This is a genomic window from Limnothrix sp. CMB-01 (assembly GCF_055193175.1).
Genome location: NZ_CM143720.1, coordinates 1,165,001 through 1,280,343, shown reverse-complemented (window position 1 = coordinate 1,280,343; position 115,343 = coordinate 1,165,001). Strand labels below are relative to the sequence as shown.

The window sequence follows — 115,343 nt, the reverse complement described above, 5'->3', positions numbered from 1 at the left end:
TTCGATCGCACCATCTATCAACCGCTGCGCCAAGGGGGGATTCCCTTTGCGTTCACCTTGGGCAATCACGACGCTTCAAACATCACCTTGCCCGATCGAACTTTTAAATATGCACTCGATCGAAACGAAGCCGCAGCCTATTGGCGAAGACAGCGATCAACCATGAATTGGGACTGGGTGGATGATGCCTGGTTCCCTTTTTTTTATGCATTTCGAATGGGAAATGCCCTAATTGTCTCCTGGGATGCTTCGGGGCCCGTCATTAGTGCGGAACAATTATTACGGGCCGAACAGTTGTTTACCTCAGAAGTCGGCCGAGCAGCCCAGGTGCGATTGCTGTTGGGTCATATGCCACTCCATGCGGTTACTCCCCAACGCAACCAGCCGGGAAATGTATTGCGAGACACGGCTCCAGTGCAATCGCTCTTGGAACGGGCCCAAGTCACTGCCTACATCACGGGCCATCACCATGCTTACTTTCCGGCGCGTATGGGTATGGTCGATCTATTACACCTGGGATGTTTGGGAGGCGGTGCGCGATCGTGGCTGGGCACCTCTAGCACTCCAATCCGCACCTTGACCGTCATTGATGCACGGTTTGGATCTCCCAACTTGCGGTATAGCAGTTATCAACTCAATCCTTTCCGCTCCCTGCGTGATGATCAGCTACCTCGGGAAATTGTTGGGTTTAACGGTCGGTTGGTGCGGCGCGATCAACTACTGTCCAAAGATCATGCTTTGAAGGTCACAATTTAAATAGAGGACACTTAAAGTTGGGCGCGAAAAATTGAACGCTAATCCCAAACGCCAATCGATTTTTCGCCAATTCTGCAAAGCGTTGGTTGGGTTATTCCCGATCGACCATTGGGTAGACGATCGATGAGCGATGGCTGACTAGCACTCAAAAACGACGGCCCGGGATTGCCAAAACTAGGGCTGATGTCGCTGATAAGTAGGGGCAGGCATGACTCAAGGACGAAATGGTTGGGGTGTAGTGCGCAGTCAACGAAATCATCGATCGAGCTGCCGAATCCGGCGGCCGGGGGGTAAAAGTCGTCCGCCACGATCGGTTCTCCCGTTAGGGTTGGCTGTGGCCTTGGTGATCTGCTTGGGTTGCATTGAGGGGGTGGGGCGATCGGCCATGGCGCGATCGCCCCAAGATTTGGGAACCGGCCCAACGCCCACAACCCCTTGGCCCGAAGAATTGCCGCATCGCAGCCCCTACACGGAATTGTGGGGCCCCCTGGGCTTAACGGGTTTGTCCCTGGTGCTGTGGCTGAGCGATCGCCTCTTGCGCCATCGCCTGCTGAAGGTTCTGGATCCAAGCCTGATGGCGGCGGATTCCTTGGGGGCGGTTCCTGGGCCGTTGGGCCGTTGGCGCTGGCTCTGGCCTCGGGTTCGATCGCCCCAATTTCCCCGATCGCTCCGATTGCCCCGTTTTCTGGCCCATGCCAACCCTGAGGCGTTGGGGGATGGGGTGGTGCAAGGGGGCAACCGTTCCATGGGGCCCATGGGGGGTGCAGCCAGTGCAGAATCTTGCCCTTCCACCGTTGCGGCGGCTGCGTCTTCGTCCTTAGCCGAAGCCCAATCCCCGGCCTATGCCGACTTATGGAACCGGGTTGTGGCTGTGACCAGTGCGGCGGCCGATTTTGACTCCGCTTTGGAAGAAGCGTTGCAAGTGTTGGGCCAAGAAACCGGCTGGGTGGCGGGCGAAGCTTGGGTTCCCAGCCTAGATGGTGCGTCGCTGGTTTGCAGCCCCGCTTGGTTCTGTGCGATCGAGGGGGTGAACTTGTTTCGGCAGGCTAGCTTGGACTTGACCCTAAAGCTGGGTTGCCAGCCACCGGGACGAGTCTGGCAAACCAAACGCCCGGAATGGATCAGCAACTACGAGCTGGAGTCGATCGACCATTGCAGCCGCAGCCAAATGGCCCTGGGGGTGGGCTTGCGATCGAGCGTGGTGTTGCCCATTTTGACCGGCGATCACGTGTTGGCGGTGCTGACTTTGTTTGCCACCAGCCCCCGAGAGCGGGACTTAACCTTGCTGAACCGGTTGGCGATCGTCACTGCCCAACTGGGGCCCATTTTGCAGCACAAACAGGCCGAAGCCCGCTACCGCAACCTGTTTGAACGGGCGATCGAGGGGATTTTTCAGGTGGCCCCCGATGGTCGCTATCTCCATGCCAATCCCGCCTTTGCGGCCATTTTGGGTTACGAGTCTCCCGCAGCGGCCCTGCGGGCCCTGAATGCCACCGATCGCCGCCTCTACGTGCGCCCGGCCGATGAAGTGCGTTTCCTGGAACTGTTGGAACAAAGTCAGGACGCTTGCAACTTTGAATGTCAGGTCTATTGCCAAGACGGCCAACGCATTTGGGTGGATCAACGGGCCCAGGCTGTGCGCGATCGCAACGGACGATTGCTGTATTACGAGGGATGCCTGCTAGACATCACCTCCCGCAAATGGGTGGAAGCCCAATTGCAATACAACTCCTCCCATGATGTGCTGACGGGCCTGTGGAACCGGGCTTGGTTTTTGGAGCGGTTGGTGGAGGCCGTGTCTCGGGGGCGGCGCGATCCGCAGTTTCGCTTTGTGCTGCTGTTTCTGGATATTGACGGCTTCAAACGGATTAACAACAGCCTGGGCTATTGGGTGGGCGATCGGCTGCTGATGATGCTGGCGGGCCGTTTGGAAAAGGCCATTTCCCCCGATTATGTGCTGGCTCGCACGGGGGGGGATGAGTTTGTGGTGTTGGTGGAGTCCGCCGCCACCTCCGACGAGGGGCAATTGGCCGCCGCCAAGGCCGCCGCCCACCGCCTTCAGGATGTGTTTCGCGATCCCTTTGTGGTGGATGGGCGCGATGTGTTTTTGCAAGCAAGCATGGGCATTGTTTGCCGCCCCGATTCCCATGGAGATTCGCGCCCCGACCAGCCCTATCGGATTTTGCGCGATGCGGATGCGGCTTTGCATCGGGCCAAACAACAGCGCAATGGCAGTTTTGTGATTTTTGATGCGGCCCTGCAATCGGACACGGAACAGCTCTTGCAACTGGAAACGGATTTGCGCTGGGCGATCGAGCGGCGGGAATTTTGTTTGCATTACCAACCGATCGTTTCCCTCGACTCTCGATCGATTGTGGGGTTTGAAAGCCTGATTCGTTGGCAACACCCGCGCCACGGGTTAATGATGCCCGCTTCTTTCATTGGGTTGGCGGAGGATCGCGGGGCGATCGTCCCGATCGGGAATTGGGTGTTGCAGTCCGCTTGCAAGCAAATTGCAATCTGGAAAACCCAAATGCCCGAAGTGTTTCCCATTTGGGTGAATGTCAACCTTTCGGCCCGGCAACTGGTTCCCGAGTTGGCTGACCTGATTGAAGTGCTGATGGATGCCTACGACCTGGAAGGCTACGAACTGCGCCTAGAGATCACCGAAACCTCCTTGGCGCTGGATCCCAACGCCAGCCGCGCCTGTCTCGATCGACTGCGGGAACGGCGGATTAAAATTTGCCTCGATGACTTCGGCACGGGCTACTGCTCCCTCAACTATTTGCGGGAATTCCCGATCGACTCGATCAAAATCGAGCGATCGTTCATTCAAGCCATGCTCGAAAATCAACGCGACGCGGCGATCGTCCGTGCCGTCATCGGTTTAGCCAACGATTTGGGCCTCAGCGTCATTGCCGAGGGCATTGAAACCCAACCCCAAATTGATCACCTGCAAGACTTGGGCTGCGGCTTTGGCCAGGGCTATTTATTCTCCAGAGCCGTGCCCGCCGAGGAAGCTGGTCAGTTTCTCAATGCCGGATTGCCACCGGCCATTCGTTCCTTGCCCCGTTCCCAGTCGGCTCGCCATCCCCTCTGCTAAGTTGCTGATTAACCCCCATGGTCGCGATCGGGTCTGATCGATGCCCGATCGAATGACAATATCAAAACCTCGATCGGGAATTGGCTCAAGAACGCGCAATCAAGATCGGACAAGGCCGCCACAGCTCAAGGCAGCAAAATTGAGTGCAGAAAAGATTGTTACTGTCATTTGTTTAAATATTGGTTAAACGCATATTATCAACAGATCAAATTTCAATAAACATCCCCTTAGCTCATTTCCTAAAAATATCCCCAAAAAAGATCATGAAGATCTCTTAAACCGATGATTCAATAATGATCTTATTGTCACGGCAAAGCCTTGCCCCGACAATGCCAGGCTGATTGAAATCAGATGCTTTGACAAGATTTCATGGTAGATCTATTCTGTCTTTCCTGCTGTAAGATGCTAGCCTTGAAAAGGATAGAAGTCGGGAACGTTTACCTGCGACCAAGTAATCTTAAGACCCCGATTCCAAGCGATCGATTCATCAAACCGAGTCAATTGACCGAGGCCACTGACCAAGGCGATTGGTTGATCAACACTGGATTCCCTTGGGGTTGTATGGCTATCTAAGGCGATGTCAATCGAGCGTGCCAGCCTGATTCATTCTTTCCCATGACATCTCGGTTCTGATATCGGCCCCAGGCTCCGAGTGCAACACTCTGAACCTGTTGGCGGCTCGCCCGTCCCTCTGCACCCTCATTTCCTATGCTTGCCACTTCCACTTCAACCATGGCTGCTCCGGCTGTGCTGCCCAATCTTGCTGCCTCGCTGAATTTGGAGTCCACGCTCAATGACCTGTGCCTATCCTGCTTTGCCATGGATTTGTCACAGCCGGGGATTGAGCTGGCCCAAGCCTTGGAGGCGGATCCCCTGCTGCCAGGGGCCGTATTGCTCGATCGAGGAGCCTTTGCAGGGCTGCTGTCGCGGCGGCGTTTTTTTAAGCACCTGAGCCGACAATACGGCCCGGAGTTGTTCTTACATCGGCCCCTGCGCGTAATGTATCAATACGCCCATGTGCCGCTGTTGGTGTTGTCGGGCAGCACGCTTGTGGTGCAGGCGGGGCGGGCGGCCCTGGAGCGATCGCCCGATTTGCTCTATGAACCGTTGGCAGTGGAATCCCAGGAAGGCTGCTATTGCCTGCTGGATATTCACCAGTTGCTGGTGGCTCAATCCCAAATTCACGAGCTAGCCATGCAGCGAATTCAAGAGCAAACCCGCGCTCAGGTGATTCAAGCGGAGAAAATGGCCAGCCTGGGGCGGATGGTGGCGGGCATTTCCCATGAAATTAAAAATCCGGTGAATTTCATTTCGGGCAATGTGGTTTATCTGACTCAATACGCCCGAGATTTGATTGAACTGGTGACGGCCTATGAAGCCCTGTTGCCGGAAATTCCCGAGACCTTGCAACAGTTGCGATCGACCATGGAGTTTGACTTCCTGCGGGAGGATTTGCCCAAACTGATCGACAGCATGGCGATCGGGGCAGACAAACTGAAAAAAACCGTTGCCGGTCTCCAAAGTTTCTCCCATGTGGGATCGGAAACCTTTAAACCCGCAAATTTGCACGATTGCATCGAAAGCACCCTGATTGTGCTCAACAACCGCCTGCGGGAAGGGGTGGAAGTGATCCGCACCTATGGCGAATTGCCCCTGGTGGCTTGCCAGTCGGGACACCTGAGCCAAGTGTTCATGAACCTGCTGGCCAATGCGGTGGATGCGCTGCTGGAGGTACAAAGCCAAATTCCACTGCTGGAACGGCGACGCTGGCAACCGACGATCATGATCCGCACCCAATGCGTGGATGAGTTACCGGCGGATTTGGCCGCGATCGAACCGGCCTCGATCGCGGCGGTGGAACCCCGCACCATGGATGTGACGGGCTGGGTGATGGTGGAAATTGCCGACAATGGCCCCGGCATTCCCGAAGCGATTCAGACCAAAATCTTTGAGACCTTTTTCACCACCAAACCGATCGGGAAAGGAACGGGCCTGGGCCTGGCCATCACCCACGAAATCATTGCGCGCCATGGGGGCCACCTCCGCCTGCGATCGCCCCGTTGGCCAGAAACCTATCCCGATCGCCCCTTTGATTTACCCGGCACCAGTTTTGAAGTGTGGTTGCCCCTCACCGCCGATCTCTAAGATCGCCCGATCGCCAACCCGGGCCCAGCGCCAGCCGTCCATGGGCAATCGCGAGCCAAAACTAGGGCGGGCCAAAGCTAGAGCGAGCCAAACTGAAGTTGCCCCAAGCTCACGGGAGTCGGCGGCGGGATGACTCGATCGATACGCCGTTGCCAGTCTGCCGCATCCGGCAGCGTCAACACCACCTGAGCGTATTGATGGCCCGTCAGCCTCAACGTCAGAAACGCTCCACCGTCATGAGTGGCATACCAAAACTCCCGGCCGCGCCTTGTGTAGTAGGTTCCTGCTTTGATCACACCCGGCAGAAATGTACCCGGCGCACGCAGTTCTCGCCAGTCACTGGGCGGTGCTCCTAACTGCACGGCTTGAATTTGCGCGATCGGGACTTCCAAATAAAGGGGCCAATGAAAAGCCCACAGCTTTTCCCAACCCTCCAAGTCAATTCTGAGGGAATCGCCCATCAGGCTTAAATGCATGGGTTTTGCTCCTTGTGCTCGGCGCAGAGTGGCCCATGGAGCACAACTGGAATCATCTCCATTCTGGCGCGGCCAACGCTGATTGGGAGCAACCGCCCAGCCACGCTGCGAACGGGCAGCCGAACCCCTCCCCAGCGATCGAAAGCCAACACCCGATCGCCTGGGATACCAGCCCATTGATTACCAACGCCCATGCACGCCATTAGTTCACACTGTCTCCCCGTTTACAGTGGTTAGGGGGTTGTTTGCCGCCCTTCTGCCTGGGATCTCTCAAGACTTCAACCGATCCCGACAGATCCCCACAGATCCCCATAGATCCCGATCGCCCAACATCTGGTCAAATTCACGACCTACCCCCGGTCGCACTTCGCCTTAAAATCTGCTAAAGCTTAAGCCAAGCTTTACGCCGATCCGGCCAGGGCGATCCCACGAGCGATCGCCTCAGCCTTATTAATTGCGCTCTAGGACAATTGCTATGACCCTTGGCTATGTCGCCCTCGTCCTGCACGCTCACCTGCCCTTCGTCCGGCACCCCGAAAGCGACTACGTTCTAGAGGAAGAGTGGCTCTACGAAGCCATCACCGAAACCTACGTCCCCCTGTTACGCGCCTTTGAAGGACTCGAGCGCGATGGCGTAGATTTCAAAATCACCATGAGCATGACCCCGCCCCTGGTGTCCATGCTCCGCGACCCCCTCTTGCAAGACCGCTACGATCAGCACCTCGCTCAGTTGCAAGAACTCGTCGAAAAAGAATACGTCCACAACGAATTCAACGGACACCTGCGCTACCTGGCCGAGCACTACATCAAAGAATTCCAGGAAGTACGGGAACTGTGGGAACGGTACGATCGCGACCTCGTAACCGCCTTCAAGAAATTCCAAGACTCCGGCAACATCGACATCATCACCTGCGGCGCCACCCACGGCTACCTGCCCCTGATGAAGATGTATCCCCAAGCCGTGTGGGCCCAACTGAAAGTTGCCGTTGACCACTACGAAGAAAACTTTGGCCGCGCTCCCAAGGGCATTTGGCTGCCCGAATGCGCCTACTACGAAGGCCTTGAACGGATGGTGGCCGATGCCGGCCTGCGCTACTTCCTCACCGACGGCCACGGGATCTTGTACGCCCGTCCCCGTCCCCGTTTCGGAACCTACGCACCGATCTTCACCGAAGCTGGCGTGGCTGCCTTTGGGCGCGACCACGAATCCTCCCAACAGGTTTGGTCTTCGGAAGTGGGCTACCCCGGCGCGGCCGAGTACCGCGAATTCTACAAAGACATCGGCTGGGAAGCGGACTACGACTACATCAAGCCCTACATCATGCCCAACGGCCAGCGGAAGAACGTAGGCATCAAGTACCACAAAATCACCAGCCGCACGGCGGGCCTGTCCGATAAGGCGCTCTACGATCCCTACTGGGCTCGGGAAAAAGCGGCGGAACATGCCACCAACTTCATGTTCAACCGGGGCCAACAGGTGGCCTATCTGAATGGCTTGATGCAGCGGCCCCCGATCGTCGTGTCGCCCTACGATGCAGAGTTGTTTGGGCACTGGTGGTACGAAGGCCCCTGGTTCCTAGATTTCCTGTTCCGGAAGGCTTGGTTTGACCAAAACACCTTCCAAATGACCCACCTGTCGGACTACTTGCAAAAGCAGCCGACCCAGCAAGTCTGTCGCCCGTCCCAATCGAGCTGGGGCTATAAGGGCTTCCATGAATATTGGCTGAACGATACGAATGCTTGGATCTATCCGCACCTGCACAAGGGCGCGGAACGGATGATTGAGCTGTCCAAACTGGAGCCGGCCGATGAGCTGGAGTGGCGGGCCCTGAACCAAGCGGCGCGGGAATTGCTGTTGGCGCAGTCGTCTGACTGGGCGTTCATTATGCGGACGGGGACGATGGTTCCCTACGCGGTGCGCCGGACGCGATCGCACATGATGCGGTTCACGAAGCTCTACGACGATATCCGCGCGGGCAAGGTGGATTCGGGCTGGCTGCAAAAGGTGGAGGCGATCGACAACATCTTCCCCAACGTCAATTACCGCGTCTATCGCCCGTTGTAATTTCCCCGCATCAATGGGGCGATCGGGTAGGGTGAGTGGGAGAATGCTTGCGGGGTAACGGTTTGGCTGGTTTGGCTCCCACGCACCGTCGATCGCCCCTCAGAATCACGAGTTTGCCCGCGCCAATGGTAGTAGTGGTGCGTAGGGCACAAACCCCACCTCTGGAACCTGCGAACCGTTGCCCTACGCACCCTACGGGGTTTCGGGTGGGGTGTTGAGTAGTTGCAGGATGAGAGAAGTTCAGCCGAGGGTTATTCTGCCCAGTTTTGAATGGCAAGGTCGGGAACGCGGCTAAATTCTCGGACATTATGGGTCACGATCGTCAGGCCCAAGCTGAGGGCGTGGGCCGCGATGAGTAAGTCCATGTCGCCGATCGATTGTCCCTGGCGTTCGAGGCTGTAGCGAAGTTCGCCATAGTGATGGCTGGCATTGCGATCGAAGGGGACGTTAAGGGCAACAAGAAGCGATCGAGGGCGGCCTGATTGCGATTGCGCTGTTGGCTTTTGGCAATGCCGTAGTCGAGTTCAGCAACGGTAATACTCGAAATGGCAATATCGCCGAGTTCGCAGGCGCGGAAGCGATCAATAACTTGGGGCGGTTTGTGTTTGATTAAGTAAATGCAAATGTTGGTGTCGAGGAGGAATTGCATGGAAACCATTCCTCGCGTTCTTGGGGCAAGTCTTGGGGGCGAGTTTCTGGCCAGTCCTCGAAGCAATCTTCGGAAAAGAGTGTGAGGCTCTCGAATAAAATTTGCCAGGGATTAGCGGCGGGGAGCAAAATCAGGGCGCTGCCCAGGGGCTTGAGATAAACCGCTTCGCCGAGGAAGTCGATCGACTCGGGCAAAATGATTGTCCAGCCCTGATCTTGTTTAGTAATTTCGACTCGTTCCATCGAGAATTCCTTCGGTGATGGTGTTGGCGGTCATTAATCGTGGGTGCAGGACGTTCAGGATTGCGTTGTTTCAATGGTATTGCGGGTCTTGGGGTGGGGCGATCGCCCCTGGGGATACACGATCTGGTTTTCTCCGTATCGATGAAGAGATCGGGTAGGGGCGTACCGCTGTACGCCCTCCGCCAGGATTGATCGCTTGAAACGAATCGGTTGGCGGAGACCTCGCGTATCGGAGGGCGCATGGCGATGTGGCCCCACAAAAATCGGTTTTCCCGCATGGGTAGGGGCGTACCGCTGTACGCCCTCCGCCAGGATTGATCGCTTGAAACGAATTGGTTTGCGGAGATCTCGCGTATCGGAGGGCGCATCGCCATGCGCCCCTACGGGTTTGGTGGGGTGGTGAGTTGTTGCAGGATGGATTGGGTGAGGGGGTGGTTGGAGAGGTCGGCAGCGCGATCGGCTTTAATGACGGCTTGCACCAGGTTTTGCAAACTTTGGATGCTGCTTTGGGTGTGAGGATGCGCTTTACCCAACTTCTGCACCCGAATCTCCAAAGCACGCACCAACATCCGCTCGGCTTCACCCCAACGATGTTGGTAATAGTGCAGCACTGCCAAGTTGTTAAGGCTGGTGGCGGTGTCGGGATGGTCGGCTCCCAGCACTTGCTCACAGATTTCCAGTGCTTGCCGGTAGAGGGGTTCTGCTTTCTTGTAGTGCTTCTGGCCTTGATAGAGGAGTGCCAAGTTGTTGAGGCTGGTGGCAATATCGGGATGGTTAGCCCCTAGCACTTTCTCATAGATTTCTAGTGCTCGCCGGTAGAGAGGTTCTGCTTCCTCGTACCGTCCTTGGGAATAGTAGAGGTATGCCAAGCCATCGAGACTGGCAGCACTATCGGGGTGGTCAGCTCCTAGCACTTGCTCACGAATTTCCAGTGATCGCCGGTAGAGAGGTTCTGCTTCCTTGTACCGTCCCTGGGATTCGTAGAGTCCTGCCAAGTTATGGAGACTGGTAGCGGTGTCGGGATGGTCAGCCCCTAGCACTTGCTCATAGATTTCTAGTGCTCGCCGGTAGAGGGGTTCTGCTTCCTTGTACCGTCCCTGGGATTCGTAGAGTAATGCCAAGTTGTTGAGGCTGGCAGCACTATCGGGGTGGTCAGCTCCTAGCACTTGCTCACGAATTTCCAGTGATCGCCGAACGAGAGGTTCTGCTTCCTTGTACCGTCCCTGGGATTTGTAGAGTGCCGCCAAGTCATTGAGGCTGGTAGCAGTCAAGGGATGGTCAGCTCCTAGCACTTGCTCACAAATTTCCAGCGATCTCTGGTAGAGGGGTTCCGCTGCCTCGTACCGTCCCTGGGATTTGTAGAGTGCCGCCAAGTCATTGAGGCTGAGGACAGTGTCAGGATGGTTGGCTCCTAGCACTTGCTCACGGATTTCCAGTGCTCGCCGGTAGAGGGGTTCTGCTTCCTCGTACCGTCCCTGGGAATAGTAGAGTTCTGCCAAGTTGTTGAGGCTGGTGGCGGTATTGGGATGGTCGGCTCCTAGCGCTCGCTCACAGATTTCCAGTGCTCGCCGAACGAGGGATTCTGTTTCCTCGTACTGTCCCTGGGAATAGTAGAGGTATGCCAAGTTATTAAGGCTGAGGGCAGTGTCGGGATGGTTGGCTCCTAGCGCTTGCTCACAGATTTCCAGTGCTCGCCGAACGAGGGATTCTGCTGCCTCGTACCGTCCCTGGGATTTGTAGAGTAATGCCAAGTTGTTGAGGCTAGTGGCGGTGGCGTGATGGTTGGGACCAAAGCGGCTTTCGGTGATGCTTAAGCAGTCGCTCCAGTGCTGTTCAGCCTCAGCCCAGAGACCTTGCCCCTCAGCCAACTGCGCCAAGGCACTAAAAACCCACATGGAATCTGTTGGATCGGTAATCTCGCCGCTAGCCGCCGCTGCCGCTTCCAAGTGCGACCAGGCGGGGCGGGTGCGCGCCAGGTCTGCCAGCGTCACCGTCCTTGGAACCGTTTTCGCCACGCTCACCATTTGACCTAAAAACGCCTGTTGCAGCGCCCCGCCCTCGGGCCAGTCCGAGCGCTTGGCTGCGAAAAATTCCCGAATCAGCGGATGCAAAGCATATTGACCTTCTTCGGCTTTCACCAAACTCAGTTTCACCAACTGATCTCGCGCATCTTCGAGATCTTCCTCATCGTCATTGGGCAAACAACCCAGCACCCAATCCCACAACACCGGAGCCGGTCCAAAACAACCCAACAACACCGCCAGTCGTTGCGCTGCTGGCTCCAACTCTTCCCAACTCAACTCAAAAGCTTCTGTTACCCCGTACCGCGCTGTTATCCCCTCGGGAAAGTCTCGGTCTTTCGGGTCGATTGCCCGGGCCTGCAACCGCTGCACCTCCAGCCGTTCTTGCATGGTGGCTAGCGATAGATCCGCCTTTCGCTTGAGGTAGTAGCCCACCAACTCAATCCCCAACGGCAAATAGCCCAGCCAGTTACACAGCGCCTCCGCTGTCATCCGTTCTGCCGCGAGCCTCTCCGTTCCCACAATGCTTTCAAGCAACTGGAGCGCCATCACCGGAGTCAAGACCTGCAACTCCAGACGTGCAATACCCTGAAACTTGGCCCGCGTCGTGATCAATACCCGAAACCGGGCATCGGCGGGCAAAATTGCCTCAACTTGGGTGCGATAGTCTGTCACATCATCGAAAATCAACAGCACCAACTCTGGCGGTATTTCCTTCGCCGGCCACTGGGCAAAGCAATAGGCCAACTGCTCTGGCAAGTCGCCCAAGTCTGACAAATCTTGATTTGGGAAGAAATGTGATCGGGCAAAATTCAACAGTTCAATCCCCGCCCGTTCTCCCGCCAGCCACACCACCCCGCCGCGATAGCTATTGAGGTGAGATCGCGCATATTGCACTGCCAGCTCCGTTTTGCCCACGCCTCCCATGCCATCTAGGCTAACGATCGCTACACGATGATCATGTCCCTGTAATTGCTCGTGTAACGCCATCAGCTCTTGGTCGCGTCCAAAGAAGCGATCACTGGCAACACCCCGCACGCCCAGATTAGTCGGTGGCTCAGTAGTCACACGACCAGGAACCAGGAGTGGCTGAGAAGACTGTTCCGGCTTGAGAAATGGGCTACTGGTCAGTTGGTGACTCTGTAAGTCAGTCTCTTGATTTTGGTAAGCCTCCTGGAGATACCTTTTGAGCTGAGACAGCTTGCCACGAGACGCACCAGTAATTCCTAATTTTTCATAGACTCCTCCCATCCGCATCTTGAGTGCAGATGCGGAAATGCCTAAAGTTGCCGCAACTTTTGCAATTGTCTGAGACTCAGACTGAATCACTGCAATCAGGGCATCAGCCTGCTCGGACGATAACTGGTGCTGAGTACTAATCTGGCGCAACCAGTCTTCAGGCAATGGAGACACGGGATATGAGTAACAACGTCAATACAATTTTACATCACCATGTTGTCATGGTCAGTTTGGTAAGCTAAAGTAAGGTTACTAAATCTTATGGTCAGCTTAGGCGACCACTTACCATGACCCCTCCTCAAAGTTCGCCCGCTTCTCAGCCCAGTCTGCCGGCCAACCAAACTTCCCAGGAGGTGCAGATCCCCCAAGCCGATTCGATTTTGGGGTTACCGGTTCCTGCTGGGATGCCGAATTGGCTGGTGGCCTTGGTTGCGATCGCGATCGTGGCTGACCGTGCTGCCAAAATCTCCACACTGCTGGTCAAGCTGTGGCTGCGGGTTAAGAAGTGAGATTGCCCTTCGTCAAACTCGCGCAAGCGATCAATACGAGATCGCTCGCTGCTTCAGTAACCGAGCTGTAAATGTCATGAGACGCGCGCGCCTGTGACCTTCCCCAAACACCGCCATGGCATCGGGAGCGATCGCCCTGGCCCAAGCCTATGGAGTTGGGGCAGGTGCTTCTAGCTGATTGAGCGCCCCGCAGATATATTTCTTGACGGTTTCGCGGCTGGCAGTCACACCACTGGGCAGCGTGAAAACCATCTCAACGGTGGTTTGGTTGTTTTCCGCCAAGGCAAACACGTCAATCGGCAAGGCCCGCTGAAAGGCAGTGGCGGGGTTTTCTGCTCGCATCATGCCGCCGGCCACATCAGTGCTGAGGGTGCGAATGCCTTCGCGGGCCAAAATCACCCGCAATTGAAAAAAGGCCCTTTCGACGGATAGGCCTTCAACCTGCACACGGGCAAAATAGGCGGAACCGTTGAAGAAATCGCCTTTTTTGTCGAAGCTTTCTTCACAGGTGGTGGCCAAGGCGGGCGTGCCAAGGCAGAGCAAGGCCAGGCTCAGGAACAGCGATCGCATGGTTTGCATGATCGGATCAAAGAACAAAACCTCAGGATTGCCGATCAGGAATGGGCATGGCCAGATCGGTGTGACACCAAGGAGCCACAGCAAGCGATCGTGGAGAGAATGATGGCGGCCCAAGCGATCGGAAAGGGTCGGTTTGCCCGATCCACCGATCCACAACCTCCGCGAAACAAGGCGGGTTTCAGTCGATCGCCCCAGGTTGTGGATCGGCTAACGCGCGTTCTAGCCGACCGTGATATTCGGCTCCTCGCAGAAATTCACCAACACCGTTTCGCTTTCCGACTCATCCTCAAACACAAAGCTGATGTACCACTCACAGGGCGAATCATTCGTATGCTCCGCCCAGGTGACCGTTGCCCCCTCTCCAGAAGCAATTCCCTCTTCTGGCAAATCGAACTGCGACCATTCCTCATCATCGGGCGAAACCCAAATTTCCAGGATGGCTTGGTCTGTGTTGTTGGTGACCACAAAGCTAAACAAATCGTCCGACATGGGGGGTACATCCCAAAATTGCAGAATACGGCTCCGTTCTAGACTTCAAAGCGGGTCGCTGTGGGCTTTCCTTAGCTTTTCTTCACCACGCCTCTTCACCACGCCGTTTCCTCGCCCGCAATTCAGATTCCAACTCCTATGCTGAAGGTAACCCCTGGTCGATCGGGCATTTCTGACCCGATCGGTCTTGGTTTTGATGAATTTTGATCAATTCAGGAGCAAGTTAGGAGCAAGATTCAATGAAATGGACTGGTAAACAAGGCCCATGGCTCGTGGGATTGTCCCTCGCGATCGCCAGCACCGCCGCGATCGGGAGTTGGGGATTTAGCCAATGGCGGGCCCAACAACCCGCCGCAACAGCCCCAGGCTCCACCACCACCGCCCAGGCTAGCCCCGCCCTTTGTCCGCCCGGTGGGGACGCGGCCGGCGGCATGGCGCATCATATGCACTCGATGCAGGTGAGCAGCGAGTTTGAGTTCATTAGTCAGATGATTCCGCACCACCAGGAGGCGATCGACACGGCCAAGCTCGTGCGCGATCGGACCCAACGGCCGGAAATGCGGCAATTTACCCAGGCGATTATTGATGCCCAAAGCCGGGAAGTGAGCCAAATGAAAACATGGCTGCAAACCTGGTATCCCAACCAAACCAGCACCCAGGCCTATCAGCCCATGATGCGTCCCCTGGAACCCTTGCAAGGCGATGCGCTGGATCAGCAGTTTTTGCAAGATATGGTGATGCACCACCAAGGGGCGGTGATGATGGCCCAAAGCCTGATTCAAGGTCAATTGGTGAAACACCCGCCAGTGCAGTCAATGGCTCAGGATGTGATTCGCACCCAAAGCCAGGAGATTGGTCAGATGCAAACCTGGTTGGGGGCTTGGTTCCCGAATGGTGGCCAATGCGGGCGATCGACGGCGACGGATTCCACGGGCAACGGGTTAATGAACCACGGGAATATGAACCACGGGAATATGAACCACGGGAATATGAACCACGGCATGAACCATGGAAAACAGCTTTAGGCTCCGTGGGATTCGCCATCGGGTTTGCACCGTGGTGATTCGCCACTATGACTAATCTGGGTCAATAGTTCAGCAGGGGCCGTGTAGGGCCGGCCGCCAGCATCCATCGGGAATGGCATGGGATCACCATCCCGATCGCCCATCGATTTTGGTTGACTACGGTTGATTCTTAAAGAAATGGCTAAGGAAAAAGCAGCCATTAGGCAAAACTTCAACGAATTTTCTGAGGAAATGGCCCTGGCACTTTCTGGGACAATTTGGACAACCCAACGCCCAGGGGGCATTTTCTGAGCCAAAAAAACCGTCAGGAAATTTTTACAAATTCCACAGGAGGGCGATCGCCGGCCGGCGGGAACCTTGGTATCGTGGAGATATAAATCGTATACCGCAATACGAAATAAATCAGGAAGCTTATTTCCTAACGTTATATTTGCGCCGTTTTAGCGCTAGTTTGGCGCTGTTCTGGTGCTTTGCGGGGTTTCGCTCACGCCACCGAACTGCTCGATCGATTCATCACCGCCGAATCTGTTCCTCAAGAATTTCACCGTATGCTGGCCAGCGATCGCGCCCTGAAATTTAATCCCCTGGATGCGGGGCAACCCAGCCGCATCCTGATTGTTGAAGACGAAGAACTAATCCGCGATATGGTGGCTGCGGCCCTGCGCGACGAGGGCTATGAAGTGTTAGTGGCGGCCGATGGGGCTGCGGCCTTGAACCTGTTGAATCTCAACAATCCTGGCGACATGAACCGCCCGCCCGATTTGATTGTTCTGGATTTGATGTTGCCTCGGGTGAATGGGCTGGATCTGTGTCGGCTGTTGCGCCAGCGCCAAGATCCCGTGCCGATTTTGATGCTGAGTGCCAAGGGCAGCGAGACCGATCGGGTGTTGGGGTTGGAAGTGGGGGCCGATGACTACCTCACGAAGCCCTTCAGTATGCGGGAGTTGGTGGCTCGTTGCCGGGCTCTGCTGCGGCGCAATCGGATCGTGAGCGCGGCCCAGCCGGAAGTGCTGCGCTATCGGGATATTGAACTTTATCCCCAGGAATGCCGGGTGGTGGTGCGGACTCAGGAAGTGAACCTGTCGCCGAAGGAATTTCGATTGCTGGAATTGTTTGTGCAACATCCCCGGCGGGTTTGGTCTCGGGAACAGTTGCTGGAGCGCATTTGGGGCATTGACTTCATTGGCGACAGCAAAACCGTTGATGTGCATATCCGCTGGCTGCGGGAAAAGATTGAGCTAGATCCCAGCACGCCTGAATACATCGTCACCATTCGCGGCTTTGGCTATCGATTTGGTTAGTGTCCTAGTCGGTTTAGGACTGGGGCTAGGGGTTGGGGTGTGGCAACAGGCGCGGCTGCGTTCTCGCCTGATGCAGCTTTTTGCGCCCATTTTGGCCGATGAGGTGGCGATTCCGTTGGGGCTGGAGTCCTTGGTGCGGCGCGGGGTGGTGGCGGCGCTCGATCGGGAAGTGGCCCTGGAGTCTCAGCTCGAAATTTGGGAGAAGGCCCTGGCGGCGGCTCCGATCGCCTTTCTGTGGGTCGATCGTGATGATGGCCTGCGGTGGTGCAATGACCGGGCGCGGGAGCTGTTCGCCATCCGTCAGTGGCAACCCAACCAAGACCGCCTCTTGATTGAGGTGGTGCGCTCCTACGATTTGGATCAGTTGGTGCAACAAACCCGGCGGGGCCGGCTCACTTGCCAACGGGACTGGACGTTTTATGGAGAGCCGCGGCCGGAGCCAACGGAATCGACGGAGGGCCCGGAGTTGAGCGACCACGGGACGATCGATCCCCCTTTGCCGGGGCCGGGAACCGCCACCAAGGGGGTGGGGTTGGCCCTGCGAGGGTGGGGAATTCCGCTGCCCCATGGTCACGTGGCGATTTTTGTGGAAAATTGCCAGCAAATGGTGGATTTGGCCCGCAGTCGCAACCGGTGGATTAATGACTTGGCCCATGAGCTGCGCACGCCCCTCACGTCCATTCAGTTGGTGTTTGAAACCCTGCAAAAGCAACTGGAGCCGCCCCTGAGCCATTGGGTCGATCGAGCCATGCCGGAAGTGAAACGGCTGGTGCGCTTTGTGCAAGATTGGCTGGATTTGAGCCAAATGGAACAGAATCCGGGGCAAATTTTGCGCCTGGAGGTGTTGGACTTGGTGGAGGTAGCCCAGGCGGCTTGGCAGTCGGTGGAACCCTTGGCGGAACGAAAATCGGTGGCGCTGGTGCTCGATCGGGATGGGTTAGATCATCTCTGGCTCCAGGGCGATCGGGCCAAGCTCCATCGGCTGCTGTTGAATTTGCTGGACAATGCGATTAAGTACAGCCCGGAAGGGGGGCAAATTTGGCTGCACATTTCCCAAGATGCGCCGGCCTTGACCTTGCCCCAACCGCCTGGGGAGTTGGCGGAGGAGTTAGCGGAGGAGTTGGGTTCGGCGAACCAGTCGGGCGATCGTGCCTCGGAGTCGGACTCGCACTGGGCCGCCGGAGCGTCCCGGCCCAACCCCCAAGCCGCCACCCCCCTCTCCGATCCAGACAACGACCCGATCGCCACCTGGGCCTATGCCGATGTGATTGATATGGGGCCTGGATTTTCGCCCACGGATTTACCTCACATTTTCGAGCGGCTCTATCGCGGCGACGCTTCCCGCACCCGCGAAACCGATGCCATGATTGCGCCCCAACTCCCCAGCACCGGCAGCGGCCTGGGGCTGGCGATCGCCCGGCAAATTGCGATCGCCCATGGGGGACAAATTACCGGCAGCAACGACCCCAAAACCGGCGGTGCAAGGCTGCGGGTAGCCCTGCCGATTCGGGCCATCCGCCAACCCCTGGATGATTTGTAGTGCTTGACGATGGGGAGCAATTCCCGAAAACACCGATAACCAGGGCGATCGAGCTGTTTGGTAGCCAACAGCACCCCAATCGGTGCAAAAATTTTGAACAATCATCCCAGGGGCGATGCTCCTCGGGATTGTGGCAGATCAGCCCACTAAAATTTGGTTAAATTCCCACTAAACTTCTGAGCTGTAACCCCCATCTTAAGAAAATATAAGATATAAAGGAAAGGCAATCTTTTGAAATGCATCCATTAATTTCTCATTTCCATTCCCCTTTTTACCGAGGCATTTTTATTCCAATCCTTATCCATCAGACAATCGCCAATTAGTCCCATGGCAGCCTCGATTAATCCTAGATTGATCTTGCGCAGATTGTCCTTTCATGAACCTTTGATCAGACAACAGCACGAGTCATTAAGCATGAGTCATTAAGCACCCCAGCCGATGTTCCGTTGTCATTCCTTGCTAGCTTCCCAATTGCTCAAAAATCGTCAAATCCATCAAGATCGATTGGAATTTGACCCAACAGTCCCTAATTCTAGTTCTGTTCGTTCCTAGCAGCTTCCCAGAAACTTCCCGAAAGTTTTTCTAGCACTTTTGGATCAGTCTTCCTCTGGCAATCAAACTCTCGGTGTGATCGGCTTTGTTCAAAATATCTGCCCGAATATCTGCCCAAGTTTCTGCCCGAATATCTGCCCAAAATATTCATAGCCAAGCGCCAAGGCCCTAAGCCGCACTCATCTTTCTTTGCTAGCCCCCAAACCAAGAACCAGCAATTCATCAAGAATTTATGGTGCAATTCATGGTTTTGAGCCTTCACTTTCCCCGATCACGCCATTCGTGACTCCTCCATCCTCTAACTCTTTTTCTCATCTTTTCTCATCGATCAATGTAGCTCGTAGGCTTTTAGGGCATTGGAATTTTGGTTCCTTGAAGTGAGTGTTTTCAATAGAACTGAGTGGGCAGCGTCATTGCGGGGCAAGGTCTCAATTCAAAAGGAAATCATCAACAAGACATCATCATGAGCCGATGATCACGGTTTCCAAAGTAGGGTTGGGACGAGCTGTTGATTCATTCCGTTGTTTATGAAGGTTCCATGATTGCTGTAGACGTGAAACGATCTTTGTTTTCCACTGCTTCGGGTGCGGCCACCAAACCGACGGCGATCGAACGCAAAATCAAGCGAGTTTGCCAAGATGTGCTGCGGATGGGAGCGCTGGTTGAGGATTCGTTTCGCCTCACTCAGCAAGCCCTGTTTGCCCGCGACCTGTCCACGATCGAGCGGATCAATGCCCTCGAAGACCGCATCGATGAGTTCTATCGCCAAATTGAACTCGACTGCGTGGTCACCATGACCCTGAACGCTCCGGTGGCGGAAAATTGCCGCTGGCTGAGTGCCCTGATGCAGTTGGTGCGGGACTTGGAACGCATTGGCGATTATTCCCAGGACTTGGCGGATATTGCGGTGCGCCTGTTTCCCTATGGGCCCCATCCCCATTTGGAGGAGGTGGAAGCCATGGCTCGCCAAACCCTGACCATGTTGGGCATGAGTTTGGCGGCGTTGGTGGAGCCAGATCCCGAGGCGGGGGCCCGGCTCCAAGCGGCGGACAATGTGGTGGACGAGGCTTACGATCGCCTCTATGGCCTGTTGGCCACGCAGCGGGATGTGCCGGGGCCGATCGAGCCGGTGTTGCTGATGGTGCTGACCATTCGCCACATTGAGCGCATGGCCGACCATGCCACCAATATTGCCCAACGCGCGTCCTATATCGTGACGGGTCACCGCTCCTAGCCATCCCCTAAGCCCCAAACAGCCAAAGCCAGAGGGGCAGGGTGAAGGGCAAAACCACGGTTCCCAGGGCCACGCTGGACACGGCCAAGTCCCGATCGAGGTCGTAGGCTTCGGCAATGACCAAACAGGCAAAGGCGGGGGGCATGGCCATCTGCAACACCAAAACCAAGAGGGTTGGCCCCTGCCATCCCCAACCCCGCAGGGTCAACCCCACCACCAGGGGCACGATCGCCATTTTGATCACCAACAGGGCGATCGCCGGAGCCGTGGCATTGCCCCAACGCAACTGACTGAGCCGCATTCCAATTAACACCAAGGCCAGGGCCACCACAGTCCAAGCGATGGCCGTCAGCCCTCGATCGATCACCTGGGGCAGGGCGATTGATCGCGACCCCAAGCCCGCCAGGGCCCCCCAAACCGTCGGATTCACCAAGCCCGCCCGCACCATGCCCCAACCGTCGCTTGATTGTCCCCCCAGCCGAGCCGCCAGGGCCGAACCCACCCCATAGGCCCCCAAGGTTGTGCCCGCCACATCAAAAAACAGGGCCCAGGCAAATTGCCCACTCCCGACCAAGGCCAGGGCGATCGGGAAGCCCAAATAGCCCGTGTTGCCAAACATGCTCCCCAGCCAAAAACTGGCTCGCCGTTGGGGAGCGGTCACCCCTTGCCAGTGCAGCCATCCCCAAGCAAGACAACCGGCCAGGGCGATCGACCCCCAAGCCACCAAGGGAGCCAGCCAAGCTTGGCCGCTCAGATCGGTTTGGCGCAAAAAGGCCACGCAGCTCAGGGGCACGCCCACCCAAAACAACCCTTGCCCGATCGCCCCGGACACCCGCGCCGGGAGCCAGCGGCCCAACAACACCCCCAAACCCACCCCACCGGCCAAGGTGGCGTATAACTTCCCCAACACAACTGCATCCAACGCCATTCGTTTCCCTGCCTTTGCCCAACAGTTCCCAATTCAGCTCCAATTGCAGACCCAATTCAGATCCCATTCAGACTCAATTCAGGCTCAATTCAAATTCAGCTCCCGATCCAATCCCGATCCAATCCCGATCCAATCCCGATCCAATTCAGATTCAGTTCGGGTTAGTTTCGGGCCAAGATTCCACAAAAACTCGCCCGATTTCCATCAAACCCATCCCCACAGCGCCGCCACCGGCCGCCGTTGCCGCCAAACACTTGGGCAATCGCCATTCGATCGATCACATCCTCTCTTTCGCGAACCCCATGGCAAGCGCTACAGTGTCGAAAACCAAATAAGCCACGTCAGAATCTGGCAAGCCTCGCCCATTTCCCTTGGCTTGCTGATCCGACGATCGCACCGTTAAATAAAACGTGAAGCATTCCCGGGGAGAAGCCAGCTAAACCATGAAAGCCATGATCCTTGCGGCAGGCAAAGGCACGCGTGTTCGGCCGATCACCTTCACCGTGCCTAAGCCGATGATCCCCATCCTGCAAAAGCCAGTGATGGAATTCCTGATCGAGCTTTTGCGCCAACACGGTTTTGATCAAGTGGTGGTGAACGTCAGCCACCTGGCCAAGGAAATTGAAGACTATTTCCGCGATGGCCAGCGATTTGGGGTCGAAATTGCCTACTCCTTTGAAGGATTTGTGGAAGACGGCGAGCTGATTGGCAAAGCCCTCGGGTCTGCGGGTGGCCTGCGCAAAATCCAAGACTTCTCCCCCTTCTTTGATGACACCTTTGTGGTGCTTTGTGGCGATGCGCTGATTGATTTGGACTTGACCGCCGCCGTCAAATTCCACAAGGCCAAAGGCTCCCTCGCCACGATCGTCATGAAATCCGTGCCCCGAGATGAGGTGTCCAGCTATGGGGTGGTGTTGACGGATCCGGACGGCCGGATCAAGGCATTCCAGGAAAAACCCGCCGTGGAAGAAGCCCTCAGCACCAGCATCAACACCGGGATTTATATCTTTGAGCCGGAAATTTTCAACTACATTCCCCCGGGCTGTGAGTATGACATTGGGGGCGACTTGTTTCCCAAGCTGGTGGAAATGGGTGCGCCGTTCTATGGCATCACCATGGACTTTCAGTGGGTGGATATTGGAAAAGTGCCGGACTACTGGCGGGCCATTCGCAGTGTGCTGTTAGGGGAAGTGCAAAACGTGGCCATTCCTGGACGGCAGGTGCGCCCGGGGGTTTATACGGGGCTGAATGTGGCGGTCAACTGGGACAAGGTGGAGATCCAAGGGCCGGTGTATATCGGGGGCATGAGCCGGATTGATGATGGGGCAAAGATTATTGGCCCCACGGCGATCGGGCAAAACTGCCACATTTGCAGCGGGGCCACGGTGGAAAACAGCGTGATTTTTGAATATTCCCGCTTGGGGCCGGGCGTGCGGCTGGTGGATAAATTGGTGTTCGGTCGCTATTGTGTGGATAAGACGGGCGCGACGATCGATGTGCAGGCGGCGGCCCTGGATTGGCTGATTACGGATGCCAGACAGGTGATGCCTGCTACACCCACGGAGGAAGGCCAGGCGATCGCGGAGCTGTTGCAGTTGGAGTGAGCCAAGGAGGGCGATCGGGATCAGGCCCCGATCGAGCCAGCCCCTGAAGTGAACTCGGCTGCGGGAATTTCCCGATCGACAATCCAGGAAATTCCCATCGGGTCTGCAAAAGACCGTCTACCCTTTTGCAGGATTGTCAGTTAGCATTGGCGAGAAGTTTTAGACAGGCATCAGTATGGCCGAGGGTCGAGTAGCGTTTTTAGCAGGCTGCGCCATTACGGGATCGCTGGCATTTGCGGTCGCGAAGGGATGGATTGCGGTGGGCGCGCCTCCGTCCTCGGTTCCCGGGCTGTCGGAAAATCCCAGTGGGGTTCCCCTGCTTGAAGGGGATGGTGGCCAACTGCCCCCGGCCCCCACGGTGACCATGCTGCCCTCGCCGCCACCCACGGCCTTGTCCGCCGCCCGCCCCAGTGTCGCCGCGAATGGTGCGGCTGATGCGACGGCCACCCCTCCCACAGGCGACAGCACGATCGCCAAGATTGAGGAGCGGCTGCGGAAAAGCGAAGACCAACTGAAGGAAATTCAAGCGGACTTGCGAGAAGACCGCAAAGACCGGGAGCGTCTAACGGCGGCGGTGGATAAACTGAGCACCGCCGTGCAGGGCCAGGAAAAAAACCTCACTTCCATGGCCTTGGATGACAAGTTGGCGCAAATTGCGGCTAACCGGGGCGAACAGCAACCCCCGGGCCAATGGGGCAACGGCATCCTTTGGGCCCTGGGGGGCATGGTGCTGACGGTCAGCAGCATTGTGATGGCGGGGGTGATTTCCACCATGGCCCGGCAAAACCGAGGAAGCTATGGTGCGCCGCCCCACAGCCCGCAACCGTTCCACCCCATCCGAGTGGTTCCTACCTATTTACCTCGGGCCCGTCAGGATCAGACGGTGCGCCGGGAACCGGGGACGGCAGATTTTGTGGAATACGATTACTAATTAGCAAGCGATGGGCCGGTTCTAGGCTTTTGCGAGATAGTTGCAAGGTTTGGGTGGCGATCGAGAAATGACGGTGGGTGGCCTGTGGGTGGCCGGTGATGGCAATGCGTTCCTGATCATGGGGCGGTGATGCACGATCGGGCGTTGAGTTTGGCCCGCCAAGGGGATTGGCCGGGAGCGATCGCCCTGTGGCAACAGATGGCGGCGGCGGCCCCCCATGATGAGGCCACTTGGAAGAATTTAGGAATTGCCTATTACCGATCGGGGCATTGGCTCCAGTCGATCGACTGCTATCAACGGGCGATCGCTCTGCGGCCGGCGGATCCGGGCTTGCGGGTCAACCTGGGAGCGGCCCTCAAACAGGCCCAACAGCTCCCGGCGGCCGTGGCGGAATATGAACGGGCGATCGCCCTGGATCCCAATCATTGGGATGCCCATCGCAACTTGGCCAATGCTTTGGAAAAGCTGGGCGACCTAATTTCCGCCGAAATCCATATTCGGCAGGTGGTGGCAGCGTTGCCCCAATGCGCCAAAGCCCGCCACAGCTTGGGCAATATTCTTTGGGAGCAAGGGCGCTATGAGGACGCGATCGCCCAATATAACCAAGCCTTGGCGATCGAGCCGGATTTCCATGAGGCGATCGCCAATCGGGGCATGGTGCAAATGACCCTCGGCCAATGGGAACAGGGACTGGTGGACTATGAGCACCGTTGGTTTTGTGTGGAAACGGCGCGAGGGCTGCCGCCGGTTCCCTTTCCTCAACCGGTTTGGACGGGAGCGCAACCGCTGGCGGGCAAAACCGTTCTGCTCTACTCAGATATGGGCTTTGGGGATGCGCTGAACTTTGTGCGCTATGCTCCCCTGTTGGCGGCCCGAGGAGCGCGGGTGCTGCTGGAATGTCCGAGGCCCCTAGCTCGGCTGTTTGGGACGGTGGCGGGTGTGGCGCAGGTGGTGATTCGGGGGGAAACGCCACCGCCGTTTGATTATTGGTCGCCGTTGATGAGTTTGCCGGCCGCCTTTGGCACCACGCCGGCCACCATTCCAGCGGATATTCCCTATTTTCAGCTAGGCCAATCGCTTCAGTCGCCGCAGTCACTTCCAGGGTTTCCACCGTCAACCCAGGGGCCGATCGAGCTGGAACCTTCACCAATTGCCTCGCCAGCGGGTCAACGGTGGGGATTTGTTTGGGCTTCCGGCAAAACAGGAGCCACAGCCCGCAAGCGATCGACCGCTTTGGCCCAATGGGCGGCCCTGTTGCGATCGCCCGGTTATCAGTTTTTGAGTTTGCAAACGGAAACCAGCCCCGAGGAGCGGGCCTGGCTAGCCGATCGGGGCATTCCCGCCTTGGGCGATCGGCTCACGGATTTTGCGGACACGGCCCACACGATCGCCCAACTGGATGGGGTGATCACCGTAGACACCGCCACGGCCCACCTGGCCGGGGCGATCGGCAAACCGGTTTGGATTCTGTTGCCGGCCGTGCCCGATTGGCGCTGGCTGCTGAACACCGATCGTACCCCCTGGTATCCCACGGCCCGACTCTTTCGTCAACCGAAAATTGGGGATTGGGCGGCGGTTTTTGACCAAGTACAAAGGGCGCTGGCCCCATGACCAACGCCCCAAAAATAGCCGATTCGCAAGATATGGCATCCGGGCAATTTCCCCCCGCCAGACTAACGACTCACGAGAGGGGCCAGCCGGGCGATCGACTCGCCCTAGAAACCCATTGCTTGGGCCACCGCCGCCAACTCCGGTTCAATCCCTTGGTGGTACTGGTTTTGGGAGGTTTTCAGGGCCGTATCTGGATCTTTCAACCCATTTCCCGTCAGCACGCAAACCACCGTGGCCCCAGCGGGCACTTGATCGCGCACCTTCAGCAGCCCCGCCACGGAAGCCGCGCTAGCCGGTTCGCAGAACACACCTTCTTCGCCCGCTAGCAGTTGGTAGGCCTCTAGAATTTCTTCATCGGTGACCGCCTCAAAGCCGCCTTGGCTGGCATCCCGCACCGCCAGCGCCTTATCCCAACTGGCGGGCTTGCCGATGCGAATAGCCGTCGCGATCGTGTGTGGATCCAAAACCGGACGGCCCACCACCAACGGCGCAGACCCGGCCGCCTGGAAGCCCATCATTCGGGGCAACCGCTGGCATCGTTGCTCCTGGTGATATTCACAGAAGCCCATCCAATAGGCGGTGATGTTCCCGGCATTCCCCACGGGCACACAGAGCCAGTCCGGCGCATCGCCCAGGGCATCCACTACCTCGAAGGCGGCGGTTTTTTGCCCCTGAAGTCGATAGGGGTTCACGGAGTTCACCAGGGTGATCGGATAGTCGTTGGCCATTTGACGCACCAACTCCAACGCCCGATCGAAGTTGCCCCGAATTGCCAGCACCTCAGCGCCGTAGAGCAGGGCTTGGGCCAGCTTGCCCAAGGCCACATAGCCATCGGGAATCAAGACAAAAGCCTTGAGGCCACCCCGGCGGGCATAGGCAGCGGCGGCGGCGGAGGTGTTGCCCGTGCTGGCACAAATCACCGCCTTGGCTCCGGCTTCCTTGGCTTTGGTTACGGCCATGGTCATCCCCCGGTCTTTGAAGCTGCCGGTGGGATTCAGACCGTCATATTTCACGTAAACTTTCACGCCACGCCCAATCCGATCGGCCACGGACGGGACGGGAATTAACGGTGTATTACCCTCGTGTAGGGTGACAACGGGCGTGGAGTCGGTAACGGGGAGGTAGCGGCGATAGGTTTCGATCAGGCCGCGCCAGCCTCCCGGGGGCGCTGGAACCTGTGCCGTACTGGCCGTGCGAGGATCAACAATTGAGGCGGATTCGACGACGGGTAAACGAGCGGTCACAGAGCGTCTACAACTCCAACGTGCTTGCAGATTACCCAAACAGTTTAACCTGACAGGCCCGAACGCGGCGACGACGAACCTATCAAAAGCTGGGGTCTAAAAATTGAATCATGGCCGTTGAAATGATGCAAATGGTGATGAAAAGGGTGAGCAAAAGGTGAACAGAATATGGCCTTTCAACTGACGCAGGTGGTTCCTTGGGGGCGATCGTTTGCAGACTATCGGAAAATGTTTTCCCTCACGGGGGAGGATTTGGAGCGATCGATCCTCGACTGTGCCGGTGGGCCGGCCAGCTTTAATGCAACGATGCATCGGTTGGGAAAACGGGTGATTTCCTGCGACCCGATCTATCAGTTTTCGGCGGCGGAAATTGCCCAGCGGATTGAGGAAACCTGTCCCAAAATTGTGGCGGGATTGCACGAAAACCACGATTGGTTTGTGTGGTCTGCGGAATTGCCCACGCCGGAAGCTTTGGCGGACTATCGGTTGCAAGCAATGGGGGAATTTTTGGCGGATTTTCCTGCTGGATTGCAAGCACAGCGTTACCAACCATGCTGCTTGCCAAATTTGCCCTTTGGGGATGGGGAGTTTGAGTTAGCGCTCTGCTCCCATTTGCTCTTTACCTATTCCGCTCAATTTTCCCTGGAATTTCATCAGCAATCGATCGTGGAATTAGCCCGGGTGGCGCAGGAAGTGCGGGTGTTTCCGTTGCTGGAAAACTATCAGGTGACCCGATCGCCCCATGTGCAACCCACGATCGATCACTTGGTCGATCGGGGCCTGCGGGTGGAAATTTTGCCCACCACCTACGAATTTCAGCGGGGTGGCCATGAGCTGCTGCGAGTTTGGCGCGCACCCTAGCCAGAGCCAACGGGCAAAAACGCCCTTGATCGTCAGTTCCTGATCGCCAGTGCGATCGAGACTGGCGCGATCGAGGCCAGGGGCAGGAATTAACCACCGGACAAGTTCCCAAAAGCGTGCTATCGATCGGATGATGTGCCACTCCTTGCTTCGTTATCGATGGTTACTGCTTTGGCGCTATTGATCCTGTTCTCGATCGCCCTGCTGCCACCGTTGCTGTCCCTGCGGGCCGTTCGCCGCTATGAAGCCCTGGTGCAAACTACGGTTGCCCGGGCCCGCCTGACGACCCGATCGCCCCGGCCGTCCTTCCCGGGGCCTCAGCCTCCGGAGCTGACCCACATTCCGGGAGCGGGTTATGTCATTGGCAATTTGAGCTGTCGGTTCAATGCCCGATCGCCCCAGTTGCGTTGTGCCGTAAATCCCAGTGGCCCCTGTGCGGGTTGCCATTGGTTTGAAGCCACCCCTTAGCAGGCGGTTAATCAGCTAATCAACCAATTAACTAATCAGCCGTTGGAATTGACCAGCGATCGCAAGGGCCGCCCGTGGCCAGAATGTTGCCTGCCCGATCGAACAGGGCCACGGCCACGGCCAAAGGGCGATCGGCGTATTTTTGGGCATAGGCGGCCGATCGCTCACTAATGGCGGCGGCCAGTTGCCCCAAAACGCGCTGGCTCCAGCCCAACCGCTGCAAATCTTGCACCGCTTCGGCCACTGTGCCCTTGGCCAGGATCGATCGCCCCAAGGTAGCATCTCCTCCCGATCGCAGGGCCGCCGCTGCCAAAATTTCCAATTTGCCGTCAGCAATGTGGCTGGAGGTGTTGAAAATGCCCCCAGCTAGCTTCAGCAATTTGCCGTGATATCCCAGCAGCAACACCGATTCTGCTCCCCGCAAGGCCGCTTCCACCAACATGGCCCCAATCCAGTTCCCCACGGGCACAAGGGCGGCGGCGGACAGACCGAGGCGATCGGCCACCTGCTGTCCGTTGCTGCCAATGCAGAAAATCAGATGGCGATCGTGGGCCAGAACCGCTGCCAGTCGATCGCGCGATGCATCCAGTTGATCCGTCGCCGTGTGGGGCTGGGAAATGCCACTGGTTCCCAGGAGTGACAGCCCCTGCAAAACCCCAAAAGCCTCGTTAGATGTGCGTTTAGCCAAGTCGCGACCCTCTGGCAAAATCAACCGCACCACCGCCACGCGATCGGGCGGAACCAGGGGCAACAGGTTATGCTCCAGGAGCGATCGGGCAAAGCGATAGATTGCCGGCCCCTCAGCCGTTTGCCCAATTCCCTCGCCTCCTTCCAGCCGGAGCGGCGGGCCTTCGCGATCGACGCGATCGATCAATTGCACCCAAGCCCAAACGGGAGTATTTCTGGTCAGATCCAGGTTATCGCCCGGATCGCTGCGGGTGATGGCCAAGGCGGTGCGCTCATCCAACGGGGCGATCGACTCCAGCGCGATTTCTGCGGTTTGTCCGTCCAACAGATCCAGGGTGACCACCGCCGGGAGATCGCCTTGCAACCGCAACAGGGCCCCCCGAGCCGCCGCTGCCGCAAATACCGGTAAGGTGTAGCCCGATCGCGCCATAGTGCTCCTGAAAATGACCCTAACTCACAGTCATTCGATTGAATTTCGATTTGAATTTCGATTTTTGAATTGCGATTGATTATGGATGAAAGGGCGATTAATCAATGCCTATTAATTAATGCCCATTAATCCATAACCGCTAATCAATGGCCATTGGCGATTTACCCACGATCGCCCCCAGCGTTGCTGCCAAAATATCGGGCGTTTGGCCGCTGGTCGCAAAAATGCTAGCCTCGCCCTGCAATCGATAGGCGGGGTTGGTGGCCAGAATGCCTCGCCCCCCTTGGGCCACGAGGGCGACTTGGGTGGCTCGGCCCATCAGGGCGATCGCCTGGGCCCGCAGTTGCAGTTTTTGGGCATAGGGTTTGTCAATCGGGCGGCCATAGACCTGTTGCCGCAATTGGTCAAACTCCCGGCGCAAGGTGTCGTGGGCAACGGCGATCGTCAGCAGGCGTTTTTCCTGGAACAACACCGTTAGCCGATCGAGGGCCGCTTGGGTGCAACCGAGGGCGAAGTAGACCCCTTGCAGGGCGTTCCGGCGATCGAGTTGCTGAATCCAGTCGATCGGCTTGAGGCCGATCACGGCCGCTTCGGGAATGAGCCAGCGATCGAACGTGACTGCTGCTGTGTGGGTGGCGTTCATGGCTCCCAACACCATGGGCGGCTGCGGCTGAATGTTGCGATCGCCCGATTCCACCGCCGTCAGCGGCACAATGCCGAACAGCACCCCGGCCGCCGTCGGCACAGCCAACACTGCCTCGGGAAAGTGCCCCACCCCGGTCACCCAAGGAGCCGTGCCCGTAATTTCCCAGCCACCGGCCACGGCACGCCCCTCGATCGGGGGATCATCCGCCCGCCGCAGATGCGAAAAGGCGATGCCCAATTGTCGATCGCCCCGCGCGATCGCCGGTAAATATTGGGTTTTGAGGTCGTCATTGTCTCCGGAGGCAATCAGCGCCGCTGCGGTTTGGTGCTGGGCTTGCAAAAAGGCCAAAGCACCGGAACAGCGAGCCAGTTGCTCCCGAAACCAACCATATTCCGCTTCATTCAGGCCTTTGCCGCCCCACTCAATGGGCACTTTTAGGGCTAACCACCCCTGTTGCCCCAGCCATTGGAGGGCTGCGGTCAGGGTTTCTGGCTGGCGATCGAGCAAATCGGCCTGGGGCCCCAGGGTGGTCAGCAACTGGGCCGCCGCTTGCTCCAACCAAGGAGGCAAATTGGGCCCGTCCGTCGCGGCCAGCGCCGAGGTCACCGGGTTGGTCTCTGCGTGGTTGGTCTCCGTGTGATTGGTCTCTGCATGGTTGATGACTTCGCCGTTGGTGTCATGAGGGCTGGTGTTGTTGGGGCTGATGTCTTGAGATGGCTCCACCTTGGTCGATCGGGGATGAGTAGTGGTTTACGGCTATTGTGCTACGGCCGGGAGTTTTCGCCCCCTGGCCAGCGGCGTTTGAGCAGCGTTGTCAACGAAATGTTAACTCTAAAGTTAAGGTTTCTTGCACGAACGAGGCCGCCCGAAACGCACCGTGATAACTTTCTTCTCGGTTAGCAAAGCGCCAACCGCCATCAATATCTCCCCACCCATTCGGAACCTTAATTTCGGTCAATTCGCTTGCTGAAATTAACATCGGAAGATTAGTTCAAGATAATTGCAATTTAATCGCAGATTAATCATGAGCGCTTCCTAAAACTGATGGGTAATACCAATTGATTGGTGAACTATTGATCGTGAATTTCGTAAATTACTGATCCAACTAGTTGACCGCATCAATTAGAAATTGGTGAGATCTTGAAGGCAGTGGCTCCGCTTGCCAACCTGCTTGAATCACGCCGTTTTACTTCTCTGGCAGTAGCGATGTTGACCCACAAAAGCGATGCACCGGTTCGTGAAAGCTTCAGCGATTATGTAGCCGAATTGCAATTGCACATGAGTTTGCAAGCGCGAAACCTGGTTCCTTCATCGGGCCAAGCGGAAGAAAACCGTGATCGCTTGCTGCGAGAAACCCAAGAAACCGTCGAGAAAATGCTATCGCGGCAATTGGGCTAAGGTGCTTTGGTCAAGACATCTTGATCAAGGGGCTTGGTGATTCGCCACCAACAAACCATAACAATCTGAATAAAAACGCTCTTCGGAGTGGTTTTTAAAGCGCAATCAAAACTCAGTTGTTTGTTTTTTCTTTCCTTTTAATTGCTTTTTCAATTCCTTTCTTGAATGCCCGATCGCGCCTTTTTTTAGCGATCACTCTTTTAATTCCGCAAACTACTGTATAACCAAAAGCACGCTCCGATTCTGGGGCGTGCTTTTGGTTTCTGGCCCCCATGAACCTGGGGGGCAATTTTTCCGCTTGCCCGTTTTTGCATCATGACCCTTGCGATTAATTTGAGCTTTGCGATTCCCGAACCAACGGGCTTGGCAACCTACGCGATCGAACTGTTGCCCTATTTGCGATCGCGGGATCCTTTGCTATTTAGCCCCTGGGAAATGGCGGGGTTTCGTAACCAGCTTGTGCCCGCCAACATGACCTCAGATTTAGGCGCAAAGGGTCATCTACGGCGACTGTTTTGGACGCAATTTCGCTTGCCGCAACTGTGCCGTCGATCGGGTGTTGAGCTGCTGTTTTGTCCGGTTCCTGAAGCCCCAATTCAGTTTGGCACTCGGGCCCTGCGCACCCTGGTGATGGTGCATGATTTGATTCCGCTGCGGTTTTTTCCGCCCCGATCGCGCCTGCATCTTTACAGCAAATATTATGTGCGCCGTGTCGCTGAACAGGCCACCCATTTGCTCTGTAATTCCCAGGCTACGGCCGATGATTTGGGCCGTTTTTTCCAAATTCCTGCCCAGAAAATTACTGTCACTCCGTTAGCCCACAACGCCGATCGCTATCGATTTTTAAACCTGCCGCGCCGCCCCTATTTTTTCTATGTGGGTCGCAATGATCCTTACAAAAATTTACCGGGGGCGATCGCGGCCTTTGCCCAATTTTTGCGGGCGGCTCCGGCCAACGACTGGCAATTTTGGATTGCTGGGCCCATGAACCCGCGCTATCAACCGGCCTTGGCGGCCCAAATTGCGGAATTGGGTTTGGGCGATCGGGTGCGCTTTTTAGGGTATGTGCCGATCGAGCAATTACCAGTGTTGCTGAACCAGGCGATCGCGTTGGTTTTTCCCACCCGCTGGGAAGGTTTTGGGATTCCGGCCCTGGAAGCCATGGCCTGCGGTACGCCCGTGATCACCTCCAATCTGGCTTCGTTGCCGGAGGTGACGGGTGATGCGGCGTTGTTGATTGACCCGGAGCAGCCCCGCGCCATTGCCGATGCGATGGTGCAGGTGGCCACCGATGACCGACTTTGGCAGGAGCTACACCAACGCAGCCTCGATCGTGCCAGTCAGTTCAGTTGGGCCAAAACCGCAGCCCAAACTCAGGCCATTTTGAGGCAATTGTTTTAAGGCAATTTCAGGCCCCTTGAAGGCAAGATGCTGGTAATTACAAAACCAGCGAACCCAAGGTGCTGGAATAGCCACTGGTCTACGCATTCTTCACCACGCCAAGCGCTCAAACAATTCAGGGGACGATCGCCCGATCGCCCCCTGAATCTGGGTACTGGTTTCCTGAGGAAATTGTAATAAATTGTCCCCAGTGTCCGTTATCCAATCAAGCCAATTGACTTAGCCTATTCAGCGGTGGCCAGCTCTTCCGTGCTGCCCCGGCTGCGGCGGCGGGTCAGGGTGTTAAACAACATTTGCCCGATCGCCTTGATCAAATTGCCTTCCAATTCCATGAACATTTTCATGTTCTTGCCAAACGCATCATTGGCTTCATCCACAATGCGATCGGCCGTGGCTTCATCGATCGGCAATTCGTTCAATGCTGCCCGATATTGGTTCTTGAAAGCCTTCTCATCAGAGATGGTTTCAAACTCATAGAAAGCCGTTCCTTGGCCATCGGTCAAGTTCATGGCATTCACGGCAATGTTCTTGAGAATTTGCCCACCGGACAAATCACCCAAATAGCGCGTGTAGGAATGGGCCACCAACAGTTCGGGAGCCGTGGCCGACACTTCCCGCACCCGAGCAATGTAGTCTTGGGCGGCGGTCGAAGGCTTCACTTCTTCACGCCAATTGGAGCCGTAATAGTAAGCCAAATCGCGCTCCAGGCTGCTCTTGCGATACAACTCTTGGAAGTTGATCGGCGCAACAACCGGGTGATCTTTGTGCTTCGTCATTTCCTCTTCCATTGCCGTGTAGACAAAGTAGAGGTTGCCCACCAGTTTGCGATAGGAGCTTTTTTCGACTACGCCTTTCAGAAAGCACTTCACGAAGCCGACATTCTCTGCCATGCTGTGTGATTTTTTCGTGCCTTCGCGTAGTTTGGTTGCTAAATTGACGCTCATGTTAAAGAAGTTGAGAAGTCTGCGAATACCAGTTTGCCAATTTTGTGCGGTTCCTGGGCAAAGGCAGCGGGGGAGAAATCCACACCCCCTACCGAACGCGGGCCCCTAAAACAGTTAGGTTGAAAACAGTTAGGTTGCGACGGTTGCCGACACAGGGCAGCACTTAACCACGGCGAAAGACGGCCAAAGCAAAATCCTGTCTCGATCGCTGGGTGACTCGATCGTTAGATTAGCGGGATTTTCTGAACGTTATGGTTAAGAATCATGACAAGCACCAAAATCATCGGGTTTGATCAAATCAATCATTTTCGTATCTCTCCTCGCTTGAATCCCTGACTGTGAGTTTTTGCCTAAACCCCCAGTGCGATCGCCCGCACAATCCCGATCAGGGGAATTTTTGCCTCAATTGCGGTGCTCCCTTGCTGTTGCGGGGACACTACCGCGCCATTCGCCCCCTGGGCCGTGGCGGATTTGCACGTACCTACCTGGGCATCGATCGCGATCGGTTGGATACCCCTTGTGCCATTAAGCAATTTTTGCCCAGTGCCAAGACCCCCGCTGGCCGCGACAAGGCGATTGAGCTGTTCACCCGCGAGGCCCTGCGGCTGCGAGATTTGGGCGACAATCCCCAAATTCCCGCCCTGTTGGGATTTTTTGAAGAAGGGGGCTATCTCTACCTGGTGCAGGAATATATCGCCGGGGAAACCATCGATCGGGAATTGCAACGATCGGGCCCGTTCAGCGAAGCCAAGCTGCTGGCTTTCCTGCGGGATTTGCTGCCCGTGTTGCAATTTGTGCACGATCGCAGCACGATTCACCGAGATCTAAAGCCCTTGAACCTGATTCGTCGTCAGCGGGATCAGCGAATTGTCCCGATCGATTTCGGCGTGGCCAAAGTGCTGGAAGCCAACACCCAAAGCCGCCCCGGCACGAAAATCGGTACGGCTGGCTATGCCCCCGATGAGCAATTGCGCGGCGGCCAGGCCTATCCCGCCAGCGATCTCTACAGCGTGGGAGCGATCTGCGTGTTTCTGCTGACCGGTGTGGAACCGGAGGAGCTATACAACCCCCTGACGGGCCAGTGGCCTTGGCGAGAACAGTTGGCCCAGTGGCGAGATGAGCTGTCGGGCAATGGAGATTCGCTAGATGCGTCCCAACGGAAGCACTTGCCGGTGTCTGACTCGGTGAGCGAAGGGCTGGGCTTGGTGCTCGATCGACTTTTGCAACCGGCCGTTGCTGATCGCTACCAAAGCGCTCTGGAAGTGCTGGCGGATTTAGACAACATCATCCGCACCATGCCCCCTTCTCCCTACCGTCGAGAAGAGTCCATGGCGGTCGATCGCGATCGGGCCAAGCGCTTTTGGCTGACTCGAATTGGCACATCTTCCGGCGGCAATTTTTCATAGAACTCGGGCAGTTTGACCTTAATTGTCCAGAGCACTGCCTTTTCAATTTCCAGGTGCGATCGGTAGCGATAAACAAACTTCCAAGCCAACCGATTGGGCAAAAAGATAAAGACCAAAATCTTGGTCAAAATCTTGATGGTGCAATCACGGTTTTCCCGCACAAATTCCCAATTATCGCGCCAAATCCAATAGGCCAAATAGCGCAGGGCCAAAAAAGCGCGGTTGCGGTGAATTCCCCCATCCATCGCCTTATAAAGCAGAAATTTATAGCGATTATTCAGGGTCATTTGCACCAGCTTGCCAAAACGCTTGCGATCGGCTGGATTTTGACTGAGGCGTTGGCGCTCTCGGTTAATAATCGCCAAGCTCACCTGCTCCATCTTGATCGCATTGGTGGAGGCGGAACCCCTGACCTGGCGATAGTGTACCTGTAATTTCGGCACACAGATAAACTCATAGGACTCCGCCAAGCGCAACCAAAAATCCCAATCCTCGGCCGGGTGCAGCGAGCCTTCGTAGCCTCCCAGTTCAAAATAGGCATCGCGTCGGATCATCGTGTTTGATCCCGACTGCACAATGTCAATCAATAAAATCTGTAAGTAGGTGTTATATTCCGTGTCAATAAAGCCCCCGTCACGAATATAATTTCCCTCCTCATCTACCCAATCAATCCAACTGTAAACGGCTCCGGCTTCTGGGTTGGCTTCAAGGGCATTAACCTGATCTTCTACCTTGTCCGATGTCCACAAATCATCCGCATCAATAAAGGTTAGATATCGCCCTCGGGACACCATGGCCCCATGATTGCGGGCAGCGGCCACACCAGCATTTTCCTGTTCAATCAGCTTCATGCGGGGGTCTGTGAATTGCCGCACCACGTCGGAGGTGTTGTCGGTGGAACCATCGTTTACAACGATCACTTCGATGTCCCGCAAAGTCTGATTCAGGACGGATTCGATCGTTTCAGCAATGGTTTTTGCCCCGTTATAGGCGGGAATAATAATCGATGCAGTGGGGACGGCATTCATGGGTGGGGCCATCAGAAATCAACTAAACCGGGAAGAAATCGTGCCTTGAGCATAGCCTCAGGCTTGGGGCTGCTGGTAGATCTGGTAGATCTGATTGTCTTCCCCATTTCTGAAGTTCACGCGGAATTGGCCCAATCCGCCTAAAACGCAATTCGTGATTGTTTTCGATCGGGTTTTTGATGGGTCACGATCGGGGCATGGAGGAAGCCGCAAGAACCGCAACGGGCTGGGTCAAGCGCTGAATAAGCTCGGGATGCGCTGAACTTGCTGAATAGGCTGAATTTACTGAATGGGTTGAGGCAACCCCTAGGAACCACAGCGGGCCCGATCGGCTGCGAGGCGCTCTTTCAGCTTCGGGGTGAGGCCAGTGGTGGCGTTGCTCCAGAGGCGATCGAACTCCCGCTGAAACAGGGTCGCCACGATCGGGTGCTTGACCACCAACAGGGTTTCATCATTGAGGCGATCGGCCGCCGCCGACCAGTTGTGAGAACCGGTCACCACCGTTTGCCCATCCACCAAGCCAAATTTGTGGTGCAGCAGGTCACCCATGGGCAACTCTGGGGAACCAACGGTGGTGATCGGCGGGTTCCAAGGCCGCTGATTGGGTTCCAGTTCACAGGTTCTGCGGCGCAGGGTCACCCCCAACAGATCCAGCGCTTCGCTATAGTCCCGCGCCAAAAAGCTGGGATCCACCAACACACGCACTTTGGCTCCTCGGCGGTGGGCGGTTTCCATGGCATCCGCGATCGCCTGCTCAGAAAAGACAAACAGGGCCACATCGATCGATCGGGTGGCTGGGCCCACGGTGGCCGCAATCACTCCGTTGGTGCGTTCAGCAAAGGGAACGGCGGTTTTCATGGGTGAAAACTGAATGCCAATGGTGGCATCACCCACTTGGGTCGATCGCAGGGGGCGCAGGGGCTTGTTTGTGCCAAAGCGGCTGTTGGGCTGGCCGCCCGGCCCATCTCCCCACATCAGCCCAAATTCCTCCAGCAGCCAACCGGCCACCACGGGGCTGTCAATTTCCAACAGATTATTGGGATTGCCACGACTGGCGGGCCGGCCCATGTCGCCATGGACATCGCTGAGGGTGAAGTTTGCGGAGGTGATGATCGATCGATTGCCGTCCACCACGATGAACTTGTGGTGCATCAGGCCCGATCCCTTAGACCCATCGGCGGTGTCGTCGAGGGTGGGCACGCCGGCCTGGGCCAACATCACCATGGCATCGGTTGCCAGCACCTCCGCCTCGCTGACGGTTCCATCGCCGTTGCGATCGCCCAGCCGGAAATAATCTTCAATGCGCGATCGCTCCCGATCGCTCAGTTGCGCCAACTCCTCCGGGCTGTAGCTGCTCCAGGGACGGCTGGCGCTGTTTTCCAAAATCACCCGTACTTGCAGGCCGGCCCGGTGGCGATCGACCAAGGCTTGGGCCAACCGAGGCAAGCGCAATTCCTGCACGGCCACCACCACGGTCGATCGGGCACTTTCGACCAACTGCACCATTCGCCCTTCAAGGTCATCGCCCGATCGCTCAATGCCCCGGTAGGGATCGCGATATTGGCTAGCAGGATTGTGATTAAAAAATGCCCGCACGGGGCCCGGTTGGGCGATCGGGGAAGGACGACTTTCGGCGGAACCGGCTGAGTTGTTGAATTCAGCGGCCGGCGGCAAGGATCCCCCTTGAAACTGAGGGCCCGCCGACCCGCAACCCCACAGGGCGATCGCACCCAAAAGGCTAAACGTCCAAAGACTCGCCCAGGATTTCAACCGCCCGATCGCCCATCCGTTCGTTTCCATCACCCCGATCGCCCGTTGAACGGCAACTAGTCCACAGCGACTGTTGAGCTGTTGAGCAACTCATCCAGTCAAAGTTGAGCCACACGAGTTGAGCCAAATCAAACCAACTTGAATTGAGTCAACTTAAGCAGTTACAGCCTTTACCTAGAATTATTGGCACGCCATATTACAGATGCCATGAAGCAACGGTTTGGTGGGCATTGCCCACCCTACGGTCAACTGTGCTTAGTAATCGGGGTAAGGGCTGTAAGTCAACCTGAATTTAGCCAACCTGAATTCAGTCAACTTGGATTCAGCCAACTTGAATTAGACCAACTTGAATTAGACCAGGTTAACTGTGCAATTACTGGTAAGCAGCCACGCACTTGTCAACCAGCGCCGCCACCTTGTCCGCCTCTTGCCAACCGAGAATTTCCGTCACCTTCTTTTCCAGGTTCTTGTAGGTGCGGAAGAATTCAGCAATTTCTTCCAAGCGGTGGGGGTGAATGTCCTTCAGGGAGTTCACACCGGCATAGCGGGGATCCGCAGCGGGAACACAAAGGATCTTTTCGTCCCGATCGCCCCCATCCACCATTTCCAAGAAACCGATCGGACGTGCGGCAATCACGCAACCGGGGAAGGTCGGCTCATCCATAATCACCATCCCATCGAGGGGATCGCCATCATCCGCCAAGGTGTTGGGAATAAAGCCATAGTCAAACGGATAACGCACCGAGGCATACAACACCCGATCGAGGGCGAAGGCTTGCATATCCTTATCGAACTCGTATTTGTTCTTGCTGCCACCGGGAATTTCCACCAGCACGTTCACAATTCCGGGCTTCGGTTGGGCAGGAATGCGCGACAGATCCATGGTCTCGATCCTAAAAGCTTGCTTGAATACTTGCTTGCGCCAGAGCAAACTCCAGTCGATCGCGCCCGATCGTCCATCATCATTGACTCCCTGCAATGGCTGGATTGGGGCCCAGCTTCTTAACCCTCAGGCGATCGAGGGTTGGGCATCGATCCTGACAGACACCGGGCGCGATCGGAGCGCCCCTTTTGGCCCTCCAATAATTGCATGGAGCGCGACCCCAGGGGTAGCAACCGGTGATCGGGCGGCGGAATTGGTCGCTCAGAACGATCGACACTCAGGATCCTGAGCACTGCGAATCTATTTTGCGAATCTGTCCAGTTTGCGAATCTATTTTGCAAATCTGTCCAGTTTGCGAATCTGTCCAGTTTGCGAATCTATCCAGGGCCCAAAGCTCGCTTGAGCGATTAAGGCATCGGCTGTTCCGCACGGAAGACCGCTGGCGTTGGCAGGGCAGTGGAGGGCATTGCATCCCAATTGGAATAAACCACCGCCATCCAAGGCAAGGTCAGGGTTAACAGGGCGATCGTCGTTCCCAAACAGCGGGCCCAAACCGCCGAAGGGGGTTCCGTCAACATCGCCGGACGCGACAACAGAACGGGGGACGGAGGATCGTTAGATTTTGAGGCTGAGTTTAGGACAGAGGCTGAGGCCGAATTTTGGGGCGATTTTAGGGCGCGATTGGATGGAGAACGGAGGGGGAAGGCAGAATGCAAAAGCGGTTCGAGCGGACGACTACTACCGTCACTATCCATAGGGAAGTCTGAAATCAGCAATCGGATCTCCGCTGAATAAACCAGCGATCGGGGGCTGGGTTTGACCGTGGCTGCGGGTCGATCGGGCAGAAAACCCACCCCTCACAACCCAGCTCGGGCCGCCACCAGCTCGATGGGCGATCGATTCATCCAGTCAAATCGGGCCGCCGGGAGACACCGTGCCGATCATCGTAGCAAGTCCCCGGGCTGGGTTGGTGTTGGGAACTTGACTAAACCTACAATCCAGCAATTTGGGTGAGGGAAATTTCTCCCCGCAAAATTCCCACCACCAACACCAACGCCAAACAGCCCACAAAGGACAGGCCCAGCGTAAACAGAGCAAACAGTTCCCCGCCGGATAGGGGGCGATCGGTCGGATCCAAGTACAAATTGGAAGACTCGAAGGAACTGGGGGGCTGCAAATTTTGCCAGGGCTGCACCACCGTCCAGCGGGAATAGCCGATCGAGAGGTCATATTGCTCCCGGCGATCGGGATTGCTCAACACCGCATAGGCCTGGTTCAACTCCTGAAATTTGACCGTGGCGATCGGGAGCGGCAACTCGGTTGTGTCCGGGTGATAGGCCTTGCTCAGTTCGCGATATTGCCGCCGAATTTCAATCACATCCGCCGAGGGATGCAGCCCCAAAAGGTCGTAGTAGGTCATTTTGGGATCAAGAGAGCCAGACTGTGCCGTTCGATCGCCTGCCATAGTTGACGAACCCAATTTTGATGAACCCAATGCTGAATCAGGGTTAATCAACGGTCAATAGCCGCTAACCAAGATTCCGGTTTGATCGGTTTCCTGATTGTACTGTGATGGCCTCTCCGCCCTTGCTGCGGTGGTGCTACGGTGGCGCTGCGGTGGCGCTGCGGTGGCGCTGCGGTGGTGCTGTGTTGAGCGGTTAACGGGTTGCCGCTCCCAGCACCGTTTTGCCGCCCAGGTAGGGTTGCAGGGCTTCCGGCACGGCGATCGACCCATCCGGTTGTTGGTAATTTTCCAAAATTGCCGCCATCGTTCGACCCACAGCCAGCCCGGAACCATTGAGGGTGTGCAGGAATTGGGTTCCCTTTTTGCCCGCCTCCTTAAACCGCAAATTTCCCCGACGGGCTTGGAAATCGCCACAGTTCGAGCAACTGGAAATTTCTCGATATTTGTTTTGGGAGGGCAGCCAAACTTCCAAGTCGTAGCACTTTTGGGCCGAGAAACCCATGTCTCCCGTGCAAAGTTGCAACACCCGATAGGGCAGCTTCAAGGCCTGCAACACGCCCTCCGCATCCTGGAGCAATTGTTGGTGTTCTGCCTCCGAGGTTTCCGGCGACACAAACTTAAACAGCTCCACTTTGTTGAACTGGTGCAACCGAATGAGTCCGCGAGTGTCGCGCCCATAGCTGCCGGCTTCGCGCCGAAAACAGGGCGTGTAGGCGCAGTGGTAAATCGGCAACTGATCATCGGTCAAGATTTCATCGCGGTAAAGGCTGGTGACCGGCACTTCAGCGGTGGGCGCGAGCCACAGATCATCGCGATCGCACTTGAAACTTTCCTCCGCAAACTTGGGCAACTGGCCCGAGGCGGTTAACGAGGCGGAGTTAATTAGGATGGGGGGCAACACTTCCTGATAACCGGCGGCAATGTGGCGATCGAGCATGAAGCTAATCAACGCTCGCTCCAGGGCGGCCCCTTCGCCAATCAGCGCCACAAACCGGCTTTGGGCAATGCGGGTGGCCCGTTCAAAGTTCAACCAACCCAACTTTTCGCCAATTTCGTAGTGGGGCAAAATGTCCGATCGCGTGGGGATCAGTGCCTCGCCCCACCGCCGAATTTCCACGTTGTCGTCCTCATCCTTCCCGATCGGGGTGGTGGGGTCGGGCAAGTTGGGAATGGTCATCAGGGCGCTTTCAATTTGCGCTTTCAAGTCCCGTTCCTGGGGTTCCAGCTCTGCCAATTGGGCCTTCAGTTGGTTGCCTTCTTCCTTCAGGGCCGCCACTTCTGCCCCCTGGGGATCGGCCCCTTGCTTCATCTTTTGGCCCACCAGTTTGCCAATTTCGTTGCTGCGGGCCTGGAGATCATTGCGCCGCTGTTCCAAGTCACGCACTGCCCGATCGAGTTCCAAAATCGGAGCAATGTCGTATTGGCCACGGTGGTTCAGGCGTGCTTGTACATCATCAGGATTCGCACGCAGTAGCTTCAGGTCTAGCACGATCGATGGGGGCTGTTTTCAGTAATATCTTGAGGTGCAACCATTCTATCGGCTGGTTTACCCTTGCTCGATCGCCCCGGCCCATTTCTCGTTGCCTTGGGTTAATTAACCGCTGGCCCTGTTGGCATGAACGCTATCCGTTGATTCAACTGATTCAACCCAACCCTGTCTATGGATTACGAAACCGCCCGCGGCTTTTTGATTGGCCAAGGCAACGCGAGTTCTGAAAATGCCGATGCATTTTTGAATCGGCTGAAGGCAGGCAAACCCCCAATTCCCGGACAAGTTACCTCCATTCTGTTGGCCCTGAAAATGGTCTACAACGCTTTGGAAGGAACCCCCAGCCTCAGCCGGGAACTGGCCGGGCCGCTCTATCGGATTGCGGTAGAAAGTCGCGAGGCCTATGAACAGGGCGATCGACAGGGGGTGAACTGGCCGCCGCTGTTGGATGAAGACCTGGGGCGGATCGCGCGGGCCGCAGGCAGCATCTTTGCCGGAAGCTGGCAAGATTAGAACTTCAACAGCATTTCAAGAGCACAAGATTGCCGCATGACTGAGGGGAACCGTTGGGGCATCGCCATCCACACCGCCAGCGCCCAGTTGGGATTGGCTAAGGGAGACTCGCCCCGTGACATGGTGGGGCGGGTTTGGGAGCTGGGCACAAAACTATCCAGCGATTTCCACGATCGACTGTCGGAGTTTGTGTATCCCCTGCCTTGGTCGGCGGTGCAGCTTTTGGCGGTGGCGATCGGCCCCGGCGGTTTCACCAGCACCCGCATTGGCGTGGTGGCGGCCCGCACCCTTGCGCAACAGTTGGATCTCCCGCTGTTTGGCTATTCCACCCTGGCGGCGGCGGCCTGGCGACAGCGCCAACGGGCCCAACCGGGTGAATGGCTGGCGGTGCAAATGCCGGCCCGACGAGGAGAATGGCATGGGGGCATTTATGAGGTTACGGCGGCGGGCTTGGTGACCCATTTGAGCGATCGGGTCTTGGCTCCGGAACAGTGGGAAACCACGATCGCCCAGCAACCGGCTCCCTGTGTGATTGTGACGGCGGAGGCAGATTTGGGCCAAGACGCGATCGCCCTCTTGCAACTGGCCCAACAGGATTGGGCAAAGGACGTTCGGCCCCATTGGTCCACGGTATTGCCGCACTATGGCCAACATCCGGTCGATCGATAGGGCGATCAACCGCAATCTCAGCGCCATCGATCGGCTCAAATAAACGGCCCAACTTCATCAGCTAGAACCAATCAGCAGCTCCAGCCCATCAGCACAACCGCAGGCAGACCCATGGCCAATCGATCGAGCCAGTTTTCGTGCCTTTCTTGGGGCGATCGCCTCCGCCAAGCCGGGCGATCGGTGGGCAAACTTTTCCTCTCGATCGGGTTGATTGGTTGCCTAATCAGCGGGCTTTGGGGCAGCGCCTTGATCCCCGCCTGGGCCGCCACGGAACCGATCCCGCTGGCCGCGCCCGGGCCAGCCGCCCCGATTTCACCGGATGCCAGCGCCGTGCCGGCCGAAAAGGTGACCCAATTCGTGCGGGCCTATTTGCAAGTGCTGGCCCTGTTGGAGCGGCGGGAAGGAGAGCTGCGCCAAGCGGAAACCGAACCGGAAGCCAGCCGCTTGGAGCAGGAAATTGAGCTGGAGGCTTTCGAGGCGATCGAGCAGGCGGGTTTGAAACCCCAGGAATATGTGCAACTCCTGAGCTTGGCGAACAACGATCCCGATTTTGGAGAACGAATTGCAGCAAGGCTTCAGGAATTGGAAGCTGAACCCCGTTGAAATCAGCGATCTAGTTGAAATCAGTGATCTAAGTGGTCTACCTGTTGCGTCAGTCCTGATGAAGCGATCGAGCCAACAACCGATCGAGCGGGCGATTCGAGCGGGCGATTCAAGCGAGCGATTCGATCGGGCGATTAAGCCGCCGCTTCCACACAATTCAACAGCGCCGCCAAGGACTGCTCCGCCACTGCCAAATCGTAGGGAAAGGGTGGTTTCATGGGTCGGTAGTCAAGGCGATGGGCTGCTCCGTGACGCACCACAGCATTCACCACCAAACAGGGATCTTGGCTGAAGTTCAAAGCACCATGGGGCACACCGGGCGGAATGGTTAAAACCACCGGCACACGATCGCTCAAAGGAATGTATTGATAGCGACGGTTTTGCAACACCACCATCACAAAACTGCCCCGCACCACCAACAATTGATCGGTCTGAAATCGATGCACAAATAAATCATCCCGCGCCATGGCTGGCACTTGCACCAACATTGTTTCATGGCAGGATTGGGGCGTGTAAAACTCTGCCATTCCCGACTTCATGGAGTCGAGCCGCTTCACTTGGATTGTTTGAGAAAGTCCCATGATCTGTACCTCAAGAGCATTTGAGCGATCGATCACAATGGCGCTGGCGGTTAGTCTAACGCATTTTTTAAAAAGTCGTGGGAACTGGTTTTTTCTGGCTAATTTTTAGTTTTTGATCTTTTTGATACAAAATTTCCATTGACCCAAGATCTTTCAGCAAAATTCTTAGGCGAAACTTTCCCGTTAAATGCCAACACAGGCTCTGGGTCAAAGCTCAAGATTCGCGCCCCCCAAAAGGTCAGCAAAGGCATGACATAAGCCACGCAATGGTAAACATCGGGGAGCAATTGATCGCGATTGATTCTGAAGGTTTTCTAAAAAGTCTGCTGAAGATTCTGGGGCGTTTTTGGGAGCGATCGATAGCAAACCCCAAGCCTAGCTGTCAGTATTGGAAGGTTTCCAATCCGGTGCAATTGATACAGTCTCCGAGAACGGGTTATCGTACAAATTAATCGCGCCGCCGCCGTTGAGGCTGCCCCCTAAAAACCGTGTTTGCGAAATCTCGTCAGTCGCCATTTCGATCGCCCCATGACACCGATCGCTCCAACGCCGAGGCCACCGACTCCCCGGCCCCGCCCGATCGCCTCCATCGCCTTTGTCGTCCCTTGGCGACCTATGCCTTGCGCGGCCTGGCGATTCATCAGGATCAGGTGCTGGCCTTGGATGCGGCCCGGGGCCATCTGCTGCTGGTGGACTTGGCAACCGACTGCACTGAAGTTCTGAATGTTTATCAGGTTGGGGATTTTCTGGATGCGATCGGGCTGGCCATTGGGCCGCCGTTGGCCGGGGCTGATGTGCCTTCGGTGTGGTTCACGCGCGATCGGGAAGTGCTCGCCTGCAATTGGGGCCAGTGGGAACCAAAATCCATGTACACCCTGCCCGAGTGGGTGGAAGGGGTGGCGATTTATCGATCGACCCTATACGTGTCCTCCCAGCGATCGGGCTGTATCTATGTGCTGGATCTGAACACAGGACGTGAAATTACCCGGTTCTATGCCCCCGGAATTGGGGTAGAAAATTTGGTGGCAAGGGGCGAAGAACTTTGGGTGTGCGATCGCCTGGAGCAAACGGTTTATTGTCTCGATCGGGCGACGGGGCTGGTGAATTTCAGCGTCCTGACTCCCTACGAATCGCCCACGGCTTTGGCTTTTGATCAAGCGGGAACCCTCTGGGTGGCCTACTCGGGCGAAGAACCCTACATCCGCGACAACCCCAACGATCCGGAACCCCTGCAAGTGGCGTTCCGCGATCGGGTGACGATCGGCCCCCTGGACTATGGCTTTTATCCCGATCGGGGCTATGCCCTCTCCAACGGCTACCGGATTGAGATGTTCTATGTGGAAGAACTGTCACCCTTGGAAGGGGTGGATTTCAGTCTGCTGAAGGATTTGGAGTGGCGCATTTCCTTGCCGGCCAACACCGATCGGCAAACGGTGCAAAGCGTCGAACCCGTGGGGATGCCCTTTGAAATTGAACTGTTGCCCGACGGTCAGCAGGTGGCGGTCTTCAAATTTGGCTCGATCGAGCGGGGTGAAGGGCGGCTGTTTGGTTGGAAAGCGATCATCGATGTGCGGGGCATTCGCTACCAACTCACGCCGCCGGATGTGGAACGGTTGCCCTCCCTGGCGGACTGTCAATTGCCCGCAGACTACACCGAAAAATATTTAGTTGATAACGACAATTTGGCGATGGATCAGCCTTCGGTGCGGGCGGCGGCCCGCGAGGCGATCGGCACCGAAACCAACTTGCTGCGGCAAATGTTGGCCATTCGGAACTATGTGTACGATCGCCTGGGTTATCGGATTCGTCGCAGCATTGAACCGCCCGATGCGGTGCTTGATCGCGGCTATGGCTGTTGCGGTGAATATGTGGGCGTGTTGCTGGCCCTGTCTCGGCTGAATGGCATCGCCACCCGCACCGTAGGTCGCTACAAGTGCCCACAACCGGCCGATCGCACCCAAGTGGCGCTCTATCCCGACTACAACCACGTTTGGCTAGAGTTCTTCATTCCCGGGTTCGGCTGGGTGCCCATGGAGTCCAACCCCGACGACATCCAAGAGGGCGGCCCCTATCCCACTCGCTATTTCATGGCCCTGCCTTGGAACCATGTGGAAATTGCCAAGGGATCTCGATTCCAAGGAATCCAGTTGGGCGGGCAACCCTTGGCGGAGTTGTCGGATCTGAAGGTGGGTGACTTGGCGCTCAACCATGTGCGGTTCCGAATTTTGGAAGAGCTGGATCCACTCGATCGCCCCTAAAGTCCACGGCATCCGCGAGATCTCGTGTAGATCTCATGGGGATAGATCTACACGAGATCTGCATCGGATCCACAGGCTCCATTTTTGCGCTGATACTTGCAAGTGATTGGCAAGAAGCAAGCGAACGTCATAGGATGACCTGTGGCTGACCTTGCCCTTTGCCTTGTGGATTGCCCGACCATGACCGACGCTGCCGCCCGTTTGGATTTGGCCATTTTGCATTTAGACTGCGTAACCCGTCGCTATCAAACCGGGCCGGCTGCGGTCGATCGGGTAACGCTGACCCTGATGCAGGGCGAACTTCTGGCATTGTTGGGCCCCTCCGGCTGCGGCAAAACCACCTTGCTGCGACTCATTGCCGGGTTGGAAATGCCGAATGAGGGGGCGATCGTGCTGTCAGGGCGGCCCGTGGCGGGGCCGGGCGGTTGGGTTCCGCCGGAGCGCCGCCAACTGGGCATGGTCTTTCAGGATTACGCCCTATTTCCCCACCTGACCGTGGCCCAAAATGTCGGCTTTGGGCTAGATCGATTGCGGAAACAGGCTCCCCAGGCATTACACGATCGGGTGGCCGAGGCGATCGCCCTGGTGGGATTAGAAGGCCTGGAAAAACGCTATCCCCACGAACTGTCGGGCGGCCAACAGCAACGGGTGGCCCTGGCTCGATCGATCGCCCCGCAGCCGTCCTTAATTCTGTTGGATGAGCCGCTGAGTAATTTGGATGCCCGGGTGCGCCAACGGTTGCGCCAGGAAGTGCGAGCCATTTTGAAACGAGCCGGGGCCGCCGCCGTTTTTGTCACCCACGATCGGGAAGAGGCTATGGCGATTGCCGATCGGGTGGCCGTGATGCGTCGGGGCCAAATCGAGCAAATCGACAGCCCTGAAGGTCTCTATTGGGAGCCGGATTCCCGGTTTGTGGCCGGGTTTGTGGCAGAGACTAATTTCCTGATCGCCACCCGATCGGCCCAAGGTTGGCAAACGGAATTGGGGCTAATTTTGCCGGAACAACTGGGCAACGATCCCCCGGGCGATCGGGTGGAGCTGGCGATTCGCCAAACGGATGTGACCCTGGAAGCCGATCCCCAAGGCCACGGCCAATTGCTGGAGCGCCAATTCCTAGGACGGGAATATGTTTACCTGGTGCAATTGCCCAGCGGTGAGCGGTTGCAAGTGGTCACAGACTGGCGGTGCAAGCTGGAACCGGGCGATCGGGTGCATCTCAAAATCACCAGCCCCCGATTGCGGGCCTTCCCGATCGGCCCAGACTAATCCCGCTTCGCAACTCACGCGATTCAGCCAACCTAGGCCGCTTGGGAGGGTTGATCGATCGGGGAGACTTTGTGTTGGTCGATCGCAGCCTTGCATTGGTCGATCGAACCCCGATCGCGCAGTTGGGCCACCAAAGCACCATAGGCCCGCTCATTTTGTTGCAGCAGCGTCTTGGCTCGCAAAATCGACAAATTCATTTGGGCGGTGGCATTGGGGCGGTTGCCTTGGCCCTGGGTGCTGAGTTGGGCCCAAAGGCTCAGGAGTTTTTGGCGATCATCACTGCCGCCTTCCGCGTTGCCATAAACCAACTGTTCAGCAGCAATGCCCGCCATCCAAACGGTGGCGTAGTGGCTGAGAATGCGGGCCGGCACTTCACCGCGATCGAGCCATTGGGCCAGTTCCTGATCGGCAAATTGCACCCCACCGGAACCGGGATAGCCCTGTTGGAACGCTTCCCAAGCATTGAGGGCATAGCCAGAAACGGGAATTTCCAACAAGTGGGCCACCAAAAAATGGCCCGCCTCGTGGTGCAAAATGCGATCGCGGTGGGCCGTCGATCGGTTGGCAAACCAGTCCACCAGCAACGTGCCGCCCCGACCTTGCCACCCAAAGCGATCGACCGCCGCCAATCCCAAAAAGCCAGCGGTGAACAGGGCTGGCACTTCCGCCGGGAGGGCAATCAAGGGGCCAAACAGGCTAGACAAGGTGACCACAAACACCCCGATCGCAACCAGATTGAGCGTGATGTTTCCCATAGCGGCGGTGGCAAAGCGGCCAAAAACGGTATAAAGAACAGTATTTGTAGCTTAATAGTTTTTTCATAGAAACCCCTATCATGAGCGGAATTCCCCAGGATTTAGCCGAGGCGATCGCCCAAGCCCGCAGTGCCACCCTTGCCGCTTTGGATGAGGGGCTAACGCTCATTCAGGTGGAATTGGTTTTGCCGGAGCTGAAAGTGATGCCCGTGGCGGAAAGTTTCCTCGCGGCCTTGGAACCCTGGGGCGATCGGCTCAAAATCTTTTTTCCCGATGCGGGGGCGGCCGCCTTGGCTCGGCGCGATTGGGGCGATCGCCCTTTTCGGATCACCGATGTGGGATCGGGGCGCACTCCCATGACCGGCAAGGTGCAACCGGAGGATGGCATCTTTTTGTTCATTGAACCGTCGGCCGTGGAAGTGACTCAGGTGGAGCAACTGTGCCAAGAGGCGGGCGATCGACCCGTGATTTTCCTGAATCCTCGGATGGAAGACCTGGCGATCATTGGCATTGGCTATGCGGGCCGGCAACTGCGCGATCGGTTCTTAAACCGAATTGTCACGGCCTATTATCTGCGCCCCATTGAAGGAGCAGCCGTGCGCCGGGCTTTCCCGGGCCAGTGGGAAGTGTGGCTGGAACCCGCTGACGAGAATGCTGATTATCAATTGGTGGCCACCCGTCCCCAACGGCCCGCTGGCGAGGCCTTGGATGAAATCTTGCTGCAAGCCACTGGCGGTGAGGACACCAACAGCGCCAACGCGGCCGTGAATGCGGCGGCCCAGCGCCAAGGCTTCCTGGGGCAATTGCAAAATTTCCTGAAGGCCCTCAGCAACTAGACCTTCCGCAGTTCGGGCTTTTGCCATTGGGTTAATCAACGAACTGAAGATGAGGGGAACGGGAAGCGGGTTTGAACACAAGCCATCGGTTCGATCGAGTCCGGCCGCGATGGCTGATTCTTCTAACCCCAACCCACCCGGACAAGGGGTTTAAACCCCTTGTCCCCACGATCGATCTGCCCCCTGCGATCGAACAACGGCAGCTCGATCGGTTGGATCGGCTCGATCAGCTACATTCGTCACCGTAACTTGTGACGATTCTCACGGGCGATCGTGGATCAGGTATTAAGCGGTCAAAACCCGATGGCGCTAAGCTGTAAGTCGAATTAACGGCGGTCTGCGAAAAAATCCCCCATCAGATCGCGATCGTGAACTGGCATGTTGGGGCGATCGCACGTCAAGATAATAGGTATGGATGCGACTTCAGCGACTCGAAAAATTGTCATTGGTGATGTCCACGGACAATACGATGGCTTAATGCACTTGTTGGGCTTGATTGCACCTGGCCAGGATGATCAGCTCTGCTTTGTGGGTGATTTAATCGATCGCGGCCCCAAAAGTGCCCAGGTGGTGGATTTCGTGATGCATAGCCCCTACCAATGCTTGCTGGGGAATCACGAACGCATGTTGCTGGACATTTTGCACGAGGGTCAAGTGCTGCAACAACCGCTGCAAGCCTGGCTCTTCAGCGGTGGACAAATGACCCTGGTGAGCTACCAAGATTTTTATGGCGAGCCGGGAATTCCCCACGCGCACTTTGACTGGATGCGATCGCTCCCCCTCTACGTTGATTGGGGTGACTATTGGATTGTCCATGCGGGGGTGGATCCCACTTTGCCCCTAGATGTGCAAGGCATTCAGCAATTTTGTTGGATCCGTGACTCGTTCCACAGCTTCCCCCAGCCCTACTTCAACGACAAAACGATCGTGACGGGCCACACCATCACCTTCACGCTCCCGGGCATTGAACCGGGGCAATTGGCTCGGGGGCCCGGCTGGCTGGACATTGACACCGGAGCCTATCACCCCCGCAGCGGTTGGTTGACGGGCGTTGACCTCACTCAGCAAATGGTCTACCAGGTCAATATTTATCGCAGTGAAACCCGAATTCGGCCCCTGGCGGAAGCGACGATTTCGATCATGCCAGAGGCCGTGGTGGGTCGATTCTAGGGGCGATCGCCTGTTTTCAGTGCCCGTTTTTAGCGCCCGTTTTCAGTGCCTGGCCGTTAGCGCAGGGACGATCGCACAAATCCTTGATATTCCGCATTGTCCAGCCCCATGCCATTGCTGCCATTGGGGCCAATCAGTTGCAGCAATCGCGCCACCCGTTCATCACTGTTGGGGTGAGTGCTGAGGATGGCAGGCGGTTCCCGCCGACTACGAAGTTTTTGTAAAAAGCTGGGCAACCCGATCGGGGCATATTGGGCCCGTTGCAGCAGGGTCACCCCCACTTGATCGGACTCAAATTCCGCTTGGCGACTGCGGGGCAAATTTAACGCCAACTCCACACCCAGGCTGGTGGCCCGGCGGCGATCAAGACCCGTGGCGCTCAAAATTCCGTCCGACAGGGCCCGGCTCCGCAGGTTTTTGACCACATGGCGCTCGGTGATGTGGCCAATTTCGTGGGCCATCACGCCAGCGAGTTCCGCTTCGTTTTCGGCCGCAACCATCAGCCCCAAATTGACATAAACAAAACCGCCCATGGTGGCAAAGGCGTTGATATCGCGGCTGTTGACCACCCGAAAGGTGTAGGGAATGTTGGGGCGGCTGCTGACGGCGGCGAGGCGCTGCCCGATCGAGTCCACCAGCCGATTGAGGGGACTGTTATTCACCAATCGTAATTGGCGGCTCAGTTCCCGATCGATCTGTCGCCCTAAATCCACTTCTTGGGCATCGGAAAGATTCGAGAGTTGATAAACTTCAAAGCCGCGTCGGAGCAGGTCTAACCAATCGACCGCTTGGACGATCGGTGGTGTGCTGAGGGTGGTGATCACGGCCGCACAAAGGGCCAGCAAACCGTAAATCCAGCGGCGCGATCGCCCGGAGGTGAGGAAAGTCATAGCTTCAGTTCCTTTGCCGATCCCTTTTCCCATCTATCATTGACCGGGATGCCTCAAAACTGCGGGATTCGATCGGCCACTGACGCGATCGACCAATCCTGAACTAGGCTGCTCTGAATGACGGAATTTCCCATTCTCAAGATCCAACGACGCTGTACTTTGGAGATAGAAATCAGCAGGGGTGCATTAGCGGTCGAAATTGCCCAAATTCAACCATTCTCATCGCCAACATTTTCCACCTTCAGCATTTCCAGCATTCTTCAGCATTTCCAACATTCTTCAGCATTGAAAATTCCCAGGATTCAGCATTTCCAGGATTTAGCATTTCCAACACAAGGGTTAACCAACAGCTAGGCAAGGATTGAGGTATTGGCGTGGAAACAGCGGAGCAAGCAAATCAGCAGGTGAACCCAATCCAAATCACCTATCCTGAGAAAACGGTGCATCGAGCCGCGCGTGCTGTCCGTTGTGCGCCGTTTGGGGTGAAGTTCTACGAGTCCATGCGCAGTCGCAGTGTGGCGATCGCGGAGTTGGTGGGTGTGGCGGCTGTGCAACAATCAATGACCCGATCACCCTTGGGCGAGTTGGCCGCAGAAAACGAACTGATGTGGCTAATTCAGGTGGGGATGTTACGACGGGAGGTTGATGGTCAAGGCTTGACCGATCGATTCCGGCTCACGCCCCTGGGGTTTTTGTTGCTCGATCGGTGGCAGGCGAACCCCGCCGCCTGGACTCAGGGCCGATGGGGCGATCGCCTGCGGAATGGTCTGTGGCGCTGGGGACGATGGCCGCTCTAAGTTTCGGTCTCTCGTGATCATTGCTCAGTTTCAGCTTCCAGTTCTGTCGCCCGGCTTCGGCCCGGATTTCGACGCGAACTTCGGCATGAATCCTTCCCCGCCGTGGTGAAGGCTCTTGCCCCTTAAAACATTTCAGTAATCGCAGTATTTGGGATAACCGATCGTTTATCGGTTCCGAAGTTGAAGTTTATGGACACACAGGCTCTCAAAGCAATTTTGCTGATCGGCACAGGTAACGCGGCCGGGAAGTCGCTGTTGGCTTCGGCGCTCGGTCGGCTGCTGTATCGACGGGGCCTGAAGGTGGCTCCCTTCCAAGCCCAAAGCACCTCCTCGATGCTCTACACCACCAACCAAGGGGAACAAATCGCCTATTTCCAGGCGGTGCAAGCCTGGGCGGCCCGCACGGAACCCCAAGCGGATTTCAATCCCCGCTGTTCCGGTGATCAGTCTCCGGAACGGGTCTGGGCGGTGCTCAAACAATCCCTTGAGCGGTTAACCCAGTCCTTTGATGTGTTGGTGGCCGATGGGGTGGGCAGCCCGGCCGATGCGTATTTGACGGGGCAGGATGTTTGTAACTTGCACTTGGCGCAAACCCTGAATGCGCCTGTGGTGTTGGTGGTGGATGCCGATCGGGGGGGCTGGTTGGCCAGCGCGATCGGGACGTTGGAGCTGATGGATCCAACCGAAAAAGCATTGGTACGGGCGATCATCATTAACAAATATCGGGGCAATCCCGATCGGCTCAAGCCCGGTCGCGATTGGTTGGAACAGCGCACCGGAATTCCCGTGGTGGGAGTTATGCCCTGGCTCCAGAACCTCTTCCCCTCGCCTGAGTCGATCGACCTGTTTGCTCGCCGTCGTCGTCAATCGGACATTGAAACCACGATCGCCGCCGTGCGCTTGCCCCACATCGCCAGCTTCAGCGATCTGGATCCGCTGTCGGCCGAGCCAACGGTTTCCCTTCGCTACATTGATTTGGGTCAAGAATTGGGCTATCCCGACGCGGTGGTTTTGCCGCGATCGAACAACCTAGCCGAAGATCTCCAGACCCTGCACCAATCCGGTTTTGCGGAAGATCTCCAGCAATACGCGATCGCGGGCGGCACTATTTTGGGCATTGGCGAAGGATTCCAGATGCTGGGTCGCCAGGTGGTGCAACTGCAAGGGCTAGACACCGCTTCCCAGGAACTGATGGGACTGGATCTGTTGCCCATCTCCAGCATCACCACAGGCGACTGGATCGATCGGGAACGCCAGGCCACCTCCAACTATCCCCAAGCGGGCTTGCCGGTCACCAGCCGTGAATTTCGCCAAAGCTACACCCAAATTTTGGACAGCCAAAGCGTGCAGTCCCTCTTTGACGATGCCAAGCTGGGCGTGGTGTCCAGCAGCCAACTGGTTTGGGGAACCTATCTGACGGATATTTTTGATAGCAGTCCTTGGCGGCGGGCTTGGCTCAACCGTTTGCGCCACCAACGGGGTCTGTCTTCCTTGCCCACGGGAATTCCCGACTACCGGGAGCACCGGGATATGTTGCTGGACTCACTGGCCGACGATGTGGCGGTCAATATCAATCTCGATCGACTCTGGGCCGCCATCGGCCTTCACTTTAAATAACGCAAAATAACGCAACAGAATGAGCGATTCAAGACGCGGCTCAGGGTGTTGCTTCAAAAAATGGGTGACCTGGGATTCGAACCCAGAACCAGCGGATTAAGAGTCCGATGCGCTGCCGTTGCGCCAGTCACCCTGGTTGCTTGTGGGTCAAGCTTGTTTATATTGCCAAAGATGCTGAAAAAGTTCAAGCACCTTTGCCAGAATTCACCCAGAATGGGAATGGAAAACACGATCGCCCCCGCCAAGGATCGCGATCGGCCAGCAAATTAGCCCCTCAGTGGCGAGATTCTCAGGTGCTAGACCCTCAAGCGCTAGATTCTCAGCCAGAGCACGACAAGGTTAGTTTGCCGTTTCCAAGCTTGGCATTTCCCGATCGGCTCATCTCCAGCATCCGCCAACCCCCGCGCACCCCGTCCAATCCGCTGCCCGATCGTCCCTTGGCAGCCGCTGGTGGTGATGCCCAGTGGCGAAAAGCGACCAGTTCCGCGATCGGGGCCCCGCAATTCGGGATGAGTGATACCTTGGCTAGAGTTGGCATTCACGGCGGCGAGTTGGGAGAGCAAGGTTATGAGCGATCGCGATGGGTCCGGCATCTTGGCCAGTCCCGAGGTTTCCAGACTCAATGCTGAAATCGATCGCCTTAATGCCCACAACGCTGCCCTTCGTCTTCAGCAGGAACTGTTGGGCAGTTGGATCGTGACAGCCCGAATGACCACCGCCACCGGCTTGGTGTTGCGGGCCCTGACTCAACAGATCTTGGAAGCCCTGCAATCCCTGTGCCAGGCAGAACAGGGCAGTATTTTTCTCCTCGATGAGCACCTGCAAGCCACGGAATGTTTGTTGGCCCGAGGCTCCACCATTCGGGAGCAAAAGCGAGAAATCGTTAACCAAATTCTGAAAGAAGGGCTGGCAGCCTGGACGATCCAGCACCGACAAATCGCGATCGTGATGGACACCATGACCGATGAGCGGTGGTTGCAACTGCCCAACCAACCCTACACGGTGCGATCGGCCCTTTGCATCCCCATCCAGCGCGGAAAACGGCTGTTGGCGCTGGCCACCCTCATGCATAGCCAACCGCACCACTTCACCCCCTTGCGTGTGGAGCAGGCCCAATTTGCCGCCGACGCGATCGCCCTCAACTTAGAAAACGCCTTGCTCTATGACCAGCTCACCAGCAGCCTAAACGAAAGCAAAGAGGATCCCCTCAGCCACGAAGCGCCGTCCTTTGGGGGCGAGTCCAACGCCTTGCCCTCCTTGGCGAACCCCTTTGAAGACTCGATCGCCAGCTCCAACATTCTCCCCAGCAGCATCCAAAGTGCGGTCAACGCCAGCGAAGCCCGCGGCCTTGAAGAAACCGGCCTTTACATCACCACCGCTGAAGGGCGATTACGTTACGTTAACCGCTGCTTTGCTCAAATTTTTGGCTATCGGCGGCGCGAATTGGCACGGGTGGAGTCCATCCTGGATTTAATTCCCGTGGACTATCAAGCCATGCTGGTTCACAAGCTGGAAGACTGCATTCGCGACAATCAGCGCCCCTTAAGCTGCTTGCTGCCGGGACTGCATCGATCGGGGCGGTTGATTGGCCTCGACTTGTACGGTGAGCGGATTCACTTTTCCGGCGAACCGGGCGTGATTGGCATGGTGCGCCGGGTCGATTCATCGCCCTATCGCACGGGCAACACCGTTTAAGGAGAGTTGTTGAATTAGCCAGTGGTCTACGGGTCAGGTGGGCAATAATGCCCACCCTACCGGCTGTTGATTAACCCTTGACCCGATCGCGCCCCGGAGTCGTGGTGGTTAGTAGTGGTTACCTACTTTGCGGTGGTGAACGGCCGTGAGGGCATTTTCCTTCGAGACCCGACCGTTATCCACGGCGCTGTAGACCAGCCAGTGATCCCCGCAATCCATCCGGCTGCTGACCTGGCATTCCAAATAGGCCAGCGCGTCGCTGAGGATGGGGGAGCCGTTGATGGCTTGCTGGGTTTCCACGCCAGCAAAACGGTCTTCACCGGGGCCAAACCGCTTCAGGAAGTGCCGCATCAGGTGGCCGTAGTTGCCCTCTTCCAAGATGTTCAGCACGAAGCGATCGCCCACTTGCATCAGCGACTCGATCGCCCGGTCTTTGGCCACCGCGATCGTAATTCCCAGGGGCTGGAAGCTGGCTTGCACCACCCAAGAGGCCAACATGGCGCTGGCCACATCGCCCTTCTTGGCCGTGATGATATACAAGCCGCCGCTCAAACGACCCAAGGCCTTATCCAAATCGGAATCTAGGGACTTCATTTGCTTGACGGTCTCTTTAACCATCAATGCCTGGCCCAAGTCCGTGCCCGCTTCTTCGCAAAGTTGGTAAGTGAACGCTTGGGGCTTGGTGCTAATCCGAATTACGTCAAAGGCTGGCTTCAGACCCAAATCCCGGAAGCGGTTGAACAGGGGATAGCTCGGCTCGTCTTGGCCACCGCCAGACTCAAACACACCAATCCGCTGCTTGTTGTTGGCCACGGTCAAGATGGTGCCGATCGCCGCTTCGCATTCCCCTTGGGGCGGTGCAGCCAAAACCAGCGCCACCGATCGCTCCACCAATTCCCGCAACTCCTGAGGATCAGCCGCTTTCAGATCCATCATTTCCACAGCCACGCCGGTTTTGGTGATCCCCTTGGCGATCGACTGGGACAGCCGATCGCTGTAGCCATAGTCGGACACATAGAACACGGCGGCAGTGGTTTCCGCTTCGGCCTTGGTTTGGCTCCAGTGGCGATAGCGACCGGTGAGTTCAACCACGTTGTGGCGCAACAGGGGGCCGTGGCCGGTGGCGATCGTGTGGTAGCCGGGGAGGGCATCCATCCGCTTCATGGCTCCCAAGACCGATCGAGCATTGGGGGCCATCAGGCACTCGTAATAGAACCGAAAATCCGGCTCGATCGCCCCTAAATCCGCATCAAACAGGTCATCGCTGCAATAGTGCATCCCAAAGGCATCGCAGGTGTAGAGGGTCTGCGTCCCGTGGTCATAGGTAAAGATCGTGTCTGGCCAATGGAGATTGGGCGCATTCAAAAACTCCAGCACATGCCCTTGGCCCAAATCCAGGCTCTCGCCGCTTTTCACCAGCAGTTTGCTGAAGGGCTGGTGAATCAGATTTTCCAGAAACTGAATCGCCACCTTGGAAGCCACCACGGTGATATTAGGATTCAAGGCCAGCAGATCCGCCACCAAGCCGCTGTGATCCGGTTCCGTGTGGCTCACCACCAAGTAATCGATCTGGGCCGGGTCGATCGCGCCCTTCAGGGTATCCAGATAAAGTTGGCGAAATTTGGCGTGGGAGGTGTCCACCAGGGCCACTTTGTCCCCGCGAATCAGGAAGGAGTTATAGGTTGTGCCGTTTTGCAGGCCAAATTCAATATCAAAGCGATCGCGATCCCAGTCCAGCGATCGAATCGTCAGGGTTTGGGCGGCAATCTCGGCGGTTTGAATCGTCAACCGCTTCTCGGTTTGCGGACGTTCTGTGGCGACAACCATGCTCGCACCTCCTGGGCTTGACCGATCTGGATGGGGGATTTGTTAAGTTGTTTTACCTATCTTGACACAAGGGATACAGAAATACGGGGCGATCGGGCGGAGCGATCGTTTGCAGTCATGATGCTGAAAATTGACATGGCTTATATATGAATCTAAGAATTTCCAATTTTTCTGATGTATTACGCCTTTAAAATGATTTAAATCAGGTGAGCTGACATCCAAAACCTTGCTTTTACTGTTTGCGGCTAATGGATTAACAAGCTTCGTAGGTGTGACTCTGCGTCGGCTAACTGGATTACTGCAATACCTAGCCCCAATCATTATGATATTGACCAAGGCTGGGTTGTGCCCTTTGAGCTTTTCATAACGAGCCACGTCTTTGAATTCCTTTGAAAAGTGAATTTTGTTTTGTGCTATCTTGGAAAAAACTAGAACTGCAACCTGTAGCTCCATCAGCTAAAGCTAGTCATTCAATCAACGGATATGAGTGGATTTCATAACAGTCAAAGCCCGCGTCGAATCCCTGTTGAGCTTTCAGACAAGACAATAATCTATGTGGAAGTTGAGACTATTGGAGATCAGCCTGTCTCTTCGTCCAAGGCTTCTATCAAAGGTGTAATGCAAAAGCTTGAGTCTCTGGCTAAAGATTTAGGAGATAGCGTAAAGCAAATATCAGATGTTGCATGCCCTGATGAAATCAGTATTGAAATGGGACTTGAAGCATCCTTGGAAACAGGAAAGTTGTCAGCAATCCTTGTACAAGGTGGTAGCAAAGCGAACTTTAAAGTGACTATGAAATGGAATCTTGAGCGGTAACCAAACAAAGAACTTCTTAAACTAATCCGATGTCACTTGATAAACTGCAGCTATCCACAGTCAAGATAGAGACTAATAATTCAACGGGAACTGGCTTTTTTATAGGCTCTAATCATATTCTGACATGTGGCCACGTCGTTGCATCATCATTGGATGATATATCGTTTACCTGGAGAGGTGAAAGGAGAAATTGGAAATGTTCTATTAAAGAATTTCATGATCGCGATGATGATGAAACACTGAGCTGGCTAGACATAGCAATTTTAGAAATCGATTTTCAAAAGTCCTTAAACACTCCGCCTCCTTCTATAGATTTAGAACTCGATGACCCTGAGCCAGGCGACAAAATTTACACGTTTGGATATCCGTCAGCAGACTATAGTCAACCCAATGAAGGTGAAGCTAGTTTTTTGATTTATGAGGGGCCATATTATGAAAAAGAGTGGGGAAATACAGCATACAAATTAAAAGACTCAGATATTCAGCCGGGCATGAGTGGATCCCCCCTTTATCGTAAACATGTAGATCGTGTTTGTGGGATAGTTCAGCTATCAAGACAATTCGGAGGTGCAAGAGGGTTGGCAGTGTCAACTCTCGTGAAATATGTGCCTTATATCCTTGAAATCAATAAAATAGCAAAACGTCAACAAAAAATCTGGTTCGAGTTTCCTAAGATTCGGCCTGCTGATATTAACTTAAACAAAAAAATTTCAAAAAGACTACCAATGATTTATTTTTTGGGAATTAATGCTTTTTCTCACTATATGTTGTCTAAAATGATTGTTTGGAATCAATATAGTGATTGTCAACTACCTCATAGAGTTGCTATTCGTTTGATTTCTTGTTCTCACTCGATCCATAAAATCTCTGAAGAAATTAATAATGTTCTCAGTGAACTCGACGATAAGTTTCGACGAAACTTTGGGAGAAGACAAGATTTTGAAGATTTAAGTATTGAAATACAAACTTATATGCTCATTACAAATTTCATAGCCAATTTTTCTTGTAAAAGAACTGATTCTTATGGAAGGATACTAGACATTCTAGATACGTCGCGACAGAGGTATGATTTCCTCGACCAAAATCTTGATTCAGAGACTGATTTGGTTCCGATAGTATCCAAGAAACTGGTGTTCTGGGATAGAAAAGAAATTTTTAGAAAATCAAAACAAAAACTGCTCTCCAATCTGTCGGGCTTGGGTCTACAGGCAGAAGTAGTTCAATTTTCAAAGTTGAACGATATACTGCAGCAGTTATATAGCCTTAGAGAGGTTGATTCTTCTATTCATGAGAAACAATGGACTGAGTTGGTGCAGCTTAAGGTTAATGACTTTATCACTGAAAATTTAGTAACACTATCCTGGGTAGAGATATCTTTACTCAAAAAGGTTGAACTTTTACTTTGTGAAAAATTCTTCCAAACCCAAAAGGAAAATTATCATTTGTACGCTGAAATTAGTCAGTACTGTGGACTAATAGACCCGAATACAACAACCTATCACTGGAACGATAGCTGCTTTCATCTTGATAAGCTGAAATGGTTGCTGATGGGACAAATTATTCGAGTTCGACGCGGAGAAGCTTCAGACGTAACGATTCGGGGTGTGGGTTTAAAGGAGCATCAGGCTATTCTAGATAACTATGAAGCACACCAGTTGAAGAAGTGTGGTATCTGCCACAAGAATAAAGCCTAAACTTTAGAGACAAACCTAAGCAGGCTGTCTCTAGCACTAATTGTTACTGTGGCTTAGAATTGTCGATCACGGCGTATTGGACTTTATAGGAAGACTTCACCGCCTCGATCGTGGCGGCCATCAACGCTTCAAAGGGATCCTTGGGTTTGTCAGCAGCGGCGATCGGGCTGCTTGCGCCTGCCAGGAACTTTGCCGGATCCGTCACCACCCAACCTTGGGCCGTGAGCTGACGAACTTCAAAGTGCAAGTGCGGCCCCGTGGACATGCCCGTGCTGCCCACCCGACCGATCACTTCCCCTTGCTTAACCGTAGCTCCCGGCTTCACAAAGATTTCCGATAAGTGACCGTAAAGGGTCTTTTGCGTGTCGCCATGATCCAACACCACCGTTAGCCCATAGCCCCCCAAAAAGCCCCCGATCGAGACCTTGCCATCCAACACCGCCACCACGGGCGTGCCCAAGGGAGCCGAAAGGTCAGTGCCCGCATGAAAGCGGCTGTAGCCCAGGATCGGATGCACCCGCCAACCAAAGGAGGAGGAAATTGGAGCCAGGCTGGTGAGCGGAAACAGCATTTTTAGGTTGCCATTGCCCAACAGGCCCTTGGGGCGACCGCTGCGGAAATAGTAGCTGTTGGCATCGAAGTTCACGCCGTTTAAGCCCACGGTTAGGGGGCCGATTTTGACGGAGATGGGCGATTGGGCCGGCAGGGCACTGCCCACGGAACCAAGGCGCATGGGGCTGCCCATTTGGAGGTGGGAACCCCGATCGCCCGTGGGAATAGCCACAATTCCGGGGTGGCCAGCTTGGCCGGGTTGCCCAGGCGATCGGGTCACGGTGCAACCGGCGCTGAGGCGGCCGCCCACACTGGCGCAACCGGTGGAGCGTTCTGTGAACTGAATTTCGCTGGGCGGGGCCTGGCGTTGGGTGGCTCCCAAGTTGAAATCATTGGACTGGTCGATCGGGCCGCGGCTGGTGGAGCGCTCTTCCGGGGAGGGGGCCAGGCGAGGAACGTTCGGCAGTTCCCGTTGGGGAGTCCGTTCCACAGCCGGTGCGGGCCGCTCAATTCGGGCTGGGCGATCGGGATTCGCGGCGGGCTTCGGTTCCGGCGGTGCGGCGGGTGCTTCCGGGGCCAAGTCTGCGGAACCGCCGCTGGGGGCCGCGTCGATCGCCCGGATTGGGGTTGCCAGTCCGCCGAGCAAGCTGGTCATTGCGCCAACCCACCCGAGACCTTGCAAAATGCGACGGCGACGGCGTTGGAGACGGGTGGGGAAGTTGGGGCGGTGGTTCATGGCGCGGTTGGGAGCGCAATGCATGGCGTAATGGGACGGGTACAGCAAAAACAGCGTGAAAGACCTGGTTCCAGAAGGAGCGCAGTGGGCTTCGGGCGGACGAGCCGCTGGGGAAGCGTCACCGAGCCTTAGACGGCGCGATCGCCCAAAATGTTCAGAAAATGTTGAGCCACGGTCTGAAATCACAGCCAAAAACGGCTGACGCACCCTTTGACCGGGGCTTTGGAGCCAGGACAGTTGCCAAAGCCTGAGGACGTTACTGCTCTCTTCAGGAATGGCAATGACGGGTCAGGGGGTTCCGGCTCAGTCCTCAGTCATGATAGCAAGGGAAAAAGCAAAAGCGCTTAACACAACCTCGCGGAAATCGAAAAGACTATTCAAGGATTCTTTAAAAAATCCGTAACCTTGCCACCATCTGGGCCGGGGGGCTCAGGCGCTTGGGGTGATCGCGCATAGCCTAACCGCACCGCGCCGGGGGGGAGATGCAGTTCCGCAGCCAGTTGATCAGAAAACTTGACCCGGAGTTCTCCGCGCGGGGTAATGCCCACGGCGATTCCGGTGCGATCGCCCACTTGCACCGATCGCCCGCAGGTTTCCAGCAGTTCCAAATAATCCGCCAAAAAACTTTCGATGCCGCCCGTTTGGAGTTGTCGATCGCCCCGGTCTAAACCCGCGATCGCCAGGGCCGCCAACTCCGCCAGCGATCGAATCGGTGGCCCACCCTCCGCAGGGAAATCAGTCGGCGGCAACAGGGGCGGGGGGGGCAGTTGACTCGCCTGATTCGCCAATGCACTGGCCCCATGTAGCGAATTAGAGCCATCAGAAATCTTGGACGAGTTCAATGAGCGATCGACCCAATGACTTGAAGGATCTAAAGGATCTAGGCGATCTACTAATTGACGATCTACTGATTGATCTGATGATTGATCCAATTGATCATGCGATCGTTCTGGAGACCCTAATTCTGGAAACTCCAATTCTGAAAACAACTCTGTGGCATTGATCCCCGTCTCGGGAACCGGATTAGCCCAATTCAACCCCAACCCCGTAACCGCGCGGGCAATCTTGCCACCCACCAATCGGGTTTCCGTCAGCAGCCCACCCCACTTGCGCCCCCGAACTACCAAATCATTGGGCCACTTCAGCGCCACCGGCACACCCCGATCTCGCAGGGTTTGCCCCAGGCCCCAAGCGGCCGCCAAGGTCAGTTGGGCCCCATCCTCCGGTAGCAACTGGGGTGCAAAATAGCGAGAGAGATATAACCCGCCCAAGGGCGACGACCATTGACGGCCCCACTGCCCCCGCCCCGCCGACTGTTGCAGCGCAATCACGATCGTCCCTGGCTGGGCCCCCGCTTGGGCCAGCTCCCAGGCCACCTGATTGGTGGAGCCAGTCTCCGCTAGCACCTGCAACCTGGGCAACCGAACACCGAGCCGCGCCGTTTCGCGCAACACGGCGGCGCTGAATTCTGCGGGGTCGATCGGGGTGGGTTTCAACACCAATGGTTTTCTAATTGCTTGCTGATTTTTGAGGTCATGCTTATGGCGATCGCCCCTTACCCTACCGCGATCGGGTCACCCAGCGGATCGCCCCCATTTCATTTCTCCAGCCCAGCCAGACAAGGGGTTTAAACCCCTTGCCCCCAGCCAGCCAGCACCAGCCATTTTTGGGATCTCTAGAATAGGGATTGAATTGACCCGCGATCGTCCGATCGCCCCGCCGATGTCGAGCTTGTCCACTGCCCAGGAGTCCACCCCTGACAGCGCGATCGCACCAGCGGCCCCCTCAGCCCAACTAACTGAGATTGTTTATCCCTCCGCCGACGGCAAGCGCATCGCCGAAACCTATCTCCATTTCAACGCGCTCATCACCGTTTTGAAGGCACTGGAATGGTACTTGCGGGGTCAGCAAGCCACCGTGTTAGCAAATCAGTTCCTCTACTACAGCCAAGGCTATCCCCGGCTGCGAGTGGCTCCCGATGTGATGTTGATTTTTAATGTGGCTCCCGGTGGCCGAGACAACTACAAAATCTGGGAAGAGGGGGAAATTCCCAGCGTTATTTTTGAAGTCACCTCCCCCGGCACTCGCCAGGAAGACCAACACCATAAACATTGGCTCTATCAACAAATGGGGGTTGATCAACAGTAATTGATTTACTAACATTCGCTAACGTATGCCAATATTTAACCATGGCATACATCCCTCTCAGAAAAGCGGTCGAATTTCTGGGATTGCATCCAAATACGCTAAGAAAGTACGCAGATGAAGGGAAGATCGAAACCATCCGAAACGAGGCGGGCCAGCGGCTTTATAACGTCGAGTCATATGGACGCAAGGCAACTCGATCTACCGTTGTTTGCTATTGCCGCGTCAGTTCTGCCAAGCAGCGGGACGATCTCGCAAGACAAGTCCAGTTCATGCGTGATCGCTACCCCGAAGCCGAAATCATCCAAGACATCGGATCAGGTCTCAACTTCAAGCGAAAAGGGTTGCAATCCCTACTGGTCAGACTCATGCGCGGCGATCAGCTCCAAATTGTGGTTGCCTGTCGAGACCGATTGTGTCGATTCGGATTCGAGTTGTTCGAGTTCATGGTTCAACAAAACGGTGGCGAACTCGTGGTTCTCGACCAATCTGTTCACTGCCCAGAATCAGAACTCACAGCCGATCTTCTCGCCATCCTTCACCTCTTCTCTCGTCGAATGCCCGGACTCAGAAGCTACCGGAAGGCGATCCAGGAAGATCCGAATCTTCCTAACCCCTGATCAAAAAGCGCTTCTGAAGCAATGGTTTGGCGTTTCCAGGTACGTCTACAACACCACAATCAAACATCTTCAGGAGCCGGGAACCAAAGCCAATTGGATGGCAGTTGCGCCCATCATCTTGGGTGCGCTACCGGAATGGGCCAAGTCCGTTCCCTATCAGATCAAAAAGATTGCGGTCAAAGATGCTTGCACGGCCGTTCGGGAAGCCAAGAAAAGCTTCAAAAAAGACGGACAAATTCGCAAGTGCCGTTTCCGCAGGCGCAAAGATCGGCAACAGACGATCTATATCCCCAAATCAGCCATCAGTGAAAACGGTGTCTATTACACCATCTTGGGAAAAGCAACCCTAAAAGAATCAATTCCTGATGGCTTCAGTGATGGTCGGTTGACACTTGCCTATGGTGAGTATTACCTGATCACCTCAACAGAAGTGCAACCCATTCAGTCCGAAAACCAAGGACGGGTGGTTGCCTTAGATCCCGGTGTCCGCACATTTATGACCTTCTTTGCTGAATCCTTCTACGGATGGATTGGCAATGACTCGAACTTGCTGATTCAAAAGCTGTGCTTCAAGCTGGATCGCCTGACTTCCAAAATTACCAAGGCTCAATCAGCCCAGAAGCGCCGCTTCAAGAAAGCCGCCGATCGCCTGCGTTCCAAGGTGCAACATCTGGTGAAAGAACTTCACCACAAAACCGCGCGGTTCCTGACTGAAAACTTTGATGTGATTTTGTTGCCCAGCTTTGAATCCTCTCAAATGGTGAGCAAATCACGTCGCAAGATCAAGTCGAAAACCGTGCGGCAAATGTTGACCCTATCGCATTACCAGTTCAAGAAACATTTAGAGTGGAAAGCTTGGGAGTTGGGCAAGATTGCCTTGACCAACATCAATGAAGCCTACACCTCTAAAACCGTTTCGTGGACAGGTGAAATCGTGAAGATTGGCGGCTCTCGGGTCATCAAGTCGAAAATCGATGGGCGATCAATGAATCGGGATCTCAATGGTGCTCGTGGGATCTTCCTACGGGCATTGGTTGATACGCCTTGGTTGAGAGACCATCTCGACTTATGTATTTGTTAGCATCCGTTAGCAAAAAAGTATCGGTACAGGAATACTGGCTGTTTGACCCCAAAAACGAGTGGATTGAGGGCCAATTACGCGGCTATCAATTAGGGCCGAGTCGCACACCGGACGGTGACCCCTGCGAGGCATACTTACCCATCACAGACAACCAAAGTGCTGTGTTGGGGTTGCGCTTAGAAGTTTGTGGGCCGCTCTTGCGATTCTTTAATGAGGCCACAGGGCAATGGCTACCGATGCCAGACGAGATCGGTGATGTGTTAGCTGAGCGCGATCGAGCTGCAGCAGAACGTGATCAAGAGCGCCAAGCCAAAGAAGCCGCCCTGGCAGAGTTAGCAGAATTACGGGAGCGCTTGCGACAACTGGAGACCGACGCATAAAGACGCATAAAAATGCATCAATTTTGTACGCATAGCGCCAATTTCGATCGCCTGAACCATCTCCCGACCCTTGAAACTTTCCAGCATTCAAGTTAGGAGAAATTGCACATTCCACCTATCATGCCAACTCAGAACCCTTGGGAGGCTCGATCGTGACTGGCTGGCATTGGCGCAACTGGCAAGGACTGCCCTATCTCACCTGCTCCCTGTTGGAGCCAATTCCCCACGGTTTTTTTACCCGGCACTTTGCCCCCCGCCCGCCGGCCGAGTTGGCCCCGGTGCTGGATGAAGCGGCCCAAACTTTCCGAGTCAAGCAGGTGCATGGCGATCGGGTGGTGGCTCCGGCGGAAATCGCAGAAATCACAGCAGGGGCCGTGCTCCAAGAGGCGACGGCCACCGCCAGCGAACAATCCACCTATCCCCAAGCCGATGGCCTGTTGAGCGATCGCCCGGGGCAGGTGATGTGGGTTTGCAGCGCCGATTGCACCCCGGCCTTGATTGCGGACTTAAAAACCGGTCAGGTGGCGGCGGTGCATTCCGGTTGGCGGGGAACGGCGGCGGCCATTGTGCCCAAGGCGATCGAGCGGATGCGCCAACAGGGCAGTCAAGTGGCGGATTTGCGGGTGGCGCTGGGCCCGGCCATTTCCGGTTCGGTTTATCAAGTGACGGAAGCGGTGGCTGAAGAGGTGGTGGCCTCGCTGGCTGTGCCCCTGAAGGAGGCCCAAGGTTGGGAACAGCCGCCCGTGTTGCCGGATCCGGAACCGGGGAAGGCGCGGTTGGATGTGCGCCAAACGATCGTCCAACAGGTGTTGAACTTAGGCCTCGATCGGGAGCAGGTTACCATTGCGCCCCACTGCACCTATTGCGAGGGCGATCGGTTTTTTTCCTATCGCCGCGACGGTACGAAGACGGTGCAATGGTCAGGAATTGTTAGCACTTGATTGATGCAAGAGGCCTAATCAATTCCGGCCAACTTCAGCAGGGCCTTCAGGCGATCGAGGTTGATCGTAATGTTCTGTTGCACGGCGGTGGCCTGTTCCGCGCCGGGCGCTAGATCCGCCGTGAGGTGATAGTGTTCCAAGCCGCCCAAGTTGCTCAGGAGCCAGTAGGTGTTTTGGCGGTGACTGGGCTGGAAAATTTCAATCACCTTCGTGCCCGGCTCTGCAAACACCAGGTTCGTTAGCCCGGCCCCATGCACCGCCACAATCACCTTGGCCGCTGCAAAGGCCGCTGCCTGATCGACCAGCGGTAGGCGGGCCGGGTCGATCGCCCGAAAGCCGAACTGTTCCAAGGTTGCAATCACCTCCCGATCGTTCAGCACTTGGCGGTAGGCGGCGCTGCGGCGGGTGATGTAGAGGCGATCGGGAAAGCGGGAAATGCGGGCCGGCTCCAAAAAGGTATCGCGCAAAAACTGATGGGCCCAGCGCGATCCCCGATAGATTCGCAACTCGGGAATCGCTGGCACTAACAGCCGATCGGCCGTTAAGTGGGGAATTCGCCCTTGAACCGGATCCACGGAACCAAACCATTCCGTATGGCAGCAGGCCACCACTTTTTCCAGGGGAATTTGCAACCGCTCAAAACTCTGGTGCTGAAAGGGCAATTCATATAGATTGACCACAAAGCGATCAATCGAGTCCCACGCAAAGCCCGATCGCCGCAACACCTCCAACCGAGGCAACAGATCAAACATCCAGTGAAAATAGGTGACCTTGCCCCAGCGCGTGGCCAAAAAAGCCACCGTTCCGGCGAAGTGTTGGGGCGGCGGCAGGTGGGGCGAACTGGCAACGATGGCGCTGTAACCCGTTGAACAGTCACGAATCACTTGATTTTGGGCATTGAACACCACGCTGCACAGGTTATCGCCCCAGGCTCGCCCCTGGGGAATCGCAACGGTGTAGGCGGCCGGCGCGTCCAAGGTATGGTCGATCGCCTGTAATTCCGGCAGGGGATCGCCCAAGCCTTGGGAATCGCGGAGGGGATGGGTTTCCGGTTCAAAGGCGGGAAGACAGTCTGTCCCCGGCAGCTCGTCCGCCACGCCCTGCCAATTGGTGGCCAGGAGGCTGGTGGCTTCCGCCAGACCATCAGGCAGTTGGCAAAACAGGCTCGGGGAAGTGGGCGATGGATCGGCCGGTGGCAATCCGGCGGCCGCCAGTACGGCTTGAATGCCGTCGTAGGCGGGCCAAAATTCCGGCTGATAGCGTAGGGCGGCCATGAAATGGTCGATCGCCCGTTGCCATTGCCCCTGTGACTGGGCCCGACGCGCCAGGGCCGCTTGGCGCTCCGCTTGGAACCAAACGCTATCGGGGGCGAGCAGACTGGCTTGATCCCAAAACCAGCAGGCCAGCCGCCACCAACCCAATTGTTGCAACAGGGTTCCCCCTTGTCGAAAGGGAATATCCAAACGTCGGCCGGCGAGCAGAATGGCTCGACCGTAGGCGGCCAGCGCGGCGATCGGGTGGTTGGCCGCTTCCAGGGTTTGGCCATAGTTGTCATACACCCGGGGATCGGTGGGGTTATCTTGCATGGCTCGCCGCCACAGGGCCAAACGATCGGGCAATGATGACCGGGGCTGGGATTCGGCATAGGCATAGTAGACCCCGCCCTGATTGGCTCCGGCGCTTAAGGCCCGTTGCCAAGCCAGGCTGGCCAGGTGGTCTTGTCCCGATCGCGCGCAGAGATCCGCCAAGGCGCACCAATCACTGGGTGGGGCCTGCGGATCCAAAGTCAAGGCCCGATCGAGGGCGGCCATGGCCGCTGGCCAATCCCCCGCCTGACTGGCCAGTTGCGACCAGCGGCGATAATCGGCGGCCGTTTCAGGAAAGTCCAAGTCCGGCGCACTCTGCAACATTTGCCAAGCCCGTTGCCATTCTGGGCGATCGGCACATTCACTGACCTGGGGAAACCAACTCCAGGGATCCTTGGCTCCCACTTGCCAGGCCCGCCGCAAACAGCGGTTACCCGTGGGGCGATCGCCCCGTTCCCGGTGGGCTTGGGCCAACCGATGCCAAGTCACGGCCCGATCGCCCCCCAGGGCCAGGGCCGTTTCTCCGGCCTTGATCGCCCCGTCAAAGTCGCGATCGCTCAGGAGCACAAAGCAGAGTGCCTCGTGCCAATCGGGTCGATCGCTCGGTTCCCAGGCGATCGCCGTCCACCAAGCGCCCTTGGCCCGCGTCCAATCCTGACGACTGGCCCAAAAGCGGGCCGCCCGCTCCTCTAAATAGGTGGACTGATACTGATTTTGTTTGGCCTCGTCGTAGGCGCGCATGGCTTCCGACCACTCGCCCATCGCCCAATACAAGTCCCCCAAAGCGGCCCAGGCTCGCCCGGCCACCCGGGGCCGCACGGCCACCAACCGTTGCACCGGTCGCCAGGCCGCCCGCCGATAGCCCGCTTGACCGTAAGTGTCCAACAGTTGCCGCACCAATTTGAAGGAGCCAGGCCGCTGGATCACCGCCGTTTCCAGCGCGGCCAAAACCGCTTCCGGTTCGCCCGCTGCGGCCCAAGCCTGGGCCCAACGCCACCAGCGCCCCACAGGGATTCGCTCTTGGGCCCAGCGCGATCGGGCAAAGGTGCAAAATGCGGCCACAGACCAAAACTTCAGCACGATGAATCCTCAAATCCTTGCGGACAGTGCCTCTACCCCCAGGCGATCGCCCCCGTTGGCTTCCCTTTGGGCAACCCCTGAACTATCCCTTTCATCACTCACTCCATGGCCTTGGTGATCGGTACAGTTCGGCAGAGTTCAGCGCAGTTCGGCCCAATGGCTTGGGGTCACCCCTGAGCCGATCGCCCCCCCAACACCACCAGCACCACCCCCAGCAACACAATCACGCCCCCCAGCAACACGCCAATTCCCGGTTGTTCCCCAAACACCACCCAGCCCAAACTACTGGCCCCCACCGGCTCAAACAAAATAGCCAGGGTGACCCATAGGGGCGGCATTTGGGTCACCAGCCAATTAAAACTGGTGTGGCCAATCAGTTGCGGAACCAACGCCGACAGGGCGATCGCCAGCACCGTCGTGGGGGTGATGGTTTGCCAACCGCCGCCCCACAGGGCCACCAATGGACTCAGCAACAGGGCCGCGCTGCCATAGGCCAAAGCCGCGTAGGAACCAATGGTCAGTCCCCGTTGTTGGGCAACTCGCCCAAGGAGCAGATAGCCCGCTGCGGCCCAGGCTCCTGCCAAGGCTAACCCATTCCCCAACAGAGGATCGCTGCCGATTGTCCCGGCATCTTGGCTGAGGGCAATCACGGCGCTGCCCGCCAAGGCGATCGCCAGGCCAGCCCAAGCAATCCAACCCGCAAATTTCTGCGTGATAACACTGGTAGCTATGGCCACCCAAACCGGCGTGGTGGTCACCAACACGGTGGAGGCGGCGATCGAGGTATAACCCAAAGAACTGAGCCAACAGACGAAGTGCAGCGCTAAGCAAGCCCCCGCCCCCACGGCCCAAGGCCAGGCTGATCGGGGCGATCGCCCGGTTTGGGGCCAAGCCGGAGCCACCGCCAGCGCCGCCAACGTCACCCGTCCCGCCGCCAACCACAGGCCAAATCCCCAGTCCGATCGCCCCGCCGACTGCATCGCCCAGCGAGCAAAAATCGCCCCCGTTGAAATGGCCGCCATTCCCGCCAACAGCACTCCCCACCGGAGCGATCGGGCCCGGTGTCCAGCATCGGAATTCACAGCGGCGTGAGTTGGGGGTTTCAAGTGCCGACCTTTTGAATGCTGATTGTTTGAGTTTGCTCTTTGGGATGCGGATCTTTAGGGATGCCGATCTTTACAAATCCCGACCCTTGGCCAAGTTCAATCCATCCCGTCCTACAATCGCCATCAATTCTCTAGTGTTTTTCCATGTTTTGCCATGAGCACAACCACTACTATTCAGCTTGAATCGCACCCCACTCCCGATCGACTCGCGGCCTTGGACGTGTACAACTGGCCCATTTGGACAAAACCAGTTTCAGAATTTCCATGGACCTATGATGAAGCGGAAACTTGCTACATCCTTGAAGGTGAAGTGACCGTCACCCCCGAGGGTGGTGAACCCGTCACCATTCGCAAAGGCGATTTGGTCACCTTCTCTGCCGGTTTGGCTTGCACATGGAACATCACCCAAGCCATTCGCAAGCACTACAAATTTGGCTAGGAAATTTGGCTGGAAAATTTGGCTGGGAAATTTGGCTGGGAAATTTGGCTTAAGATTGGCCCAGACCAGAATCTGATTCAACGCCTCTGATCAGAAGCACCTGATCAATAACATTAGAAAAACCCCGGATTCCCATCATTGAGAATCCCGGGGTCTTTTGATCAACTTCGACTCAGTTCAATTTCTGCAAAATCCTGACTGTTCAGACTTCAGAACCCGGAGAGTTCAGCAACCCTAGCCCAACTCCTGCTATCCGCAGATGTCGAAGCCCTAGGATGCGGTATCAGACTTGCGCGAGCGACGCTTCGCCGACCCAGCCAGACCCAGACCCACCAGGCCCAGACCCATCATGATCGTCGGTTCCGGCGTGGCTACCCCTGCAATTTCACGGTTGTTCTTGCGGCCGAAGTCGATCACGAACACCGTGTCGTTGAAGTCTTGGTCACCACCGCCCCACAGATCTTCAAAAGCCAGCACCAGCAAATCTTCGTAGAAGTAGGACATGGCATGTTGCTTGCCATCGGGATTGTCCTTCGCATTGGCCCGGAACTGACCCGGAACCGTCTTGCCAGTGCGCACATCCTTGCCGGAAATGCCGCCGTTAATCCAGTTGGAAACCAGGCTGAAATCAAAGATCGTGCCAGCCTTGAACTTGCCCAGGTTCACCCAATCGCCCACATTCAGGGGGCTGTCTTGAACCGATCGCCCTGCGACAGCAGCGTTCGGATTTTGGCAAAAGCCGCTGAAGTTCACCAAGGTCTTGCTTTGGCTGGGGCTGCAAGAGGTGTCCCCAAAAATCTTCGTCTGCGCCGTAACCGTTGTTCCGGTGGTGGCAAAGTCCAGACGGTTGCGATAGCCGCCAGCCGTTTCACCGAGGAAGTAAACCTTCACATCGTGGTCATGCTTCAGTTGCAGCAGCGATTCATCCAAGGTGCGGAAGTTAATTTCGTTGGGGTCTAACTTCCGAGCTTCCTTGCCGACGAAGGGAGCCATGGAAGGCAACACTTCTTGGAAGTAATCCGGCGCTGTGCTACGGGGATTGATGTCAAATGCCTGGGCCGATCCGGCTGCAACACTCAGGGTTGCTACGGAGGCGGTGACGGTTGCTTTGAGCAGGAAGGAAGGAATGTGGTTACGCATGAGTAGAGAAGACTTCAGAGAGTGGAACGGTTGCGAAGTTAGAGAGCGGTTTCGCCTGAATCGTTGCAAGTATAAAAAATTACTTTGGCTTGCAATTGAAGCTTTGATCTGATGGCTAGAAACCGGAGACACACCCAAAAGGTTTAATACTTTCTCCCCTGATCGTAGGGGCAGTTCCTGAGTTTTTTGATGAATTTTTGGTCAAGCCAATGGCCGATTAACGGGCCAATATGAAGTGAAGGGGGCAAAGGGTTGATTGCCATGGCTCACAGTCCCGCGATACGATCGCGCCCGGGCCATGGTCTCTGGCCGATGCAAAAACACTGAGACCAATGATCAACACCCAGGACACCTCAAGCGTGCAAACTCCCATGGATACGACTTCAGCGGGCCTGTGGCTCAAGCGCCCTGTGATTGTGAAGGCCGTTGTTACGCCGCGCTGGAAGGAAGACGCGCAGGTTGAATTGCAGCGGCAAATTGACCAGCTCGATCGCCAGTTACAGCAACTGGAAACCCAAGGTCAGCGGGCGATCGCGGAAATTCAGCGCCAGAGCATTCAACCGCCCGGCCCGGAAGTGACTCGCCAAATTGAAAATATTCAGGCCCAGGTGAACGAACAGAAATCCCAAATGCTGGGGCAAAAAAACCAAGTTTTGCAACAGCTCAATCGGGTTCACTCCTTGGAGCTGGACAAGGAAGTGATTCAAACGCAAATGGAAAGCCTGTTTCAGGTGCAACAGGGTGATAATTTGATTGACAAGATGCAGGTTGAAATTCTGCTACGGGATGGCATTGTTGAAGAAATTCGTGGTGAACTGTAACTAGGTTGCGTTTTTTGGGGGTGTGAAGTTTACACCCCACGATTTGTTCATTATTTATGAGATGAAGTCAATCTAAATTCTTAAAGTCAAACCGATCAATTCAATCAACCAATTCAATCAACTACAGCCTTTACCTCAATTACTAAGCACAGTTGGCTGTAGGGTGGGCATTGCCCACCTAATAATGGCTTCATAGTATCTGTGGTATAACGTACCGATCGTTCTAGGTAAAGGTTGTAATTCAAAAATAAATTGAATCAATCAGTTTAGTCAAAAAATTGAGTCAATTAATTTAATTAAGAAACTAATCAAGAAGTTTATCAAGAAGTTAATCAAAAATTACCCAGAAAATTAACTAACTAGCCAGCTCAAGTCAATTCAGAGGCTAAATCAAGCCGATCGAATGAATTACGATTGGGGAGAATGCAACTACTCATTATTCGAGGACGATCGTGTTTCAGACAACGCGGCGACGGCTGGCCCTTTGGTACGCGACCGTAACAGCAGTGTTGGTGCTGGTGGCGGCGATCGCCTTTTATGGTTACGCGAGGGCCACGCTGGTCGATCGGGTAGATGACACGATCGAACATGCGATCGAACTGGTGGCTCGATCGTTAGTGATTGAATCGGTGCAGGTGCGCGACCTGGCCGCCATCGATCCACAGCAGATGATTACTCGGGCCCGGGTGAACCTGGAAGCTAGCTTTCGGGACAACACGGGCACGGTTTGGAATGATGTGGAAGATGATCGAATTGATTTGGAGTGGTTTAGCCCCACGGGCCAGCAGCTTTGGACCAGCTTCGCGGAACCCTTGACCATTCCCCTGCATCCCACTCGCAAAAGTGAAACGGTGAAAGTGTTGCGCGACGGGCCCGAGAAGCCAACCGAGGGGCGGGGGCCGGTGGAACCGCCGTTGGTGTTGCGGCAACGCACTCAAGCCATTGCGCTGGGTGGGCAACCCTTGGGCTATTTGCGAGTCAGTCACCCTTGGTTTGAGGTGACCAAGCCGGCCCAGCAGTTGGCGATCGACCTGAGCTTGGGGGTGGTGGCGTTGATTGGGGCCGTGGGGGCGATCGGGTGGTGGTTGTCGGGGTTGGCCATGGAACCGGTGCGCGAGTCTTACCAACGCTTGCGGCAATTCACGGCCGATGCGTCCCATGAACTGCGCAACCCGATCGCCACCATTCAAACCAATGTGCAGGTGGCGTTGGCGGAAACCAACCCCCAAATGGAGCGATCGCAGTTGGAAGCGATCGAACGGTTAACTCGCCGTCTGGGGAAATTGGTGGACGATCTGTTGTTTTTGGCCCGCCAAGATAGCGGCATTGTGCAACCCCAGTGGGGAATGGTGGATCTGTCGGAATTGCTGCTGGAGGCGATCGAGGAGCAAATAGCCCTGGCCACCCGCCAAGCATTGGAATTGATTCCCGAACTCAGCGAAATTCCCGATCAGCGGGCCTGGATGGTGCGGGGCGACCGGGATCAGTTGGCGCGGCTGCTCACCAACCTGATTGGCAACGCGATTCAATACACGCCGTCGGGTGGGCGGGTTTGGGTTCGGCTCGATCGGGACCTGCGCAAACCCACCTTAAAGCTCGAAGTCCAAGACACCGGCATTGGCATTGCACCGGAAGCCTTGCCCCATCTGTTCGATCGGTTCTACCGTGCCGATGTGGCCCGATCGCGCCATCGCACCGGTCAATCTGCCGGGTCGGGTTTGGGGCTGGCCATTGTCCAGGCGATCGTGCAAGTTCACCAGGGGCAAATCCGCCTCGATAGTCAGCTCGATCGGGGAACAACCGTCACCATCACCCTGCCCAGCTTGGTTGAACCCCCGCTGGAGGTCGGTAGCTATCAGAACAGTTAGGCAATTACGCACTATAGGGACGCGCCATTGGCACATTTGGCCTATCCCTAACTGACCTGAATTCGCAATTTTAATGAAGAGAAATTTATAAATCTTCAGCAAACTGTCTCAGGGAATACTAAAACCAAGGGACAACTCAGTTGAGCATGTTTAATCGCTGTGAATATGGCCAACTTTGAGACAATCGAGCAACACTTTAGAAGCAGCCGAAGAACGATTGATATCATTGATATGATTAATAAATAATCAATAATTCTGCTGCCAAGAATCAGCCCGATCGTCAGTCCTTAGAGCGCGGTAGGGTAGAACCATGGGCTAGTTATGATGCAGCAGTCTCTTCGACCATTCATTCGATCGTTCACTCGGGCGTTGATGCCGAACGTTGAGACCGAACGCTGATGTGATCGCCCATCTAATTTGGTGTAACCCGGCTTTAACCATAAATCCATGAAATTCATGGTTATTCATAATTGCTGCCCATTGCCGCGATCGCCCGTTTTCGGCAACCAACGCAATCGATTGGTTTCCCGCTCAAGGAAATTCAAATCGTCTCCGTATATGAATTACTCCATTCTGTCATCTTTTTGACCTGCTATGACGACCCCGTATATGCCCCGCAAAAAGGTTGTGCAGAAGCGTCGAGAGTATAACGCTTGGGTCGCCACCGAGACGATCGAGGACTATTCCCTTCGCTATGCACCCCAGTCTTTTCGGAAGTGGTCGGAGTTTTTAGTTGCCAATACGGCCTTAGGAGGAATTTCCTTCCTGGCCCTGGAAGCGATCGGTGGATCTTTAGTGATTAGCTATGGATTCAGCAATTCTTTTTGGGCAATTTTGGTGGTAGGGCTGCTGATTGGCCTAGCTGGAATTCCCATTTCCTATTACGCCGCCAAATACAATGTCGATATTGATTTGCTCACCAGGGGCGCAGGCTTTGGTTACATTGGCTCAACCATTACCTCGCTGATTTACGCCTCTTTCACTTTCATTTTCTTTGCGCTGGAAGCGGCAATCCTGGCCCAAGCCTTAGAGCTTTATTGGCATCTTCCCCTGTGGTTGGGCTATATCCTTTGCTCTTTGGTGGTGCTGCCGATTGTGTTTTATGGCATCACAGCGATCGAGCGGTTGCAGTTTTGGACGCAACCGATTTGGCTGATTTTGATGGGGTTGCCTTTTGTGTTTGTGGGCCTCAAGGAGCCGGCCGCCCTCGATCGCTGGCTGCACTTTGCCGGAAACTCCCCCAGCGGAGCCGCCTTTGATCCCTTGCTGTTTGGCGCGGCGGCCACCGTTTCTTTTTCGCTCATTGCCCAGTTGGGCGAACAGGTAGACTATCTCCGTTTTTTGCCGGAATGTGGCCCCAACAATCGAATTCGCTGGTGGTTAGCGGTGTTGGCGGCGGGGCCCGGTTGGATTGTGCTGGGAGCAGCCAAGCAGTTGGGCGGGGCCTTTTTGGCCACTTTGGCGATCGAGCATGGGGCTTCCTTTGCTAAGGCCAAGGAGCCAATTCAAATGTATCTGGCCGGATTCGCCACCGTTTTTGACGATCCCCAAGTGGTGCTGACGGTGGGGGTGTTTTTCGTGATCATCTCCCAAATCAAAATCAACGTCACGAACGCCTATGCGGGATCCCTGGCTTGGTCAAATTTCTTTTCGCGGCTCACCCACTCCCACCCCGGGCGAGTGGTGTGGTTGGTGTTCAATGTGTCGATCGCCCTGCTGTTGATGGAGTTGGGGGTTTTTGAAACCCTAGAGGCCGTGTTGGGCCTCTATTCCAACGTGGCGATCGCTTGGATTGGGGCGATCGTGGCGGATTTGGTGATTAACAAACCGCTCAAGCTCAGTCCGTCCTACATTGAGTTCAAACGCGCCTATCTTTACAACTTCAACCCCGTGGGATTTGGCTCGATGGTGGTGGCTTCGGTCATTGCCATGGTGGCTTTTGTGGGGCTTTTTGGGGAAACACTGCGGGCCTATGCGCCGTTTTTGGCCCTGGGGATTGCTTTCGGTCTGTCGCCGTTGATCGCCTGGGCAACCCAAGGCCGCTACTACATCGCGCGTCCCAATGAAGTGCGCTTGAATTTTCCGGCCGCCACCCTGGTCAGTTGCTGCGTTTGTGACAACGAGTATGAGCCATCGGATTTGGCCTTTTGTCCCGTTTACGATGGCCACATCTGCTCCCTCTGTTGCAGTCTGGATGCCCATTGTCACGATTCCTGCAAGCCCTCCGTGGGTGAGCAGGTGCGCTTGGCCGCAATTGTGGCCCAGGCCATTTTTGGCGATCGCCTGTTTTTGCGGTTGGGCAAGCGGATGGTGCGTTTTTTGGGGCTGTTTGCGGCCATGGCGGCCCTGCTGGGGGCAATTTTTGCGCTGGTTTACACCCTCGGGCCGATCGCAGAGTTGCCCCTCGCGCAACCCGATGCTGAATCAATGCCGCTGCTAGAAACCTTTGGGGTTTTGTATGCGATGTTGCTGGTTTTGTCGGGGATCGCGGTCTGGTGGTGGGTGCTGACCGATGAGAGTCGCGAACTGGCTGAGGAAGAGTTAGACAACCAAAACCTGCAACTTCAGCAGGAAGTGCGCGATCGCGAGGCCGCCGAAGCCGCCCTGCAAGACTTGGCCAAGGATTTGGAGCAGCGGGTGAAACAACGCACCGCCCAACTATCGGAAGCCCTGACGGTGCTGAAAAAAGCCCAAACACAACTGGTTCAAACGGAAAAAATGTCCAGTTTGGGGCAAATGGTGGCGGGGGTGGCCCACGAAATTAATAATCCGGTGAATTTCATTCACGGCAACCTCGAACATGCCTGCAACTATGTGCAAGATGTGTTGGCGTTGTTGGTTGCCTATCAATTGGCCTTTCCCAAGGCCACGCCGGAAATTTTGGAGCTGGCGGACGAAATTGATGTGACGTTTGTGCAGGAAGATTTGCCCAAACTGTTGAAATCAATGCGGGTGGGAACCGATCGCATTCGAGAAATTGTTCTGTCCTTGCGCACCTTTTCGCGGCTGGACGAAGCGGAGGTGAAAAGCGTAGACATTCACGCGGGTTTGGATAGCACGCTGATGATTTTGAGCAACCGACTGAAGGCTACGGATCAACGCCCAGCGATTCAGATTCAAAAACACTACGGCGAGCTATCCCCCATTGAGTGTTACGCGGGGCAAATGAACCAGGTGTTTATGAATTTGCTGACTAATGCGATCGACGCGATCGATGAGGATAAACGGGGCGATCGGGAACCGCCGCAAATTGCCATCACCACCACCTTGGCCGATCCCGAAACGGTGCAGATTGTGATTACGGACAATGGGCCCGGAATTGCCCCTGAGGTGCAACGAAATTTGTTTGATGCTTTTTTCACCACCAAAGATGTGGGCAAGGGAACCGGTTTGGGTCTGTCCATTGCCCAACAGATTGTGGTGGAAAGGCATGGCGGCCGGTTAACTTGTCGATCGGAGTTGAATCATTCAACTAGCTTTTTGATTGAAATTCCCATGCGGCAATTTGTGGAAGATTAGGCGATCGCCTCACAGATCCCAATCTCAATCTCAATCTCAATCTCAATCTCAATCTCAATCTCAATCCAAGTCCCGATCACCCTCGGCCAGAACGGTCGGCCCCTTGCCCTCAAGATTTGGCAACGGAAACATCAAGATCCTAGGGTTTCAATTACAGGGCTTCAATCACCAACCCTAAATCCCCGTTGCCGATCGCCCCTGTTTGCCCAGCCGGAACACCACAAAATAGGCCAAATAAATGACATAAATCGCCAAGCCTAGAACCCCCAACACGCCCAGAAAACTGGGATTGGTGTTGTTGTGGAAATATTCTCGATAGAGCCAGGTGGGTTCCAACCAAACACGACAAGCTGCATCCTTCACCAGCACTTCGCTGGGTTTCAGGGCACAGGGCAAGGTCAACACCTGCGCCACCGTCCCGATCGCGCAGTAAATGGTCATGGCCCAGCGCCAAGCCTTAAACACAAACTTCAGCCGCCCTTGGGGTTGGTCGTCAATTTCTTCATTTAAATCGACCCAGAACCACAGCCCAAGCGGAATCAACACCCGCGCCCCCAGCGCCGCCACAAAGCTCACGGGCAAAGAGCCAATCATCAAATACACCGTGATGGCCAGCAGGCTCGAAACCCGCCAATAGATCACCATCAGCTTTTGCAGCGCGTCGGCCTTGGCCACAAGCGCCCACAGCAACAGCCCTAGCGGTATCAAAACGGTAAACAAAACCGCCACGCGGTAGTCCGTCCAAACCAAGGATTCCAACCAGTTTTCAGCCATAGGAAGGGGCGATCGAGCCGACAGATTTTGAAGTTTTGGTGTGCATTGTGTCGCACACTTTGGCGCACTCTATGCTACCGCGCTGTTTCCCCTTATGGGCCGCGCCGTGGATGGCGATCGCTCCGACGATGCCCAACCGGTTTGGCTGAATCCCCCCAAGTGGCTGCGAGTACCCACAATTTAATATGTACTCGTTATGATTATGGCTAATTAATGATGACCAACTCCCAAACGTCATGGCTGATTCTGCCCAGGTTGCTCCACCCAAACGCCGCCTCAACAATGCCTTCCAAAATTTGATGTCCTTGCATTGGTGGATGGCGCTGGCCTATCTCATTTTGTTTGTGGGAGGAACCTTCATGGCGCAACTGCCGCGCGAGGTTTCCTTTCGCCCCGGTTTCTATGATTTCCACAAGTCGATCGGGATTTTAACCATTGGTTTGTTGTTGGGACGGGTGCTGTTGTTGTTCCGAGTTTGGTGGCGAAAATATTCCCGTCGGCTGCCCAAACTGTCCACCCATTGGTGGCGCGTATTTCTGCTGCACAGCAGCCTCTATGGCTTCATGATTGTGGTTCCGGTCACGGGTATTTTTCTGTCTAATTCCGTGAGGCCTAATAATGTCAAGTTTTTTGGCATTGTTGTGCCGGAGCTGTTTCCCCAAAATGCTGAGATGGTGGATTTGGGGCGTGGCTTACACTTTTGGTTTTCCTATAGCTTTTTGGTGTTTGTGATTGCCCACGCGATCGATCAATGGAAAGTTGTTCGTGCCCTGTGGCGGCGTTGGACAGGTTTTTGGAAGAAGTCATCATCCAACAATTCCAAAACGGCTCTCAAGTAATCTCAAGTCATTTCAAGCAATCGCCAGTCATCTTCAGTGACCTCTAATCATTTGAGGAAAGCCGATCGCCTCCGGTGAGAAAGCCCCGAAAGATGGATGCCGCTCCGCCTTCCGGGGTTTTGTCATTTGTCTCACTTGCCTTGAAAGCCTAGGGCGATCGCGCTAGGGTATCGAAAGCGCTGCCGTTGACCTATCAGCACCGATTGCGCATCATTTTGAACAGATCAGCCCCCCTCGATCGCCCTGTGAACCATGGCCCAAACCGCAACCACCGAACAAATTGCCTACGAACTTTCTTGGGTTAGTCGGATGGCGGATCTGAGTCCGCAGGAGTGGGATGCATTAGCCAAACCCCTAAAAACCCCCTTTTTGGAATGGGCTTGGTTGAATAATTTGGAAACATCGGGCAGCGCAATTCCGCAGGAAGGTTGGTTGCCATCCCACTTGGTTGTGCGCCGATCGGGAAAGTTGGTGGCCGCAGCTCCCCTCTATCTCAAGGGACACAGTTATGGCGAATTTGTGTTTGACCATCAATGGGCAGATTTGTCCTATCGCCTAGGGGTTGATTACTACCCCAAGCTGTTAGGAATGACCCCTTTTACGCCAGCGGAAGGCTATCGGTTTTTAATTGACCCCGCTGAAGATGAACGAGCGATCACCGAAATGATGCTGGGGGCGATCGATCATTTTTGTAACCGACATCATGTGTCCGGCTGTCATTTTCTATTTGTGGATCCCCAATGGCAACAACTTATGGAATCCTTAGGTGATTTCATTACCTGGAAACATCATAGCTATATTTGGACGAGCGATAACTATCAAACATTTGAAGATTATTTAGCTAGTTTTAATGCCAATCAGCGCCGCAATATCAAACGCGAGCGAAAATCCATGGTGAATAGTGGCTTGGAGTTCAAAACTTGGCAGGGGTCACAAATTCCCCATGGCTATTTTTCCAAGATTTATGATTTTTACAGCAGCACTTGCGAAAAATTTTGGGGCGGCAGCCAATATTTAACGCGCAAGTTTTTTGTGGATTTGGCCGATCAATTAGCCGATCGCGTGGTGTTGTTTACGGCCCATGCCCACGGTGACGATCGCCACCCGATCGCCCTCTCCTTTTGCATCACCAAGGGCGATCGGCTCTACGGTCGCTATTGGGGTTCCACGCGGGAAATTGACCATCTGCACTTCAATGCCTGTTATTACGAGCCGATCGATTGGGCGATCGCTCACGAAATTCAACTTTTTGACCCCGGCGCAGGGGGGCAACACAAACGGCGGCGCGGATTCCCGGCAACCCCCAACCACAGTCTGCACCGGCTTTATCACCCCCGGCTCGATCGGATTTTACGAACCTATATTGATGAAATTAACCAATACGAACAACAACAAATTGATGCCATCAACGCTGAGTTGCCCTTTAGCCAAGCTCAGCCAGAACTAAAACTCTAAATCAAGATTTCAGCAAATTTTTGAATCAAGACTTGAATCAAGACTTGAATCAAGGCTTTAAGCAAGTCTTTAAGCCGTTTTGCAGCAGAACCTTCACGCAGTTGTTAAACTGGCCTTCTACCTGAAGCGATCGTCCCGTTGCAGGGCATATTCAACAGTAAGGCTGTAGCAGCGGTGTTGCAGGGATCGGGCTGTGGTGTCAGGCCGAGCGATCCTGCGATTCAACGCTGAGCGCCGCAACCCATGAACATCGCAGCACAATCACCCCGATCGGCTGGTGTTGTTGAGTGAATTCAATTTCTGGCTACGATCCGCTGGAGTGCCCGTTTTTATGAAGCGTCTGATTCAAATCGCGAGCATGGTTTTGTTGGGGTCGATCGCGGTGGCCACCGTTGAAGATGTGGCCTCCGCCAGATCTGGAAACCTGGCCGGGCGCTGGTTCAACCAAATGGCCAGCCATTGGCAAGCGGGCAAACAACAATTGAGCCAAGTGGGCCAGGGCGATCGCCTCAGTTGTAACCTGGTTTCCGTGGGTCCCAAGCGCCAAATTACCCGACTTTGCGCAGCCCAAAGCCACCTATAATCCGTGATCAAATCTGCGATCAAATTCTTTACGATCGCCGCACATTAATACAGCACCATTCCTGACGCTTCCACAACGTGGCCACAATCCAACCACTTTGCTCCAACGTGTCAGAAATGGCCTTGGCTTGATCTAACAAAATGCCACTCAACACTCCCCAAGTCTTTTGATGGCTAATTTGTTCTAATTGCGGAATCAAATCCACAATCACCTCCGCCAAAATGTTGCAGAAAAAGCCATCCACTTTGCGATCGCCCAACATCTCTTGCAACTTCTCAAAAGATCCCTGCTCCAGATGAACCCGATCGGGCTGAATATGGTTCAGCGAAATATTTTCTTGGGTTGCCCGCAAACATAGGGGATCAATATCCACCGCGTAGGCAGTTTTGGCCCCCACCAACAACGCCCCGATCGCCAAAATTCCCGATCCACAACCAATGTCTGCAACGATCTGCTCCGTGGGCTTGCCGTCAAAGCGCATCTCCATCGATTCCATGCAGAGTTGCGTTGTGGGATGGGCCCCCGTGCCAAAGGCAACCCCCGGATCCAAACGCACCACTACCCGCTTACCCGCCTCCGGCACATCCAACCAAGCCGGACAAATCAAGAACTGATCGCCCACTTCTTGCGGCTGCCAATGTTCTTTCCAACTGCTCGACCAATCCTCTTCATCAATCAAATTCCATTTGACCGTTGGTTCAGGCAAATTGGCCAAAATGGCATCTTGGCGCAACCAAAGCGCCAGGGCAGAAAGATCTAAGAGTTGCGCCTGCTCTTGGGGCAAATAGGCGGAAATCAAACAATTCTTGCCTTTATATTGGCTAGAGGTGCCTCGGCAACCAAAATCTTGAGTTCGCCAATAAACGGTGTCTTCGAGTAATGGGTGGCAGCGAATGTTGATTTCCCACCAACTATTAGCCATGGATCAAGTCCTGAAGGGGCGCTGTTGAATTTCTGTCGCTTCATTGTCCCATGGCCCTTGCGATTCCTCAGGCATCAGGCATTAAACATTAACCAGAATTCATTAACCAGAATTGAGCAGAATCAAGATCCAGCAGGATTAATCAGCATGAACCAGAATTAAGCAGGATTGATGTAAGACCAATGACCGATGAGGATTCCAAAGAGGAGTCCAGCGGGGTGATGATGGGCAACTCACCCATAACTGCCATCGTAATTGCCATGACCGGCAACCGCGATTATGGGCGATCAAACAAAAAACAATCGATCGCTCCCCACTGATCCGCCAGTCCGCCGCAATTTCGGTTGATAATGGCAAGCGGTGTTCCATCGCCATCCACCGGTCGTGCGCCCAGCCACCGACTTGTTTAACGCGGCGATCGCCCACACGCGATGCCCAGTGCAACCACCAACGGAGACCGATCGATCCTATGACCCGGATTGAAACCAAAACCGAACCGATGGTCGTGAACATGGGCCCCCATCACCCGTCCATGCACGGCGTGTTGCGGCTCATCGTCACCCTCGACGGCGAAAACGTCATCGACTGCGAACCCGTCATTGGCTATCTCCATCGCGGCATGGAGAAAATCGCCGAAAACCGCACCAACATCATGTTCGTGCCCTACGTCAGTCGGTGGGACTACGCCGCCGGGATGTTCAACGAAGCAATCACGGTTAACGCTCCCGAAAAGCTCGCCGGCATTGAAGTGCCCCGCCGCGCCAGCTACATCCGCATGATCATGCTGGAGCTGAACCGAATCGCCAACCACCTGCTGTGGCTTGGCCCCTTCCTGGCCGATGTGGGTGCGCAAACCCCCTTCTTCTACATCTTCCGCGAACGGGAGATGATCTATGACCTGTGGGAAGCCGCCACGGGCGCACGCCTGATTAACAACAACTATTTCCGCATGGGCGGCGTGGCCGCTGACTTGCCCTACGGTTGGATCGACAAGTGCCGCGACTTCTGCAACTACTTCGCGCCCAAAATCGACGAATACGAAAAACTGATCACCAATAACCCGATTTTCCGCCGCCGCGTGGAAGGCATTGGCACGATCAGCCGCGAAGAAGCAATCAACTGGGGTCTCTCGGGCCCGATGCTGCGCGGTTCGGGTGTGAAGTGGGACTTGCGGAAAGTTGACCACTACGAGTGTTACGACGAACTGGATTGGGATGTGCAGTGGGAAACCGGCGGCGACTGCTTCGCTCGCTACCTGGTGCGGGTGCGGGAAATGCGCGAGTCGAACAAGATGCTCTTGCAAGCGCTGGATCAGATCCCGGGCGGCCCCTACGAAAACCTGGAAGCCCAACGGATGCTGGGCGGGCCAAAGTCCGAATGGAACGGCTTTGATTATCAATTCATTGGCAAGAAGCTGGCTCCCACGTTCAAGATTCCCAAGGGCGAACATTATGTGCGCCTCGAAAGCGGCAAGGGCGAACTGGGTGTGTTCATCGTGGGCGATGACAATGTGTTCCCCTGGCGCTTCAAGATCAAGGCTCCGGACTTCACCAATTTGCAAATCCTGCCGCACTTGCTGAAGGGCGTGAAGGTGGCGGACATCATGGCGATTCTGGGCAGCATCGACGTGATTATGGGATCAGTCGATCGCTAAATTTGCCAACCCATTTGCATTCCAATTGAATTCCAATTAAATTCTGAGCGAGGTCGTCCTTTGAGATGATCTCGCTTTTTTAATTGCCTTTATCAATGGCTTTTTTCAATAGCTTGATTGGTGCTACCACAGGCCGGGGATTGGCTCAGAAGAACCTCGACCCAGAACGATGAGCGATCGAATTTCAAATTCGTATTGGGTGCGATCGGCTCCGGGGCCAGTGCTGCGCCGCAACGTCCCCACGGCACTGTAAGACCGATCGAGGCTCCAGGCTTGATCCTCAAGTCGGGCACTTTCCCAACGAATGGTGCGATCGACCTGACCGCCCGGGCGCAAGGTTAGTTGTTCAACACCCGTACACCGCAAATTGCTAAGGGCTAGCCATTGAGACCCCGCTCGCAATCCGGCGGGCCCCTGGCAGCGATTGCAATCTCGCTGGTCACCGGGCTGGGCGCTGCTGGGAAAGGGACAGGCCATGCGGGTACAGCCGATCGCCCCTTGCGGATCCGGGCTGGGTTGCAAACGGCCCTGCACTTCAATGAGTCGATCGACCCACCGTTGCGGATTGGCTAACAGATCCGCGATCGGGACAAGCTCCACTCGCCGTTCCTTGACCTGAATCGGTTGTTTGGTTGAACCCGGCAGCACAGCCCGATCGCCCGCCAGAGCCGCGCCGCCGGTACAGAGCAGCACGGAGAGCAAAGCGGCCCGCCCAAGGCAATGTTTGAACAAGGCTGGATCCTGGAACATCAATCTGGTTTCTAAGCAATCTGGTTTCTAAGCAATCTGGTTTCTGAATCCTGCTTCAAGGGCGACCGCAACCCAAGGAATCGGCCCTTGGCCGAGGCTGCGATCGCCCTAGGGGGCTAGCTGTCAAACATGGTGGCAATCAGGTCTGCAAACCGCTCGAACACCACGTTTCGCCGCACTTTCATGGTTTGGGTTAACAGACCATTTTCGATCGACAGGGGTTCCGCCAAAAAACGAAAGGTGCTGATCCGTTCCTCGGCTTTGTAGCCGGGGCGATTTTTCACTTCCCGCGCCAACTCATCTCGAATCAAGGCCTGTACCCGATCGCTTTGGAGATCCACCGAATCAAGCCCCTGTTCTGCGGCCCAAGCGGCGATCGCCTCCTGGTTGGGCACAATCAAAGCCCCGAGCGTCTTTTGGTCTTGACCCACCAACACAACTTGGCTGATGTAGGGACTGCGAATACAGGCATCCTCGATCGGCTGGGGTTCAATATTTTCCCCATTGGTTAGGACGATCGTGTCCTTGGCCCGCCCGGTGATGGTGATGTCCCCGATCGGCGACAGCCAACCCAAATCTCCCGTATCAAACCAGCCTTCCGAGTCGATCGCCTTCGCCGTTGCCTCCGGCTTGCCAAAGTAACCCGCCATAATCTGTGGGCCCCGGGCCAGAATTAGGCCTTTGTCGCCCACCGGGAGCGGCTGGCGGGTTTCAAGATCAACCGCTCGCAGCTCCGTGGCCGGCAGCGGTAGCCCAGAAGTTCCCCGCAAATTTCGCCAGTTGCGCCGCACCGTCAGCACTGGGGAAGTCTCCGTCAGACCATAGCCCACCAGCACATTCACCCCCACAATTTCAAAGAACATTTCCAGGTGGGTTGCCAAGGAACCGCCGCCACTGATGGCATATTGCAGCTCGCCCCCGGTGGCCTGCCGAATTTTTTGATACACCAGTCGATCGCCCAAGCGGTGCAGCGGCCAATGGGCGATCGCCCGTGCCCCCGCCAACAATTTTTCCAAACCTGCCGCCGGTTTCGATCGCAACTCCAGCCCTTGCCAGCGGCGCTTGGCCCGCACGTAGCGCTCACTGAACCCCAAAAAGGTTTGGGCAATTTTTTGGGTACTGGCCGGTTGGGATTGGAATTGCTTTTGCACCCCTTCATAAATTGACTCCCAAAGACGCGGCACCGCCATCATGTATTGGGGCCGATGGGTTTTCAGATCGGCCTTGAGCTGGCGAATGTTGGTGTAAACCAAAACGCAACCTTGACAGAGCAAGTAATAGTCCCCAATCCGGCCAAAGGAGTGCCAAGTGGGCAGCAGGGTTAACACCCGATCGCCCGCTTGAGGAGCCACCACCGTCCGGAATGCACTGAGCTGATAGAGATAGTTCCCATGGGACAACATCACCCCTTTCGGTTGCCCCGTGGTTCCGGAGGTATAGATCAGCGTGGCTAGGGTTTTTGGATCCTGTTGGGGCGGTTGCCAGGGGTGAGTTTTCAGGCGATCGCGCCCCCGCTCCAGCAACGCCAAAAAATTCAAAAGCAACACATCATCCCCGATCGCGCCCGATCGTACCGGCTCCTCATCCGACAACAACACGATCGCCACCAAAGGCAAATCTCCCAGGCGATCGGCCAACCGATTCAGCGTCTTTTGATTCTCAACAATCAAGAGCCGCGCCTCACTGTCTGCCAGGATGTAGCGCAACTCCTCCGTTTCCGCCAAAGAACTCCGCACCGCATTGGCAAACCCCGCCGCCATCGTGCCCTGATCCGCCACAAACCACCGAGCACTATTGTCCGCAAACAGCGCAACCCGAGGCGGCACAACCAATCCCGCCTCCTCCCGCGCACTGGCATCCTCAGGACTCAGCAGCGTTTGCAGTCCCGCCGCAAACGTTTGCAGATATTCCAGCAGTTCCGCAAAATTCAGCTCCAGCGCTGGTGACGAGTGGCGATCGCGCAGGGCCGGCAACGTGCCAAAGCGTTGGGCCGCCCGCACCCACACCTGAGTCAAATTTTGTGCGCCCGAATAGTCCACGGCACGGCCCATCTGGGCCCGATCCTGGGGAAATAGCTCCGATTCGGCAAAGGCAGAAGCAATCATGGCAAAGGGGTGCTAAAACAGGCGATCAACAAAGCAACACAACCCTATCGGGTCATTTGCCGCTTCAGCAACTCCCCTCAGGCGATCAGGTCCATAAGAAAGAGCGTGAGTCCCATTATTCCTGATGCCTTGTTGCCCAGGTATTGTCTTTAAGATCATAAGGATCATATTTACTGAGCCAGCTCCCAGCAATCATGCTTATTGAAGATGGTGATATGATAGCGCCTAGTTTTTGACTAATCTTCAGAGTCGAGCAGTACCCTATGGCAGTCTATGAAACCGAGAATTGCATTATTGGAATCGACATCTCCTGGTCAGAGGGATTGTGGTATTGGGTCAGAGGGTGGGTTGTAGGAAAGGACAGTGCAGTTCATGAAATAAACCTAACTATGCCTCAGGCTGAGATTCATGAATTTTCCTGGCATAGTCGCAAGGACATTGCAAGCTCGTTGAAGCAGTATTCTCCACCTGAAAATTGTGGCTTCACTGCCTGTTTTAAGAAAAACCAGCCAGAGCGGTTCCAGCTTCAGTTAAAGAGTGATCGTGGCAACTATATTTGGCAAGTCCCTTACAGCCTAGACAAACCCAACCATAGAGACGAACTCCAGCCTCAAGAAGGAGAGCAAAATCTCTTTGACCAGTTTGTAAAAATTGTCAATGACAACCATTTAGATGTTCTAGAAATTGGTTCTCGGATTGTTTCACCAGGATCTCAAAGTCAGCGAATTCATTTTCAACAAGCAAAATCATATACAGGCTTTGATTACTACAAAGATGAAAATACAGACGTTGTTGGAGATGCTCACCGACTCGCAAGCTATTTTGGTGATCGAAAATTTGATGCCATTTTCTCAGGATCAGTTTTCGAACACTTGGCAATGCCTTGGCGGGTTGCGTTAGAGATTAACCGCCTACTGAAACCCGGTGGTATTACTTTCCATGCAACTCACCCAGCATGGCCTATCCATGAGATGCCATGGGATTTCTGGCGATTCTCTAGTGAAGGAATGAAAGCCCTTTTCTCTGAGGCAGTTGGCTTTAGAGTCCTCTCATGCTCTATGACTTCACCAGTACGAATGTATATGGAGAATCCACTAGAGTGCCTAGACCTCCCTCTGCACAGGGGTTATGCTGGTGTTGCAATTTTGGCACAAAAAATTCGAGATTTTGATGAAAATGTTTTTTGCTGGAATGCACCACTGACGGACGTGGTTGGCGAAAGTAGCCACTACCCTGAACCTCAGAAAAATCAGTCCACTAACCAGTCACAAGCCACAAGCCACAAGCCTGTAATCTTCTAGCTTGATCGAGCTGCATAACTCATTTTTGCTAATGAATGTTATGACTGTTCTAAAACTCACCGTAATCAGACTGAATGAAGAAATCTTCACGATTTCGAACTATGCACGCTTTAAGTGATATACACTGAGCGTGTCGACTGCTGACCTACACTTAAGACTTCTTTCATGAAATATAGTCTCAGCCAGTTCACAGATGTTGTACCCGACTCAGAGCGCCCTCCGCTCGATCGCGTCGTTGCCCCTCCTAATTTGACTCCTGACCAAGAATATTGGCGCAAATATGGCTACCTCATCATTGAAAATCTCATTCCTCACGATCTGATTGATCGATATTGTGAGCGCTTCACTCAAGAAATTCTAGGAGTCAACAAAATCGGCTACTTCAGTCCTACTCCTTACTTGGAAGTAGATGAGATCAAAGATCTTTGCTTGTACCCACCTCTATTACATAAGCTTCAGGAATTAATTGGCTATGAAATGGCCATGCACCTGAACTTGACCAACTGGAAGTCAACTGAGCGAAATTGGCATCAAGATGACTATTTAAACCCTGTAGGAGTCAATGCTCACTATGCAGGAGTTTGGTTTGCGCTCGATTACATCCATCCAGATGCCGGGCCTTTTGAGTTTGTGCCCGGTTCTCATCGCTGGGAAGTTTGTCGTAGAGAAAGAATTCTAGCAGCGCTGCCGCCTGATCTACGGGATGATCCAGCTTGGCCTTCCCATTCTGAAAAAATTCTCACTCCTCTTTACGAGGAAGAAATACCCCGCAAGGGCATTAAACCTGTGACTTGGTGTGGGAAAAAAGGAGATGTTCTGATCTGGCATGGATGGCTGTTACATCGCGGAAGCTATCCAAAAGACTCGGAAATTCTTCGCCCAACTATTATTACGCATTACTCTAGCATCCAGCATCGGCCAGACATGCCCTACACTGCCGAGCACAAGTATCATGACCAGCCAGGGAAATATTTCGTGTTTGAGCGCCCTTCTGAAGCAGAGTTAACAGCAGAGCGAACAAAATCTAGAGAAATGGAGAGAATGTTCGGAAAGTCATCATGTTGACAGCGTTTTGAATTACTACTCAATTTGGGTTTCTGTGCTCGACTGTATCCAGACCATTTCAACATTAGTAAATCCTTTTGCTGCGTCTTAATCATGATGACTCAAGTGGGGTTAACCTCAAGAAAATTAAGTCCGTTTAGAGTGGATCTAGGCTGCGGCAGTTGCAAACGGGAAGGAACGATTGGGGTTGATATCACTCGACAACCAGGTGTTGATTATGTTCTTAACTTAACCGTTGACAGCATTCCTCTTCCTGACAGTAGCGTTAACTACGTCTATTCATCACATTTTCTTCAAAATATTCAAGATGATGACTGGACTAGACATCTCTTTCCTGAAATTAGTCGCATCTGCATTTCAGGTGCACAATTAGAGATCTGGACTCCATACAACTGGTCTAATTCCGCATCCTTAATTGGGCATCGACAATATATCAACGAGGATCACTACCTACACCTCTGCGTTGCTCATTACTCATTTTGGGAAGCGACGCTCAAGGCGCGTTGGTTGTTGCGGGAAATTTGCTATGTGATTCCAACCGATGTGTTGGTTGATTTGCATCGTCATGGCGTGTCTTTGGATTTTGCGCTGCGCTATTTCAAAGGCATTGTTCAGGAAATTGGGGTTTTTATCGAAGTGCAGCACGACTATGATGGGCCGCCGGTTGAGCCAAAGCGGACTTTTGCCATCACCCGCGATTCTGAGCACTACCCTGTGAAACCCGATCGGGGCCCGGCGGAGTGGTCGGATGTGGAAGCGGCCATTCATGCTTTTCGGGGCTAGGCGCTGGATTGACCCCTAGATACGGTGGTGCGGCCGATCGCCAATTGCAGGTTAATGGGCCATTTTCCGGATGTTCGAGTTCAGTCCATGGCCAAATGTATTGAATTGAGAACTTCCTAATCCAATTCTGTGCTGACTGTTGCGATTCCGACCTATAACGGGGCCGATCGCCTGCCGATCGTTCTGGAGGCGTTGTTGGCCCAGGTGGAAACCCAGGCGATCGACTGGGAAATTTGGGTGATTGACAACAATAGCGACGATCGCACCCGAGAGGTGGTGGCCGCCTTCCAAGCTCGATCGCCTCGAATTCATCGGGATCAAGAGCCACAACAGGGCGCGGCCTTTGCCCGGCAGCGGGCGATCGTGCGATCGGGTGCGGCTTGGGTGGCTTTTTTGGATGATGACACCGTGCCGGATCCCGATTGGGTGGCTCGGGTGTGGCAGTTTGCCCAGGGTGATTGGGTCGATCGAAACCTGGTGGGGGCTTTTGGAGGGCGCATCCTACCGGTTTTGGAGGGGCCGGAGCCGGTGGGATTTGCACGGATTCGATCGCTCTTTGCCATTGTCGATCGGGGCGATCGGCCGTTTGTGTATGAGCCAGGGCGCGGCCTGTTGCCGCCTTCGGCGGGGTTGGTGGTGCGTCGGGCCGCTTGGCTGGCGGCCGTGCCACCTCAGTTAATTTTGGGCGGGCGAACGGGCAACACCTGGCTCACTTCCGAAGATCTGGAAGCGCTGGTCTATCTCCAACGAGCGGGCTACTCTGTGGCCTATTGCCCCAGCTTACGCCTCAGTCATCGGCTGCCGGTAACTCGCTTCACGGCCGATTATCTCCGCTCTTTTGCTCAGGGAATTGGCTGGAGTCGCTATGTGGTGCGGCTGTTGCGGGTGGATCGATCGCGCCGATTCCTGATCCCGTGGTTCTATGGTTTGTCGGATTTGCGTCGGTTGTTGCGCTGGTGGCTGCAACATCCGGGGGGTTGGCGATCGCGAGATCCGGTGTTGGTTTGCGAGCGATCGCTCCTGGTCAGCACCCTAACCAGTCCTTGGGTGATGGGTCGCTGGTTTCGCGATCGAGAGCAACGGGGCGATCGCCAAGTCATTGCCCGTGCGACCCAACGGGCGGCCGGCTCGTCGCAGCCCTTGACTTCCCAAATTGCGATCGCGATTCCGATTTACAACGGAGCCGATCGACTGCCTGCCCTGTTTGATCGGCTCCAAGCTCTGGAGATTCCGCCCGGTTTGCGGTGGGAAATTTGGGCGATCGACAACAACAGCAGTGACGACACGATCGCCCAACTGCGCCAAATTCAACAAACTTGGAACCGCTGCCCTTTACATATCAGCCAAGAACCACGCCAGGGAGCCGCCTTTGCCCGACAACGGGCCGTGCGGTTGACGGCGGCCCCTTGGGTGGCCTTTTTGGATGATGACAACTGGCCGGAACCGGACTGGCTACGGGAGGCGATCGCCTTTGCGGAGGCTCATCCTCAAGTCGGGGCTTTTGGGGGCAAGGTCTTGGGAGCCTACGCGATCGACCCGCCGCCGGCCCTGCGTGACTTGGAAGGTTATTTAGCCATTCGTAGCTATCCTGAGTTTGCCGATCGCCCCGGCCCCTTCCTGGCCCAGCAGTTGCGCCTCCCGCCCGCTGCGGCGTTGATTGTCAATCGAGCTGCTTGGTTGGCCACCGTGCCCCCGGAACCCCAATTAAGCGGGAAATTAGCCGGCCGCTTCGTGCAGGGGGATGATTATGAACCCTTGCTGTATCTGGCGCGGGCGGGCTGGGAAATTTGGTTTGCACCCCGCCTAAAAACCCATCACCAAATTCCCGCTTGGCGACTCGATCGCGCTTATCTCATTCGCCTAGCGCGGGCCTGTGGGTTGGCGACCTTTGCCCTCAAACGGATCATTACCCCCCCGATCGCCTGGCCCGGGTTGGCGCTGCGAATCATGGTTGCCAATGGCTACAAAGCGCTGAAGTTGCGATCCTTGCGCCAAGATGCCGATCCCTCGATCGCGCTGACTGCCACGGTGCGCCAAGCTTTTTTCTGGGGTTGCGCCCTCAGTCCCTTGGCGCAATTCCGATTGCCTGGGGGTCGGAAGCCTAAGACCTAGGAGCGATCGACTGGGAGCGATCGACTAGGAGCGATCGATCAGAGAGCGAGGAGAGGGCTGCGAGTCATTAGGCTGCGAGTTATTCGAATCCTGAGAATCCTGGCTTTCGCGATCCCGCTGATCCACCGCATCAGGGCGCGACTCGATCGGGGAGTCCATCTCATCAGACTCAGAGGGCGAACCGGGGCGATCGGTTGGAGTTGGCGTAGATTCAGGAACTTCAGTCCCAGCGGGGTCACTCCCCGATCGTTCAACCCCTTGCTGACGAGCCTTATAGAAGGTTTCCAGACTGTTGCGATCGCCCACAAAGCGCCAATGCCAAGGTTCATAGGACACGCCTTGACGATTGCCTTCCGGAAACGACAACTCAAAATTAAACCGAGCCGCATGATCCGCCAGCCAGCGGAAAGCTCTCGTTCGTTCAAAGTTCTGATTCAAATTGGTTGAGGGCGCATTGGCATCCCCAATATCCACCGCATAGCCCGTGTGGTGTTCGCTATAGCCGGGGGGCGCACTCACCTCAGCCCGCTTGGTAGCCGCTTGGTTGCGGGCAGCCTTGATGTTAAAAAACACGGACTGTTGTTGTTCCACGGAGCGAAACGCCGACAGCACCACCAAATTCACCCCATCCGCCCGAGCCGCAGCGGCCATGGAGCGATAGGCCCGAGCTGCCGATCGCCGCAATCGCATCTGGCCATCGTTACTAATGGGGCTAAGTTCCGATTGGGGTGCTTCTTCGTAGGGCAAATGGCCCAACAGGGAGTTGGGATCCGGCGTAGGGCTGGCGGGAGCCGTGGGGCTGGGGGTGCTACCGATCATTTGGTCTAAGCGTGCTTGCCAGGCATTGGGCAACTGCCGCACTGACCAAAGGTAGGCAAAACTGCCCGCCGCGATCGCCCCGAGACCCAACAATCCCCCCAAAAGACCCAGCCAGGGCCGCCCCTGGGGCCGCGCCGGCCCATTCACCGCCTGTTGATTCGCATCGCGTACCGCTTCCGGCACTTCGGCACTGCCCATCACCGTCAGCAAGCCAGCTTCCAACTCTGAAGCGCGATCGGGGCGCGAGCGTTTTGACACTTGGGGGCCAACTCCCGCCGCCGAGGAAGGCTTGGCAGTTTGGTTCGATTCAGCCTTCTCAGCCCTATCCGAAGCATCCATACTGAACCACTGGGGCGCGTGCTAGACGATTGCAGCAAAAACTACGCCCCCATTCTAGGGATATTCATCCGCGCCATGGGCCCAAGACCAAAAAATCAGCCCTTATTTAACCCTCGGCCGGAAGTTGAACCGCAACCATAAGGGACTGATTGTTCAGGATCGCAGCGCGAGCACCGGAGTTTCGGAATTCGGATCAGGCTATTTCTGGGTGTTTGCTCTGTGTGCTAGCTTTAGGCGCTTAGAGGATGTTTGAAAAGTATCTTTTGGCCTGTGCCAAACACCAATAGTTGTGGGGGCAAGGGGCTTAAGCCCCTTGTCTACGTCGATCGCTGGAGCGGACAGAGTAGCAATTTTGGCTTTTCAGAGATCCTCTTATGGGTGGATGAGCAGGCTATTTCTTTAGATTGAGTTAATTCTGCTAATTGAATCATGTTAATTTGCGAATTGTCCATTGGGTTAATGCTAATTTGGGGATTGCTAATTTTGTGAATTTCGAATTGGCGAGTACCAAGCTGGCTAGTACGAATTGAGTGCCTTCCTGGGTTGATCATGGCTCACCTAATCACTGATTCATGGCATCTGTGATTGAACCTAACCATGGCTTCAGGGAAAGGCTGCAATTGGGTGAATGCCCAAGGAATTGGGTTGGTGTCAATTCAATTCAATTAATGCCCGTTCGATTAACATTCATTTAATCCGTGATTTCTGAAGAAAATGCTAGAAAATTTCCAGGTTTTTGAACAAGATTTATCAGCGGAAGCCCTGGCTGACTATCGTCAAGCCTCTGCCCTGGCGATCGATACGGAAACCATGGGCCTTAAACCCTGGCGCGATCGCCTCTGTTTGGTACAAATTTGTAATCCGGCGGGGCAAGTGGCCGTGGTGCGAATTGCCCGAGGGCAGACTGGTGCACCAAACCTGAAGCAGCTTTTGGAGAATGAGGCGATCGAGAAGGTTTTCCACTTTGCCCGTTTTGATGTGGCCATGTTGCAATACCACCTGGATATTGCAACGAACCCCATTTTTTGCACCAAAATTGCTAGTAAATTAGCCCGCACCTACAGCCCCAAACATGGCCTCAAAGACCTGATTAATGAACTGGAAGGGGTGGAGTTGGATAAACGCCAGCAGAGTTCCGATTGGGGAAATGCGGTGAATCTATCAGTGGCGCAATTGGAATATGCTTCCAATGATGTGCGCTATTTGCTCAGTGCCCGACAGAAATTAATGGCCATGTTGCAGCGTGAAGAACGTTGGGAATTGGCCCAACAATGTTTTGTGGCTCTCCAAACAATCGTGCAACTCGACTTACTGCAATACGAAAATATTTTCGAGCATTAAAGGCTGCGGTTGTTGCCCCTTATTTCTGCAAGCTAGGAGCGCTTAAATCAAGTTCAAGATTTCCTGGGCTGCCCGATCGGTTGCGCCGTCGCCCCCGAGCCGATCGCGCATGGCTTGGTAGTCCTGCTGAAGCTGGGCGGCCCGATCGGGTTGCAGCAGGGCGATCGCCTCTTGGGCAATTCGATCGGGGCTGGCCTGTTCCTGCATCAACTCCGGGACGATCGCCTGTTCGGCCACCAAATTGGGCGGCGACATGAATGTAATTGAAAACTTCAGCAGATGACGGGCGATCCAAGCGGTGATTGGACTCACTTTGTAAATCACCACCTGCGGCACTTTCAACAGCGCCAACTCCAAATTCACCGTGCCAGATTTGGTCAAGGCTAAGTCGGCGGCGGCCATGGCCAGCAGGCTATCACCGACAATTTCCGCCTGGAGACCAAATTCAGCGATCGCCTGTTCAATGGCGGGTCGGTAAGCGGGCAGAGAAACCGGAATCAAAAACCGAGCCTTGGGGTGATGATCCTGCACTTGGCGAGCGGCCGCAAAAAGGCTGGGCATCAAGAGTTTTAGCTCTTGGCGACGGGAGGCCGGCAGCAACACCACCGCCAATTCATCGGCGCTCAGTCCCCAATGCTGGCGGGCGGCGGCCCGATCGGGGGCTTGGGCCAAGCGATCGATCAACGGATGCCCAATCCACTTCACGGCGGCTCCGTAGCGCTGATAGTAGGTGGCTTCCTGGGGAAAAATCGCCAGAATCACATCCGTCAGCCCCACCACCTGCGTGGTGTTGCGATCGCCCAAAGACCACACCCACTCTTGGGGCGCAATGTAGTAAGCGGTGGGCACTTGGGGCAATTGGCGCTTAAAGAAATGGCCCATGGTCAAATTGGGGCCAATGTAGTCAATAAAAACGGCCACATCGGGCGGTTGCTGGCGGAGGGTGGCTTTGGTTTGCCATTGGAGCTTCAGGGTCGGAATGACGAAGGGCAGAGCTTCCCAAAGGCCGATCGAACCGATCGCACTCGTATCAAAAATCAGCCGGGCCCCCGCCGCCGCCATGCGTGGCCCCCCGAGTGCCGTAATTTCCAAAACCTGACCCCGAGCCGCTGCCGCCCGCTGCAAGGCCTGGATCAACAGGGCCCCCTGCAAGTCCCCGGACACTTCCCCCGTGCTCAGAAAAATCCGCAAAGGGCGATCGGGCGTTCCCAATTTAGTCATGGCTGCTGCGGTGGGGTTTGCGGCCGGTCATCGGGCCCCGCCGTCCCGCCTTAGACTGCTGCAAAAACCGAATCAAGTGTTGCAACGCTTCGCAGGAGGGCAGCAGCATGAGTTCCTCAAGGGCTTGCTCCAGCGTGGCCTCAGAACGATACAAAATCCGAAAGGCTTTGTTCAGGGTTTGGGTGGTCAGGCCGTTGTCTAGCTCGTCATAGCCGGCCCGCTTCAGCCCCACACGGTTCAAGGTGCGCACTCGGCCGGGGCTGCCCTCCACCAACATAAACGGCGGCACGTCCCGATCGATCCGGCTCATGCCGCCGACCATGGCCAACCGGCCAATCTTGACAAATTGATGAACTCCCAACACGCCGCCAATGGTGGCCCGCGACTCGATCGTCACATGGCCCGCCAAGGCCACCCCATTGGCAATCACCACCCCATCTTCAATGAGGCAGTTGTGGGCCACGTGGCTGTAGGCCATCAACAGGTTTCCGTCCCCCACTTGGGTCACTTCCCCTTCGTGGGTGGCGCGGTTGATGGTCACGTATTCGCGAATTTTGTTGTCGTTGCCAATGATCGTTTGGCTGAGGGCCCCTTGATATTTGCGATCTTGAGGCTCTGTGCCGATCGCGGCTCCTGCAAAAATTTGGTTTCGTTCCCCCAAGGTGGTGTAACCGTCAAGGATCACATGGGGGCCAATCTGAGTTTCGGCCCCGATCGAAACGGCGGGGCCAATGACGGCATAGGGGCCGACTGTCACCGTGGGATGGAGTTCTGCGTCGGGATGAACGATCGCCGTCGGATGAATCGCTGCTTTCATGGGATCGGTGCGATCGCGCTGCCCTGACACACTAATACGTTTAGCCAATGCTGAAAAGTCTAGTTCGTCAACTAGTCCGCTAGTCCACCAGGGAGAACATCAACTCGCCCTCACAGGCCAGTTGCCCTTCCACTTCCGCCCGGCCGTGCATTTTGCCGAAGCGTTTTTGCTTCACCCAAAGCAGTTCGACGGTCATGATCAGTTGATCGCCGGGAACCACGGGCCGACGGAAGCGCACTTTGTCAATGCCCCCAAACATGAACAAGCCTTGACCGGGGTTGTCTTGCATTTGGGTGAGCACCACGCCGCCCACCTGAGCCATGGCTTCCACAATCAGCACCCCTGGCATGATCGGGCGATTGGGAAAGTGGCCTTGGAAGTGGGGTTCATTGAAGGTGACATTTTTTAGCCCCACGGCCCGCTTACCGGGAACATAGTCGATGATTCGATCGACCAAGGCGAAGGGGTAGCGGTGGGGAAGCAACCGGTGAATGTCTTCAACGGTGAAGGTGGTGGGCCCAACGGGGCGATCGGCCTGATCCGTTGTGGTTGTGTCCTGGGTCTGGGCGGTGACAACGGGTTCTGGAGCAGAAACAGTGGACATAGGACTTTGCAACCTAAACAACGGGCCAGTGGGCGATCGAGCGGGCAAAACCACGGATGGTCACGAACTCCTGTGAGGGATGGGCGTGCCTATCCGCTGCTGGGCAATTGGATGGGTGTTGACTGAGCAATGGCGGAACTCTGGGCGAGCGCTGATGGTCGAGGACTCATTGCCGATCGGGTTCCGATCAAGGTTCGATCGATGACTGATCAAGGTTCGATCAATCAATTGCCGACCGACTTTCGATCGAAGACCCATTGCCAATCATTGCCGCCAGTTTGGCCACCAGTTGCCCATGAAGACGATGGCTGGCTTTGTAGGCCAAGTAATGGGCGCGCGGAATGGTTCCGAGCAGGGCCAAGTCGCCAACTAAGTCTAAGATTTTATGACGCGCTGGCTCATTTTCATACCGCAAGGGCGGATTCAGCCAGCCCGCTTCGCCACAGACTAGGGCATTGTCCAGGCTGCCACCTCGGATCAGGTTGGCGGCCCGCAGTTGTTCAATTTGGTGGGCTAAGCCAAAGGTGCGGGCAGGGGCAATGTCGTGGGCAAAGGAGCCGGGTTGGGGTTCCGGCTCGATCGGGCAGAAGGCTGCTCCGGGTGACCAACTGTGCCATTGGTTGCCGATCGCGGGTAGGGCAAAGTCAATCCCATAGCTAAATCGCAGTTCCGCGGCGGGCAAGGCGGCCACAAAAGCATCGCCCTCAGGGATCCAAAGGGGTTCAGCAATGGTTGCCGGATCGGTTGCTGGCGTGCGGGTGCTCGGCAAGGCCCGCAGACCAGCTAGGGCGATCGCCCGACACCATTCAATGGCGGAACCGTCCAACAGGGGTACTTCGGGCCCATTAATTTCCACCTGGGCCGCCCCCACGCCACAGGCGACCAAGGCGGCCATCAGGTGCTCGATCGTGCGGACGGTGGCTTGCGGATCTTGGGGCGATCGAACCTCCGTGGACAGTTGCGTTTGAGAAACTAAATCCCAATGCGCGGGAATGACCGGGCGATCGGGCAAATCCGTACGCACAAACCGAATACCCGGTTCCAGGCTGGGCTGCACCCACAGGGTTACGGGCAATCCGGAATGTAGCCCCACGCCCGATCGACTAAAGGCCTGGCCGAGGGTGCGTAGGGGGGCGATCGGGCGCTGGATCTCCGGCGCGATCGCCATAGCCTCCGAGGACGGCCCGACCATTGCGGGTTCCGGTTGGGGTTCCCCTTGCAGTTCTGGTTCTAATGCCGTTGGTAATTCCCTTTGCATTGCCCCTAGAACCGCTCACCGATACCAAAGTGCAGTCGATTGCCGCCCTCGCTGTTCCAGCCATAATCCAGCCGGATTGGGCCAAAGGGCGTGCGGGCCCGCAGTCCAACCCCATAGCCCACACCCCAACCGGGCTTTTCACGCACCACGGCCGGTTGCCCGGGCACATCTTCCCCAGATCCAAGGTCGGTGGCAAAGTCCAGGAACAGCACGCCGCCCACGGGAATTTGTTCCGTTACCTTCAACAGGGGGAAGCGATATTCCACCGAAGATTGGAAGAAGTAGCGACCGCTGCCCACCTCGCCTTCATCAAACCCGCGCACGGAGTTGGTGCCGCCTAGGGGGAAAGCTTCATAGGGAGGCAAGTCTCCAAACACGCCGCCCGCTTGCAGGTTCACGGCGATCGTTTCGGGGCCGTTGGTGAACTTGGTGAATTCCACCGGGAAATAGCGGCTGTAGTTGGCCCGCAGTCGGGTGAAGAAAATACCGGTAATGGGAATGGCTTGATCCAGACCCACCCGGAAGAAGGAGCCTTGGGTGGGGGTGACTCGATCGTTTCGGCGATCGTTGGTCAGGGCCAGTTGCAGGGTGAAGATGTCGTCCTTGCCGTCCTCGTTGAAGGCCAGTTGGTTGCCATCTTCGTCTTCGGGGCTGAGGTCGCCATCGCGATCGACAATGCGCACATGCTGGAACTCTGCCCCCAAGGAGCCGCTCCAGGTGCTGGACAGGGGCCGGCTAAAGACCACGCGCCCCCCGGTGCGATCGACCCGAGGCAGATCGCCATTGTCCAACTCCACTTCGCGCTCACCCCCATCAAAAATCAGCGAGATCGATCGCCGCTTGTAGAGGTTCACCGTGTAGGACGTTCGGTTGGGGTCACCCGCAATCCAAGGATCCGTGAAGCTGAGGTCAAAGCCCAAACCCCGCTCCGACAGTTGCACTTCTGCGCCCAGCTTTTGGTTATTGCCCCCCAGGTTTTGTTCCTGGAAACTGACGGAACCAAAAATGCCGCTGGTGGAGCTAAAGCCCACTTCCGTTCCCAAAACGGCGGTGTTTTTCTCCTGAAGATTCACCGACACATCCACCTTGCGCGGATCCGTGCCGGGATTGAGGGTTAACTGCACATCTTCGAAAATGCCCAGTCCAAAGACGCGCCGCAAATCCTTCTGAATTTGATCGCGGTTAAACACTGCGCCCGGTTTGGTGTCCATTTCGCGGAACACAATGAAATCGCGGGTGCGGCCGGTGACCGTTGTGCCATCTTCGTTGGTGGGTTTGCCCTCGTCGTTCAGGAAGGTGATGTTGATGTCTTCAATTTGCCCTTCCGCCACTTCCAGGGTCACGTTGCCGTCTCGACCCACGCGCGGCGATCCCACCACTTGGGCCAGCACATAGCCATTGGACTGATACCACTGGGTGAGCTGTTTGATCGACTCTTGCAGCTTGTTCAGGTTCAGGGTGGAGCCATACAGGGGGCTGAAGATCCGATCAATTTCCGTGGCTGGCAGCACCGTGGAGCCTTCAATTCGCACCGCCTGTAAAACCGGGTTGGGGGTGACCTCAAAGGTGACCCGTACCCCCAAGGGGGTGTCGTCCGGCACGGCACGCACGTTGGCGAATAGTCCCGTGGCAAAAATGCGGTTGATGTCCTCTTGCAGTTGGCTGCGGGTGGCCGTTTGACCTGGCCGGGTGCGAATGACTTTGTAAACCTCCTCTTGCAAGGTGGCTTCTGCGCCGGCCACAACCACTTCCGCAACCAGAACTCTGGCTTCAGTTGGGGTTTGCTCAGGGGCGGCGGGTTCTTCGGTGGCTGGGCTGGGGGCAGGTTCCCCTTGGGCGATCGCCCCGGTTGAGGGCTGGGGGCTGGGCTGTGCGGGCCCGGCGGCGATCGTGCCGTTGACCGGGTTGGCCGTTGGGGTTGGTGCTGTCGGGCCGGCGGCCACCGCGATCGGGGCGGGGGGCACAGGATTGGCCGTGACCGCTGGGGAAACCGGCGACAACTCCGGAGTCGCGGCCACGGATTCCGTGGCTAGCTCCGCCGTTGACTGGGTGGCCGATGCCGAGTCCGTGGTTGGCTTCGTTGCCGATTCCGCCGTTGATGCTGCTGCCGATTCCGTCGCCGTGGGTGGTTCTGTCGCCCGGGCTGCTGGACTGGTCACCGAGACGATCGTGGCACTTGCAGCCAGCACTGGCCACAGGATCATCAAACGCAAAACACGCATACACTCCTCACCTTAGGACGCAGCCAACTTTCGATGTGGCGGTGGAAACAACGGGTTAGCGTCCAATTTAGCCATTGAGATGGGTTTGAGGCTCGCTGCTGCGCCGTTGCTCCGAATTTAGGGGTCGGACATCGATCGAGGATTGCAATCGACCACGCGCCACCGGGAGCCATCTCACTCCATCTGAATTCGGTTCGCTAACCGACAACCCAACCAACAACCAAAACAGTGCAATCCTACCGCAGGAGTTTGTCGCTTGAGAGTGGCCAGGGGATCTCTAATTCGCCAAAACCTTTTCCAGGACTCGCTGATAAGCCCCTTCCACGTTTCCTAAATCTTGGCGGAAGCGATCCTTATCCAACACTCGGGCGATCGGGTCGGTTTCCTTGGCATCCCACAGGCGACAGGTATCCGGGCTAATCTCATCCCCCAGCACAATCCGCCCGCCGGAGTCGATGCCGAATTCGATCTTGAAGTCCACCAAGATAATGTCGCACTGCTGGAAAAAGTCGCGCAGGATTTCGTTAATCCGTTGGGTCAGCTCCGTAATTTCTCGTACCTGAGCTGGCGTGGCCAACTTCATGGCGTAGATTCGGCCCTCCGTCACCAATGGATCCCCAAATTCATCATTCTTGTAGCAGAACTCAATCAACGGGGGTTCCAGCGGCGTACCCAGGGCAATGCCCGTTTGTTTGCAAAGACTACCGGCGGCAAAATTCCGCACAATCACTTCCAACGGCACGATGGTCAAGGCCCGCACATTCATTTCATTGGGAGCGGGGCAGTCCACAAAGTGGGTCGGCACGCCCGCCGCTTCCAGCTTGCGAAACAGGTGTTCCGACATGGTGCAGTTAATGCGCCCTTTACCCGCGATCGTCCCTCGTTTTTGGGCATTGAACGCCGTGGCATCGTCCTTGTAACAGGCCAACAGAATGGTGGGATCCGCCGTGGCGTACAGGATTTTGGCTTTGCCTTCGTAAAGCTTTTGTAGAGCGGTCATGGATTCCTGAAGCGCAATAATTCCTGAAGCGCAATAAATTTCGACCCATCCAGCTTAGGGCCTGTCGTCCATGGCCAGCCGCTGAGCGATCATGACGGCTCGATGGCCGCCCGGTGGCCTGGTTGGATTGCTGCAATTCTGCACTGCTGTGTGGCTGTTGCGTGGCTAGAGTCCCGTTTGGTTAAATCCCCACCCGATCGCGATCGGGGTTTAGCCATTGCCACAGGAAATCGTAGTGATGGATATAGCCTGGTTCCTCAGCCACGCGGGCGGCCGCCAACAGGGGCGACACCAGCGCCTTAATCGTCAGGGCAATCAGAAACGGAATTCCGACCAGGGCGCTGCAAAGGGCGGCCGCTACCAAAACGTTGAGGTGAAAATTCACAGCCGATCGGGCGTTGGACTGAGCACGGGGGTCAGGAGCCGCCACCATAATTGCGATCGCCAAACCGCAGCAGACCAATTCCAATAACACTGCGCGATCGACCCCGATCGGGGCCAGGGTCACCATTCCCAAGCCGCAGCCCAGGAATACTGACCAGTGGGCCAACGTTGCCAGCCAATCCGACTGATCCGGTTGGGGCGGATTGGTGCGCCAAGGCTCGAACTGCCATTGCCCAAGTTGCCATCCCATAAACACCTCCTGACCGGTCAATGCGGGCGACGATGTGCGGCGGCCGTCTCAACCGAGTTTCAACGTTTCAACCCCAGGTCAACCGACTTGTGTTAGCAACCACGCCACAGCCACACGATCGGGCAACCAAAACATCGATACCTTAGTTCTATCGACTTTTGGGGACAGCATCCTGAGGACTTGGCGGCTTGTAATGTTTATTTGCACTCATTTGTGCCGATCGTGCCGCTTTGCTTCCCCGCTGCTCCAGGGGGCGATCGCGGAGCGCAAGTCACCCAAACCTATTCCTGAACCAATAATCCTGCGTAGATCCTGCGTAAATCCTGAGCAAATCCCGAACCAATTCCAGGCGAATTTCGAGCAAATTCCGAGCAAATCAGTGAAGCCTGAGCACATTTTTCCTGATCAAACTTTACGTATCTTTACGCTCTTATCTCCGTTGGCCCCTCAGGCTTTACGCTAAAAACGCCGATCGGCCTCCCTGTTTTTGAGACTCAATCCTTTAACACCCTATGTTCCCCACCCATCGCCCTCGTCGTTTGCGGACTAGCGAAACCCTGCGCCGCATGGTTGCGGAAACCGTCGTCACCACCAACGATTTGATCTACCCGTTGTTTGCAGTGCCGGGTGAAGGGGTGGCGAATGAAGTGAAGTCGATGCCGGGTGTTTATCAACTCTCGATCGACAAAATCGTTGAAGAAGCCAAACAGGTTTATGACCTAGGAATTCCTGCCATCATTTTGTTTGGAATTCCCGCTGAAAAAGACACCGATGCAACCGGTGCTTGGCATGATTGCGGCATTGTCCAAAAGGCAACCGAAGCCGTGAAAAAAGCCGTGCCCGATTTGGTGGTGGCGGTGGATACTTGCCTGTGCGAATACACCAGCCATGGGCACTGCGGCTATTTGGAAACGGGCGATCTTAGCGGACGAGTTCTGAATGATCCCACCTTGGAATTGCTGAAAAAAACCGCCATTGCCCAAGCCAATGCCGGAGCCGACATCATTGCACCTTCGGGGATGATGGATGGGTTTGTGAAATCCATTCGGGAAGCCTTGGATGCAGCCAAGTTCCAAGATATTCCAATCCTCTCCTACGCCGCCAAATATGCCTCGGCTTATTATGGGCCGTTCCGGGATGCGGCTGAATCAACCCCGCAATTTGGCGATCGCCGCACCTATCAAATGGATCCGGCCAATGGGCGGGAAGCCATCAAGGAAATTGTCCTGGACATTGCTGAAGGGGCAGATATGTTGATGGTGAAGCCGGCTCTGGCCTACATGGACATCATTTGGCGCGTGAAGGAAGCGAGCAATTTGCCTGTGGCGGCCTATAACGTTTCCGGTGAATATTCGATGGTGAAGGCGGCGGCCCTCAACGGTTGGATTGATGAGCAACGCGTGGTGATGGAAACCATGACCAGCTTTAAGCGATCGGGCGCAGATTTGATTCTGACTTACCACGCCAAGGATGTGGCTCGCTGGCTGAAGGGCTAAGCGGATTCCTGAGACGTATTTTCAGGCACTCACTAAGCACCAGTTGCTATGGGGCAAGGGGCTTAGGGCCTGTCGTCAAATCGCCTGAAACCTTGATTCCGCCGTTGGCAGATCGTGGGGGACAAGGGGCTTAAGCCCCTTGTTTTTGATAAAGCTTTTTGGATTCGGTTTTTTAGATCCAGGGTGCTCCTGAGGTAAGTGGCACAGGCGGCGGCACTCGAATTCAGGAAGCTGCGTCTGCTAAAACAGGCCTCAACAAGTCTCTCCTGGAAATCTATGACACTCGTTACCTCCCTGGCCGATAACGGCCCCGGTTCCCTGCGTGCGGCCTTGGCGGCGGCCCCCAATGGCGACACCATCACCTTTGCCCCCAACTTGGCCAACCAAACCATTCGCCTCACCAGTGGCCAACTGTTGGTCGATCGGGACATCATCATCGATGGAGCTAATGCGCCAGGGTTGGTGATTAGCGGCAACGAAAGCAGCCGGGTGTTTTATGTCAGCAAGCAGGGCGGTTCCGCCACGTTTCGCAACCTGACCGTGGCTGATGGGCGCACCCGAGGAGCCACCAACGTCAGCACTTCCGGCGCGGGGATTGGCACTGACATTCGCGTTAACCTGACGATCGATAACGTCACCTTCCGCAACAACGAGGCGGAAAACTTCTCCGGTGGTGCGGTGTCCCTGGAGTTTCAGGGGAAGGGCACGATCACCAACAGCCGCTTTGACAATAACCGAGCCAGTCAAAAAAATAGCGGCTCGATCGTGGAGTTTGGGGCCGGCGCGGTGCAAAGTTGGGCCGAAACGACGCTGGTGGTGCGCAACAGCGAATTCACCAACAACAAAGGAACCAACGGCGGGGCGATCGGCACGATCCAAACCGAATTGCTAGTGGAAAACAGCCGTTTTCTGGGCAACGATTCCAGCAAAGGCGGCGCGGCCTTTTGGGGCCAAGGCGGGGCCATCTACGCTGACGCTGCCAGCAAATTTGGCGATGGGGTGGGTGGTCAAATGATCATTCGGAGCAGCTACTTTTCGGCCAACCGAGCCGCTGCTCAAGGGGGGGCGCTTTCGCTCTATCCCTACCGACCGGACAAGGCGTTGATTGAGAATTCAATCATTGTTGACAACACCGTGGTGGCCGATCCGGGCGGGAATGGCTTGGGGGGCGGTGTGCGCTTGGCCGTGGGTGATGCGATCATTCGCAACAGCACGATCGCCAATAACAATGCTGAAACTCAAGGTGGCGGGGTTTGGATTGCGGAAGATGCTTCGGTGCAAATCATCAACACCACGATCGGGAATAACAAAGCGGTGAATCCCGATCCGCTGCGGGGAATTGGCGGCGGCATTTTCTTTGCCAATAATCAGGCGAACAAGCTCATTAATGTCACCTTGGCTAACAACACCGCGAGTGGCTTTGGCGGCGGCATTTTCAAAAATGATGCGTCCTCGGTGGAAGTCACGAACAGTTTGTTCGTAAACAATCGGGCCGGCAACAGCTTTAGCGAATCGTTCCAAACCAACCGCACCCTGACCGATGGGGGTAATAACCTGCAATTTCCCGCCTCGTTGCCCGGGGGCAAAGATCCGCAAATTACCGGCAGCGCGATCGTAGCCGATCCAAAGCTGGGGCCCCTGCAAGACATTGGCGGCGGCCAATTGGGCTATTTGTTGCAAGCGGGCAGCCCGGCCATTAACGCCGGAAAAGCCGTGGCCGGTGTGACGACGGATCAGCGCAGTTTGCCGCGTGATGGGGCGATCGACATTGGCTCCACGGAATTTGGTGTGGGTGGCGGTGGTACAACTCCGCCCCCAGCCGGTCAGTTCACTTCCGGTAATGATGACCTGAACTTGACCGATAACGCTGATTCGGCCGATGCCCTGGCCGGGAACGATCGGGTGGTGGCCCTCAGCGGGAGTGACAATGTTTTTGGGAATGCGGGCGATGACAGCCTCTTTGGGAATGCGGGTGATGACACGCTGTTGGGTGGCGATGGTGCGGATTTCCTGTTTGGCGGGCGCGATCGCGATCGACTCTTTGGCAACCTAGGCAATGACCAGATCTTCGGCAACATCGGTGACGATGAGCTTTATGGCGGTCGTGATGCGGATAGCCTGTTTGGCGGCCAAAACAACGACAGCCTGTTTGGCAACATCGGTGCAGACTTGCTCTCGGGTGATTTGGGTGATGATTCCCTCTTTGGGGGGCAAGACAATGACACCCTGGTGGGCGGTGACGGGGCTGATTTGCTCTCGGGCGATTTGGGCAACGATCTCCTCACGGGGGGCGCAGGGGCCGATCGATTCATCATCGGTTTCGGCAAGGGCACGGAAACGATTACTGATTACCAAGACGGCACGGACAGGATTTTGCTGGCGGCTCCGTTGGCCTTTGGTGGCCTCAGTTTTGCCACGGTCAGCGGTGGGGCGGAAATTCGCTTTGGCAGTGAGGTGTTGGCCTTTGTGCAGGGGGTGAGTCCGGCGGTGTTTGACCCGGCGGACTTCGGAACCATCTAGCACCATCCAAGGGGCGATCGCCCAATCCAACCTGGCCGATCGCCCCTTGTCATAATGAGATCAATTGCGATCGTGAGGATCCGCCGATGATTGCCCAAACCCCCAGCGCACCGGGAATAATCCAACCGAAACCGATCGAGTATCCCGACAGCGACGGCCAGCCGATGGCAGACAACACCAAACAATTCCAATGGATTCAAACCATCCATAGCAACCTCGCTGCCCTCTTTGCCAACGATCCCCAAGTCTTCGTAGCGGGCGACTTGCTTTGGTATCCCGTTGAAGGCGACAACAAAACCCGTCAAGCGCCCGATGTGATGGTGGTGTTTGGCGCACCTAAGGGCGATCGGGGTTCCTACATGCAATGGCGTGAAAACAACATCGCCCCGCAGGTGGTGTTTGAAATTTTGTCGCCGGGGAATCGCCTAACCGAAATGATGAAGAAGCAGATGTTCTATCACCGCCACGGCGTGGAGGAATATTACATCTATGACCCCGATCGCAACGACCTGAGCATCTTGATTCGGGGGGCAGGCGAGGCGCTGGAACCGGTGGATGAACCGGATAGTTGGGTCAGTCCTCGGTTGGGCATTCGGTTCCAACTGGGCGAAGAAACCCTCACGCTCCTGCGGCCAGACGGCCAGCCTTTTTCCACCCTGATTGAGGAGCGCCAACGGGCTGAACAAGCGGAGCAGCAAGCCGCACAAGCACGGGAGCAAGCTGAGCAGGCCCAACAACAGGCGGCAGAAGAGCGCCAACGGGCTGAACAGGCCCAGCAGCGTGCCGATCGCCTCGCGGCTCGACTGCGAGAATTGGGGCTGGATCCCGAAACGATCGACCCCTAAAGCACAGGAAAGGGAGTAAGCATCGATGTTGCGATCGCTCAAAATTGGCCGGGTCAAAATCGGCTTGGTGGGATGGGGACTTTGGCTAGGGACGATCGCCCCTGGCCAGTCGATCGCCTGGGCCATGCCTTCGCCAATGTCCGAACCACCGGTTTTGCCGGTTTTGCCGGTTTTGATTGATTGCCAAAACTTGCAACCGGCTCCCGATCGCAGCAAAACCCTTCCCCCCGACGCAGCGGAAAACCTGGGTGATTGGCAGCTTTGCACCCAGCATCCTGAAACCGCGATCGAGTGGTATCAAACAGCCCTGGCCGGTTACCGTGCCTTGGGAGAAAGTGCCGAGGCATCCGTAACGATCGCCCTGTTCAAGCTGGCTCGGGCCCACCTGATGGCTGAACAGCCCACCGCTGCTCTGGATTACTACCACCAGGCGATCGAGCGAGATCCGATCTATGGCTTCTTGGATTTATTCCTGGAACGGCAGGTTTCGCCCCTAGGAGAACCGGTCACGGACTCTGGATTGCGGGGCAATGGCTACAGCGGCCCCACCCGAGCGGAACCCTCGATCGCCGCCAGCGCCCAGTTTGAGCTGGCCTACGACTCCTATCGCCTTGGGCAAATCACCGCCGCCCTTCAGGCCTATCGCACCGCCTTGCAACTGCGGCCCAACTTTGCCCAGGCCCACTTAGGGCTAGGCATGGTTCTGGAGCGACAAATGGACTACGAAGGCGCAATCCGAGCCTATCAAACTGCCCTCAAACTGGAGCCAGACTTGGTTTGGGGTCATTACCGCCTAGGTGCGTTGCTCACCATTCGCTATCAACCAACGGCGGCCCGGGCCGCCCTGCGGCGGGTGGTGGATGCCCACACGGGTCTCGATTCCTTGGGAGAAGCGGTTAAAGCGGCAATCGTCGAAGACCTAATGGGGGATTTCTACCAATCCCGAGGAGACTCGGCCGAGGCCGATCGCGCCTATCAACGGGCCCTGGCCCTCGCTCCCCAGGGGCCGGGTTTTTACCTAAAGCTGGGGAAAAACTGCCTGATTTGGGGCCAACATCAACGGGCGATCGACTCCTTTCGTGCTGCCCTGGTCCAACTGCCGCCCGACCATCCCGATCGGGAACTGGCTGAAGTGGGCATTGCCGAAGCCCTGGTTTGGTCGGATCGTTGGGCCGAGGCCGGGGCCCAGCTAGACAGCGTTCTTCAGCGTTGGCCCAACTCTGCTGATGCCCAGAAATTAAGGGATCATGTCAACAGTCGGCCCCGTTAGCGTCGGTTATCCTATCCCATGGTTCAAAAATCATTTCCTAGGGATGTTTCCAGATGGCTCGACAACTGATTAGCTCCGGCTCGCCGTTTGAAGCAGAAATCGGCTATAGCCGCGCCGTGCGCCAGGATCCCTGGGTTTTCGTGTCGGGCACGACGGGCTTCAACTACGACACCATGACGATTTCCGACAGCGTGGCCGAGCAAACCGAGCAGTGCCTCAAAAACATCGAAGCCGCTCTCCAGCAAGCGGAATCCTCGTTGAAAGATGTGGTGCGCGTCACCTATATCCTGCCGGATGCGGCGGATTTTCCCCAATGTTGGCCGGTGTTGCAGCAATATTTCGGCGAAGTGCGCCCCGCTTGCACGATGATCACCGCTGGGTTGGCTGACCCGGCCATGAAGATTGAAATTCAAGTGACCGCCCTCAAGCAGTCCTAGGCGATCGATCTCGGTGGCTGGCTGGGGCTGGAGTTGACCAGGGCCGATCGCAGGCCATTGACGTGATCGCCCCATCCCCAAAATTCCCGTGGCATCATGCCCACAGGCCCGATTCAAGGGTTCTGGGACGTTTAGAGTTTGGGGAAACCTATGAAAGTTGCCGTTTTCAGCACGGAACCCTACGATCGCCAATTTTTGGATGCCGCCAACGCCAACGCTGGTCATCCCCACGAACTGGTTTACTTTGATACTCGCCTCGAAGCCCACACCGCCGCCCTTGCCGCTGGATTTCCCGCCGCTTGCATTTTCGTGAACGATGACGGAGGGCCCGAAACCCTCAAACTTCTGGCCGACAACGGCACAAAACTGATCACCCTTCGCTGCACGGGCTACAACAACGTTGATCTGCGTGCCGCCCAAGACTGTGGCCTCACCGTTGCTCGCGTCGCGGTCTATTCTCCCTACTCCGTGGCCGAGCATGTGGTGGGTTTGATCCAAGCGCTCAACCGCAAGCTGCACCGAGCCTATAACCGCGTGCGGGACGATAATTTTTCCCTCAATGGCCTGTTGGGCTTTGATCTTCACGGCCGGACGATCGGGATTGTGGGAACGGGGAAAATCGGCTTGATTTTGGCTCAAATCATGACCGGCTTTGGCTGCAAAGTGCTGGGCTATGATGTCTATCCCAACGCCCAATTTGAAGCGATCGGGACGGCCCGCTATGTCTCCTTGCCGGAGCTGTTTGCCCAGTCAGACATCATCTCCCTCCATTGCCCTCTGACCCACGACACGCACCATCTGATCAGCAAACAGGCGATCGATCAGATGAAGCCCGGCGTAATGCTAATCAACACCAGCCGCGGCCAATTGGTGGACACCAAAGCCGCGATCGAGGGCATCAAATCGGGTCAAATTGGCTATCTGGGCATCGATGTCTACGAACAAGAGGCCGAACTCTTTTTCCGTGACCTGTCCGACACCGTGATTCAGGACGATACCTTCCAGTTGCTGCAATCGTTCCCGAACGTGATCATCACCGCTCACCAAGCCTTCTTTACCCGCGAAGCCTTGGGGGACATTGCTCGCACCACCATTGAAAACCTCACCGCCTTCGAGCAACACCAACCGATCGCCAATGAGGTGCGCCTTCCTGATTAGGGATCACGGCCGATCGATCACGACTCAGGTTCTTTTCTGCCCTTCTCAGTCATTGCCTTCAGTGTTAATTGATCAGGGGCGTGCAGTTGTGCGCCCTCTGCGCCCTCATGGATTTGGCCCATGCTGAGCAATCGGATCCATCAGCATTGCCCTGCACCGGTTGGCCGGAACTTACCGGACTTTGCAGGTTTGAAAGACCAGGCTTTAGAGAAATACAACAATTGGTTAAAAAGGATTGCGGGTTGTTGCCGTATCATTCTTAGAAGTATTTTTAACAAACCATAACGTTTCTCAGCCAAGGAGCGACCATGACGATCGCGGTGGCCCCCGAGCAGCCCACGACCGCAGTGCAGCACGTTCCGCGAGAATATCTCGACCCACCCCAGGAACTGTTTAACCCCACGCTGCTAATGATGGTGGCCGCCACCGCAATTGTGGTGCTCTCCGTCTGTGGCTATTGGCTATGGCACTGGCCGGACTGGATTTGTTTTTGTGCCAATGTGCTGGCGATGCACCTGTCGGGAACCGTCATTCACGACGCATCCCACAACGCCGCCCACAAGTACCCGATCGTCAATGCCATCCTGGGCCACAGCAGCGCCCTGATGTTGGGGTTTGCGTTTCCTGTGTTCACGCGGGTTCACCTGCAACATCACGCCAACGTCAACGACCCCAAAAACGACCCCGATCACTTTGTTTCCACCTGCGGGCCCCTGTGGTTAATTGCACCCCGGTTTTTCTATCACGAAATTTTCTTCTTCCAACGCAAGCTCTGGCGCAAGTATGAGTTGCTGGAATGGTTTCTGAGTCGAATGGTGCTGGTGGGCATTGTGTGGGCCGGCATCCATTGGGACTTCATTGGCTATGTGATGAATTTCTGGTTCTCGCCCGCGTTGGTGGTGGGTTTGGCCCTGGGATTGTTTTTTGACTATCTACCCCATCGGCCGTTTGAGGAGCGCAATCGCTGGAAGAATGCACGGGTCTATCCGAGTGCTCTGCTGAATTGGTTGATTTTGGGGCAAAACTATCACCTGATTCACCACCTTTGGCCCTCAATCCCCTGGTATCACTACAAAACGGTTTATGAACGGGTGAAGCCGTTGTTGGATCAGAAAGGATCGCCGCAGACGCTGGGCATTCTGGGAGACCAAAAAAATTTCTGGAATTTCATGTATGACGTGTTCTTGGGCATTCGTTTCCATCGCCACTGAGCCAGGTTGAGCCAGGTTGATGAGCAACATCGGGCGGTATTGAGCGATCGGGAAACAAGAGCCAGGCTCAGATCAGCATGATTTGTCAGGAAACCCGGGTATTCATCGCTGATTGATGACTAATTTGCTGATTTGATCCCGATAAATTTCTGATTAATTCCTGACGACTTCCCGATCGATTGCTCAACCTCAGTTCTGTCTCAGTTCCGTATCAATCCCCTGTCTGGCGATCGTCAATGCCAGGCAGGGGTTGCTTTTTGACCCGATCGCTCCTGGGATCCGGCTCGGGGGCCGAGCTGTTGGGTGGATGGGTTGGTTCAACCTATTGGTTGCTGATTGGTTGCTGGCTCTGTGCTCTTTGTTGGCCACAAGCATTTTGCCTCGGAAAAATTCGCTACACCATTAGCACTTCCCCGATCGCCCCCTGTGATCGGGTTGTGGCCTTGGGTTGCGGATGCAGTACCCTGCTGCCTTGCCCTCTTCTCCCGAAGCTGTTTTCAGACCTGCGCGATCGATGATTGCAACCGGGAGAAATGAAACCAATCGCTCCAACATTACGCGGTCACAGGTTTTGGCTCCCCGCTAGGGCGATCGGGACAATGTGTCCAGCCATCCGGATGGCCGCTCGCTGTGATGGGAACCATGAGGAAATGCAATCAGTCTTTGGATAAAACTGTATGCATTTTGTCAAACACTCGTTACAAGATGTCATAATCTAAAGAGCAGATAGGTCATTCAACCTTGACGTTGCCCCACCCATGGGGATCAAGGTTGAAACCAACGACCATCTGCGGTGCGATCGAGCCGAATCCCTACGACGACACAACAACTCGGCGATCGCGCGGGACTTCGCAACCGCTACACCCAGTGAGGTGACTACCATGGATCATTCATTTGAATTGAGCCTCGAACAGCAGTTCAACATCCGCTCCTTCGAAAGTCAGGTAGCCCACATGAGCCTTGAGCAGGCCCAGCAATTCTTGGTTGAGCTGTATCGCCAAATGATCGTCAAAGAAACCATGTACAAGGAGTTTCTGAAGCATGAGTGGGGTCTCGGCGAGCGTTTTCAAGCGCCCTAGGCCAGCGCCCTAGCGGTTCCCATCCGCTGCAACCCGATCGACTCGGTGCGAGCTGCCTCCGTCTCCTGCTCTGTTCCCGTTGTGAACCGAACTGGGGGTGTTGGGGTAACGCTCTCCCACCCAAGGCCAAAGGGTTGTCCCCGTTCCGAGAATCGAATTGCTGAGCTTGGCTGCTGACTCTGTGCGCCGACCTGCCCACAGCCCTCTGGTTCAAACGCTTCCGAACACCACCCCACAATGTCATGTTGAATGGTTTGCCTCCTGAGAACACCGGGCCCGGCACCCGAAAGTTATTCCGAAAGTCCATAAAGAACGCTAGCTTGGAGGGGATACGATTTCGATCGGATCCCCTCTTGGCTTCAGGGGCTAAGGGGCGGTGGTAACTGTTCTCGATCGCTACGTTGATCATCGCTACGTTGGCCACTGTCGGTGATCACTCCCGATCGCTGTAGCGGTGGTGATCCGCTTAACTCGTAGTTAGTTGGTTTTAAGGTTTGGTACGAGGATTTTGACCCATGGCGTGGGGCGACCAAATTTACGTGATGCGATCTCTGGCCGGGTTGCAAAGTGCCTATGAGCATCACGGGATTGATTGTGGTGATGGAACCGTGATCCATTACTCCAAGCGCGGTGAAGTGCCCAAGGTGACGCGCACATCCTTGCTGGAATTTGCCAGCACGCAACCGGTCACCGTGAAGCGCTATGCCACTTGCTATTTGCCCGATGCGACGATCCAGCGCGCGGCCAGTCGGTTAGGGGAAACAAAATATAGCCTGCTGCTGAATAATTGCGAGCATTTTGCCACCTGGTGCAAAACGGGCCGGGCGGTGAGTCATCAAGTACAAGACTTTTTGCCTTTTCTGGAAAAAGCGGATCCCGATTGGGTTGATCAGGTGCTGCATCAGCCTACGGAGTCGGGGGATGAGCAGGCCCAGGTGCAGGCTATTCTCGATCGCGCCTTGGCGGATATCAAACCGGTTTGGAATAATTTGCAACCGCAATACAACCGGGCTGTGGATGAGCTGCGGGATTGGCATGAGGTGGCGTTGTTGGCCATGCAGCAAGGGAGGGAGCCGGTGGCGCGGCGGGCGATCGCCCGGAAGTTGGCGGCCAAAGAGCGGGCCCAAACCCTCAAGACAGATCTCGATCGGTTGGCGGAGATGACTGAAACATTGCTGCGGAACGCTAAAAAAATCTCATAATCCACTGCGCGACTCCGTTAAATTCTGGAGCGTTGAAGCCTTGATCGCTGAAGCCTAAAGCGGTTGGTCGCTGGGGATGCTGTCTAGGGCAGCCCGCCAACCTTGATTGGCAGTCCAGGTGATGGCTCCGTCTTCGCCGGTTTGGTAAAGTTGCGCCCGCTGCGATCGCAAGAGGGGGGTAACGGTGGGTGCTAGTTCACGGGTGGAGGCGATCGCCCAGCGGGGTTGCAAAGCGGCCACCAGTTCCGGGGCGAGGTCTTGACCTGGCCACCAAAGACCAGTGACCGATCTCACCTGTCCCGTTTGGGCGAGCAGTTTTTGTTGAGCGACGGAACAATTGCCCAGGAGAAACCAGCGCTCTTTCCCCAACTCTAAGGTTAAGGCAGGGGCGATCGGGTCAATGACTGTGAGGTTGGCGCGGCCCATGCGCAAGGTTTGACCGGCTGTCAGGTTGCTGTAGCGACCGTTGCGAACCCGAGCAGCACTGACCATGGCTCGATCGACATTAGAAGCGGCCGTTTGTAGCGGTTGATCGTATAGGTTGGCGATCGGTTGTTGTTCCAAGATTCGCAGCCACCCTCGCCGTCGATCGGGGCGATCGCTCATCACCACCCCAACTTCAATGCGGTTAATGCCCTGTTGGCGCAAGAAGGGCAACACCGTGAACTGAGCTACGGGTAAGTCTCCGGCTCCCGCCAGCAACAAGCGCCCTCCATCCCGCACAGCTAACATCGGTTGGCTGCCCGCATCCAGAACGGTGGCCGTGAGTTCCCCGCTGCGAGCCAACCAACCGGGCCCGATCGCCACCACTAAAGCCCCGATCGCCACTAGGCCCCAACGATTGGCCCGCTGAAACCAGGGCCATTGCCAAACGGCCACCAGCAGGAGATATAAAACCAACAACTGCCCGATCGAGATTGCTCCCACGGCGATCGCGCTGCCTGGCCAACTGGCGATCCATTCTCCAAAGGTCAACAATCCCCGCACGGGATAAACCAAGCCGCTGGCCAACCAGTTTCCCAAGGGGGGCAACAGGCCAATTGCCACCGCTGCAATCAACCCCGCCACCGTTAACACCGATACCCAAAGACTGGTCAAGGCTGAGGCGATCGGCCCATAGACAGAAATCTGATAAAAAGCCCACAGTTGCACTGGAATCGTCCAAATTGTCGCCGCCAGGGCTGAGGCGATCGGTTCCGACGCAAACTCCGGCAGCCAGCTCAACCGCTGGGCGATCGCCGTCGCCGACACCACCAGCCCCAAAGTGGCCAGCACACTAAACTGAAATCCCAAGTCCCAAATCCAGAGCGGGTTCCAGCACAACATCACCACCACCACCGCCAGCAACGCGCCTAAGGAATTCACTTGGCGCTGTTGAGCCATCCCCCATAGAACCGCTGCCCCCATCAACCCCGCCCGCAGCACGGAGGGACTGGCCCCCGCCAGCCAAACATAACCCCCGAGCAAGATTCCACCCCCGATCGCCACCGCCAAGGGCAAGGGGCGCACCCGAATCAACCCTAAAAAGACCCCCAAAATCACCACAATCTGAAACCCAGATGCAGCCAACATATGGGACAGGCCAGCTCGCACAAAAGTGGTTTGTAGATCTGCGGGCAAGTCCACGGCCAGCCGACCCAAAATCAAGGCTCCCAGAAACGCGCCTTCCGGAAATCCCATCACCTTGACTAGGGATTGCACCAGGCGCTTGCGCACCATTTGCGGATTGAAGGCACTGAGGCTCCACCAAGAATCTGGTTGCACCGCCCCATCAATGGTCTGAACCGTTTGCCCAGAGATCCCTGCAAAACTACCTTCCCGCTGCAAATACCAAGCAAAGTCAAACCCGCCGGGGTTAGTGGGCCGTTGCGGTCGATATAACCGTCCCGTCACTTCCACCATCTGACCCGGTTTCAGCCCCGTTGCTTGGAGCAGAGGAACCGTTGCATAGACTCGGCCCGTAACGCTCTGGGCCAGATTTTGGGGGGGTGGGTTGATGGCGGGGCCGGTGGCCGTTGGAATTTGCAGCAATTGCGTGGATTGCAACCAAAATCTGGCTTTGCCGGATTGGGTGATTTGATAAGCCGAGTCCACTTGACCCCGAACGGTGGCCAGCTCGATCGCCTGGCCGGCCTGTTCCAAACGGGCGATCGCGCGGCTAATGTCATCCGTGCCCGGCTGTGGCAGTCGCCATTGCAAATACAGCGTCGCCATCAATCCCACACAACCTGCCACCACCCAAAACAAGGGCTTCAAGCTCGGGTCAAGCCAGGGCAACCGCCGGGCGATCACACTCGATCGCACCCCCGCCATCACCAGCCCCAAGCCCAGCAACCACAACCCGCCACCCGGCAGTCCCCAGACCAGCAATCCCGCCACAAATGCCAACCCCAAAATTGCCGGCCCC

At 55.8% G+C, this 115,343-nt stretch carries 99 protein-coding genes, 1 tRNA gene and 2 pseudogenes (2 of these 102 running past the window's edge); 60 read left to right on the top strand and 42 right to left on the bottom strand.

Going from position 1 to position 115,343, the window contains the following annotated elements; all coding sequences use genetic code 11:
* The 3 genes from ACZA91_RS05380 to ACZA91_RS05370 form a co-directional block, all read left to right on the top strand.
* Positions 1–756: the 3' portion of a metallophosphoesterase family protein gene (locus ACZA91_RS05380; RefSeq protein WP_463185097.1), read on the top strand. Its footprint begins 336 nt before the window's first position; 756 of the gene's 1,092 nt are visible here — the last part of the coding sequence; its start codon lies beyond the left edge, outside the window; it ends in the stop codon at positions 754–756.
* A 334-nt stretch (positions 757–1,090) separates the two neighbouring features.
* Positions 1,091–3,859, top strand: coding sequence for an EAL domain-containing protein (locus ACZA91_RS05375; RefSeq protein ID WP_190528842.1), 2,769 nt, complete (start codon positions 1,091–1,093; stop codon positions 3,857–3,859).
* A gap of 708 nt (positions 3,860–4,567) precedes the next feature.
* Entirely contained in the window at positions 4,568–6,004 is a 1,437-nt protein-coding gene (locus ACZA91_RS05370; RefSeq protein ID WP_463185094.1) for a sensor histidine kinase, read from the top strand.
* Positions 6,005–6,081: 77 nt separating this feature from the next.
* Here ACZA91_RS05370 and ACZA91_RS05365 read toward each other — a convergent pair whose 3' ends face one another.
* Positions 6,082–6,480, bottom strand: a complete 399-nt coding sequence (locus ACZA91_RS05365) for a hypothetical protein (protein ID WP_463185090.1) — start codon at positions 6,478–6,480, stop codon at positions 6,082–6,084.
* A gap of 5 nt (positions 6,481–6,485) precedes the next feature.
* Between ACZA91_RS05365 and ACZA91_RS05360 the strand changes: the two genes are divergently transcribed.
* Together ACZA91_RS05360 and ACZA91_RS05355 are read left to right on the top strand one after the other, a co-directional pair.
* Positions 6,486–6,686 carry a hypothetical protein gene (locus ACZA91_RS05360; RefSeq protein ID WP_463185087.1) on the top strand — a complete coding sequence of 67 codons (201 nt, stop codon included), beginning with the start codon at positions 6,486–6,488 and terminating at the stop codon, positions 6,684–6,686.
* 269 nt (positions 6,687–6,955) lie between these two features.
* Positions 6,956–8,545 carry a glycoside hydrolase family 57 protein gene (locus ACZA91_RS05355; RefSeq protein ID WP_099534451.1) on the top strand — a complete coding sequence of 530 codons (1,590 nt, stop codon included), beginning with the start codon at positions 6,956–6,958 and terminating at the stop codon, positions 8,543–8,545.
* On the opposite strand, the gene ACZA91_RS05350 is transcribed toward ACZA91_RS05355, so the two are convergent.
* The 4 genes and pseudogenes from ACZA91_RS05350 to ACZA91_RS05335 form a co-directional block, all read right to left on the bottom strand.
* Complete coding sequence (locus ACZA91_RS05350; protein ID WP_190533762.1) at positions 8,530–8,697, bottom strand: hypothetical protein; 168 nt, start codon at positions 8,695–8,697, stop codon at positions 8,530–8,532. The two genes, ACZA91_RS05355 and ACZA91_RS05350, sit on opposite strands and share 16 nt — an antisense overlap.
* Positions 8,698–8,796: 99 nt before the next feature.
* Positions 8,797–9,194 (bottom strand): annotated as a pseudogene (gene vapC / locus ACZA91_RS05345) (type II toxin-antitoxin system tRNA(fMet)-specific endonuclease VapC).
* Positions 9,155–9,436 (bottom strand): antitoxin, encoded by a 282-nt coding sequence (locus ACZA91_RS05340; RefSeq protein ID WP_190533764.1) that lies wholly within the window; start codon positions 9,434–9,436, stop codon positions 9,155–9,157. Before ACZA91_RS05340 ends, vapC begins: the two are co-directional and overlap by 40 nt.
* 380 nt (positions 9,437–9,816) lie before the next feature.
* On the bottom strand, positions 9,817–12,384 hold the full coding sequence (locus ACZA91_RS05335; RefSeq protein WP_463186390.1) for a tetratricopeptide repeat protein: 2,568 nt from the start codon (positions 12,382–12,384) through the stop codon (positions 9,817–9,819).
* A 599-nt stretch (positions 12,385–12,983) separates the two neighbouring features.
* Between ACZA91_RS05335 and ACZA91_RS05330 the strand changes: the two genes are divergently transcribed.
* Positions 12,984–13,205 carry a hypothetical protein gene (locus tag ACZA91_RS05330; RefSeq protein ID WP_190533766.1) on the top strand — a complete coding sequence of 74 codons (222 nt, stop codon included), beginning with the start codon at positions 12,984–12,986 and terminating at the stop codon, positions 13,203–13,205.
* A 147-nt stretch (positions 13,206–13,352) separates the two neighbouring features.
* On the opposite strand, the gene ACZA91_RS05325 is transcribed toward ACZA91_RS05330, so the two are convergent.
* Together ACZA91_RS05325 and ACZA91_RS05320 are read right to left on the bottom strand one after the other, a co-directional pair.
* Positions 13,353–13,784, bottom strand: coding sequence for a hypothetical protein (locus ACZA91_RS05325; protein WP_463185081.1), 432 nt, complete (start codon positions 13,782–13,784; stop codon positions 13,353–13,355).
* A gap of 219 nt (positions 13,785–14,003) precedes the next feature.
* Entirely contained in the window at positions 14,004–14,273 is a 270-nt protein-coding gene (locus ACZA91_RS05320) for a hypothetical protein (RefSeq protein ID WP_099531546.1), read from the bottom strand.
* Between the two features lie 272 nt (positions 14,274–14,545).
* On the opposite strand from ACZA91_RS05320, the gene ACZA91_RS05315 reads away from it, so the two are divergent.
* The 4 genes from ACZA91_RS05315 (at position 14,546) to phoU (ending at position 19,925) form a co-directional block, all read left to right on the top strand.
* Positions 14,546–15,298: a DUF305 domain-containing protein gene (locus ACZA91_RS05315; protein WP_463185078.1), complete on the top strand. Its 753-nt coding sequence runs from the start codon at positions 14,546–14,548 to the stop codon at positions 15,296–15,298.
* Between the two features lie 551 nt (positions 15,299–15,849).
* Entirely contained in the window at positions 15,850–16,599 is a 750-nt protein-coding gene (locus ACZA91_RS05310) for a response regulator (protein ID WP_099531549.1), read from the top strand.
* Complete coding sequence (locus tag ACZA91_RS05305; protein ID WP_463185074.1) at positions 16,580–18,139, top strand: ATP-binding protein; 1,560 nt, start codon at positions 16,580–16,582, stop codon at positions 18,137–18,139. The genes ACZA91_RS05310 and ACZA91_RS05305 overlap by 20 nt, the downstream gene beginning before the upstream one ends.
* Before the next feature lie 1,090 nt (positions 18,140–19,229).
* Entirely contained in the window at positions 19,230–19,925 is a 696-nt protein-coding gene (gene phoU, locus ACZA91_RS05300) for a phosphate signaling complex protein PhoU (RefSeq protein WP_190354475.1), read from the top strand.
* Positions 19,926–19,932: 7 nt separating this feature from the next.
* On the opposite strand, the gene ACZA91_RS05295 is transcribed toward phoU, so the two are convergent.
* On the bottom strand, positions 19,933–20,853 hold the full coding sequence (locus ACZA91_RS05295) for an AEC family transporter (protein WP_190354476.1): 921 nt from the start codon (positions 20,851–20,853) through the stop codon (positions 19,933–19,935).
* A gap of 443 nt (positions 20,854–21,296) precedes the next feature.
* Between ACZA91_RS05295 and ACZA91_RS05290 the strand changes: the two genes are divergently transcribed.
* The 3 genes from ACZA91_RS05290 (at position 21,297) to ACZA91_RS05280 (ending at position 24,999) form a co-directional block, all read left to right on the top strand.
* Positions 21,297–22,457: a sugar phosphate nucleotidyltransferase gene (locus tag ACZA91_RS05290; protein ID WP_099533069.1), complete on the top strand. Its 1,161-nt coding sequence runs from the start codon at positions 21,297–21,299 to the stop codon at positions 22,455–22,457.
* 175 nt (positions 22,458–22,632) lie between these two features.
* Positions 22,633–23,388, top strand: a complete 756-nt coding sequence (locus tag ACZA91_RS05285) for a hypothetical protein (protein ID WP_463185067.1) — start codon at positions 22,633–22,635, stop codon at positions 23,386–23,388.
* Positions 23,389–23,517: 129 nt separating this feature from the next.
* Positions 23,518–24,999: a tetratricopeptide repeat protein gene (locus ACZA91_RS05280; protein WP_463185065.1), complete on the top strand. Its 1,482-nt coding sequence runs from the start codon at positions 23,518–23,520 to the stop codon at positions 24,997–24,999.
* A 104-nt stretch (positions 25,000–25,103) separates the two neighbouring features.
* Here the strand turns inward: ACZA91_RS05280 and thrC are convergent, their stop codons facing one another.
* On the bottom strand, positions 25,104–26,207 hold the full coding sequence (thrC, locus tag ACZA91_RS05275; RefSeq protein WP_099533102.1) for a threonine synthase: 1,104 nt from the start codon (positions 26,205–26,207) through the stop codon (positions 25,104–25,106).
* Between the two features lie 204 nt (positions 26,208–26,411).
* On the opposite strand from thrC, the gene ACZA91_RS05270 reads away from it, so the two are divergent.
* Both ACZA91_RS05270 and ACZA91_RS05265 read left to right on the top strand, forming a co-directional pair.
* Entirely contained in the window at positions 26,412–27,104 is a 693-nt protein-coding gene (locus tag ACZA91_RS05270) for an SAM-dependent methyltransferase (protein ID WP_463185063.1), read from the top strand.
* Positions 27,105–27,263: 159 nt separating this feature from the next.
* Complete coding sequence (locus tag ACZA91_RS05265) at positions 27,264–27,572, top strand: DUF6464 family protein (RefSeq protein ID WP_099533073.1); 309 nt, start codon at positions 27,264–27,266, stop codon at positions 27,570–27,572.
* A gap of 31 nt (positions 27,573–27,603) precedes the next feature.
* Here the strand turns inward: ACZA91_RS05265 and cbiD are convergent, their stop codons facing one another.
* On the bottom strand, positions 27,604–28,689 hold the full coding sequence (gene cbiD, locus ACZA91_RS05260) for a cobalt-precorrin-5B (C(1))-methyltransferase CbiD (RefSeq protein ID WP_463185059.1): 1,086 nt from the start codon (positions 28,687–28,689) through the stop codon (positions 27,604–27,606).
* Positions 28,690–28,828: 139 nt separating this feature from the next.
* The gene (locus tag ACZA91_RS05255; protein WP_463185057.1) at positions 28,829–30,058 is read right to left on the bottom strand and encodes an acyl-CoA dehydrogenase family protein; all 1,230 of its coding nucleotides are present in this window, start codon (positions 30,056–30,058) and stop codon (positions 28,829–28,831) included.
* A 483-nt stretch (positions 30,059–30,541) separates the two neighbouring features.
* On the opposite strand from ACZA91_RS05255, the gene ACZA91_RS05250 reads away from it, so the two are divergent.
* A complete protein-coding gene (locus tag ACZA91_RS05250; protein WP_099533076.1) occupies positions 30,542–30,733 on the top strand; it encodes a hypothetical protein in 192 nt (63 codons plus the stop codon).
* 315 nt (positions 30,734–31,048) lie between these two features.
* Positions 31,049–32,134: a glycosyltransferase family 4 protein gene (locus tag ACZA91_RS05245; RefSeq protein ID WP_463185054.1), complete on the top strand. Its 1,086-nt coding sequence runs from the start codon at positions 31,049–31,051 to the stop codon at positions 32,132–32,134.
* Between the two features lie 224 nt (positions 32,135–32,358).
* Here the strand turns inward: ACZA91_RS05245 and ACZA91_RS05240 are convergent, their stop codons facing one another.
* Positions 32,359–33,078 carry a biliverdin-producing heme oxygenase gene (locus ACZA91_RS05240; protein ID WP_099533078.1) on the bottom strand — a complete coding sequence of 240 codons (720 nt, stop codon included), beginning with the start codon at positions 33,076–33,078 and terminating at the stop codon, positions 32,359–32,361.
* A gap of 338 nt (positions 33,079–33,416) precedes the next feature.
* Here ACZA91_RS05240 and ACZA91_RS05235 point away from each other — a divergent pair, with 338 nt between their 5' ends.
* The gene (locus ACZA91_RS05235) at positions 33,417–34,484 is read left to right on the top strand and encodes a serine/threonine-protein kinase (protein WP_158234413.1); all 1,068 of its coding nucleotides are present in this window, start codon (positions 33,417–33,419) and stop codon (positions 34,482–34,484) included.
* Here the strand turns inward: ACZA91_RS05235 and ACZA91_RS05230 are convergent.
* The 6 genes from ACZA91_RS05230 to serS all read right to left on the bottom strand — a co-directional run bounded on the left by ACZA91_RS05230 (position 34,388) and on the right by serS (position 41,119).
* Positions 34,388–35,512 carry a glycosyltransferase family 2 protein gene (locus ACZA91_RS05230; protein WP_463185050.1) on the bottom strand — a complete coding sequence of 375 codons (1,125 nt, stop codon included), beginning with the start codon at positions 35,510–35,512 and terminating at the stop codon, positions 34,388–34,390. The genes ACZA91_RS05235 and ACZA91_RS05230 overlap by 97 nt on opposite strands.
* Before the next feature lie 306 nt (positions 35,513–35,818).
* On the bottom strand, positions 35,819–37,312 hold the full coding sequence (locus tag ACZA91_RS05225) for a phospholipase D-like domain-containing protein (RefSeq protein WP_463185047.1): 1,494 nt from the start codon (positions 37,310–37,312) through the stop codon (positions 35,819–35,821).
* Positions 37,313–37,655: 343 nt separating this feature from the next.
* Positions 37,656–38,165, bottom strand: coding sequence for an inorganic diphosphatase (locus ACZA91_RS05220; RefSeq protein ID WP_099533103.1), 510 nt, complete (start codon positions 38,163–38,165; stop codon positions 37,656–37,658).
* Positions 38,166–38,572: 407 nt separating this feature from the next.
* The gene (locus tag ACZA91_RS05215) at positions 38,573–38,758 is read right to left on the bottom strand and encodes a hypothetical protein (RefSeq protein ID WP_190808234.1); all 186 of its coding nucleotides are present in this window, start codon (positions 38,756–38,758) and stop codon (positions 38,573–38,575) included.
* 398 nt (positions 38,759–39,156) lie between these two features.
* Positions 39,157–39,630, bottom strand: a complete 474-nt coding sequence (locus ACZA91_RS05210; RefSeq protein ID WP_099533082.1) for a J domain-containing protein — start codon at positions 39,628–39,630, stop codon at positions 39,157–39,159.
* 193 nt (positions 39,631–39,823) lie between these two features.
* Complete coding sequence (gene serS, locus ACZA91_RS05205; protein WP_190354487.1) at positions 39,824–41,119, bottom strand: serine--tRNA ligase; 1,296 nt, start codon at positions 41,117–41,119, stop codon at positions 39,824–39,826.
* Between the two features lie 171 nt (positions 41,120–41,290).
* Here serS and ACZA91_RS05200 point away from each other — a divergent pair, with 171 nt between their 5' ends.
* The 3 genes from ACZA91_RS05200 to ACZA91_RS05190 all read left to right on the top strand — a co-directional run bounded on the left by ACZA91_RS05200 (position 41,291) and on the right by ACZA91_RS05190 (position 42,904).
* Positions 41,291–41,632 (top strand): Dethiobiotin synthetase, encoded by a 342-nt coding sequence (locus ACZA91_RS05200; RefSeq protein WP_099533084.1) that lies wholly within the window; start codon positions 41,291–41,293, stop codon positions 41,630–41,632.
* A gap of 36 nt (positions 41,633–41,668) precedes the next feature.
* Positions 41,669–42,301 carry a tRNA (adenosine(37)-N6)-threonylcarbamoyltransferase complex dimerization subunit type 1 TsaB gene (tsaB, locus tag ACZA91_RS05195; RefSeq protein ID WP_099533085.1) on the top strand — a complete coding sequence of 211 codons (633 nt, stop codon included), beginning with the start codon at positions 41,669–41,671 and terminating at the stop codon, positions 42,299–42,301.
* A 111-nt stretch (positions 42,302–42,412) separates the two neighbouring features.
* Positions 42,413–42,904, top strand: coding sequence for a DUF4168 domain-containing protein (locus ACZA91_RS05190; protein ID WP_463185044.1), 492 nt, complete (start codon positions 42,413–42,415; stop codon positions 42,902–42,904).
* 134 nt (positions 42,905–43,038) lie between these two features.
* Here ACZA91_RS05190 and ACZA91_RS05185 read toward each other — a convergent pair whose 3' ends face one another.
* The gene (locus ACZA91_RS05185) at positions 43,039–43,485 is read right to left on the bottom strand and encodes a cupin domain-containing protein (protein WP_099533087.1); all 447 of its coding nucleotides are present in this window, start codon (positions 43,483–43,485) and stop codon (positions 43,039–43,041) included.
* A gap of 488 nt (positions 43,486–43,973) precedes the next feature.
* Between ACZA91_RS05185 and ACZA91_RS05180 the strand changes: the two genes are divergently transcribed.
* Both ACZA91_RS05180 and ACZA91_RS05175 read left to right on the top strand, forming a co-directional pair.
* Positions 43,974–45,743 carry a transglutaminase domain-containing protein gene (locus tag ACZA91_RS05180; protein ID WP_463185042.1) on the top strand — a complete coding sequence of 590 codons (1,770 nt, stop codon included), beginning with the start codon at positions 43,974–43,976 and terminating at the stop codon, positions 45,741–45,743.
* A gap of 180 nt (positions 45,744–45,923) precedes the next feature.
* Positions 45,924–47,009, top strand: coding sequence for an ABC transporter ATP-binding protein (locus tag ACZA91_RS05175; RefSeq protein WP_190354490.1), 1,086 nt, complete (start codon positions 45,924–45,926; stop codon positions 47,007–47,009).
* Between the two features lie 32 nt (positions 47,010–47,041).
* On the opposite strand, the gene ACZA91_RS05170 is transcribed toward ACZA91_RS05175, so the two are convergent.
* Positions 47,042–47,764 (bottom strand): ATP-dependent Zn protease, encoded by a 723-nt coding sequence (locus tag ACZA91_RS05170; RefSeq protein WP_099533090.1) that lies wholly within the window; start codon positions 47,762–47,764, stop codon positions 47,042–47,044.
* Positions 47,765–47,844: 80 nt separating this feature from the next.
* Between ACZA91_RS05170 and ACZA91_RS05165 the strand changes: the two genes are divergently transcribed.
* Positions 47,845–48,600, top strand: coding sequence for a DUF1995 family protein (locus ACZA91_RS05165; protein ID WP_099533091.1), 756 nt, complete (start codon positions 47,845–47,847; stop codon positions 48,598–48,600).
* Between the two features lie 411 nt (positions 48,601–49,011).
* Positions 49,012–49,770 (top strand): metallophosphoesterase family protein, encoded by a 759-nt coding sequence (locus ACZA91_RS05160; RefSeq protein WP_099533092.1) that lies wholly within the window; start codon positions 49,012–49,014, stop codon positions 49,768–49,770.
* A 56-nt stretch (positions 49,771–49,826) separates the two neighbouring features.
* On the opposite strand, the gene ACZA91_RS05155 is transcribed toward ACZA91_RS05160, so the two are convergent.
* Positions 49,827–50,660: a M48 family metallopeptidase gene (locus ACZA91_RS05155; RefSeq protein ID WP_463185038.1), complete on the bottom strand. Its 834-nt coding sequence runs from the start codon at positions 50,658–50,660 to the stop codon at positions 49,827–49,829.
* 374 nt (positions 50,661–51,034) lie between these two features.
* On the opposite strand from ACZA91_RS05155, the gene ACZA91_RS05150 reads away from it, so the two are divergent.
* Positions 51,035–51,457, top strand: a complete 423-nt coding sequence (locus tag ACZA91_RS05150) for an Npun_F0494 family protein (RefSeq protein WP_199291458.1) — start codon at positions 51,035–51,037, stop codon at positions 51,455–51,457.
* A gap of 189 nt (positions 51,458–51,646) precedes the next feature.
* The gene (locus ACZA91_RS05145; RefSeq protein WP_463185037.1) at positions 51,647–53,074 is read left to right on the top strand and encodes a cobyric acid synthase; all 1,428 of its coding nucleotides are present in this window, start codon (positions 51,647–51,649) and stop codon (positions 53,072–53,074) included.
* 61 nt (positions 53,075–53,135) lie between these two features.
* On the opposite strand, the gene ACZA91_RS05140 is transcribed toward ACZA91_RS05145, so the two are convergent.
* Together ACZA91_RS05140 and ACZA91_RS05135 are read right to left on the bottom strand one after the other, a co-directional pair.
* A tRNA-Lys gene (locus tag ACZA91_RS05140) sits at positions 53,136–53,207 on the bottom strand.
* A 178-nt stretch (positions 53,208–53,385) separates the two neighbouring features.
* Entirely contained in the window at positions 53,386–53,637 is a 252-nt protein-coding gene (locus ACZA91_RS05135) for a hypothetical protein (protein ID WP_463185035.1), read from the bottom strand.
* A gap of 4 nt (positions 53,638–53,641) precedes the next feature.
* Between ACZA91_RS05135 and ACZA91_RS05130 the strand changes: the two genes are divergently transcribed.
* Positions 53,642–54,769, top strand: a complete 1,128-nt coding sequence (locus tag ACZA91_RS05130) for a GAF domain-containing protein (RefSeq protein WP_463185034.1) — start codon at positions 53,642–53,644, stop codon at positions 54,767–54,769.
* A 108-nt stretch (positions 54,770–54,877) separates the two neighbouring features.
* Here ACZA91_RS05130 and ACZA91_RS05125 read toward each other — a convergent pair whose 3' ends face one another.
* Entirely contained in the window at positions 54,878–56,596 is a 1,719-nt protein-coding gene (locus ACZA91_RS05125) for a diflavin flavoprotein (RefSeq protein ID WP_099533097.1), read from the bottom strand.
* A 483-nt stretch (positions 56,597–57,079) separates the two neighbouring features.
* Between ACZA91_RS05125 and ACZA91_RS05120 the strand changes: the two genes are divergently transcribed.
* A complete protein-coding gene (locus tag ACZA91_RS05120) occupies positions 57,080–57,412 on the top strand; it encodes a CU044_2847 family protein (RefSeq protein WP_463185032.1) in 333 nt (110 codons plus the stop codon).
* A gap of 29 nt (positions 57,413–57,441) precedes the next feature.
* Positions 57,442–59,106, top strand: coding sequence for a S1 family peptidase (locus tag ACZA91_RS05115; protein WP_463185030.1), 1,665 nt, complete (start codon positions 57,442–57,444; stop codon positions 59,104–59,106).
* A gap of 43 nt (positions 59,107–59,149) precedes the next feature.
* Here ACZA91_RS05115 and ACZA91_RS05110 read toward each other — a convergent pair whose 3' ends face one another.
* Entirely contained in the window at positions 59,150–60,601 is a 1,452-nt protein-coding gene (locus ACZA91_RS05110) for a M23 family metallopeptidase (protein ID WP_463185028.1), read from the bottom strand.
* 170 nt (positions 60,602–60,771) lie between these two features.
* On the bottom strand, positions 60,772–61,893 hold the full coding sequence (locus ACZA91_RS05105) for a biotin--[acetyl-CoA-carboxylase] ligase (RefSeq protein ID WP_463185026.1): 1,122 nt from the start codon (positions 61,891–61,893) through the stop codon (positions 60,772–60,774).
* Between the two features lie 268 nt (positions 61,894–62,161).
* Between ACZA91_RS05105 and ACZA91_RS05100 the strand changes: the two are divergent.
* The 5 genes and pseudogenes from ACZA91_RS05100 to pgeF form a co-directional block, all read left to right on the top strand.
* Positions 62,162–62,536, top strand: a pseudogene (locus ACZA91_RS05100) (Uma2 family endonuclease); the annotation flags it as partial.
* A 47-nt stretch (positions 62,537–62,583) separates the two neighbouring features.
* Positions 62,584–63,159 (top strand): IS607 family transposase, encoded by a 576-nt coding sequence (locus ACZA91_RS05095; RefSeq protein ID WP_190533819.1) that lies wholly within the window; start codon positions 62,584–62,586, stop codon positions 63,157–63,159.
* On the top strand, positions 63,062–64,240 hold the full coding sequence (locus ACZA91_RS05090; protein WP_190808235.1) for a zinc ribbon domain-containing protein: 1,179 nt from the start codon (positions 63,062–63,064) through the stop codon (positions 64,238–64,240). The genes ACZA91_RS05095 and ACZA91_RS05090 overlap by 98 nt, the downstream gene beginning before the upstream one ends.
* Positions 64,228–64,620: a Uma2 family endonuclease gene (locus ACZA91_RS05085; protein WP_190533822.1), complete on the top strand. Its 393-nt coding sequence runs from the start codon at positions 64,228–64,230 to the stop codon at positions 64,618–64,620. The genes ACZA91_RS05090 and ACZA91_RS05085 overlap by 13 nt, the downstream gene beginning before the upstream one ends.
* 152 nt (positions 64,621–64,772) lie before the next feature.
* The gene (gene pgeF, locus ACZA91_RS05080; RefSeq protein WP_463185022.1) at positions 64,773–65,561 is read left to right on the top strand and encodes a peptidoglycan editing factor PgeF; all 789 of its coding nucleotides are present in this window, start codon (positions 64,773–64,775) and stop codon (positions 65,559–65,561) included.
* Between the two features lie 14 nt (positions 65,562–65,575).
* Here the strand turns inward: pgeF and ACZA91_RS05075 are convergent, their stop codons facing one another.
* Both ACZA91_RS05075 and ACZA91_RS05070 read right to left on the bottom strand, forming a co-directional pair.
* A complete protein-coding gene (locus ACZA91_RS05075; RefSeq protein ID WP_463185020.1) occupies positions 65,576–68,227 on the bottom strand; it encodes a glycosyltransferase 61 family protein in 2,652 nt (883 codons plus the stop codon).
* A gap of 167 nt (positions 68,228–68,394) precedes the next feature.
* Positions 68,395–69,309 (bottom strand): DMT family transporter, encoded by a 915-nt coding sequence (locus ACZA91_RS05070; protein WP_463185019.1) that lies wholly within the window; start codon positions 69,307–69,309, stop codon positions 68,395–68,397.
* Between the two features lie 178 nt (positions 69,310–69,487).
* Here ACZA91_RS05070 and ACZA91_RS05065 point away from each other — a divergent pair, with 178 nt between their 5' ends.
* Entirely contained in the window at positions 69,488–69,772 is a 285-nt protein-coding gene (locus ACZA91_RS05065; protein WP_190533832.1) for a cupin domain-containing protein, read from the top strand.
* Between the two features lie 270 nt (positions 69,773–70,042).
* On the opposite strand, the gene ACZA91_RS05060 is transcribed toward ACZA91_RS05065, so the two are convergent.
* Entirely contained in the window at positions 70,043–70,912 is an 870-nt protein-coding gene (locus ACZA91_RS05060) for a DUF4114 domain-containing protein (RefSeq protein ID WP_190354498.1), read from the bottom strand.
* 371 nt (positions 70,913–71,283) lie between these two features.
* On the opposite strand from ACZA91_RS05060, the gene ACZA91_RS05055 reads away from it, so the two are divergent.
* From ACZA91_RS05055 to ACZA91_RS05045, 3 genes are all read left to right on the top strand, one after another.
* Positions 71,284–71,733 carry a YlqD family protein gene (locus ACZA91_RS05055; protein ID WP_463185017.1) on the top strand — a complete coding sequence of 150 codons (450 nt, stop codon included), beginning with the start codon at positions 71,284–71,286 and terminating at the stop codon, positions 71,731–71,733.
* A 452-nt stretch (positions 71,734–72,185) separates the two neighbouring features.
* Positions 72,186–73,601, top strand: coding sequence for a sensor histidine kinase (locus ACZA91_RS05050; RefSeq protein WP_463185015.1), 1,416 nt, complete (start codon positions 72,186–72,188; stop codon positions 73,599–73,601).
* Positions 73,602–74,195: 594 nt separating this feature from the next.
* Positions 74,196–77,120, top strand: a complete 2,925-nt coding sequence (locus ACZA91_RS05045; protein ID WP_463185014.1) for an ATP-binding protein — start codon at positions 74,196–74,198, stop codon at positions 77,118–77,120.
* 174 nt (positions 77,121–77,294) lie between these two features.
* Here ACZA91_RS05045 and ACZA91_RS05040 read toward each other — a convergent pair whose 3' ends face one another.
* Positions 77,295–77,894, bottom strand: coding sequence for a DUF3177 family protein (locus ACZA91_RS05040; protein ID WP_463185012.1), 600 nt, complete (start codon positions 77,892–77,894; stop codon positions 77,295–77,297).
* A 40-nt stretch (positions 77,895–77,934) separates the two neighbouring features.
* On the opposite strand from ACZA91_RS05040, the gene ACZA91_RS05035 reads away from it, so the two are divergent.
* The 4 genes from ACZA91_RS05035 to ACZA91_RS05020 all read left to right on the top strand — a co-directional run bounded on the left by ACZA91_RS05035 (position 77,935) and on the right by ACZA91_RS05020 (position 80,771).
* Positions 77,935–78,078: a hypothetical protein gene (locus ACZA91_RS05035; RefSeq protein ID WP_190354501.1), complete on the top strand. Its 144-nt coding sequence runs from the start codon at positions 77,935–77,937 to the stop codon at positions 78,076–78,078.
* Between the two features lie 52 nt (positions 78,079–78,130).
* Positions 78,131–78,733, top strand: a complete 603-nt coding sequence (locus ACZA91_RS05030; RefSeq protein WP_463185010.1) for a cytochrome b — start codon at positions 78,131–78,133, stop codon at positions 78,731–78,733.
* 252 nt (positions 78,734–78,985) lie between these two features.
* Positions 78,986–80,188 (top strand): GNAT family N-acetyltransferase, encoded by a 1,203-nt coding sequence (locus ACZA91_RS05025; protein ID WP_463185009.1) that lies wholly within the window; start codon positions 78,986–78,988, stop codon positions 80,186–80,188.
* Between the two features lie 331 nt (positions 80,189–80,519).
* Entirely contained in the window at positions 80,520–80,771 is a 252-nt protein-coding gene (locus ACZA91_RS05020; RefSeq protein ID WP_099533502.1) for a hypothetical protein, read from the top strand.
* A 28-nt stretch (positions 80,772–80,799) separates the two neighbouring features.
* On the opposite strand, the gene prmA is transcribed toward ACZA91_RS05020, so the two are convergent.
* Complete coding sequence (gene prmA / locus ACZA91_RS05015; RefSeq protein WP_190529207.1) at positions 80,800–81,693, bottom strand: 50S ribosomal protein L11 methyltransferase; 894 nt, start codon at positions 81,691–81,693, stop codon at positions 80,800–80,802.
* A 182-nt stretch (positions 81,694–81,875) separates the two neighbouring features.
* On the opposite strand from prmA, the gene ACZA91_RS05010 reads away from it, so the two are divergent.
* Complete coding sequence (locus ACZA91_RS05010; RefSeq protein WP_463185006.1) at positions 81,876–82,013, top strand: hypothetical protein; 138 nt, start codon at positions 81,876–81,878, stop codon at positions 82,011–82,013.
* Positions 82,014–82,162: 149 nt separating this feature from the next.
* Positions 82,163–83,347, top strand: coding sequence for an NAD(P)H-quinone oxidoreductase subunit H (locus ACZA91_RS05005; protein WP_099533504.1), 1,185 nt, complete (start codon positions 82,163–82,165; stop codon positions 83,345–83,347).
* Positions 83,348–83,470: 123 nt separating this feature from the next.
* On the opposite strand, the gene ACZA91_RS05000 is transcribed toward ACZA91_RS05005, so the two are convergent.
* Positions 83,471–84,097 (bottom strand): hypothetical protein, encoded by a 627-nt coding sequence (locus tag ACZA91_RS05000; RefSeq protein WP_463185005.1) that lies wholly within the window; start codon positions 84,095–84,097, stop codon positions 83,471–83,473.
* Between the two features lie 116 nt (positions 84,098–84,213).
* On the bottom strand, positions 84,214–86,202 hold the full coding sequence (locus ACZA91_RS04995; RefSeq protein WP_463185003.1) for an AMP-dependent synthetase/ligase: 1,989 nt from the start codon (positions 86,200–86,202) through the stop codon (positions 84,214–84,216).
* Positions 86,203–86,465: 263 nt separating this feature from the next.
* Here ACZA91_RS04995 and ACZA91_RS04990 point away from each other — a divergent pair, with 263 nt between their 5' ends.
* The 4 genes from ACZA91_RS04990 to hpsE all read left to right on the top strand — a co-directional run bounded on the left by ACZA91_RS04990 (position 86,466) and on the right by hpsE (position 91,463).
* The gene (locus tag ACZA91_RS04990) at positions 86,466–87,503 is read left to right on the top strand and encodes a methyltransferase domain-containing protein (protein WP_190354507.1); all 1,038 of its coding nucleotides are present in this window, start codon (positions 86,466–86,468) and stop codon (positions 87,501–87,503) included.
* Between the two features lie 165 nt (positions 87,504–87,668).
* Positions 87,669–88,568: a phytanoyl-CoA dioxygenase family protein gene (locus ACZA91_RS04985; protein ID WP_190354508.1), complete on the top strand. Its 900-nt coding sequence runs from the start codon at positions 87,669–87,671 to the stop codon at positions 88,566–88,568.
* A gap of 93 nt (positions 88,569–88,661) precedes the next feature.
* The gene (locus ACZA91_RS04980) at positions 88,662–89,351 is read left to right on the top strand and encodes a class I SAM-dependent methyltransferase (protein ID WP_143473030.1); all 690 of its coding nucleotides are present in this window, start codon (positions 88,662–88,664) and stop codon (positions 89,349–89,351) included.
* Positions 89,352–89,480: 129 nt separating this feature from the next.
* Entirely contained in the window at positions 89,481–91,463 is a 1,983-nt protein-coding gene (hpsE, locus tag ACZA91_RS04975; protein WP_463185000.1) for a hormogonium polysaccharide biosynthesis glycosyltransferase HpsE, read from the top strand.
* Positions 91,464–91,487: 24 nt separating this feature from the next.
* Here hpsE and ACZA91_RS04970 read toward each other — a convergent pair whose 3' ends face one another.
* Positions 91,488–92,621, bottom strand: coding sequence for a M15 family metallopeptidase (locus ACZA91_RS04970; protein ID WP_463184999.1), 1,134 nt, complete (start codon positions 92,619–92,621; stop codon positions 91,488–91,490).
* A 714-nt stretch (positions 92,622–93,335) separates the two neighbouring features.
* Here ACZA91_RS04970 and ACZA91_RS04965 point away from each other — a divergent pair.
* Positions 93,336–93,962 (top strand): ribonuclease D, encoded by a 627-nt coding sequence (locus ACZA91_RS04965; protein WP_463184997.1) that lies wholly within the window; start codon positions 93,336–93,338, stop codon positions 93,960–93,962.
* Positions 93,963–94,004: 42 nt separating this feature from the next.
* On the opposite strand, the gene lpxB is transcribed toward ACZA91_RS04965, so the two are convergent.
* From lpxB to ACZA91_RS04930, 7 genes are all read right to left on the bottom strand, one after another.
* Positions 94,005–95,183: a lipid-A-disaccharide synthase gene (lpxB, locus tag ACZA91_RS04960; RefSeq protein WP_463184996.1), complete on the bottom strand. Its 1,179-nt coding sequence runs from the start codon at positions 95,181–95,183 to the stop codon at positions 94,005–94,007.
* Positions 95,176–96,000, bottom strand: a complete 825-nt coding sequence (gene lpxA / locus ACZA91_RS04955) for an acyl-ACP--UDP-N-acetylglucosamine O-acyltransferase (protein ID WP_190533906.1) — start codon at positions 95,998–96,000, stop codon at positions 95,176–95,178. The genes lpxB and lpxA overlap by 8 nt, the downstream gene beginning before the upstream one ends.
* A gap of 79 nt (positions 96,001–96,079) precedes the next feature.
* Positions 96,080–96,604, bottom strand: a complete 525-nt coding sequence (gene fabZ, locus ACZA91_RS04950) for a 3-hydroxyacyl-ACP dehydratase FabZ (RefSeq protein ID WP_099533514.1) — start codon at positions 96,602–96,604, stop codon at positions 96,080–96,082.
* Positions 96,605–96,824: 220 nt separating this feature from the next.
* Positions 96,825–97,772 (bottom strand): UDP-3-O-acyl-N-acetylglucosamine deacetylase, encoded by a 948-nt coding sequence (lpxC, locus tag ACZA91_RS04945; protein WP_190533909.1) that lies wholly within the window; start codon positions 97,770–97,772, stop codon positions 96,825–96,827.
* Positions 97,773–97,867: 95 nt separating this feature from the next.
* Positions 97,868–100,084 carry a BamA/TamA family outer membrane protein gene (locus ACZA91_RS04940; protein ID WP_199309254.1) on the bottom strand — a complete coding sequence of 739 codons (2,217 nt, stop codon included), beginning with the start codon at positions 100,082–100,084 and terminating at the stop codon, positions 97,868–97,870.
* A 277-nt stretch (positions 100,085–100,361) separates the two neighbouring features.
* Positions 100,362–101,084, bottom strand: coding sequence for a phosphoribosylaminoimidazolesuccinocarboxamide synthase (purC, locus tag ACZA91_RS04935; RefSeq protein WP_099533515.1), 723 nt, complete (start codon positions 101,082–101,084; stop codon positions 100,362–100,364).
* Positions 101,085–101,265: 181 nt separating this feature from the next.
* On the bottom strand, positions 101,266–101,718 hold the full coding sequence (locus ACZA91_RS04930; protein WP_463184993.1) for a magnetosome magnetite crystal formation protein family: 453 nt from the start codon (positions 101,716–101,718) through the stop codon (positions 101,266–101,268).
* 512 nt (positions 101,719–102,230) lie between these two features.
* On the opposite strand from ACZA91_RS04930, the gene hemB reads away from it, so the two are divergent.
* The 10 genes from hemB (at position 102,231) to ACZA91_RS04880 (ending at position 112,936) form a co-directional block, all read left to right on the top strand.
* Positions 102,231–103,214 (top strand): porphobilinogen synthase, encoded by a 984-nt coding sequence (gene hemB, locus ACZA91_RS04925; RefSeq protein WP_190354512.1) that lies wholly within the window; start codon positions 102,231–102,233, stop codon positions 103,212–103,214.
* A gap of 276 nt (positions 103,215–103,490) precedes the next feature.
* A complete protein-coding gene (locus ACZA91_RS04920) occupies positions 103,491–105,734 on the top strand; it encodes a choice-of-anchor Q domain-containing protein (protein WP_463184992.1) in 2,244 nt (747 codons plus the stop codon).
* 86 nt (positions 105,735–105,820) lie between these two features.
* The gene (locus ACZA91_RS04915; RefSeq protein WP_099533519.1) at positions 105,821–106,579 is read left to right on the top strand and encodes a Uma2 family endonuclease; all 759 of its coding nucleotides are present in this window, start codon (positions 105,821–105,823) and stop codon (positions 106,577–106,579) included.
* A gap of 25 nt (positions 106,580–106,604) precedes the next feature.
* Positions 106,605–107,849, top strand: coding sequence for a tetratricopeptide repeat protein (locus ACZA91_RS04910; RefSeq protein WP_463184990.1), 1,245 nt, complete (start codon positions 106,605–106,607; stop codon positions 107,847–107,849).
* Positions 107,850–107,902: 53 nt separating this feature from the next.
* Entirely contained in the window at positions 107,903–108,286 is a 384-nt protein-coding gene (locus ACZA91_RS04905; protein WP_190354515.1) for a RidA family protein, read from the top strand.
* 150 nt (positions 108,287–108,436) lie between these two features.
* Positions 108,437–109,444, top strand: a complete 1,008-nt coding sequence (locus ACZA91_RS04900) for a 2-hydroxyacid dehydrogenase (RefSeq protein WP_393010548.1) — start codon at positions 108,437–108,439, stop codon at positions 109,442–109,444.
* Between the two features lie 308 nt (positions 109,445–109,752).
* Entirely contained in the window at positions 109,753–110,655 is a 903-nt protein-coding gene (gene crtR / locus ACZA91_RS04895; RefSeq protein ID WP_099533522.1) for a beta-carotene hydroxylase, read from the top strand.
* A 236-nt stretch (positions 110,656–110,891) separates the two neighbouring features.
* A complete protein-coding gene (locus ACZA91_RS04890; protein WP_463184987.1) occupies positions 110,892–111,173 on the top strand; it encodes a hypothetical protein in 282 nt (93 codons plus the stop codon).
* Positions 111,174–111,536: 363 nt separating this feature from the next.
* The gene (locus ACZA91_RS04885) at positions 111,537–111,734 is read left to right on the top strand and encodes an NblA/ycf18 family protein (RefSeq protein ID WP_099533531.1); all 198 of its coding nucleotides are present in this window, start codon (positions 111,537–111,539) and stop codon (positions 111,732–111,734) included.
* A 515-nt stretch (positions 111,735–112,249) separates the two neighbouring features.
* Positions 112,250–112,936: a lecithin retinol acyltransferase family protein gene (locus ACZA91_RS04880; RefSeq protein WP_190354517.1), complete on the top strand. Its 687-nt coding sequence runs from the start codon at positions 112,250–112,252 to the stop codon at positions 112,934–112,936.
* Positions 112,937–112,990: 54 nt separating this feature from the next.
* Here ACZA91_RS04880 and ACZA91_RS04875 read toward each other — a convergent pair whose 3' ends face one another.
* Positions 112,991–115,343: the 3' portion of a ComEC/Rec2 family competence protein gene (locus ACZA91_RS04875; RefSeq protein WP_190535553.1), read on the bottom strand. Its footprint extends 5 nt past the window's final position; 2,353 of the gene's 2,358 nt are visible here — the last part of the coding sequence; the start codon falls outside the window, past its right edge; its stop codon occupies positions 112,991–112,993.

Bases quoted from the DNA above. Each gene is read 5' to 3' on its own strand.
- ACZA91_RS04930 (WP_463184993.1), bottom strand. From the start codon at position 101,718: ATGGGATGGCAACTTGGGCAATGGCAGTTCGAGCCTTGGCGCACCAAT.
- ACZA91_RS05200 (WP_099533084.1), top strand. From the start codon at position 41,291: ATGGATTACGAAACCGCCCGCGGCTTTTTGATTGGCCAAGGCAACGCG.
- ACZA91_RS04990 (WP_190354507.1), top strand. From the start codon at position 86,466: ATGGCAGTCTATGAAACCGAGAATTGCATTATTGGAATCGACATCTCC.
- ACZA91_RS05365 (WP_463185090.1), bottom strand. From the start codon at position 6,480: ATGCATTTAAGCCTGATGGGCGATTCCCTCAGAATTGACTTGGAGGGT.
- hemB (WP_190354512.1), top strand. From the start codon at position 102,231: ATGTTCCCCACCCATCGCCCTCGTCGTTTGCGGACTAGCGAAACCCTG.
- ACZA91_RS04910 (WP_463184990.1), top strand. From the start codon at position 106,605: ATGTTGCGATCGCTCAAAATTGGCCGGGTCAAAATCGGCTTGGTGGGA.
- ACZA91_RS05250 (WP_099533076.1), top strand. From the start codon at position 30,542: ATGTTGACCCACAAAAGCGATGCACCGGTTCGTGAAAGCTTCAGCGAT.
- ACZA91_RS05115 (WP_463185030.1), top strand. From the start codon at position 57,442: ATGTCACTTGATAAACTGCAGCTATCCACAGTCAAGATAGAGACTAAT.
- ACZA91_RS05000 (WP_463185005.1), bottom strand. From the start codon at position 84,097: ATGTTCCAGGATCCAGCCTTGTTCAAACATTGCCTTGGGCGGGCCGCT.
- ACZA91_RS05020 (WP_099533502.1), top strand. From the start codon at position 80,520: ATGAAGCGTCTGATTCAAATCGCGAGCATGGTTTTGTTGGGGTCGATC.
- ACZA91_RS05130 (WP_463185034.1), top strand. From the start codon at position 53,642: ATGAGCGATCGCGATGGGTCCGGCATCTTGGCCAGTCCCGAGGTTTCC.
- ACZA91_RS04880 (WP_190354517.1), top strand. From the start codon at position 112,250: ATGGCGTGGGGCGACCAAATTTACGTGATGCGATCTCTGGCCGGGTTG.
- ACZA91_RS04900 (WP_393010548.1), top strand. From the start codon at position 108,437: ATGAAAGTTGCCGTTTTCAGCACGGAACCCTACGATCGCCAATTTTTG.
- ACZA91_RS05355 (WP_099534451.1), top strand. From the start codon at position 6,956: ATGACCCTTGGCTATGTCGCCCTCGTCCTGCACGCTCACCTGCCCTTC.
- cbiD (WP_463185059.1), bottom strand. From the start codon at position 28,689: ATGGCGCGATCGGGCTACACCTTACCGGTATTTGCGGCAGCGGCGGCT.
- ACZA91_RS05320 (WP_099531546.1), bottom strand. From the start codon at position 14,273: ATGTCGGACGATTTGTTTAGCTTTGTGGTCACCAACAACACAGACCAA.
- ACZA91_RS05045 (WP_463185014.1), top strand. From the start codon at position 74,196: ATGACGACCCCGTATATGCCCCGCAAAAAGGTTGTGCAGAAGCGTCGA.
- ACZA91_RS05340 (WP_190533764.1), bottom strand. From the start codon at position 9,436: ATGGAACGAGTCGAAATTACTAAACAAGATCAGGGCTGGACAATCATT.
- ACZA91_RS05210 (WP_099533082.1), bottom strand. From the start codon at position 39,630: ATGGCAGGCGATCGAACGGCACAGTCTGGCTCTCTTGATCCCAAAATG.
- ACZA91_RS05230 (WP_463185050.1), bottom strand. From the start codon at position 35,512: ATGAATGCCGTCCCCACTGCATCGATTATTATTCCCGCCTATAACGGG.
- ACZA91_RS05295 (WP_190354476.1), bottom strand. From the start codon at position 20,853: ATGGCGTTGGATGCAGTTGTGTTGGGGAAGTTATACGCCACCTTGGCC.
- purC (WP_099533515.1), bottom strand. From the start codon at position 101,084: ATGACCGCTCTACAAAAGCTTTACGAAGGCAAAGCCAAAATCCTGTAC.
- ACZA91_RS04920 (WP_463184992.1), top strand. From the start codon at position 103,491: ATGACACTCGTTACCTCCCTGGCCGATAACGGCCCCGGTTCCCTGCGT.
- lpxC (WP_190533909.1), bottom strand. From the start codon at position 97,772: ATGGCGATCGCGCCGGAGATCCAGCGCCCGATCGCCCCCCTACGCACC.
- ACZA91_RS05370 (WP_463185094.1), top strand. From the start codon at position 4,568: ATGCTTGCCACTTCCACTTCAACCATGGCTGCTCCGGCTGTGCTGCCC.
- ACZA91_RS05055 (WP_463185017.1), top strand. From the start codon at position 71,284: ATGGATACGACTTCAGCGGGCCTGTGGCTCAAGCGCCCTGTGATTGTG.
- ACZA91_RS04940 (WP_199309254.1), bottom strand. From the start codon at position 100,084: ATGCGTGTTTTGCGTTTGATGATCCTGTGGCCAGTGCTGGCTGCAAGT.
- ACZA91_RS04965 (WP_463184997.1), top strand. From the start codon at position 93,336: ATGCTAGAAAATTTCCAGGTTTTTGAACAAGATTTATCAGCGGAAGCC.
- ACZA91_RS05175 (WP_190354490.1), top strand. From the start codon at position 45,924: ATGACCGACGCTGCCGCCCGTTTGGATTTGGCCATTTTGCATTTAGAC.
- ACZA91_RS05330 (WP_190533766.1), top strand. From the start codon at position 12,984: ATGACCCCTCCTCAAAGTTCGCCCGCTTCTCAGCCCAGTCTGCCGGCC.
- ACZA91_RS05120 (WP_463185032.1), top strand. From the start codon at position 57,080: ATGAGTGGATTTCATAACAGTCAAAGCCCGCGTCGAATCCCTGTTGAG.
- ACZA91_RS04885 (WP_099533531.1), top strand. From the start codon at position 111,537: ATGGATCATTCATTTGAATTGAGCCTCGAACAGCAGTTCAACATCCGC.
- ACZA91_RS05335 (WP_463186390.1), bottom strand. From the start codon at position 12,384: ATGGGAGGCGTGGGCAAAACGGAGCTGGCAGTGCAATATGCGCGATCT.
- ACZA91_RS05165 (WP_099533091.1), top strand. From the start codon at position 47,845: ATGAGCGGAATTCCCCAGGATTTAGCCGAGGCGATCGCCCAAGCCCGC.
- fabZ (WP_099533514.1), bottom strand. From the start codon at position 96,604: ATGTCCACTGTTTCTGCTCCAGAACCCGTTGTCACCGCCCAGACCCAG.
- lpxB (WP_463184996.1), bottom strand. From the start codon at position 95,183: ATGACTAAATTGGGAACGCCCGATCGCCCTTTGCGGATTTTTCTGAGC.
- ACZA91_RS05290 (WP_099533069.1), top strand. From the start codon at position 21,297: ATGAAAGCCATGATCCTTGCGGCAGGCAAAGGCACGCGTGTTCGGCCG.
- ACZA91_RS05190 (WP_463185044.1), top strand. From the start codon at position 42,413: ATGGCCAATCGATCGAGCCAGTTTTCGTGCCTTTCTTGGGGCGATCGC.
- ACZA91_RS04980 (WP_143473030.1), top strand. From the start codon at position 88,662: ATGATGACTCAAGTGGGGTTAACCTCAAGAAAATTAAGTCCGTTTAGA.
- ACZA91_RS04970 (WP_463184999.1), bottom strand. From the start codon at position 92,621: ATGGATGCTTCGGATAGGGCTGAGAAGGCTGAATCGAACCAAACTGCC.
- ACZA91_RS05265 (WP_099533073.1), top strand. From the start codon at position 27,264: ATGGTTACTGCTTTGGCGCTATTGATCCTGTTCTCGATCGCCCTGCTG.
- ACZA91_RS04995 (WP_463185003.1), bottom strand. From the start codon at position 86,202: ATGATTGCTTCTGCCTTTGCCGAATCGGAGCTATTTCCCCAGGATCGG.
- ACZA91_RS05065 (WP_190533832.1), top strand. From the start codon at position 69,488: ATGAGCACAACCACTACTATTCAGCTTGAATCGCACCCCACTCCCGAT.
- phoU (WP_190354475.1), top strand. From the start codon at position 19,230: ATGATTGCTGTAGACGTGAAACGATCTTTGTTTTCCACTGCTTCGGGT.
- ACZA91_RS05010 (WP_463185006.1), top strand. From the start codon at position 81,876: ATGACCGATGAGGATTCCAAAGAGGAGTCCAGCGGGGTGATGATGGGC.
- ACZA91_RS05285 (WP_463185067.1), top strand. From the start codon at position 22,633: ATGGCCGAGGGTCGAGTAGCGTTTTTAGCAGGCTGCGCCATTACGGGA.
- ACZA91_RS05270 (WP_463185063.1), top strand. From the start codon at position 26,412: ATGGCCTTTCAACTGACGCAGGTGGTTCCTTGGGGGCGATCGTTTGCA.
- tsaB (WP_099533085.1), top strand. From the start codon at position 41,669: ATGACTGAGGGGAACCGTTGGGGCATCGCCATCCACACCGCCAGCGCC.
- ACZA91_RS05225 (WP_463185047.1), bottom strand. From the start codon at position 37,312: ATGGAAACGAACGGATGGGCGATCGGGCGGTTGAAATCCTGGGCGAGT.
- ACZA91_RS04890 (WP_463184987.1), top strand. From the start codon at position 110,892: ATGCCAGGCAGGGGTTGCTTTTTGACCCGATCGCTCCTGGGATCCGGC.
- ACZA91_RS05325 (WP_463185081.1), bottom strand. From the start codon at position 13,784: ATGCAAACCATGCGATCGCTGTTCCTGAGCCTGGCCTTGCTCTGCCTT.
- ACZA91_RS05280 (WP_463185065.1), top strand. From the start codon at position 23,518: ATGCACGATCGGGCGTTGAGTTTGGCCCGCCAAGGGGATTGGCCGGGA.
- ACZA91_RS05245 (WP_463185054.1), top strand. From the start codon at position 31,049: ATGACCCTTGCGATTAATTTGAGCTTTGCGATTCCCGAACCAACGGGC.
- ACZA91_RS05185 (WP_099533087.1), bottom strand. From the start codon at position 43,485: ATGGGACTTTCTCAAACAATCCAAGTGAAGCGGCTCGACTCCATGAAG.
- ACZA91_RS04905 (WP_190354515.1), top strand. From the start codon at position 107,903: ATGGCTCGACAACTGATTAGCTCCGGCTCGCCGTTTGAAGCAGAAATC.
- crtR (WP_099533522.1), top strand. From the start codon at position 109,753: ATGACGATCGCGGTGGCCCCCGAGCAGCCCACGACCGCAGTGCAGCAC.
- ACZA91_RS05145 (WP_463185037.1), top strand. From the start codon at position 51,647: ATGGACACACAGGCTCTCAAAGCAATTTTGCTGATCGGCACAGGTAAC.
- ACZA91_RS04985 (WP_190354508.1), top strand. From the start codon at position 87,669: ATGAAATATAGTCTCAGCCAGTTCACAGATGTTGTACCCGACTCAGAG.
- ACZA91_RS05040 (WP_463185012.1), bottom strand. From the start codon at position 77,894: ATGGCTGAAAACTGGTTGGAATCCTTGGTTTGGACGGACTACCGCGTG.
- ACZA91_RS05085 (WP_190533822.1), top strand. From the start codon at position 64,228: ATGTATTTGTTAGCATCCGTTAGCAAAAAAGTATCGGTACAGGAATAC.
- prmA (WP_190529207.1), bottom strand. From the start codon at position 81,693: ATGGCTAATAGTTGGTGGGAAATCAACATTCGCTGCCACCCATTACTC.
- lpxA (WP_190533906.1), bottom strand. From the start codon at position 96,000: ATGAAAGCAGCGATTCATCCGACGGCGATCGTTCATCCCGACGCAGAA.
- ACZA91_RS05125 (WP_099533097.1), bottom strand. From the start codon at position 56,596: ATGGTTGTCGCCACAGAACGTCCGCAAACCGAGAAGCGGTTGACGATT.
- ACZA91_RS05005 (WP_099533504.1), top strand. From the start codon at position 82,163: ATGACCCGGATTGAAACCAAAACCGAACCGATGGTCGTGAACATGGGC.
- ACZA91_RS05240 (WP_099533078.1), bottom strand. From the start codon at position 33,078: ATGAGCGTCAATTTAGCAACCAAACTACGCGAAGGCACGAAAAAATCA.
- ACZA91_RS05025 (WP_463185009.1), top strand. From the start codon at position 78,986: ATGGCCCAAACCGCAACCACCGAACAAATTGCCTACGAACTTTCTTGG.
- ACZA91_RS04915 (WP_099533519.1), top strand. From the start codon at position 105,821: ATGATTGCCCAAACCCCCAGCGCACCGGGAATAATCCAACCGAAACCG.
- ACZA91_RS05160 (WP_099533092.1), top strand. From the start codon at position 49,012: ATGGATGCGACTTCAGCGACTCGAAAAATTGTCATTGGTGATGTCCAC.
- ACZA91_RS05095 (WP_190533819.1), top strand. From the start codon at position 62,584: ATGGCATACATCCCTCTCAGAAAAGCGGTCGAATTTCTGGGATTGCAT.
- ACZA91_RS05155 (WP_463185038.1), bottom strand. From the start codon at position 50,660: ATGACTTTCCTCACCTCCGGGCGATCGCGCCGCTGGATTTACGGTTTG.
- ACZA91_RS05030 (WP_463185010.1), top strand. From the start codon at position 78,131: ATGGCTGATTCTGCCCAGGTTGCTCCACCCAAACGCCGCCTCAACAAT.
- ACZA91_RS05060 (WP_190354498.1), bottom strand. From the start codon at position 70,912: ATGCGTAACCACATTCCTTCCTTCCTGCTCAAAGCAACCGTCACCGCC.
- ACZA91_RS05170 (WP_099533090.1), bottom strand. From the start codon at position 47,764: ATGGGAAACATCACGCTCAATCTGGTTGCGATCGGGGTGTTTGTGGTC.
- ACZA91_RS05220 (WP_099533103.1), bottom strand. From the start codon at position 38,165: ATGGATCTGTCGCGCATTCCTGCCCAACCGAAGCCCGGAATTGTGAAC.